The organism is Paraburkholderia sp. BL25I1N1 (assembly GCF_003002025.1).
Lineage (GTDB): Bacteria > Pseudomonadota > Gammaproteobacteria > Burkholderiales > Burkholderiaceae > Paraburkholderia.
Window position 1 is genome coordinate 230,687 of the sequence record NZ_PVZB01000001.1, and the last position, 115,343, is coordinate 346,029.

Sequence of the window (115,343 nt, forward strand, 5' to 3'; positions counted from 1 at the left end):
TCCGCTGGTTTGGCGCTTTAGCGCGCGCAAGAACGGGCTAAAGCGCTGCATCAGTGCGCCTGTGCGCCTGTGGATCCACGTGATGGTGCGCGCTTTGCCGACTGTCTTTCCAGCTTCCGTTTCACGCGCCGCGCGGCCAGTTCGCGCGACGCCGCAACCGTTTGAACAAGAGGTACACGATGAATTCATCCAATCCGGCGGGCGCACACGTCTCGCAGACCCGTTCGTTTTCGACGGTCTTTCTGATCGAGATGTGGGAGCGCTTCGGCTATTACGGCATGGCCGCGCTGCTGGTGCTGTTCATGATCGACAAGCTGCAGTTCACCGACAGCCACGCCACGCTCACGTGGGGCGCGTTCACGGCGCTGGTGTACGCGTCGCCGTCGATCGGCGGGTGGATCGGCGACAAGATTCTCGGCGCGCGGCGCACGATGATCTTCGGCGCCGGCGTGCTGTCCGTCGGCTATTTCATGCTGGCGCTGCCCAATGACCAGCTCGCCTATATGTACGCGTCGCTCGGCGTGATCGTGGTGGGCAACGGCCTCTTCAAGGCCAACGCCGCGAATCTGGTGCGCCGTATCTATGAAGGCGACGAGGCGCGCATTGACAGCGCGTTCACGATCTACTACATGGCGGTCAACATCGGCTCGACGGTGTCGATGCTCGCCACGCCGTGGATCAAGGACCATTGGGGCTGGCATACGGCCTTCGCCGTTTGCTGCGCGGGGATGCTGTTGTCGGTGCTGAACTACTTCATCATGTTCCGCACGCTCGCGCATATCGGCTCCGCGCCGGACGCCGAACCGGTGCGCTGGAAGCGCGTCGGCGCGGTGGCGCTGGGCGGTCTCGCGCTCGGCGCTACGACCATGTTCGTGCTGCAGCATAAGGCGATCGCGGTGGCCTGCGTGTACACGGCGGGCGTCGCGATTCTGGCGATCTTCGGCTACATGCTGATGAAGTGCGAGCGCTCGGAGCGCTCCGGGCTGGTCGCCGCGTTGATCCTGACGGCGCAGGTGATCCTGTTCTTCGTCTTCTACGTGCAGATGTCGACGTCGCTCACGCTGTTCGCGCTGCGCAACGTCGATCCGCGTTTCATTCTGTTCGGCCAGACGTGGTTCACATGGAGCGCCGCGCAGTTCCAGGCGCTCAACCCGATCTGGATCATGCTGCTGAGCCCGCTGCTCGCGCTGCTGTATACGAAGCTCGCGAAGAGCGGCAAGGACGTGCCGGTGGCGGTGAAATATGCGTTCGGTTTCGCCGTGGTCGCGGCCGGTTTCTTCGTCTATGCGGCAAGCGGCAACTACGCGGTGAACGGGCGCGTGTCGTCGTGGTTCATGGTGGGCGGCTACGGCCTGTATTCGCTCGGCGAATTGCTGGTGAGCGGCCTGGGGCTCGCAATGATCGCGCGCTACGTGCCGGCGCGCATGAGCGGCTTCATGATGGGCGCGTACTTCGTGGCGACCGGCGTGTCGCAATATCTGGGCAGCGTGGTGGCGAATTTCGCACAGATGCCGGCGGGCGATATGGATCCGCTGGAATCGTTGCCGCTGTACACCAAGCTGTTTACAGGCCTCGGCTGGCTCGCGGCGGTGGGCGCGCTGGTGGCGGTTCTGCTGCTGCCGTTGATGCGCAAGCTCTCACGTGAACATCAGCGTTGCAGCGACGAGGCGCGTGAGAGCGCGCGGCAAACGGCGGCATTGAATGGGGTGGTGGTGGAGTAATCACGCTCGGGTTGACGAACGAGGCGCACGCCATGACGTGCGCCGGTAAAACAGAATGGCGCGCCTCGCAACGCAAGGCGCGCCATTTTTGCATCGGGAAGCGCCGCGCGCGCTGAAGTGTTCAAAGCGTCCGTCGGATGGCACTGCCGGAGGTAAGCTAACGGTTGCAATTGGTCTTCCCAAGCAACCGTTTCCCAAACACCCAAGGTAGCCACCCGGATGGAAATCCATATCGCGGTAGAAGGTCATCACGATCTGTCCGGCCAGATCTATCGCCAGTTGCGCGCGGGTATTCTCGAAGGACGCCTTGCGGGCGGCACGCGTCTGCCGTCCACGCGCGACCTCGCCACGCAACTGGGCGTGTCGCGCAAGACCACGCTCGACGTGTTCGAGCGGCTGCTCTCCGAAGGCTATCTGAGCGCGCGCGGCGGCTCGGGCACCTTCGTCGCCGACGGTCTGGAGCGTCTGCCGGTGGAGCGCTCCGCGCATGCGCGGGCCGCGGAGTCGTCGCGCGAGCGGGCCAAGGCGAAGGCTGCCGCGCGCGCCCAGCCGCTGTGGGACGAGATGCCCGAGAGCCTGCCCCTGCCGAGGCCTTCGGTGGCGTCGCCGCAAGACTTCGTCGGCGGCGCGACCGACAAGACGCTGTTTCCCTTCGACGTCTGGCGCCGCTGCGTGAACCACGCGTTGCGTGCCCAGGCGCGCGGCCCCGGCATCTATCGCGACACGGCCGGCGAGCAGGAGCTGCGCCTCGCAATCTCGCGCTATCTGGCCTTCAACCGCGCCGTCGCAAGCAACTGGGAAGACGTGATCGTCACGCAAGGCGCGCAGCACGCGCTCGATCTGCTGGCACGCATCACCTTGCGTACGGGCGAAGTCGCGGCGATCGAGGATCCTGGCTATACGCCGGCGCAGGCGTGCCTGAAGGCCACCGGCGCGCGCGTGGTGCCCGTGCCGGTGGACGCTGAAGGCCTGATCGTCAGCAAGCTGCCGGACAAGGCGCGGCTCGTCTACGTGACGCCCTCGCATCAGTTTCCGCTCGGCATGCCGATGAGCCTCGAGCGGCGCGTGGAACTGCTCGAATGGGCGCAGAAACGCGGCGCGGTGATCATCGAGGACGACTACGACTGCGAGTACCGTTTCGAAGGCCGGCCGATGGAGCCGCTGAAAAGTCTCGACCGCGCCGGACTCGTCGCCTATGTCGGCACGTTTTCGAAGACGATCTTTCCCGAGCTGCGCGTCGGCTATGTGGTGCCGCCGGCCTCGCTCTACGGTGCGCTCATCAAGGCGCGCCAGATCGGCGACTGGCACGGCTGCACGCTGACGCAAACGGCGCTCGCGTCGTTCATGCTCAACGGTGAATTCGCCAAGCATCTGCGGCGCATGCACAAGACCTATGCGGCGCGCCGCGCGATGCTGCTCGATCATCTGCACGGCGGTCTCGCGCCCTGGTTCGATCCGATCGTGCCGACGGCCGGCATCCACATGGCGGCGCGTCTGAAGGCGCCGCTGACGGAAGAAGCGGTGGTGAGCGCGGCGCGTGAAGCATCGATCGGCCTGTATGGACTCGCGCGGTTTCATGTGCGCGCGAAGGCGCAGCCGGGCCTGATGTTCGGCTACGGCAATATCGCGGTCGAGCATATCGATGCCGCGCTCACGAAGCTCGCCGGCATCCTGCCGCGGCTCGCGCAATAGGCCCGCGATCCGCGCGTGCAGATTACTTATAGCTATCCGATGCCATACAAATCATTGTCATAAAGCCACCGTACGCTTGCGCCTCTGTAATTGTTTGTAAGGCAGAGCCGGCCCGATGGACCGGCATGACAACACAACAAACCGGAGGGCGGTAAGGATGCGAGTGACCTTGATGGCGGGCAAGCGGCTGCGCGCGCGTGGCGCGATCGGCGCGGTGGGAACCCTGGGTGCGCTGAGCGCGATCGGTATCGCCGTGGGTATCACGGCGTGCAGCAGCAGCGTGGACACGCCTGCGCCGCAAGTGGCGAACGGCACGACCGCGACGCTCGCGTTGCTGGAAACCACCGACATCCATACCAATCTGCTGAGCTACGACTACTACAAGCTGGCGGAAGACAAGTCGCTCGGTCTGGAGCGTACGGCGACGCTGATCGCGGCGGCGCGCAAGGAATTTCCCAACACGCTGTTGCTCGACGACGGCGACACGATCCAGGGCACCGCGCTCGCTGATTATCAGGCGCAAGTCGCGCCGGTCGATTGCAAGACCACGCTCGGCGTCTACAAGGTCATGAATCTGCTGAAGTACGATGCCGGCACGATCGGCAATCATGAATTCAACTACGGCCTGCCGTTTCTCGCGCAAGTCACCGGCAGTGCGTTCGATGTGCCGAACATGAGCCCGGTCGCTTCGCAGCCGGCCTGCGCGGGGCCGAACTTTCCGCTGGTGCTCTCCAACGTGCTCGGCGCGAAATCGCAGCAGCCGATCTTCAAGCCGTACACGATCCTCGAACGCACGATCACGGCCACGACACCCGACGGCAAGACCGTCAGCGCGCCGGTGAAGATCGGCGTGATCGGCTTCACGCCGCCCGCGATCATGGCGTGGGACAAGCGCTGGCTCGACGGCAACGTCTATACGCAAGGCCTCGTGGAAAGCGCGTCGAAGTACGTGCCGGAAATGAAGGCGAAGGGCGCGCAGATCATCGTGGCGATGTCGCATGGCGGCCTCGATAACTCGACCTATTCGCCGTCGATGGAAAACGGCAGCTACTATTTGTCGAAAGTGGCCGGCATCGACGCGATGCTGATCGGCCACTCGCACCAGGTTTTCCCCGATAAAAACAGCACCGTCACGCAATTCAATCTGCCGGGCGTCGACAAGGTGAAGGGCACCGTCAACGGCGTGCCGACCGTGATGGCGAATTTCTGGGGCAAGCATCTCGGCGTGATCAAGCTCGCGTTGAACTACACGAACGGCACGTGGACGGTGGACCGCACCTCGAGCACCGCGGAAGCACGCTCGATCCAGAACGCGGATAAAAGCTACGTCGCCGTCGATCCGTCGATCTCGCAGGCGATCGCCGCCGAACACGCCGCGACCATCAACTACGTGAAAACGCCGATCGGCACGACCGATTTCCGCATGACCACTTACTTCGCGGATGTGGGCGACGTGTCGGCGATCGAGATCGTGAACCAGGCGCAAGCGGCCTACACGCAGGACTACATCAACGCGAATCTGCCGCAATATGCGGGCATTCCGGTTCTCTCGGTGAGCGCGCCGTTCAAGAGCGGCTTCGGCGGCGGTAACGATTTCACCGACGTCGCGCAAGGCAACGTGGCGATCAACAACGCCGCGGACCTCTACCTGTACCCGAACACGATCTACGCGGTGAAGGTGACGGGCGCCGATCTGAAGGCCTGGCTCGAAACCGCGGCGAAGCGTTTCAACCAGATCGACCCCGCGAACACCGCTTCGCAGGCGCTCGTCAGCACGTATCCCGGTTATAACTTCGACATGATCACGTCGAAGGATTTCAGCTACGAAATCGACGTCACGCAGGCGGTCGGCAGCCGGATTCGCAACCTGAAATATCAGGGCGCGGCGATTTCGGATACGCAGTCGTTCATCGTCGCCACCAACAACTATCGCGCGAGCGGCGGCGGGAATTTCCCGGGGCTCGACGGCAGCAAGACGATTTACGCGTCGCCGGACGCGAGCCGCGACGTGCTGATCGCCTACATCAAGAAAGTGCAGGCCATCAAGGCGGCGAGCAACGGCAGCGATCGTAGCTGGCGCTTCACGAAGGTGGCGACGGCCGGTCCGGTGACCTTCCTGTCGGCGCCGAACCTGACGGCGCTCGCGCAGGCCAACGGCATTACCAACGTCGCGCAGATCCAGGCCGACGACGGCACCGGCAAGGGGCTCGCGGTCTACTCCGTGGACCTCAATCAATGAACGCGCGCTTCGCTTTGACGCTGGCGGCGGCCGTGACGATCTGCGCCGGGACGTTCGCCACGGTGGCGGCCACGCGCGTGTCCAGCGTGCAGATCGACGACTGGCAAATGCAAGGCACGGCGACGCACACGGCTTGGCCGCTGTGGCAATTGCGGCTGACGTCCGCGTTCGGCAACGCGGCGGCGCGCGAAGCGCTCGCGGACGTGCTGGTGAGTTCGCCGCGGATCGACGAGCAACGCGAAGGCGTCGAGCGCTATCGCCGGCTTGCGCACGAGGGCGCTCCGCGTGCGCGTGCCACGCTCGGGCATCTGCTGTTGCGCGGGTTGCCCGGCGTCGCGCCGGACTACGTGGAAAGCCGTCGTTGGCTGACGCTGGCGGCGTCGCATGATTCACGCGATGCGCAGGCGGCCTACGATCTGGCGACGCTCTATCGCAACGGCTATGGCGTGGCGCGCGACGCCGGCGCGGCGATTCGCTGGCTTGAACAGGCGGCGCAAGCGGGCTTGCCGCTCGCGCAATTCCAGCTTGCCAACGAGTATCGCTTCGGCGCGACGCTGCCGCACGACGACGCATTAGCGCTTCAATGGCTCACGCGCGCAGCCAATGCGGAGTTACCCGAGGCCAATCTCGCGCTGGCGATGGCCTATCGCAATGGCGAGCTCGGCATGGCGCGCGACGAGAACGAGTATTGGGCTCACGTGAAGGAAAGCGAACACGATCTCAAACACGTCAACCGGCAGTAAAAGTGTTTTGACGCCCCCCGCGATTTTCTGTCGCAGGGCGAGATTGGCCGCCCCCTGCAGCGTTTTTCGCTGCAGGGGGCGTGTTTTTTCTGCCGCGTGAAAGTGCGCGGCGAGCGAGCCATGAAGTGTTTTTCTCGATCATCGAGCGATCCGTCGGCGATGCTCAGGCGCAGAAAGTGCCGTTATTCATGCATCGAAATGACTTGTAACGTACGTTACGTGTTGGTGTTGCCAGGCTCGCCGACGCATGTTTACCCGCTAAAACAAGCATCAAAATGTGTTGCGCAGTCTGCGCCGCGCAACAAACCTTCGCTGTTATACATAAAAGAGTCGCGCAAATCGTATTAGCGCTTGTAGAATCCGGCGTTGAAGCGTGCGCATACGGTGTGCGCTTCGTGCAATTCACTGACCACAACAGGTAGGAGAAACATGCCGACTTCCGCAAAAAAGGTGGCCAAGAAGGCTGCTGCCCCGGTACCCGCCAAGAAGGTTGCTGCAAAGAAAGTTCCTGCGAAGAAGGCCGTCGCAGCTAAGAAGGTCGCCGTGAAGGCGTCCAGCGCTCCGTCGCCGATCAAGGACACCTTCACGAAGGCCTCGCTGGCTGCACACGTCGCTGAACGCGCTGCTGTGGAACCGAAAACCGCCAAGGCTGTTCTGGCCGCGCTCGAAGACACGATCCTCGGCGCCGTGCATAAGAAGGGCGCTGGCGAATTCACGCTGTCGGGTCTTCTGAAGATCGTCGTGCAAGCTGTCCCGGCGAAGAAGAAGCGCTTCGGCAAAGACCCGTTCTCGGGCGAAGAGCGTTGGTTCCCGGCCAAGCCGGCTAGCGTGCGCATCAAGGCACGTCCGCTGAAGAAGCTGAAAGACGCTGCTGCGGGCTGATCGAGCCTCACGCGTTGCCGCTGTTTTAACAATGGTTGACGCTTGAGGCGAATCGAGGCGCATGCCCTCGGTTCGATCCGCGGTACACGTTGTCCGAATCCCCGTGGGTGAGAATCCACGGGGATTTTTTATGCGTACGCGGCGTATTGCGATTTCGCCGGATGCCTCACATGACCGGCTTTGTCCGTGCACCGCCGCGCCGCACATGCACTGTACTAGCGCATCATGGGCCGCCGCAGTACGATGACAGCGAAGCCATGCCGGCCGGGATGCGCTATTCGCGTGCATGCAGGCGCTTTAGTACGCAGAAAGCTCAATGGCATAGCGCTTGCTTGATCGATTGTCGAACACCGAATGCGCAGCGCATTCGCCTTCTATCCGACAACAAGAGCGGGGCGTGACATGCGATGCTATGACGAGATGCGTCATCATGACGATGCCGTGCGGCCACACTACGCGCGCTTTGAGCGGTGGCTGGTGAAGCAGGGCAACGAGGCGATCGCACGCAAGCGTGCGGAAGCCGACCTGCTGTTTCGCCGGGTCGGCATCACCTTCGCGGTGAACGGCGACCTGTCCGGCACCGAGCGGTTGATCCCATTCGACCTGATTCCGCGCATCATTCCGCGCGGTGAATGGCAGACGCTGGAGGCCGGTTTGCGTCAGCGCGTGCAGGCGCTCAATCTGTTCATCCACGACGTCTATCACGATCGCAATATCGTGCGCGCCGGCATCGTTCCGGCCGAGCAGGTCTACACCAACGCGCAATACCGGCCTGAAATGCAGGGCGTGAATGTGCCGCTCGGTGTTTACGCGCATATCGCCGGCGTCGACGTGGTGCGAGCGGGCGACGAGGGCGAGTTCTACGTGCTCGAAGACAACCTGCGGGTGCCGTCGGGCGTTTCCTATATGCTCGAAAACCGCAAGATGATGATGCGGCTTTTCCCCGAGCTGTTCGTGCAGAACCGCATTGCGCCGGTCGCGCATTACCCCGATCTGCTACTCGATACGCTGCGCTCAGTCGCGCCCGAAGGCGTCGACGATCCGGTCGTGGTGGTGCTCACGCCGGGCATGTACAACTCCGCGTATTTCGAGCACACCTTCCTCGCGCAGCAGATGGGCGTGGAACTGGTGGAAGGCAAGGATCTGTTCGTCGACGACAACTATGTGTTCATGCGTACGACGCAAGGGCCGAAGCGCGTCGACGTGATCTACCGCCGCGTCGACGATGATTTTCTCGATCCGCTCGCCTTCCGCAACGACTCGGCGCTCGGCGTGCCCGGTTTGCTGACCGCGTATCGCGCGGGCCGCGTCGCGCTCGCGAACGCGATGGGCACCGGCATCGCCGACGACAAATCGATCTACCCGTACGTGCCGGAAATGATCGAGTTTTACCTCGGTGAGAAGCCGATTCTCAACAACGTGCCCACGTTCCAGTGCCGCAAGCCGGATGACCTGGCGTACACGCTCGCGCATCTGCCGGAACTGGTGGTCAAGGAAGTGCACGGCGCGGGCGGCTACGGCATGCTCGTCGGACCGGCTTCGACGAAAGCCGAAATCGAATCCTTCCGTGAGCGGTTGATCGCGCGTCCCGCGGGCTACATCGCGCAGCCCACGCTCGCGCTCTCCGCCTGTCCGACCTTCGTCGAAGCCGGCATCGCGCCGCGCCATATCGACTTGCGGCCGTTCGTGCTGTCCGGCAAGACCGTCACGATGGTCGCCGGCGGACTGACGCGCGTGGCATTGCAGGAGGGCTCGCTCGTCGTCAATTCGTCGCAGGGAGGCGGGACCAAAGATACGTGGATGGTCGACTGACGCGGTTGCCGATGCGGTTGCACAGGGTTCACGCAACCGCGCCCGCAACCCAACGCGCCGGGCAGCACGTGATACGCAACACGCGCGCCGCCGGTGCACACGGATAACCAGCGCGGGCCTTTTACCTCGACGAGGCCTCGCGTCATCAGATACGGAACGCCGTCATGCTAAGCCGAACCGCCGATCACCTTTTCTGGATGGCCCGCTACATGGAGCGCGCGGAGAACACCGCCCGCATGCTCGATATCAACCTGAAGGCGCTGCTGTTGCCGCAGACGCCCGACCAGGAGGCGCGCGCGCAACGCTCGGTGCTGCGCATCTCCGAACTCGAAACCGCCTTCGCGCAGCGTTACGACGAACCGACTCGCGAACACGTGCTCGATTTCATGGTGGCCGATGCGACCAATCCGTCGAGTATCCATTCGTGTCTGCAGGCCGCGCGCGAAAACGCCCGCGCCGTGCGCGGCACGCTGACGACCGAGTGGTGGGAAACCATCAACGACACGTGGCTCGAATTCAACGAGCGCGCCTCGGCGGGGCAGGCCGCGAGCAATCCGGGCGCGCTGTTCGAATGGGTCAAGTTCCGCTCGCACCTGTCGCGCGGCGTGACGATCGGCACCGCGCTGCAGGACGACGCGTTCTTCTTCACGCAGCTCGGCACTTTCCTCGAACGCGCCGACAACACCGCGCGGATTCTCGACGTGCGCTTTGCCGACGTGGAACCGAATTCACGCGATGCCGCGCGCCAGCTCGAAGATTTCTATTACTGGACCTCGATCCTGAGCTCGGTGTCGGCGCTGGAGATCTATCGCAAGGTGTATCGCGACGTCGTCACGCCGGCGCGCGTGGTCGAACTGATGATCCTGAATCAGCAGATGCCGCGTTCGCTGCTGGCGTCGCTCGAAGGCGTCTGCGTGAATCTGGCGATGCTGCGCACCTCCGGCTCCAACCAGTGCGAACGGTTCGCCGGCAAGCTGCGCGCCGAACTCGTGTACTCCGACATCCGGCAGATTTTCGAAGCCGGCCTGCACGCCTATCTGACACAGTTCCTCGCTCGCGTGTTCGAGCTGGGCAATCTGGTTGCGCGTACCTATCTGATGTTGCCAGTCGCCTGACGGAGTTTCTTTATGTACCTGACGATCCGCCACGACACGTCCTATCGCTACGAAGCGACTGTCCATTATTCGATCCAGCAACTGCGTCTGACGCCGGCGAGCGGCGCCTCGCAGGTCGTACGGCGCTGGAGCATCGACGCACCGGGCAAGCTCGACGCGACCTTCGACGCTTACGGCAACGTGCTGCACACGCTGGTCATCAACAAGCCGCATAGCGAGATTCGTCTGCACGTGGCCGGCGAAGTGGACACGATTGCGCTGATCGACGGCCATTTGCCCGACGCCGTCGGCCCGATTCCGCTCGAGCATTTCACCTGCTCGACGCGCTTGACCGAGGCCGATGCGGCGGTCCGTGAACTGGCCGAATCGGTGCCGAGCTTGACCAGTTCGGCGAATCTGATCGCGCTCTCCGAACAGATCGTGCAGCGCGTGAAGTACAACCCGGGCATTACCGAAGTCACCAGCACGGCGGCCCAGGCGCTCGAACTCGGCAACGGCGTATGTCAGGACCACGCGCATCTGATGCTCGCGTGCTGCCGCGCGCGCGGCATTCCGGCGCGCTACGTGAGCGGCTATATCGAACCCGGCGAGGTGACGCACGGCGCGAGCCATGCGTGGGTCGACGTGTGGGTCGAAGGCAAGGGCTGGATTTCCATCGACGTCACGCATGCGGCGTTTGCCAGCGAACTCTACTGCCGTCTCGCCGTCGCGCGCGACTACGAAGCCGCCGCGCCGGTGCGTGGCCGGCGTATCGGCGGGCTGGAAGAACAGCTTAAAGTGTCCGTTACGGTCAGCGGGCAACAGTCGCAGTAGACGCGCAACGAGGCCGGCTCACAAAAGGGCTCCGGAGGCGCCAGTGAGCGCCAGCCCTCAATCGCCATTCAGAATAGGCCCGCGACGGCCGATAAACGGGATATAACGGGATAGAGGCGCATGCGCGCCGCATTACAATAGCGCCGTTCAGTTGTTTTTTTGCGGGTACCTTTTCTTATGACTTACTGTGTCGCGATGTCCGTCGACGACGGTCTCGTGTTCCTCTCGGACACGCGCACCAATGCGGGCGTCGATCACATCAGCACCGCGCGCAAGATGTCGGTGTTCGAGTTGCCGGGCGAACGCATGCTCACGCTGCTGGGCGCCGGCAATCTGTCGCTGACTCAAGCGGTGCTGCACGAGTTGTCCGAGCCCACCGATCCTTCCCAGCCCACGCTCTGGAGCGCGCCGACCATGGCCGACGCCGCCCGTGTGATCGGCCGTGCGGTGCGTTGCGTGCATCAGCGCGAGGCGGAGGCGTTGCAGGAATTCGGCGTCGACTTCAATTGCAGCTTCATTCTCGGTGGGCAGATCGCGGGCAACCGGCCGCGTCTGTTCATGATCTATGCGGCGGGCAATTTTATTGAGGCGTCGGCGGTCAATCCGTATTTCCAGATCGGCGAGGCCAAGTACGGCAAGCCGATCATCGACCGCGTGTTGACGCCGTCCACGCCGCTCGACGAAGCCGCCAAATGCGCGCTGATCTCCATGGACTCGACGCTGCGCTCGAATCTGTCGGTCGGCCTGCCGCTCGATCTGCTGGTCTACCAGAAGGACACGCTGCGCGTCACGCGCTTCGTTTCGATCGATCACGACAACGCGTACTTCGAAATGATTCACCGGACATGGGGCGAGCGGCTGCGCCAGGTGTTCGGCGAGATCCCCGATCCGGACTGGCAGGAATCGCCAAATGTGCCGCTGTTGCAGCGGGAGCGGGCGCTGGTGCTGCATCGCGCGCCGGTGGGCGCTGACGGCATCGAGCATGAACTCGACGCAAAGCCCGCGCAGACGTTGGCGCAGGCGGAGAGGGGCAAGGCGCAGCGGAAGTAGGCCGAAGACAGACGCGGGCGCATGCGCGTCGGGCCGGCGTGAAGTGCGGGCTCAGTGCGGGCTCGGCGGGAAGCAGTACAGCAGAGGTCGTCAGGAGCCTGAAGCGGGCTTGCTGGCGGCCTTTTTCATTGGGTCATCGAGAAGCATCAAAGAACTCAGGACGAAAAAAAACCAGCCACAGGCTTTCGCCTGTGGCTGGTTTTCAACTGCGTGTTGCTTCAGCAGTCCGTCAAGTTCGATTAGAACTTGTGGCGGATGCCCAGGCTGACCAGTTCTTGCGAGCTGGAAGCCGAGTTGTAGCCGTACGAACCGATTGCTGCGCCTGCATCGACCAGCGTACCGGCCGACGTGCGTTGCTGACCGCTTGCGTGCTGATATGCGCCGACCAGGTAGACGTCCGTGCGCTTCGACAGGTTGTAGTCGCCGCCCAGGGAAACCTGGTGATACGTTGCGCTCGAATCGCCGCTAGCCTTGGTGTAGATGTAGCCCACGCCAACCAGCATTGCCGGCGTTGCCTGGTAACCCAGGTATGCGCCACCGACGTTGTACTTCTGGGTCGAACCGAAGCCCGAGTTCGCGTCCGGCTTGTACTGTGCGTTGCTGTAACGCAGGTTGGCCGTGAACGGGCCTGCGACATATTGCACAGCGACCGAAGCGATGCCGATCGACTTGGCCGCGGCGTATGCGCCGTTGACCTGGTTGTCGAACGTGCCGTCCGACGTGCTGCCGTTCCAGCCAGCTGTCGGCGGCGTGCCGGCGGTGCGGCTAGCCAGCGTGTTGCCGTTGTCCATGCGGAAATAACCGGCAGCCACGCTGAACGGGCCCGTTGCATAGGTTGCAGCGCCCGACCACGATTGACCCGAACCCGTTGCGCCAGCCACGCCGCCCAGAGCGTACATGCCTTCGAACTGGAAGCCGCCCCACACCGGCGAGGTGTACTTGATGGCGCTGTTCGTGCGCGAGGAGTTGTCGTTGTTGTCGACGTCGCCCGGCGTGGTGAAGGTCGAACCGAAGTAGTTGTCAGCCGTCAGCGGCTGAACCAGGTCGACCAGCGGGTCGTATTGACGACCCAGCGTGAACGTACCCCACTGATCACCCGTCAGGCCGACGTAGGCTTGACGACCGAACATACGGCCGCCTTGAGCCAGCTTGCCGTTGTTCACGTCAAAGCCGTTTTCCAACTGGAAGATTGCCTTCAGGCCGCCGCCGAGGTCTTCCGTGCCCTTCAAGCCGAAACGCGGACCTTGCAGGTTGCCGCCGACCAGGCCGACCTGATTCGAGTTCTTGCCGTTCGCGTCAACCGTGTTGTGAGCGTACTGGATCGATTCGTCGATCAAACCGTACAGGGTCACGCTGCTTTGAGCATGTGCCACGCCAGTGACGCCGAGGAGCGCCAGCGAGAGGGTAGACAGTGCGATTCGTTTCATCCATTTCTCCACGCAGATGATTAGTTTCTTTGTTGCGGAAAGGAGAATAGCTCACGGGGTCAATCGGCAAGAACTGGAAAAAAAAGAGTGTCTCCAAAAACTGACAGACCACGCAACGCCTTGTATTTAAAGCGCGTTAACGATTATTTCTGTTTCAGCAACATTTATTCGTTGACTCAGCATTATTGTTGTTTTGATGACAGTGACGGCTCCAATACGCGCACTTTCGACATTGATTTGTAGGCTAAATGTAATGATGTCGTCTAATTTCCCGGCTCGTTCTGTAGCGTTTTCATAAGAATCGAAGCAGATCTGGCTTGACGGAGCGGCTAGACAGGTTTTCGTCGTTGTGAGCAGGCGCACCCGTGCAGGCGCTTGCAGATGCGGCCCATGAAGCCGGCCCGCGACTGAATGTCTTAGCGTTCGCTGTTATCGGTATTGCGGCGCGCGACCATTGCTGCAGCCAGTCCGGCAGTCGCCGCCACCAGCACTGAAGTCCACGGATGCCGCCTCACGTAGCGATCGGCCGCAACGGCTTTGCGGCTCGCTTCGATCAATGTGACGGCGGCGATGCGCGTCGCTTGCGCTTCGGCGAGCACGACCGTGCGGCCGACCTTGAGCGCCGTTGCCCGCGCCGACGGCCGGTTTCTGGCTTGCGTCTGGAAAGTCGCCGCCGGCGCGGCGCCGTCCAGCGCGCGGGCCCTCGCAGCGCGCATGGCGGGAGTGAGAGCGGCGTCGCCCAACGCGGCGCGTTCGTCTGTTTGCGCATCGGCGTGCGGCACCGCATCCGCGCCAACAGTCGATGCCGCCAGCACCGAGGCGAGCTTGGCACGGCTGCCGGGCGGCGTCTCGTTCTGCATACCCCAGCCTCCGCGCGGATCATGCATGCGCCCGCGCGCCGCCGAGAATTCCGCACCGAGCAGCAGCACGGCGGCGGAGAAGTACAGCCACATCAGCAGCACGGCGAGCGAACCGGCCGCGCCGAACGAGGTGGCCATGCCGGCGTGCGCGAGATACAGCGCGAACAACTTTTTGCCCGCCGAAAACAGCGCGGCCGCGACTATCCCGCCGACGAACGCATCGCGCCAGCGCACGCGCGCATCCGGCAAAAACTTGAGCAAGCCCGCGAAAGCGAACGCCAGCACGAGCAAGCCGACGCCGAGTTGCAGAAGATTGCCGATCACGACATACGGCGAGTCGCCCCACAGCCACTTGCCGACGAAGGTGATGACGGTATCGAGCACGAGCGACACGATCAGCAAAAACGCGACGCCGAGCACCAGCCCGAACGAAATCAGCCGCACGCGCACGAGTGCCATCACGCTCGACGAACGCGGCCCGGTATTCGGCCAGACTATATTGAGTGCGCTATTGAGCGAAGAGAAGGTCGCGGAGGCGCCGATCACCAGCGTCACGAGCGAGATCACGGCCGCGACGCCACCGGCGCTACCGCTGTGATGCGCGTTCTCGACGATCGTCTGGACGCCCGCTGCGGCCTGGTCGCCGAGCAAGCCGTGGATATGGGTGAACAACTCGCCGCGCGCGGCTTCGGCGCCGAAGAACCAGCCGGCCACGGCGATCACCATCACCAGCGTGGGCGCAAGCGAGAATGCCGCATAGAAAGCGATGCTGGCGGCCATGGCCGCGCAGCGGTCTTCGGCAAACTGTTTGAAGGCGCCGATGGCCCAGTTGGCCTGTTTGCGGGCCACTTGCTGGAGGTTCTCGGCGGAAAGCGTGTCGATGTCCATGGTCGTGTTCCCAATGGGTGCTGGCGCCGCGCGGGCAATTCGAGGTGGCGGGTGCGGACCGGGTGTGTGCGGACAGATCGGGCTGCTTCGCCGCAGTCTTCGCGTTCAAGCCTTTCGCAAACCTTGTGCCTGTCACTATAACAAGCGCGACCGGCGCGCGCCGCATGCGTGCCGGTCATGTGCCGGCACCGTCGGCGCACCTTGAGCCAGGTGTGCCGTTAGAATGCGCAGGGATCCTCACACACTTTGCTCACTATGCACTCGCACGAACTCGTACAGCGGCTGGACGTCATTGCAGCGGAACAATTGGACGCGCATTTGCCTGCGCATGTGGTCGAGCAATTGCCGGCGCAAGGCGTCACGGTTTTCTCCGTCACCGACGACGCGTCGGACACCGCCGCATTCAGCGCGCGCTACGGCTTCGGTCTGGAAGACTGCGCGAACACGATCGTGATCCGTTACAAGAAAGAGGGCGGCGAGCATTATGCGGCGGTGGTCTCGCTGGGTTCGCTGCGGCTCGACATCAACGGTGCGGTGAAGGCGGCGCTGGGCGCGCAGCGGCTTTCTTTCGCCAAACGGGAAGCAGCGGTCGAGCATAGCGGCATGGAGTTCGGCGGTATCACGGCCTTCGGTCTGCCGGACGACTGGCGCATTCTCGTCGATGCCGCCGTCATGGAGCGGACCCAGATCGTCATGGGCGCGGGCGTGCGAGCCGCCAAGTTGTTGCTGGCGCCTGACGTCCTGCGTCAGTGGCCGCGCTGCGAAGTTGCCTCGCTGACGCTGCCGGTGGAATAAATCGTCGCCCACCTCGCGTGCGCGCAATCAGATTACCAAGGCGCCGCCACGTCCATCGCGTCGTGAGCCGCGCCTGCCAGACCCTCGTCCTGGCCCTGCGCCCGAAGCCGATCGGCAAAGCCTGAAGTTTTCCGTCCCGTTCCGCCGTTAATCCGAAGAGTGGCATGAATCGCCGCGGCGTCCGCGGGGGTGTTCACGTTGCCGGAACGACGCGGGCCTGCGCCTGAGCGTACGTCAGGCTAGCGCGATACCGGCGCGGCTCAGCAGGCGCTGGTTGCGTTCGGACAAGTTCTTCATGCTCAATTCCTTGCCGGCTTTTCGATAACGCTCGACCAGCGCTTGCAATGCCGCCAAGGCTGAATGATCTGCCAGCAGCAGATCGCGGCAGTCGACGGTGACGCGCTCGGGATCTTCTACGGGGTTGAAAAGCTCGTGAAAGCGGGTGGCCGATGCGAAAAACAGCGTGCCGCGTGGCGCGTAAATCTTGTCGCCGGCGCGGTCTTCGACATGCGCGTGGATTTCACGAGCGTGCTGCCACGCAAAATTGAGCGCGGCGATCACGATGCCGCACAACACCGCGATCGCCAGATCGGAAAACACGGTGATGACGCTGACCGCCACGATCACCAGCGCGTCGTTACGCGGCACCTTGCCGAGCACGCGCAGCGAACCCCACGCGAAAGTCTGTTGCGCCACCACGAACATCACACCGACCAGCGCCGCCAGCGGAATGCGTTCGATCAGAGGCGACAGGAACAGGATGTACATCAGGATCATCACGCCGCTGACCACGCCGGACAGGCGCGACCGGCCGCCCGAATTCAGATTGATCATGGTCTGGCCGATCATGGCGCAACCGCCCATGCCGCCGAACAGACCCGAGGCGATATTCGCGGCGCCGAGCGCGACGCATTCACGATTCGGCTGGCCGCGCGTTTCGGTGATCTCGTCGGTCAGATTGAAGGTCAGCAGCGTTTCCAGCAGACCGACAATCGCCATCAGCACCGCGTAGGGCAGCACCACATGAAGCGTGTCCAGATTCAGCGGGACGCCCGGCATATGCAGACTCGGCAGGCCGCCCGCAATGTGCGCCATGTCGCCGAGCGTGCGGGTCGGCACAGGCAGCCAGTGCGTGAAGAGGCCCACGCCGACGATCGCCACCAGCGCGGGCGGCGCCGCGCGCGTGAGCCGCGGCAGCAGATAAACGATCGCCATGGTCAGCGCGACGAGTCCGCACATCACGAGCAGCGCGCTGCCGTGCAGCCATTGCTCGCCTTGCGGCGTGCTCTGCCTGAAGTGTGCGAGTTGCGCCATCGCGATGATGATCGCCAGTCCGTTGACGAAGCCGAGCATCACCGGATGCGGGACCATACGGATCAGTTTGCCGAGCCGCAGAGCACCGAACAGGACCATCAAGATGCCGCTCAGGATCACGGTGGCAAGAAGATATTGCGCGCCGTGTTGCACGACGAGCGCCACGATGACCACCGCCATCGAACCGGCGGCTCCGGAAATCATGCCAGGTCGTCCGCCGAATAACGCCGTGATGGCGCAGATGAAGAAGGCGCCGTACAGCCCCATCAACGGATTGAGATGGGCGACCAGCGCGAAGGCGATGCATTCCGGCACCAGCGCGAACGACGAGGTCAGTCCTGCGAGGACATTGCTTTTGATGCCTGGCAGCGTGGCGAGCCAGCCATGAGTGGGACGAGCGGTGTTCATCTTCAACGAGGTGGGAAGTGCGGACTGACGGCGTGCATGCAAGCGAGACGCGCGTCCGCAGACAGGGTGTCCCGGCCTGGGGCGCCGCGGTGGCCGGGCAAGATTGCAAAAAGCGCGGATTTTACAGCAGTGCGGTCTGGATGACCGGGAGGCGAATTACGCGGCGGCAGCTTCCGCTCCGCGCGAGTTAGAGATGCCAGACAGCCGGCGAGGCGGCTGTCTGGCAGTGCGTGTGGACGCTCACGTTCAGATCATCAGACGCGAAACCTTGGTGCCTTCGAGCGATACGCCGGCCATCAGTCCGCCGTTCGTCAGCACAAAGGCTTCGACCGGGCTGGTGGCGGTAGAGGTATCGACCGCGCCGTTCGCGCCGATCTTCAGCAAAGCGACGGTGGCGTCCGCACCGGCTGCCCAGCCCTGGCTGCTCGTGAATTTGTCGAGTGCTTCTTGCGTCATGAATAGGAAGATCAGTGCCTTGGACTGCGCTCCGATCTGCAAACCGAACGAGCCCGCAACGGTGCTGTAGTAACCCGCCGTGCGGCCACCCACGCGCAATGCGCCTTCGCCGTATTGGCCGCCGACCCAGAAGCCCGCCGAAATGACGTTCGGGAACACCAGAACGCCGCGCGCCTTGGCCACCAGTTCACGTGAGCCTGTGACGTTCTCATAGAGACGCGACAGCGTGGAATCGACCCCGGCATTGATGCTGTCCCGTTTGCCGGCGTTGGCCGAAGGCGATGCGCTCGAGGACGGCGACGTGGTCGTGCAGCCGGCAAGGCCGAGTCCGGCGGTGGCGAGCGCGGCGCTGGTCGTCATGATGAATTGTCGTCTACGCATGATTGTTTTCCTTTTGCGTTATTGGTGTTATGAAAGCGGCGTTGTTCGTTTACGTTCAGGCGGTAAGGGCGTGACGCCGACAAGCCCGTACGGTGATTGCTAACCAGCACATAGCGTGCCCGACCCCGCGGTGCGCGTGTTCAGTATTGGGTGCGGCGCGCGTGGGCGGGCCACGCGCGAATTGCCGTCGGCCGTCGCCCGCCTGCTCACTGCTACACCGACGGCCGGATGTTCTGGTTGTGACGGAACAGGTTGCGTGGATCGTAGCGGTTTTTTACAGCGACGAGGCGTTCGTAGTTCGGCCCGTACGCGTCGGCGACGCGTCCGCCTTCCTCTTCCGTCATGAAGTTGACGTAGACGCTGCCCAGCGCGAACGGCGCGGCGGCATCGAAAAATGCGCGGGCCCAGCCTACGCAGCGCTCGTCATCGCTCGCATCGTCCCAGCGGCCGTGCACGTTCATCGCGTACACCGTGTCGCGGCTCGAATAGGCGGTGGCTTCGACCGGCACGCTCCGGGTCTGCTCGCCGATCTGCCCGAAGAAAATCTCGCATTGCGGCGTCGGCAGGTTATCGATCGCGTTGAGCAGCGCGTCGATGAGGCCATCCGGAATGTCGACCAGATTGTGCGATTTCCAGTAGTTGCGCGCGCCCGGCGTGAGCAGCGGGTCGAACGCCTGTTGCCACATGGCATACGGCATCGGGCCGAGATGTTCGCCGAGCGGCGTTCCGAAAGCGCGTACGAATTCCACCGTGGACGGACCGCTTTCGACAGCGCCGGTATAGCACATTGCGAAGACGATCACCGGCTTGCCGTGGACTTCGGGCGGCAGAAACGGCAATGGCGGCGCGAGCCGCAGTACGGCCCACACGCTCAGTTCCTTCGGCATCGCGGATTGCGCCGCGCGGTATTTGAGCAGGGCGTCCCTTGCCTGCTCGATCGGCAGGACCACGAGGCCGCCGTAGACCAGCGGACCGACCGGATGCAGGACGAACTCGAAGCGCGTGACGACGCCGAAATTACCGCCGCCGCCGCGAATCGCCCAGAACAGGTCTTCGTGCGAATCGGCGCTTGCGTGGACCAGTTCGCCTTCGGCGGTGACGACGTCGGCCGACACCAGATTGTCCACGGTCATGCCATATCTGCGGCTCAGCCAGCCGAAGCCGCCGCCGAGCGTCAGGCCCGCGACGCCGGTGGTCGAGTTGATGCCAAGCGGCGTGGCGAGCCCGAAGGCCTGCGCTTCATGGTCAAAATCGCGCAGCGTCGCGCCCGGTTCGACATACGCGCGACGCGCCGCGGGATCGATCTGCACCGATTTCATCCGCGACAGGTCGAGCACGACTCCGTCGTTGCACAATGCGCTGCCGCCGATGTTGTGGCCGCCGCCGCGAATCGCGAGCGGCAGGCCGTTCTCGCGCGCGAAGGCCACGCCCTGGCGCACGTCGGCAACGCCCGCGCAACGCAGGATGATCGCCGGATGCCGGTCGATCATCGCGTTCCAGATGCTGCGTGCTTCGTCGAAGGTCGCGTCGCCGGGTAACAGAACCTGACCGCGCATGGCGGTTTTCAGTTCGTCGACGGCGCTGCTGGACACATTAACCATGGCTCAATCTCCTGAGATAGTGGGAGAGATTCGCAGAACACTATTCAGCTGACCAAAGCAAATTGGAAGTGTCCTGAAGGCTTGTTTGCGTCCAGTAAACGAGCCTGCCTTCTGAAGTCAAACGAAGGTAAACCCGCGTTTTTTTACCGATTGAGTGCGCGGGCTGGCGCGGCAAGCTTGCGGGAGCCTTGACGGTGGCGAAGACCCGCCCGGTGCCACGGATGGTGGAAATGCTTCGGACAAAGATACTGCGGGAATGTGTTGGGTGCGCCGCTGCGTGGTGGGTGCGCAGCGACACTTCCCGGTCCGGCTCGCTCGCGCGTGGGAGCGCGAGCGAGTGTTCAGCAGATCGCCTAGCTCTTTACGAGGCCGCCGTCGACGATCAGATTCTGGCCGGTCACCGCGCGTGACCATGGCGACAGGAAGAACAAAACCGCATCCGCGAATTCTTCCGGCGTCGTGACGCGGCGCACTGGCGTGGAGCTCGCGATCAGGTCGAAGACGAATTCCGGCGTGGCCGCGCTCGCGTCGGTGGTGCGCAGCAGTCCGCCCGACACCATGTTCACCGTGATGCCGTCCGGACCGAGGTCGTGCGCAGCGGTGCGCGTGAGCGACAACAGCGCCGCCTTGGCCGCCGTGTAGTCGTGATAGGGAACGACGGGGTTCTGAAACAGATTGGTGCCCACGTTGACGATGCGGCCGAACCCACGCGAACGCATGCCGGTAACGGCCGCCTGAATCGTGTTGAGCGCGCCTTTGAGCGAGCCGTCGAGTTGCTGCTGGAAACGCGCCCAGGCGATGGAATCGATTTTCGGGCGAGCATCGCCATCGAACCGGAAGTCGGCCAGCGCGTTGTTGACCACCGACACGATGGGTTGGCCGGTTTGCAACTGCGCTTTGTCAAACAGGCGCGCGACGGCGGCCGCGTCCGTGACGTCCGCTCGAAGTGGCAGCACCCGATTGCCGAATTCCTCTTTCAGTGCGAGCGCCGATGTTTCGCTGTTGCGATAGTTGACGACCACACTCGCACCTTCGCGCAGCAGTGCGCGCGTGATCGCCGCGCCGAGTCCGCGAGCGCCCCCCGTAACCAGCACCCATTGTTCGGATAGAAGCATCTTTTTCCTGTTATCGATGGAGTTGCGATGCTCGTATTGTCGCCCGAATCGGAATTCGCATCCGGTCCGTGCGATGGCGCATATATCGCTAACGAATTCATAAAGGGAGTGGTCGTGAGTTTGCGAGGCAGTCGGAATGCGCTGCGGGCCGAATGTTTTATACCGCGAGCAGGGCGGCTGGTCCGATGACGGACTGCTTTTATTCACGCGACGGCCTTATGCGTTGTCGAAGCGCGGGGGCGATCATGGCGCTGGGCAAATAGTACGAGTTGCGCCGTCTGTGTGATTGCACTCACTCCTGCATGGGCAACTTCTGTTTTGTGTTCGGATGCACACGTATGTGAAGCATTCGAACCATGGTTGCATGGTTAGTCTGATCACGCGGATTAAAGAAAACGTAAAAAAATAATAGTTTGTACTGCGTATCTATGGACGGTAACTCTCTCCTATTTATAAAGCTGGCAATTGACGATCTCTGACAGTTCAGCTGCGCAATTCATCGTAAAAACCGTGGCGATATCGCACTGCGTGGGGTAACGCACGGTCGCTGAATGGCTCTGCGCATAACTTCAACGTCCATCAGGCCCAGCTGTGCGTTTTCAAAACCGGGGTTCGCGCACAGCCAGTTGTCCTCTCTCGAATCACGTTGAATCGGACCGGGGTTTTCCGTGCGAGAGATGCCGAAAGTCATGTGGTTTTAGCGTGACGCGAGGCGGTGACGACCGGGCGTTGAGGTTTCATTTTTAACAGTGAACAGAGATTCGCTTGTTACCAGGGCCGGTCGCTAAAAGCATATAGTTAGGAGAATGAAATGAAAAAGCAAAACGGGGACGCACTGGTGCTGGGGACGCGCCGGGCGGTATTCGCAGTTGCTGTGAGTCTGTATGCGGCGATGGCGGGTGCGCAAACTGATCCGTCCGCGTCGGCCGCGCCGTCGGTCAGTTCGAACGTGATGATGTTGGCGCAGGCGTTGCCGGATGATTGTGCGGGCACGCCCGGCTGCATCCGGCAAAGCAGAAGCCTCGTGATGCCTGGTGGAAGTGGCTTCGCCGCGGGTGGGGTGGGGGCGGTAGCGGCCGGGGGCACGCAAAGCGGCGGCGGGACTTCGTCGACCGGGACGGCTACTGCGGGCAATAGCGGCGGGAGTGGTTCGGGCTCGTCGGGACTGGGTTCCGGGAGTACAGGGAGCGGCAGTGGTAACGGCGGAACCGGCACCGGCGCCGGAGGTGATGGCGGTAACGGCGGCGGCACCGGCGGCACCGGAGGCACCGGCGGGGATGGCGGTGACGGCGGCAGTGGAGGTGACGGTGGCGACGGTGGCGACGGCGGCCACGGTCATGGGCACCACGGTCATCATGGCCACCACGGCGATGGCGGTCATCATGGTGACGGCGGCCATGGCCACGGCCATGGCGGCGACGGTGATGGAGACGGCGGCCATGGTGATGGTGGTCACGGCGACGGTGGCCATGGTCATGGAGATGGTGGTCACGGCGACGGTGGCCATGGCCATGGCGATGGCGGTCACGGAGATGGCGGTCATGGTCACGGTGACGGCGGCCATGGTGAAGGCGGCCACGGTGACGGTGGCCATGGCGATGGTGGCCATGGTGACGGCGGTCATGGTGAAGGCGGTCACGGTGACGGTGGCCATGGTGACGGCGGTCATGGTGACGGTGGCCATGGCGATGGTGGCCATGGTGACGGTGGCCATGGTGAAGGCGGTCATGGTGACGGTGGCCATGGCGATGGTGGCCATGGCGATGGTGGCCATGGTGAAGGCGGTCATGGTGACGGTGGCCATGGTGACGGCGGTCATGGTGAAGGCGGTCATGGCGACGGCGGCCACGGAGATGGCGGTCATGGCGACGGCGGCCATGGAGATGGCGGTCATGGCAACGGCGGTCATGGTGAAGGCGGTCACGGCGATGGCGGTCATGGCGACGGTGGCCATGGAGAAGGCGGCCACGGAGATGGTGGCCATGGAGAAGGCGGCCACGGAGATGGCGGCCATGGCGACGGCGGCCACGGAGATGGCGGTCATGGCGACGGTGGCCATGGCGACGGCGCTCACGGTGAAGGTGGTCATGGAGACGGCGCTCACGGCGATGGCGGCAAGGGCGGGAACGGTCATGGTGACGGCGGTCATGGCAACGGTGGCCATGGAGAAGGCGGTCACGGTGACGGCGGCAATAGCGGAAACGGTCCTGGCGCGGGCGGTCCCGGCAATGGTGGTCACGGCGACGGTGGTCACGGCGACGGCGGCAAGGGCGGAAGCGGTGCCGGCGTAGGTGGGTCGGGCAATGGCGGTCCCGGCGCAGGCGGCCCGGGCAATGGCGGCAAAGGCGGCGGCGGTCCCGGCGCGGGTGGCTCGGGCAACGGCGGTCCCGGCGCAGGAAGCCCCGGCAACGGCGGCAACGGTGGCTCCGGCAACGGCGGCAAAGGCGGCGGCGGTGCCGGCGCGGGTGGCTCGGGCAACGGTGGTCCTGGCGCAGGCGGCCCCGGCAACGGTGGCAACGGTGGCTCCGGCAATGGCGGCAAAGGCGGCGGCGGTCCCGGCGCGGGTGGCTCGGGCAACGGTGGTCCTGGCGCAGGCGGCCCGGGCAATGGCGGCAACGGTGGCTCCGGTAACGGTGGCAAAGGCGGCGGCGGTCCTGGCGCAGGTGGCTCAGGCAACGGTGGTCCGGGCAACGGCGGCAACGGTGGCTCCGGCAACGGCGGTAAGGGCGGCGGTGGTACTGGCGCGGGTGGCTCGGGCAACGGCGGTCCTGGCGCAGGCGGCCCAGGCAACGGCGGTAACGGTGGCTCCGGCAACGGCGGCAAAGGCGGCGGTGGTCCTGGCGCAGGTGGCCCGGGCAACGGTGGTCCTGGCGCAGGCGGTCCAGGCAACGGCGGCAAGGGCGGCAGCGGTCCCGGCGCGGGCGGCCCCGGTAATGGCGGCAACGGCGGTCCCGGCGCGGGCGGCCCCGGCAATGGCGGCAACGGCGGTCCAGGTAACGGCGGCAAGGGCAACGGTGGTCCTGGCGCAGGTGGCCCCGGCAACGGCGGCCCCGGCGCAGGCGGCCCAGGCAACGGCGGCAACGGCGGTCCCGGCGCAGGTGGCCACGGTCACGGCGGCGACGGCGGCAAGGGCGGAAATGGCCCCGGCGCGGGCAACGGAGGCCAAGGCCATGGTGGCGGCTTCGGCGGCGGCTTTGGCTCAGGCCACGGCGGCGGCTTCGGCGGCGGCTTTGGAGGCCACGGCGGCGGCTACGGCGGTGGCGGCGGAGGCCACGGCGGCGGCAACCACTAACGGAGCGACGTTCCTTCATCGCACGGAGGCCGGGAGACCGGCCTCCCTACCGATGCCAAACGGGGCGAGCGAACGACCATCGTCCGCTCGCTCCCATCTTCATCCTCGGCAAACTAATCGCTCAAAAAACCAGTACGAAATCCCGCGTCACACCACTTCAATCACCCTCTCCTGCACCACCAGAAAAACCTTCTCCCCAGCGACACGACCGTCCTCTCGCGTCCCTCCAGTAAAGCTCCCGAACGCAGGCAACACGCCGCCCGCCCTCCCGAACCGGAAACACGGAACCCGTACCGAATCGTTGCGCGTCGCTATCCGATACACCGGATGCACATGCCCCGCGAGCGCATACGCACCTTCAACCTGCTGCGGGTAATGACACAGCGCCCACGGCCCGACACGCCAGGGCTCCTGAACATACTCGACGTCGAGCGTCGCCGGTAGCGCGCCCGCATGGCGGTCGTGATTGCCTTCGACCAGCACGACCCGCAACCGCGCATGCCGCGCGCGCCAGACGTGCAATGCGTCGAGTGTCTCGGCGGCGTGCGCCTCGCGCGCATGCAGCAGGTCGCCGAGAAACACCAGCATGGCCGGTTCGAACTCGGCGATCAGAATATCCAGCCGCATCAGGTTGTCGGCGGTTGAACCGATCGGCACCGGAACGCCGCGTGCGCGAAACACGGCGTCCTTGCCGAAATGCGCATCGGCGACGAACAGACAACGCAGCACCGGATCGAACGCCGCGCGCAAGCTCGACAGCACGAGAGGATGCCCGGCAATCTCCACTGCCAACGAAGCTGGCCTCATGTGCGGGCCGCCTTCTCGAGTTCGGCCAGCATCCGCTCGACGCGATCCGCGAGCTTCTCCGTGCTGACTTTTTCCCGCAGGCGTCCGACAATCAGCGGAAACGCGAACGGCGTCGGCTTTTTCGGCCGCGTGACGACCACGCGGCTCGCGTTCATGCGTTCGAGCGCAATGCGAATGCGGTGGGCGTCTAGTTCCTGCAGAAGCACTTCATCGTCGGCCTGATTGAGCAACAGATTGCCGCGATCGTGATTGCGAAAGATTTCGTAGAAGAGACCACTCGACGCCTGCAGTTGCCGCGCGCTTTTCTGCTGCCCTGGATGCCCCTGAAACACCAGCCCCGACACGCGCGCAATCTCGCGAAAACGCCGCATCGAGAGTTCGGAGGAATTGAGGCTGGCGAGAATGTCGTGATCCAGTTCGTTTGGCGAGAGCAATCCGCTTTCGAGTTGCGCTGCCCAATCGAATGGTTGCGCGGACAACAGCTCGAAACCGTAGTCGTTCATCGAAATAGAAAACGTACCGGGTTTTTCGCGCGCGACGCGCCATGCCAGCAGCGCGCCCAAACCGATATGCGCCGTGCGCCCGGCAAATGGATAGCAAAAGAAGTGGTGCCCTTCGCGCGATTTCACCAACTCGACCACCAGCACGCCCGGCTCGGGCAAGGCCGACCACTTCTGCTGCAATTCGAGCAGCGGCCGCACGGCGCGCATTTCGGGTTCGTCGTAGATGCCGGCTGCGGCGCGTGCGAGCATCGTCAGCGTGGCGTCCGCGAGTTCGGACGAAAGCGGCATACGGCTGCCCGCCCATTGCGGCATGGCTCCGCGCGACAAGGTCGCGCGCCGCACCCGCGCGGTCATATCCTGTACGCGGATCAATTCGAGTGCACGTCCGCCGAAAGTAAAAATATCGCCCGGTTTCAGCCGTGAAATGAACGATTCCTCGATCGCGCCGATCCGGCCGCCGGCAAGATAAGCGACATTCAACGTGCCGTTCGCGACGATGGTGCCGATATTGTTGCGATGCCTGCGCACCAGATCCTCGCGCGGCACGCGGTACAAGCCGTCGCTTTCGCGCACCACGCGATGATAGTCGGGATACGCGCGCAACGCCGTGCCGCCGCCTTCGACGAAGCCGAGCGCCCAGTCGAACTCCGCCTGCGTCAGTTGACGGTAGGCATAGGTGCTGCGAATTTCGCCGTACAGTTCGCGCGCCTCGAAACCGCCGCCGATCGCCACGGTGACGAGATGCTGCACCAGCACGTCGAACGGTTTTTCAGGCGTTTCGCGGCCTTCTATCTGACGCTTCTCGACGGCTTCGCGCGCGGCGGCGGCCTCGACCAGTTCGAGCGCATGCGTGGGCACGATCGTGACACGCGACGGCCGCCCCGGCGCGTGACCCGAACGGCCCGCGCGCTGCATCAAACGCGCGACGCCCTTGGGCGAGCCAATCTGAAACACGCGCTCCACGGGCAGAAAGTCGACGCCCAGATCGAGGCTCGATGTGCACACCACCACTTTCAACAAGCCGCTCTTGAGGCCACGCTCGACCCATTCGCGCACTTCCTGATCGAGCGAGCCGTGATGCAGCGCGATCAGGCCGGCCCATTCGGGCCGCGCTTCGAGCAGTGCCTGATACCAGACTTCGCATTGCGAGCGCGTATTGGTAAAGACGAGCGAGGTCTGAGCCTCGCCGATCGCCTCGGCCACGGCGTCGACCTGGCGCATGCCCACATGACCGCCCCACGGAAACCGCTCAATGGTCTCCGGGATCACCGTATCGACGATCAGTGCTTTCGGCAGCGCGCCATGCACGCTCACGCGCGGCGTCTTCACGGACGCGAGCAGAACATCGGCGGCGAAAGACAGATTGCCGAGCGTCGCCGACAAACCCCATACCTGTACTTCAGGACGCCAATGCGCGAGACGCGCGAGCGCGAGTTGCGTCTGCGTGCCGCGCTTGTTGCCGAGCAGCTCATGCCATTCGTCGACGATCACCAGTTGCACGTGTGCAAGCACATCGCGCGCATCGGGGCGAGTGAGGATGAGCGAGAGACTTTCCGGCGTTGTGACCAGTGCCGACGGCATGCGCCGGTTCTGCCGCGCGCGCTCGGCCGACGACGTGTCGCCGGTGCGCAAGCCGACGCTCCACGGCACGGCCAGTTCCGCCGCCGAACTTTGCAACGCGCGGGCGGTGTCCGCGGCGAGCGCGCGCATCGGTGTGATCCACAGCACTGTGAGCGGCTCCGGGTGCGTGCGGGGCGTACTGCGTTTTCGCGCGCTTGACGTGGCTGCGAAGGCGGCCAGTGCGCCGAACCAGACGGCCCATGTTTTGCCGGCGCCGGTCGTGGCATGCAGCAAACCGCTCGCGCCGCGGCCGATTTCCTGCCAGACCTCGCGTTGAAATTCAAATGGTTGCCAACGGCGCGCCTCGAACCATTCGGCGAGTTTTTCGGAAAACGGGCGCTGCGCAGTGGCTTCGTCGATGGAAAAGGGCAGCGGCTCGAAGGCTGGTTCGCGCGCGTCGAGCCGCGCCTGCTGCTCACGGCTGCGCGGAATCCGGCGCGGCCGGGGCGCGCGGCGTCGCTCCGGCACAGCGGAAGACGCGGGGACTGTGGTCTCGTCGGAGTCAGCCGGCTCGGTCATCGAAAACGCTCTTTAGCATCGGATTCGTGTGTCGGCGAACAAATCGAAGGAGGGGATTTCCTATGTGGACCGCTAAACCGCTCAGGTGGTTCACCTCGAATCTTCGCACTTACATGCGGCGTGCCGCTCATGTTTAAATGCCGGGGCATTGCCTGCCGCGATCCAAGGTCGAACGCGGGCAGTCATAACGCAGCAGTCCTTTCATCACGGAGCGCACGTTGAATCACACACAGGCATTGCTGCCGCAAACCTCATTGCGAATCGCGGCTGCACAGGCGCAACCGGTGTGCGGCGACGTCGGGGCCAACATCGCCAGAACGGTCGAATTGACCGCTCTGGCCGCCGACGCCGGCGCAAAACTGGTGGTTTTTCCCGAGAAATTCCTGACCGGCTACGAACCCGACATGATCGCCGGCGATCCTGCGAAATACGCTTTCGATGCACACGACGCGCGGCTCGAACCGATTCGGGCCATCTGCCGGCAGCGTGAAATCGCGGTCATCGTCGGCGCGGCGACGCGCGGCGAGGGCGGCCTGCATATCTCTTCGCTCGTATTCAGCCGTACCGGCGCGCAGCTCGATTCGTATCACAAGCAATACCTGTACAGCAGCGAGACAAAGATCTATCGCCCGGGCACGCAAGGCCGCATGCTCGAACTCGACGGATGGCGTCTCGCACTCGGCGTGTGCTACGACTCGGGCTTTGCGGAGCATGCGCGGCATGCGGCGGTCAACGGCGCGCACGCGTATCTGGTGAGCGCACTCTTCAGCGTGCAGACCGGCTACCATCAGTCGCGCATCTGGTTTCCCGCGCGGGCCTTCGACAATACCGTGTACGCGTTGCTGTCGAATCATGTCGGCACCACCGGCGGCTGGGCCACGTGCGGCGCGAGCGCGATCTGGAGCCCGTCTGGCGACGTCATCGTGGAAGCGAGCCGCGAGCGTGAAGAAGTGATTTCCGCGCTACTCGATCCGGCCGTGCTGGCCGACGTCCGCGAACGCGAGACAGTGCTCGCGGACTTTCGCGCGCGCAGCGAGGCGCCTCATGCGATCCGTTACAATGAGGCGCACCACCCATCTGGAGACTCGCTTTGAAATCTATCGTTGCATTGGTCGCAGCTGCTCTTCTGTCTTCGACGGCAATGGCCGCCGCGCCCACCACCGAAAAACTGCCTTCCGGCGTCGTGGTCGAACACCTCACGCAAGGCACAGGAGCCCAACCGGTTGCCGAAGATGTCGTGAAGGTCAACTATCGCGGCACGCTCGCGAACGGTACTGAGTTCGATAGCTCGGCGAAACACGGTGGCCCGGCCACGTTCCCGCTGAATCGCGTGATTCCGTGCTGGACGCAAGGCGTGCAGAAGATGAAAGTGGGCGGCAAGGCCAAACTGACCTGCCCGGCAGCGACCGCTTACGGTGATCGCGGCGTCGGCGTGATTCCGCCGAATAGCGATCTGACCTTCGAGGTCGAACTGGTCGGCATCGTCAAATAAGCAGCACGACGTGAACTGAGACTGAGCCCCGCTCCGAATTTCGCAGCGGGGCTTTTCTTTTTCCGGGCACTGCGTCTGCCCACTGCCAGGTACTCCCGCAATGAAGCGCGAAAACAATCCCGTACAGGTGGCCAGCATCGGATTTACCGGCAAGACGGCCCAGCAATTTTTCGATCTGCTGAAAAACGCCGAGGTGCGGACGGTGCTCGACATTCGCCTGAGCAACACGTCGCAACTGGCCGGCTTCGCGAAGAAACAGGATTTGCCTTTCTTTCTCGACAAGTTGTGCGGCGCCGCTTACCAGGAAATGCCTGAGCTGGCTCCGGAACCCGACTTGTTCAAGCGCTATAAGGCCAACGAACTGACGTGGGACGAGTTCTCCGCGGCTTACATCGAGTTGATCGCCGGACGCCGGGTGGAAAGCAATCTGGAGGTCGATCTATTTCGCTCGGCGTGCCTGCTTTGCAGTGAACATTTACCTCACCATTGCCACCGGCGGCTGGCGCTCGAGTACCTGAACTCGCATTGGAATAGCCGCCTGAAAATTACCCACCTGTCGTAACTGCCCGTTCGATAGCGGCGTCTTTGCGCAACTGGAGAACGCCGGATTTCACTCGGACGGCGCGAAAAGCATCGAGATATAAACGATCGTGGAGACGACCGTAATGCCGACTCCGATGAAAACTTTGGTGCGATTGAATTCAAGTCCGCCGTTAATGGCCACGCAGATGCCCACCACGGACGCCAGGGTGCCGATCGTGGCCAGCAAGACGTGAAGCTTGCTGCGTATCAGCTTGCGCCGTTCCGGACTGGCGCCTTCTTTCCACTTGTCGAGTTTCACGGGGATTGTCCTTTGCGTTAGCGTGTACTGAGCCCGAAGGTTTGGACGGGAGAGCGGTGCGGTCCGGCTATGCCCTTTCGCATTACGAATGGTTTCCAATGGCACACAGCATAGCCGAGCCGCCGGACAGTGCAAATAATAAAAGCGGAAAGATTGTTGCAAGTCTATTTGGCGGCGCGCGCGCGTAGCGGACTCGGCCCGAAACAGGGCAGCGAGCGGTTTTTTTAAAGTCCTGGTGCGTTCGGTCGTCTACTATCTACTCACGCGCCGACACGGCATCCCCCTCGCTGCTCAGTCCAGAATCCCCCCGTCGTCATTCGTCGCGCTTCAGGAGCGCCAGCCATGAATATCGACTTTCACTACGGTGTCATCTATATTGCCGCCCGCGTGGCGGGAATGCCGGCCGAGCACGCGATCACCGTGGCGCACGCCTGCCAATATGTGGACGATGCGACGACCGCGGGCATATTACGCTTCAAGGGCGGCGAGACGTTCGAACGCTTCGCCACCGCCCACAAGTTGTTCGATTACGCCACCACGGAGGACGACAAGAACCGGCTGGTGTGGACGCCCTTTCATTTTCTGCCGGCGGCCGAGGGCTCGACGTTGCACGAGAAGGCCGTGTGCCGGCCGGATAGCGCGGTCGCGCGTGAGGTGGTGCGGCGCGCCATCCTGCGCCGGGACACCGAAACGGGACTGCATCGCCTGGGCGTGACGCTTCACACGTATGTCGATACATGGGCGCATCAGGGGTTCGCCGGGATCGAAAGTCCGTGGAATCGGGTTCATCTGCTGGAAGCTCAGGACTGCACCCGCAAAGGCTGGTTCGCCAAACTCAGACTCGCTAGCGAGCACCTGCTCGAACACATCGAGGAGGATGTGCTGACCGTCGCGCTGCCGGTCGGTCACGGTGCTGCCTTGCACTATCCTGACCAGCCGTGGGCGAAATGGCATTACATCGACGGTAGAAACGAGTTCGTCCAGCGACACAATCTGCCGGATTTCGTGCAGGCGGCCGAAATGGCGTGCCGCGCGATGCGTGCCTATCTGGCGGGTCGGCAAGACTTCGAGAACCTGCCCGGTATGCCGGACGATGTGACAGACGTGCTCACGAACCTGCTCAATACGAACCGGCTCGAGGACGACAACGATCGCTTGCGGCACATTTGCCGCGTCGTGAAGGCGGGCGGCATTCCGGGTTTGAAAGAGTCGATTCCGGACTATGTGCCAAAAGGTCCCGGCTCCTGGAAGTACATGGCCACCGGTTTGATGTTCGGCGACGATACCGGCGAGAAGCCCGAGTGGACGAACGCTTTTGAGAAAAGCGATTACCGTCTATTTCACGACGCGGTCAAACAGCACCGCTTCGTGACCACGCAGGAGATTCTGCCCACGCACGGATTGCGAATCGCCTGAACGGGGCGCGAGCGCCCCGAACCCGGGTTATTGCAATCTGGCCTGCTGACGTTGCGCAGCCTGTTCTTCCGCATGCTTTTTGGCCATATGCCGGCCGACCAGGCAGCCGCCGACCGCGCCGACCACCGCGTGATGTCCGGCATAGTGTCCCGCCACCCCGCCTACAACTGCCCCCTTCATGCAGCCGGCCGCGTTTGCCGTGCCGACCGCAGCCGAAGTGAGCGCCACCGCCGCGAGGGCGGTTCTGATGTAACCAGCTTTCATCTGAAAAGTACCGTGCAATTAAGAGGGGTTCTAACATGGCGCTATACGGCGTCATTTCAATAGCCATTCCAGTGCCGTTCACGCCATTCATGTTCGCGCCAGTGCTCGCGGCGCCATTCGCGTTCGCGCCATTCACGACGTTCGCGCCATTCGCGTGCGTGCCAGTCACCGTAGCCGTAGCCGTCGCCGCCGTAAACAACCGGCACCGGAGCCGGGCCCCGCGCGACATAAACGGGCGGCGGCGGTGCAACCACGCCGACTGGAATACCGACTCCGACCGCCACATCCACGTGTGCCGAGGCTGCCGACGATGCCGCCAGCACTGCCAGACCGAATACCGCGCCGATGATCTTCTTGTTCATTTGCCTTCTCCTTGCATATCGAAGTGCGGTGCTTCCGATTGCCTCAGGTTCACCCTTGCGGGTTTTCCAGAGCTTTGCGTCGAGTTACGGTTTGGAGTGTAGAAGGGCGGTCCGGACACAGGTGAAACAGCGCTGCGAGATTGGTAACGCGGGGTTACGACGCTGCCGGATAGCGCATTGCCTCTCGGGAAGCCCGCGTCTTATGGCTAAAAAAGTGTTTTTATAAGAGCGGGTGGACGCGCGAACGTACTCAGGCAATAAAAAATGTACTACTGCCCTTTGAATCTCCTAATGCTTGCCTATAGTAGAAGCGGCTCTTGCCGCGATGCACGGGGGCTGCCTTTCAGTGCGACACAGTGCCGTCGTCGATCGCCGGCCAGGAATTGGAAAGACAGTAAAAGGGAAGGGAGAGTGGCAAAGAAAAAAGTCAGAAAAGTGTGGCAACGAAGTAAAGAACCCGAAAAGTTCGTACTCCACCGAATGCATGATCGACTCAGAGCCGTGTTTTTATAGTCACGCCGATCTGCCTTTCTCGCGTCATTCGTGGCATAGTTTGATCGATTACCACATAAGGAGCAATCAAATGCCCACATTAGAGCAAATCCAGGCAAAGCTTAAAAAGCTTCAGGCGCAAGCTGACGTCCTTCTGGCCAGGAAAGCGCAAGTCGCGGTCGACCAGATTCGTGATCTGATGCTCAAGCATGGCCTGACTACCGCGGATATCGAAGCCAAGGCAAAAGCCCGGCGCGCCGCGAGAGGCTTGAACGGCGGTGGCAAGGCGAAAGCCGTGAGCTCCGGTAAGTCACTGGCAAAGTACCGCGACCATAAAACCGGCGCGACCTGGACGGGCCATGGCCGCGCGCCGGGTTGGATTGCCGGCGTGAAAGATCGCGCGCAGTTCCTGATCGAAGGCGCGAGCGAGCTGAAGTCGGCGGCGAAGAGTGCTGTCACCCAGGCGAAAGGCAGCAAAGGTCAGCCGAAAGGCGCGCAACCGCCCAAGTACATCAATCCGAAAACAGGCGCGACCTGGAGCGGCCGCGGCCCGGCGCCGGCATGGCTTGCCACCGTCAAGGACCGCACCCGATTCCTGATCGATAGCGCCTCGGCAACTGTGGCGGATGCGGGTCACAAAGCCGCGAAGAAGGCCGGCAAAGTGAAATCGGCGGCAACTAGCGGCGTAGTGAGCAAGAAAGCCGCAGCCCGAAAAGTCGTGGCAAAGAAAGCAGGCGCGGCCAAAAAGACGGTTGCAAAGAAAGCCACTGCGGCAACTAAAAAAGTAGCAGCAAAGAAGGGCGCGGCGAAGAAGAGCGTCGTGGCCAAGGCAGCCAGGAAAGCACCGGTTCGCAAGGCCGCGGCCAAAAGAACCGTCGCTACGAGTGCCGCAGCTACGCCCGCAGCAGCGCCGGCGTCAGCCGGCGCATGAGCGCAACCGAGTCGTAAAGTAGATGACCCGTACGCTTGACTCAACCCAGCAGGAAGACGAGGTCGTCCTGCTGGACTCCGTTCCTTATCCGGCAGAAGATGCCGCCGAACCCTTTATCGTCGCGAGTGACCGCCGGGTCATTCTCTCTTATCCGATCGCGGAGTCCGACTTCGAGCGGTTCGGACCATTCGATCCCGACGACGATCCATTTTGCGCAGTGCTATTTCCGGACGCCGTATTTCATCGTCTGGGTCCGCCCGGCGACGCCGATCTCGAGATTCACCCGCTCGCCTCGCAGGGTCTCGCCGGCTATTCGGTTCATGAAGTCATGAATTCGTCGCTGGTCACGGAGCTTGCGGCGGTGGCATCGACAAGTCCCGCGCTGCGCCATTTCGTCATCACGTTTCAGGCCTCCACATTCGAATGCGTGGCGTCGGACTATACAGTGGTCGGTGTCTACGGCGCGGGCGAAATAGCCAGCCGGGAAGCGTTCTCACTAGTCAGGTAACGGGATGGAGTAGCAAGGTGCGGGCCTGCATTGGGCACGCGCAATGCGTCCTGCGTTCGTCGTAAAGGCCGGGCCGAGGTCCGGAATGTTCGTCAAACCGCAGGACGCGCACGCGACACGTCCCGCCTATTAGCATCGAGGCCACGCATGCTGACGATTCCGATTACTGCTTTCGTCACGCTCGTCATCATCCTGGTGATTGCCAATTTATCGAGCGGCGAGAAGAAGATCGAGCATAAGATCGATCGCCTTTACGCGAGCGACGATCCGCAATTCCTTCGCTCAATGGGTTTGCTGCTTGGGCCGCCGGTCATTTCGGGCAATCGCTTCGAGATGCTGCTGAACGGCGACCGCATTTTTCCTTCGATGCTGGAAGGCATCCGTTCCGCACGTCGAACGATTACATTTGAAACTTTTATCTATTGGTCCGGCGAGATTGGCGAGCAGTTTGCGCAGGCGCTCGCGGACAAAGCGCGCGAGGGCATCGCGGTGCATGTGCTGCTCGACTGGGTCGGTTCGTCGAAAATGGATAAGCGCTATTTGGATATGCTTCGCGATGCCGGCGCGGAAGTGATTCAGTATCACAAGCCCCATTGGACCGGTCTGGGCCGCATGAACGATCGCACGCACCGCAAACTGCTAGTGATCGACGGCCATATCGGCTTTACGGGTGGTGTGGGTATTGCGCCGGAGTGGACCGGCCACGCCCAGGATGAAAAGCATTGGCGCGATACGCATTTCCGCGTGGAGGGTCCGGTGGTTGGCCATATGCAGGCTGTATTCATGGACAACTGGGTCAAGGCAACCGGTAATGTGCTGCACGGCCCAGCCTATTTTCCCGCTGTCGAGCCAATGGGCGACGGCCTCGCGCATATGTTTAGCAGCTCGCCCTCGGGCGGCAGCGACGACATGCAGTTAATGTATCTGATGGCGATCACGGCGGCGACGCACTCCATTCATCTGGCGAGTGCCTATTTCGTTCCTGACAAGCTGACCATTAACGCGATCGTCGAGGCGGCGAAACGCGGCGTGAAAGTGCGGATCATCATGCCCGGCAAACGGATCGACACGCATACCGTGCGGGAAGCATCGCGCGCGTGCTGGGGCGATCTGCTCAGAGCGGGCGTGGAAATGTACGAGTATCAGCCCACCATGTTTCACTGCAAATTGCTGGTGGTGGACGAATACCTGGTTTCAGTCGGCTCGACCAATTTCGATAACCGTTCGTTCAAGCTCAACGACGAAGCGAATCTGAATATTTACGACCGCGACTTCGCCAGGCAGCAGACCGCCGCTTTCGCCGACGATATAAAGAAGTCGCAACAGATCACGCTCGAAGCATGGATGCATCGGCCATTTACGGAAAAGCTGATCGAGAAGTTTGTCCCGCTGCTGGATTCGCAGCTCTGACGAATCTTCTGATTACCGACCTGCGCCAGAGAGATAGGCTTCGATAGGTGATAGAGAAGAGGGCGCGCCGCTCTCCACTTCCATGGCAGGAAGCGGTGTGCCAAGAAGCGCTTTTGCACGTTGATATGCAAGAGCGAATCCGCGCAATTCCTGTGTCACGGGACGATCGTCCAGGCGGCGTCGCAACAGCGCTTGCTCGATACTGCGGTCGATCAGCGCAAGTTGACTGTCGACATAGTCGACGCATAACTGTCGGCAACGCGACGAAGTACTCGCTACGGCCAATAGCGCCGGCACAATCGAAATCGTCAGAAAGCCGCCGGCCGGAATGCGCGCCAACGCGGCCGGCGAGTCGAACAGGTCTTTGCGGAGCGATTCGAATACGGTACGGCCCCACACCTCGCGTTCTCTTTCGAGCGCGCGGCGGCGGCGCGCCAAAGCCTCCGTCGCATTCGCGTCTTTTATCTCGCCTTCCGCGGTCATTAGTACGGCGTCCGCGCGCTCACCTTCCTGAATGCAATCGGTGTCGAGGTACACGGCACTCTGATTGCGTCCAGCTAGCACGAGATGTTGCAACGTATCCGGTACGAGCGGATCAAGTGGCACCACTTCGCACGTGACCGGCTTGCCATTCAGATGGATGGCGCAGCGTCCGTCGTCAGCGAGTGCGGGGCAGCGTGCCAGTGAAGGGTAATCGTAGCCCTGCGTCATGATGCTGAAGACGTCGCCGGTTCGATAGAGCAGCATGTCAGCGATCGAATCGAAGGCGGCGATATCGGCCTCGTCGAGCACGGTTTCATGCCGACCCACGCGCAATCGCTCACCCACGCGCCTGTGCGGCACGCGGCCGATCGCAATACAGCCGATGAACCGGTCGCGATGCAGGAACAACTCGGGCAGCGCCATGGCCGGCGGACTATTGCAGCATCTGCCGCACGCCGTGCACGCGAACGAGAAAGCGTTCACCACGGCCGTCGCACCGAGTCCTGATAGCGCGTCAGAATGAAATGCGCGACGTCGAGCGAATGGTAAGCGGCCACCAGTTGCGCAACCCAAGGCTGAGTGCGGTCGGCGTCTCGCACCGTCAACACGTTGGCGTAGGGCGAGCGCGCATCTTCGAGACCGAGGCTATCGCGCGCCGGGTAAAGACCCGCGCGCGCCGCGTCGTCGCTATCGATCACGGCGAAGGCCACGCTGTTCAGCGTGTCGACCAGACGTGCGCGCGGCACCTGGCGGATCTTCAGATTCAGCCGGTTGCTCGTGATGTCGGCGAGAGTCGCGTGAAGGCCGGGCGTGTCCCTGAAAGTCAGCAGCGTGAAGTTCTGCAGCAGGATCAGGGCGCGCGCAGTGCCTTCCCGGTCGTCAGGAATCGCGATCGTCGCGCCGCGTTGCAACTGGCCGAGATTCGTCAGTTTGCGTGAGTACAAGGCGATGGGAAACGTCACGGTGGTGGCGACGCTCGTCAGCGCAAAGCTGTGCTGTTTGCGCTGTGTTTCGAAGCGTGGCTCGTCCTCGCAACTCGCCGCATCGATCTGCTTCGCGGCGAGCGCGGCGTCGATATGTTCGGGCTGATCGAATACGACCACGTCCAGCGTGAGGCCGCGACTGGCCGCGACGCGGCGCACTTCGTCCATGATCTCGGCATGCGCGCCCGGACTCACACCCACTTTGATGACTTGCGGCGCGGCGGCTTGCACGTGCTGAACCATCGAAGCAGCGACCAGCAGCGCCGCCGTCACGAATCGCCGAGCCGTCATGACGCGTCCCTTAGCACCGTGCGAAAACCGATATGCGACGCCGGCAAATCCGCTTCCTGCTGTTCGCGCGACGCCGCCCGATAGCGCACGCAATAGTCGCGCGAGCACAGGAACGAGCCGCCTTTGATGACCATCGGCGTGTCGTGTTTGCGGCTGAGCGGCGCGACCGCCGCGGTGTCACCGTTGGTGTGCGACTGGTGCGGACCCGTGTAGACATCCCTGGTCCACTCCCATGCATTGCCGATCATGTCGTAGAGTTTAAAGTCGTTGGCGGCATAGCAGCCGACGGGCGCGAGACCGACGTGACCGTCCTCATTCGTATTGAGCACGGGGAACACACCTTGCCAGTAATTCGCGCTCGGTTTGCCGTGTTCGTCGCGCGGTGCGGCGTCTAGGTCCGCACCTTCGCGGCCTGCTTTGCCCGCGTATTCCCACTCGGCCTCCGTGGGCAGATCGCGGCCCAGCCAGCGCGCGTAGGCGAGCGCGTCGGCTTGCGTGACCATCGTCACGGGCTGATTCAGGCGGCCTTCGAGCGTGCTGCCGGGACCGGTCGGATGATTCCATGCGGCGCCTTTCACCCATGTCCACCATGCGAGATCGCGCGCGTTCATCTCGTCGCGTGTCGGCGAGTGAAACACCACGGCGCCACCCTGGCGCTCCGAATCGCTGACGTAGCCCGTCGCCTTCACGAACGCTGCGAACTGCGCATTCGTCACATCGGTCTGATCGATCCAGAAACCGGCGACGCGCGTCTTGCCGTCGCCGGCGGGACGCTCGTCTTCGTAACCGAGCTTGCTGCCGAATACGAAGTCGCCGCCACGCAGGTGCACCATGCCGGCTTTCGGATCGTCGCGCCAACGCGAGGGTAAGCCGGCGTAGCGCTCGCATTGCTGCTCGGAGCCGAGTGCGGCCAACGGGCGCGACGTGTTGAGTTCATCGAACGCGCCATGTCTGCCAACGCCGCTAAAGACCGCCGAAGCGGCCGTCGCAGCGGTAAAAGCGGCGGCGAACGCGACCGTGGCGATCGCGGCGTAGATGCTGTACAACGCCGCGTTGCTCTTCAACCTGAATCTGACGGTCATTGCGTGCTCAGTAGTAACCGTGCGGACGCAACGGTTCCACGCCGCCGACGCTGCTCATATAGTTGTTCCACTGCTGCACGAGACCGTCGATCACCGAGGGATTCTGCGTCGATACGTCCTGCGTTTCGCCACGGTCGGCGCTCATGTCGAACAGTTGCCAGTGACCGTCCACGGGGCCGAGCGGCGGTTCCGTCCACAACGCTTTCCAGCGGCCGTCGGCGCTGCGCAGATAGCCGCGGCCATAGGCTTCGTCGCCGAACGATGCGGTATGCACCGCGCTTGTCGCCTGATCGTTCAACAGCGGCAGCAGCGACTGCCCGGTGACCGGATACACGTAGCGGTTGTTGTAGACCACCTTGCCCTTGTTTTGATCGACGCCGGTCAGCGTATTGATGAGCGGCGGCGCGGCCTGCGTGGGCGGCGAGATCTGTGCGACGGCGAGGAACGTCGCGGTATTGTCAGTGACGTGCGTGAAGTCGCGCAGCGTCGGCTTCTGCGTGGTCTGACCCGGCAGATGGACGATCAACGGCGTGGACACGCCGCCTTCGCCCGAGTAACCCTTCGTCAGACGGAACGGTGTGGCGCTGACTTCGGCCCAGCGCAAACCGTATTGCAGACGTTGTGCGTTCTGCTTGCCGTTGTCGGTGCCGAGTGCGGAGTAAACCGGATCGGCGGCGTTGGCGGTGTCGGTCGCGGTCGGGTCGGCGCCGGAGTCGATCGGCCAGCCTTCCGCGCCGTTGTCCGACTGGAACATGATGAAGGTGTTGTCGTACTCGCCGATATCCTTCAGGTGCTGGATCAGCAGGCCAATGTTGTGATCGAGATTCTCGACCATGCCCGCGTAGATTTCCATATATCGCGCCTGGGCTTTCTTCTCGGCGGGCGTGAGGCTCGCCCACGTCTTGTTCACCGTGCCCGCGCCATAGTCGGTATAGCCTTGCGCCGCGCTATGCACGGCGCTCACGTACTTCGCGTTCACCGTGCCGTTGTTCGCCGTGGCCGCGGTGGCGACGAGCGTTTCCGATGCGCCGCCGTACGGCACGAAGTCGTTCGGAATGATGCCGAGCGCTTTTTGCCGCGCAATGCGCGCGTTGCGGATCGCGTCGTAACCGGCGTCGTATTTGCCGGCGTAGTTGTGCAGATAAGGCTCGGGTACTTGCAGCGGCCAGTGCGGCGACGTGTAGGCTGCGTAGGCGAAAAACGGCTTGCCGTCGCCCTTGTTCGAATCGATGTACGAGATCAGACGCTGCGTATAAAAGTCGGTCGAATAGAACACTGCGGGGCTGCCGCCCGCGCCGCCCGGTTGTCCCGGCTGACCGGGCTGCACGTATTTGCCGTCTTCGGTGTAGTTCCGCGAGTTCGCGGGTTCGTGCGCGAAGTGATTGGTCGCGGCGCCGCCAAGCAATGCATAGCTATGTTCGAAGCCCCATTGGTCGGGCGTTTGTCCGCCGCCCGTCGTGCTGCCGACGATGCCCGAGCCGATATGCCATTTGCCGGCCATGTACGTGTGATAACCGCCGTCCTTCAACAGTTGCGCAACGGAGAGCGCGCGATCGTTCAGATAGCCTTCATAGCCCGGCAGTCCTTTGCGTTCATCGGTCGGCACGCCCATGGTGCCTTCGCCGACCAGATGGTGATCGGTGCCGGAGATCAGCATGGAACGCGTGATCGCGCAGACCGTGCCCGTATGGTGATTCGTCAGGATGCGGCCCGATTGCACTAGCGCGTCCAAATTGGGCGTATTGATTTCGCCGCCGAACGCGTGGATGTCGGAATAGCCGAGGTCGTCGGCCATGATGTACAGAATGTTCGGGCGTTTCTGGGCGACTACGGGTGTGGGCGTCGGGCCGGGCAGATTGTCGTCGCCGCAGGAGGCGAGAGCGATGAGACTGGCGACGGCGGCGCCGATCATGCGAGGACGAAAAGAAGGGCGCTGCGATCGTTGTGTTGTCATTGTTGTGCGGACCGGATATGTCGGGCCGCCGATGGTAGCAATGACGCAGAACGCCCAAAGTTCAATTTCTGCGTTGCTTTGTTCGATTGCCGATATAGGCATTGCAGCGTGATAACGGGTATCAGCCAAGCGCCGCATTTAGCCTTTGAGCGTAAACCTAGTTGCCTGGATCGAGCACGGGCTTGTCCGGATTCGCAAGCGTTTTGTAGGGGAGTTGTACGGCGTGCGGATTGGTGACGGTATCGTCAATCACACGCTCGACGTCCGCGGTTTTCGCGAGTTCGGTGAGGAAGCTCTGCTTGTCGAAGCCCGGCGCAACGCAGCCTTCCACGTAGATGAAGCGGCGTTGCAGCGTCAGCCAGAGCGTCGACTGTTCGCGCCAGTGCGTGGCGAAATTGATGTTGGTGAGGCGACGCTGCACGGCCTCGGCGATTTCCACGTCGTACAGATAGGCGTTCGATAAGCGGCAGCGGCCTTCCACCCAGCAACTATTGCCGCGTTCGATCCGGTAATGGCTGTCGTCGAGCCATTCTTTCTCGGTTTCGAGCGGCCCCAATGGCACCGGACAATCGCCGATTGCTTTGGAGATCTGAAAGAACGGATCGTGGCCGCGATTGACGCGCGCCGGTTCGGCGTGGGCGTGAATAGCAGTTGCGGCGAAACAGATCAGCAGACTCGCTAGCCGCAATGGGATCGTGCGTTTCATCCTCATCAGCTCCATGTGTTGGGCGTTGAGTAGAGTAGACGGAACGATAGCAGTGGTTGAGTGTATGCAGCGCCGATTATGCGACGATCGCCGATCTGCATCAGTCAGGTCTTCACCGGTTCGTGCGCCGGTTTTCGACAGCGAACTTGATCAACTCGGCCTGGCCTTCAATATCGAGCTTGCGTTTCAGATTCAGCCGATGCGTTTCCACCGTACGCACGGAGAGATCGTTGCGCTGGGCGATCTGCTTACTCGACAGCCCTTCGGCAAGCGCATCGAGAATGTCGCGCTCGCGCGGCGTGAGCCGTTCGACAGGCGACTGCATCGCCGAAGCCTGAATCAGACGTGCGCCGAGTCCCGCGCTGAAAAACTGTTTGCCTTCGAGCACCGCGCCAATGGCCTGGATGATTTCGGTGGAGGGCGAGTCCTTCAGCACGTAGCCGCTCGCGCCCGCGCGCACGGCCTGCGTCACGTACTCGAGATTGTCGTGCATGGACAGCATGAGCACGCGAATTGCCGGGAAGCGCTCGTGAAACATGCCGGCCAGCGCGATGCCGCTCATTCCGTTCATGCCTACATCCATCAGCACGAGCTGGGGCTCCGCGCTCGCGGCAAGGGCGAGCGCTTCCTGCGCATTGCCCGCTTCGCCGACCACTTCGAGGTTGCGCACCGCTTCGAGCCGCGCGCGCAAACCGTCGCGCACGAGCGGATGATCGTCGACGAGAATCAGACGGGCGATAGCGGGTGAGGCGTCGTTCATGATCAGGTTTCCTGCAAGGCCGGCAATGCCGGCTCGGTCGATCCCAGTGGCACGCGCGCGGTGACCAGCGTGTGGCCGGCTTGTGAGCTAAGCGACAGTGTGCCGCCCAGCGCTTCGAGCCGCTCGCGCATGTTGCGCAGACCCACGCCCGAGCGCCGGCCGACAAACACATGCGTCACGTCGAAACCGCGCCCGTTGTCCGCGATGTTCAGCGTGACCGCGTCGTTCGATATTTCCAGCGCGAGCGCCGCGCTCGACGCGTGCGCGTGGCGCACGATATTCGTCAACGCTTCCTGGGCGATCCGGAACAGCACGGTGTTGACGGCGTCGGGCAAAGTCGCCGCGTGCGTGTGCGCGATCTGCGTGAAGCCGATCTCGATGCCCGACTGCTCGCTGAGTTCGCGCGAGAGTTGTTCCAGCGCGGCCGCCACGCCGAGATCGTCCAGCATCGACGGACGCAGCGCGTGAGAAATGCGCCGCACTTCGCGCAAGGTATCGCCAAGCCGCGTGAGACTGGTGGTGAGTGCGGCCTCTGCCGCGGGCACGCGCACTTCGCTGCGCTCGAAGCGCGCCAGCGCGGATTCGAGCAGCAGCTTCACGGAGACCATCATCTGGCTGATGCCGTCGTGCAATTCACGCGACAGGCGTGCCCGTTCGTTTTCCTGCGACTCCACCACCTGCTGCGCGAGCCGTTTCAGCTTGGCATCCGCGCTGCGGTATTCGGTGACGTTGAGCACGAGCGCGCACAGCGCGATCACGGCGAGTCCGGCAACGGCGATCGCGTCGATCCATTTCATCGTACGATCGATGTTGGCGGCCGCGCGTTCGTCGATACGCGCAAGCGTGTTATCCACGTCGTCGAGATAGATGCCGGTGCCGATCATCCAGCCCCAGCGCTGCAGCGGCACGACGTAGCCGAGTTTCGACGCCACCTTGCCCGTCGACGGACGATGCCACAGATAGCGTACATACCCGCCGCCGCGCGAGGCCGCGGCGAGCAGTTGCTGAATGGTCAGCGTGCCTTGCGGATCGCGCAGTTCCCACAGGTCGCGCCCGACGAGGTCCGGCTCGCGCGGATGCATCAACGAACGGCCGTGCATGTCGTAGACGAAGAAGTAGCCGTCCGTGCCGAAGTCCATTTTCTGCAGCACGTCGAGCGCGCGTGCGCGCAGCGTCGCGTCGTCGCGCGCATTGTCCTGGCCGGCGTCATAGAGCGGCGCGATCGCGGTGGTGGCGAGCTCGACGTAATGCTTGAGTTCGATCTCCTTGCTGGCCATATACGCGGCCTGCGTGCTCGCGTGTTGCGTCTCGGCGAGCGCCGTGGCCTGCCGTTGCACACCCACTTCGATGCTCGCGATGGCGGCCAGGAAGGGCACGATCGCCAGCAGGACAATCTTGGCTTTCAGTTTCATCGTTGAAAAGACGGCTGACCGGCTACGTAGTAGTACGTAGCCGGCTTACGTAGTTGCGCGCTTGTGAGGACGCTCACGAAGGCGAATACTACATCCCCACGGCATAGTGCGCCTTGCAGGCGGCTGCGCCCACCGTCGCGCGCGTCGCGTGGCGTAATAAGCACCCGGTTTGCCGGCTCATACCCGCTAACCGGTTTCCGCGCGCCGGACCACGAGTCGTGGCGCGTGGCGTCAATAATAGACTTAGGAGACGATTGTGGAGACATCCCAACCTGCCGGCCGTTCATGGCTATGGCTGATCCTGCTGCTTCCGTACATCGCACTGCTGTGGCTGCCGTTCTATAACGACACGCGTCCGTCGTTCGCGGGCTTTCCTTTCTTCTACTGGTATCAGTTCTTGTGGGTGCCGTTGACCTCGCTACTGATTTACGCCGTGTACCGAGGTGTCAAATGAGCGACGTCAATCCTGTGAATCCGGTTGCGATGACCGTCTTTATCGCGTTCTTCGTTCTCGTCACCGTGATCGGCTTCTTTGCCGCGCGCTGGAAACGGGGCGACCTGACGCAATTGCACGAGTGGGGCCTGGGCGGCCGCCAGTTCGGCACAGTCATTTCATGGTTCCTCGTGGGCGGCGACTTCTATACCGCCTATACGGTGATCGCAGTGCCCGCGCTGGTCTATTCGGTCGGTGCGTATGGCTTCTTTGCGTTGCCGTACACGATCATCGTTTATCCGTTCGTGTTCGCCGTGATGCCGAAACTGTGGAAGATCGCTCACGCGAAAAACCACATCACGGCAGCGGACTACGTGCAGGGCGAATACGGCGGGAAGTGGTTCCCGGCGGCCATCGCGATTACCGGCATTGTTGCGACCATGCCGTATATCGCGCTGCAACTGGTGGGCATGCAGGTCGTGATCAAGGGGCTCGGCGTGACCGGCGAGATGCCGCTGATCGTCGCCTTCGTGATCCTCGCGTTGTATACGTATGCCAGCGGCCTGCGCGCGCCGGCCATGATCGCGTTCGTCAAGGACATCATGATCTACATCGTGGTGATCGCGGCGGTGTGGCTGATTCCGGCCAAGCTCGGCGGCTATGCGCATGTGTTCGACGCGGCCGATACGTATTTCAAGGCCAAGGGCGGCGCGACCGGCATCATTCTGAAGCCGACGCAATTCACCGCGTATGCGTCGCTGGCTTTGGGCTCGGCGCTGGCGGCGTTCATGTATCCGCATACGATGACGGCGGTGCTGTCGTCCTCGTCGGCGAATACGGTGCGCAAGAATGCGATCTTCCTGCCGGCGTATACGCTGCTGCTCGGTCTGATCGCGTTGCTCGGCTATATGGCGATTGCGGCCGGCGTGCATGTGAAGTCGGCCTCGGACATGGTGCCGGCGCTGTTCAACACGCTGTTCCCGTCGTGGTTCGTCGGCTTCGCGGCGGCGGCGATTGCGATCAGCGCGCTGGTGCCCGCGGCGATCATGTCGATCGGCGCGGCCAATCTGTTCACGCGCAATTTGTGGCGTCCGCTCGTTTCGCCGAATATCTCGCCGGAAGGCGAGGCTTCCACCGCGAAGATCGTCTCGCTGGTCGTGAAGTTCGGCGCGCTGCTGTTCATCGTGTTCCTGCCGACGCAGTACGCGATCGACCTGCAACTGCTGGGCGGCGTGTGGATTCTGCAGATCTTCCCGGCAATCGTGTTCTCGTTGTACACGCGTCGTTTGAATACGCCGGGCCTGTTCCTCGGCTGGCTGGCCGGGATCGTGCTCGGAACCGGGCTGGCGATTTCGCAAGGCCTCAAGCCGGTGTACGCCCTGCATTTCGGCGATGCGGTCTATCCGGTGTATATCGGGCTGATCGCACTGACGGTCAATATCGTCGTGAGCTTCGTCGTGTCGGTTCTGTCGCCGCGCAGGGTGGTGGCCGCGGCCTGAACGATCGTTGTCGAGGTAAAGCAACGCCGCGGAGCTTGTTTGTCCGCGGCGTTTTTTTTATTGCGGCCCGTAGCGCTAACCGTGCCGTGCGAATCGCTCGACACTGAACGGCCGGGGGTCCACGAGCGTTGCTTCGCCCGTCATCATTTCAGCGAGCAGACGGCCGGTTATCGGACCCAGCGTCAACCCGTGATGCGCGTGGCCGAACGCGAACCACAAGCCCGGATGTTTTTTCGCGGGCCCGATGATGGGCAGCATGTCCGCTGTACAAGGACGCCGGCCCATCCAGGGTTCGTCGTCGAGACGCTTGCCCAGGGGGAACAGCGTGCGGGCAACCGGCTCGACCGCAGCGAGTTGCGTCGGCGTTTTGGGCGCTTCGAGATCCGCGATTTCCGCGCCCGTCGTCAGGCGAATACCGCGTGCCATGGGCGCCAGCAGGTAGCCGCCTTCCGCGTCGAGCACCGGATGATTCAGGCGGGCCGTGCCCTGGGGCGCGTAGTGCATGTGATAGCCGCGTTTGACGGCGAGGGGCAAGCGGTAACCCAGGCGCGTGCTCGCGCGCTCCGACCACGGCCCCAACGCCACGACCGCGGATGAAGCGGAGATCGTTCCCGCTTCCGTGTCGACCTGCCAGCCATCGCGCAGCGTATCCGCATCGCCGATAAAAAAGCGTCCGCCGAGCGCTTCGAAATATCTGGCGTAGGCGGTGACGAGCGCGTTCGGGTCGCTCACAGAATCGGAATCCGGATAGCGCAGGCCGCCCAGCAAGGTCCTGTCGAGATCGGGTTCGAGCTGTTGCAGGCGGGCGGCGTCGAGCGCTTCGAACTCGACTTCATATTCGCGATGCCACCGTTCGGCGAGCCGGGTTTCCGCGTCATGAGCCGCTGCGGTGCGGAACACTTTCATCCAGCCGATCGGGCGTAAAAGCGCGCTCGCGCCGGCCTCGGCGGCGAGCGCGCGGTGCTCGCTCACGCAATGCTCGATCAGCGTCGCGTACGACTTCGCAATGGCGGCGTGCCGCGTTGGATGAGAGTTGCGCCAGTACTGCCAGAGAAATGGCGCGGTCTTGAGGATCGCGTCGGCATGGTAACGAACGTCGGGCGACTGGTTGCGCGCATAGCGCAGCAACGTGCCGAGCCCGCGAGGAAACGCGTAGGGATAAACGCCTTCGCGCTGGATCAACCCGGCGTTGCCGAACGAGGTCTCGTTGCCGGGCAGCTTGCGATCGACCAGCGCGACCTGGCGGCCGCGTTTCTGCAAATGCGCGGCAATGCACACGCCGACAATGCCCGCTCCGAGCACAACGGTATCGAATTTCATTCTGCTTATAGGCCTCGCTTAAAGTCGCTTAGTTCGAAGAGTGCCGCGATCCGGTGGACAAACGTTCGGGTCGCGCGGCGCCGTCCACAGGCGCGTTGAGGCGGGCGTTCATCTTACATGGAGTCGTTCGTCTTATCCGACCTGAGCCGGCGGGTTCGACGCTCGACCACTCCGCCGCTCAAGTAAAATGCGCCTCGCGCACGGCCTGCGAATCGACTTGCAGCCGCTCAGGCGTCGACAGCGTGTAAACTGGCGACTTTTTTGCCTCCGGTGGTATGTCGCAACCCCCCCAGCGCACCGCCCTCAGCGGCCCGGCGCTCATTCGCTTACTGGCACGCCTCGCGGATGTCGATGTTCCCGAATCCAGGCAATCGCTCTCGGACCGCCTCAGCCAATGGCTCGGCTGGACCGACGCCATTGCGCTGTCCTCGGTACTGAACGGCAACCCGCCCGCCGTTGCCGCCGGCGCGCGCGGCTTCGGCGGCGCGGAGGAGTCGGAGTACGTCCGCGCGCGCAGTTCGCTGGCGAAGACCATCACGGGCGATAGCGTGTTCGCGGCCGACAGGCGGCGCGGGCCCGCACGCGCGTCCGCGCATGCGTCCTCGCAGAGTGTGCCCGCCGAGCCGGCGGCCGATTACGCGGTGTTCCGTCAACGCTATCTCTCCATCCAGCAGTCGATGGAAATGGCGATCGGCAATCTGCGCGGCCGCCTGCGGGGCATGCTGGCCACCAGAACACCCGCCATGGCGCGGCTCGCCGTGGTGGACGCGGTAATGGAGCGCGCACTGAGCGAGCGTGAGCGCAATCTGCTGGCCGCCATACCCGCGCTGCTGGCCGGGCACTTCGAGCGCTTGCGCGCGGCCGAGCAGGTGACGCTGGCCGCCGCCCAGGTGTCGGACGAAGCCGCCGGCGACGCAGCCAGCAACGCAGCGGCGGTCACCGCCGGCGCATGGCTGAATGTGTTCCGCAAGGACATGCAAACCGTGTTGCTTGCCGAACTGGATATTCGTTTACAACCGGTCGAAGGGTTGCTCGCCGCCCTTCGCGCCAGCTAACTGGGACACTATGTCCAGATATCGTTTTGATCTCGTTGTGTTTTTGGCTGGTCTGGCCGCTGTGTGCTGGATCGCCGCCGGCTACCTCGGTTCGAACCCGCTGGCGCTCGCCGTCACCTTATTGATCGGCGTGTGCTATCTGGCGGGTTCGCTCGAATTGCACCGCTACAACCAGGCGACCGCCACGCTCACGCAGGCGGTTGCCGGGCTATCCGGACCGCCGCCGAGTCTCGGCGCATGGCTCGAGCCCTTGCATCCGAGCTTGCGCCACGCGGCGCGCCTGCGCGTCGAGGGCGAGCGGGTGGCCTTGCCGGGTCCGGCGCTCACGCCTTACCTGGTCGGCTTGCTGGTGCTGCTGGGCATGCTGGGCACGTTGCTCGGCATGGTGGTGACCTTGCGCGGCACCGGCATGGCGCTGGAAAGCGCGACCGACCTGCAGGCGATCCGCGCTTCGCTTGCCGCGCCGGTCAAGGGTTTGGGCTTTGCGTTCGGCACCTCGATTGCGGGCGTGGCGACTTCCGCGATGCTGGGGCTGCTGTCCGCGCTGTGCCGGCGCGAGCGCCTGCAGGCCGCGCAGATGCTCGACGTGAAGATCGCGACGACCCTGCGCATCTACTCGCAGAGTCATCAGCGCGAAGAGGCCTTCAGGCTCCTGCAGCGTCAGTCCGAGGTGATGCCCACGCTGGTCGACCGTCTGCAGACGATGATGTCGGCCATCGAGCAACACAGCCTCGCCTTGAACGAGCGGCAGATCGCCAGCCAGGAGGCGTTCCACGGCAGGGCCGAGGCCGCTTATACGCGCCTCGCGAGTTCGGTCGAGCAGTCGTTGAAGGAGAGCGTGGCGGACAGCACGCGCGCCGCCGGCGCGGCGCTGCAGCCGGTCATGCAAGCCACGATGGCCGGCCTCGCGCGCGAGACGAGCGCGTTGCACGACACCGTTACGCACGCCATGCAGCGGCAACTGGACGGGCTGTCGAGCGGCTTCGAGACGACCACCACGACCGTCGCGGATATCTGGAACAAAGCATTGGCGGGACATCAGCGTTCGAGCGAGGAACTGGCGCAGCATCTGCGCGCCTCGCTGGATCGCTTCACCGACACTTTCGAACAACGCTCGGCCGGTCTGCTGGATGGCGTTTCCGCGCAGCTGGAAAACACGGCGGGCAACGTTTCGAAGGCCTGGAACGAGGCGTTGGCGCGTCAGGAGAGCGTCGGCGAAAAGCTCGCGGCGAACAACCAGCAGGCATTGGCGGCGGCTGCCGCGACTTTCGAGCAGCACGCGGCGTCTCTGTTGCGTGGCGTGGGTCAGTCGCACGCGGACTTGCAGACCGAACTGGCTTTGAAGGATGAACAACGGCTCGCCGCGTGGACTGAGACACTCGGCGCGATGGCGGCGACGTTGAGCAAGGCGTGGGAGCAGTCGGGCGCGCAAACCGCGAGTCGTCAGCAGGAAATCTGCGAGGCGCTGGCGCAAACCGCGCGCGATATCTCGGCACAGACGCAAGCGCACGCCAGCAACACGATCGCGGAGATCGACAGGCTCGTCGAGGCCGCGGCCGAAGCGCCGAAAGCAGCGGCGAACCTGCAGGCCGAACTGGCTTCGCGCGACCAGCAGCGTCTGGCCGCCTGGACCGAGACGCTCGGCGCGATGGCCGCCACGTTGAGCAAGGAATGGGCGCAGTCCGGCGCGCAGACCGCGAGTCGTCAGCAGGAAATCTGCGAGGCGCTGGCGCAAACCGCACGCGATATTTCGGCCCAAACGCAGGCGCACGCCAGCAATACGATCGCCGAAATCGACCGGCTCGTGCAGGCCGCGGCGGAAGCGCCGAAGGCCGCGGCAAATCTGCAAGCCGAACTGGCCTCGCGAGACCAGCAGCGTCTGGCCGCCTGGACCGAAGCGCTCGCTGCGATGGCCAGGACCTTGAGCGCGGAATGGGAACAGGCGGGCGAGCGCACCGCGAGCCGTCAGCAGGAAATTTGCGAGACGCTGGCGCAAACCGCGCGCGACATCTCCGCCCAAACGCAGGCCCACGCCAGCGAGACGATCGCTGAGATCGGCCAACTCGTGCAAGCGGCTTCGGAAGCGCCCAGGGCCGCGGCGGAAGTCGTCGCCGAATTGCGTCAGAAGCTGTCCGACAGCATGGTCCGCGATACCGCGATGCTGCAGGAGCGCAGCCGCTTGCTGGAAACGCTGGAAACCCTGCTCGACGCCGTCAATCACGCATCCACCGAGCAGCGCACGGCCGTCGACGCGCTCGTCGCGACATCGGCGGATTTGCTGGAGCGCGTGGGCACGCGCTTCACCGACAAGATCGAACTCGAAACCGGCAAGCTGGGTTTGGTGGCCGCGCAAGTCACCGGCAGCGCCGTCGAAGTGGCGAGCCTCGGCGACGCGTTCGGCACCGCCGTGCAAGTGTTCGGCGAGTCGAACGACAAGCTGGTGACGCACCTGCAGCGTATCGAAACCGCGCTCGACAAATCCCTTGCGCGCAGCGACGAACAACTCGCGTACTACGTGGCGCAGGCGCGGGAAGTCATCGATCTGAGCGTGATGTCGCAGAAGCAGATCGTCGAAGACCTGCAGCAGCTTGCCGCCCGGCGTGCGTCAGCAGGAGCTGAAGCGGCATGAGCGAGGACATCGACGGCGGCGTGGAGCAGGTCGCGCCGATCTGGCCGGTTTTCGGCGACCTGATGTCGGTGCTGCTGGGCGCCTTCGTGCTGATCCTCGTGGGCGTGATCGGCGTGCAACTGGAGCTGTCGAGCAAGCTGGAGCAGGAAGTCAAGCAGCGTCAACTGGAAACGCAGCGCCGCAAGACGCTCGAGCAGGCGCTCGCGGGTCCGCTCGCGGCTGGGCGCGTGACGCTGGTGAACGGGCGCATCGGGATCAGCGGCAATGTGCTGTTCGCGCTGAACTCCGATCAGTTGCAGCCGCAAGGCCGGGATTTGCTGAAGAGTCTGGCCGGGCCGCTATCCGCGTATCTCGGCGCCAACGACGAAATCCTGATGGTGAGCGGCTTTACCGACGACCAGCGCTTGCGCGAAGGCAACCGCCGTTTCGCGGACAACTGGGAATTGTCGGCGCAGCGCGCGTTGACGGTGACGCGCGCGCTGATCGACGCCGGCGTGCCCGCGTCGTCGCTGTTTGCGGCGGCGTTCGGTTCCGGACAACCGGTGAGTTCGAATACGGACGAGCAGGGCCGCGCCAAAAACCGTCGCGTGGAAATTGCGCCGGTGCCGCGGCCGTCGACCTCGGCGGTAAAGCCTCGTGAGTAAAGCGGGCGATAACGATCCGGCAAGCGGCGCCCGTGCGACGCTGGACGCGTGGCGCGAACGCGGCGCCGATCGGCTCGATCCTGTCCGCTTCCATTTCATCGACGCGCTCGAACGGCGCGCGGCCGGTCACAGCGGCCAAGCCCGGCGGATTCTGGACGAAAGGCTGTCCGGTCTGCTGGATGCCTACGCCGGGCACATCGAACGCGCCGCCGCATCTTCGGCTGATGACACTGCTGTGCAAGCCGCCAACGAGCCCGCGCATGCGACGCTGAAGAGCCTCGTCGACTACATCGCGAGTCAGGATCATGTGCCCGCGGCGAGTGGTTTGCCGCGCGCCGCTTCTTATCCGGAGATGCCCGCGCTCGATTACTTCAGGGACGTCTGGTCGAAGGTCCGCACGGAAAAGCAACTGCGGCAGTCGCTGGAAAAGGTGCCGGGCAACGCCGGCCCGCTCAACTCGAGCAGCCTCGTGCATCGGGCGCTCTCGCTCATGAGCGAAGTGTCGCCGGGCTACCTCAAGCAGTTTCTGTCCTACGTCGATGCCTTGTCGTGGATGGAGCAGATAACCGGCGGCGCCGCGGCCGCCGGTAAGGATGCGCCTCGCACCGGCAACGCCGGCAAGAGCGCTCGCGGCAAAGCACGTTAGTGCGACAAGTGCCGGAACGTGCCCGGCGCGTTTTCCCTCACGGCTGACGGCGCTCAGTCGAAATCGAACACGTCGAAAAGGGAGCGCTTTTTCTTCTGCGTCCGATAACCCGATCGATGATCGTCGTAACCGCGGTGGCTGTCGTACGAACGATCCCGCTCCCGGTGGCCGTCGTGGCTTCCGCGCGGCGCGGGCGGCGGGTCGGTTTGGGCCGCGTCCTGCGCGATCAGCTTGTCGAGCTCGCCTCGATCGAGCCACACGCCCCGGCAGTCGGGACAGTAGTCGACTTCGATCGAGCGGCGCTCGGTCATCAGCAGGTCGGTGGTCTTGCAAACAGGGCATTTCATAGCGTTGCTCCTCAAGAGTAGAAAGACATCGCATGCTGGACCGGGCGAATGCACACTCCCGATCCGGGAAAAACCGTCACGCGCTTTTCGCTTATTGCCCGCTACTGAGCACGCGCTTCGATTTCGCGCGGCGCACCAGCATGTTCATCGCTTCGACGAACGCGGAGAACGCCATCGCCACGTAGATGTAAGCCTTCGGCACATGCGAACCGAAACCTTCCGCAATCAGCGTCATACCGATCACGAGCAGAAAGCTGAGCGCGAGCGTGACGATGGTCGGATTGCGATCGATAAAGCGTGACAGCGGGCGTGCTGCGAACAGCATGGCGAGGACCGCGCTGATCACCGCGATGAACATGATCGGCATGTGTTCGGTCATGCCCACGGCCGTGATGATGCTGTCGACCGAAAACACCATATCGAGCACCAGGATCTGGCCGATCGCGGCCGCCACGGTCAACTGGACGGTGCTGCCCGCTTTGTCGCGCTGCTCCTCGGCATGCGTCACGTGGTGGTGAATCTCGCGCGTCGCCTTCCAGACGAGGAACAGGCCGCCGCCGAGCAGGATCAGATCGCGCCACGAAAACGCGTGACTGAATAGCGTGATGGCCGGCGCGGTCAATTGCGCGATCCACGCGACCGTGCCGAGCAGGCCGAGCCGCATCACGAGCGCGAGCATGATGCCGATGCGCTGCGTGCGCGCGCGTTGCGCTTCCGGCAGCTTGTTGCTGAGGATCGAGATGAAGATCAGGTTGTCGATGCCGAGCACGATTTCCATCACGACCAGCGTGAGGAGCGCGGCCCATGCGGCGGGGTCGGCAGCAAGTGTGAGCAGAGTGTCCATGGTGTCCGTAAGCGGATGAATGCGAGTGACGTTGGATTAGCGATCATGATCGCTATCTTCTGGCTTCGGATAAACAAGTGATACTCTGAGCGACATATCGTTTTTTTCGAAGTGTCACGCCATGCTCAATTACCGGCATCTGTATTACTTCTGGATAGTAGTGAAAGAGGGCGGCTTCGCGCGTGCGGCCGAACGTCTCGATATGGCGGTGCAGACCATCAGCGCGCAGGTGCGGGAGCTGGAGAAGTCGATCGGGCGCCAATTGCTGAAACCGGCGGGACGGGGTGTCACGATGACCGAAGCCGGCGAGACGGCGTTCAATCGCGCGGAGCAGATTTTTCAGCTTGGCGAGGCGCTCCTCGACGAGATGCGCGAGGCCGGTGGAGAAGGTATGGCCCGGCTCGCCGTCGGTCTTTCCGATGGCATTTCGAAGCTCGCGGCGCATGCGCTGCTGGCGCCGGTGCTCGACACACCGTCGCTCAGGCTTCTATGTCACGAGGGTGAGCACGCGGAGCTGATGTCCGAACTCGCGCTGCATCGGCTCGATCTGGTGCTCGCTTGCCAGCCGGCGCCGCACAATGCCGACCTGCGCGTGCTGAGCCAGCGCCTGGCTGGTTCGCCGGTCGATTGGTATGGCCCGACTGAGATCGTCCGCAAATCCGCGCGCGCGGGCTTTCCGCAGTGTCTCGCGGAGGTGCCCGTGCTTCTGCCGACCCGGCACGCCGCCTTGCGCGCGCGGCTCGACCGCTGGTTCGACGCGCAGGGCATCCGGCCGCGCATCGTCGGCGAATTCGAGGACAGCGCGCTCATGGCGGTGTTCGCAGCACGCGGTCTCGGCGTGTTTCCACTCGCGGAACTTGGCGCGGAAGATCTGACGCTGCTGCGGGGCCTGCGCTGGCTCGGCCGCGCCGATGGCGTGATCGAGGAGATTCACGCCATCCGTTCGCGTCGCGGGCAACATCACGGGCTCGCTTCTCAGGTGGTGGCCGGCGCGCGCTGATAACCGCGCATGACGCGCGACGGCAGTCCGTGACGGTTGACGGCCGGCGTCAGGTCCGGTCCCCACGCGTTCAACATGGCGGCGAGCAGGGCGATTTCGCCGTCCGCCAGATAGTCGTCCGCGACCGCCACGGCGACACACAGGCGAATGACCTTGCGGCGCAACGTGGGATCGTCGATCTCGTCGATCAAGGTCGTGAGCATGGTCGGATCGAGACGGCCCACCGGCGGCGCGAACGACAGATGCGCGACCGAGTGGTCTTCGCACAGCGTCTGCACGATCTGTTCGAATTGCGAGGGCGCGAGACCGAGTTCGCCGGCGATATTCAATCTCTGCAGCACACGCTCTTCCGAACTGCACACGTGGCCGTCCGCAGTGAGGGCCAGCGCGACGATGCGTGCTGCGGCTTGCGGGCTGTTACGCGGGTAGGTGCGCATGGTTCTTTCCTTGCCTGGACGATGTCCGTAGTGAAGATGAAGTCCAGTGTGCGGTAGGTTCGGGATCGGATAAACCTGCTAAATGCGAAGCGAAGGTTCGGAAAAGACGAAGATTGGGGGGAAGCCGTTCGAGCGTTGGCCGGCCGGTCACCGGTGAAGCGCCCGACTTCGAGGCGCCTCATCGGAGAACCAGGCGAACTTTGTCGATTTAGAGCGGATGAAGCTTGCCATTGAGGTCCATCGACCACTTCGAGCCATCGCCGAACGTGAGCACGCCATTCATGGCGTCGATATGGGTCGGCTTGCCAACAGGTTCTTTATCTTTTCCGCCAACGACGCGTGCCATGTCGGCGGAGCTCATTTCTTCGTTGCGATGCAGTTCGCGGATCTTCAGGTCTTTCATGACGTTCTCCTTTGAGAAAATTACCTGGGGGTGCGAGCACTCTTGTGTGTGCTCGCACACTCACACTGCACATGATGTGCCATGCGTGCTTGAAGAACTTCAGCGTGCTGATAACAAAGGAGTTGCAGGCTTGATGAGGTTGCGGCGAAGCTGAGGGTGGTGCGGTAAAACCAACAGTCGGCCAGCCTGCTGTCTGGTGAACGACAACAGCTCTACACTGGCCAGGTTCCATTTCAAACGATCATGGCTCCACGGATTTTGCCGAGGGGCGTCGAAGCTTTCGCATCCAGCCGCTAGACGTGGATGCTCTCGCACGTTGAGTTAAACGCGGCAAAAAAAGGAGCGTCGATCCGACAAGGACCGACGCTCAAAAGCAGAACCCGCTGTCCACAGGTTCACACACAACGGGCCGCCATCAATGCATGGGCATGTCTTGCATGACTGGCTGGTTGTTGTTTAGCGCGCTCTGCTGGGCTGCGTGCATGGCGGCTACTTTTCTTTCCGCTTCCTGAATGTCGGCGGGATAGTCGCTTTCGTCTCCGCGAGACGGATCGTATCCGGCGGCTTCCAGCTCCTCGAGTTCATGGCGCACTTCGGCGCGCGTGAGCGGATGCGCGCCGGGCGTGGCCGACGTTTGCGCGTAGGTGCCGCTTGCCGTTGCCAGAAGGGCGGCGCTTGCAACGAGTGCGCCGGCTGCCGCGCGGACCATGAGACGGTTCAGAGAGATCAGTTTCATGTCAATACTCCTCGATATGCGAGCGCAATCTTCGAACTCGACGTGAGTCGGCGTCAACACGCTCTGAACGGTTAAACCAGGAGAGTGGATGTCTTATTCCCGGCAGTGCGTTGAAAAAAAAGCGCGGGAATAATCACGTCGGATTCGGCGTCTTGCAGTGCGTGAAGACACGAATTGGGGTGAGCAAAATGAACATCATCGATATGGCTCGCGAATCGGGAATGGCCGTGATCCTCGACGCCCGGATCGGCCGCGAGGAGTACCACAGCGTATGCGGTTCGCTGTCGGCGCTGGAGAAATTTGCCGACGCTATCCGCCAGACGCCGGTGAATCACAGAACGGGTAGCGAACGGCGGAAACGGCCTCTCACGCGAGGCCTGAAATGAATCGAACGCGTATTGCGTCCTGGAAGCCGCTGTATTCAGCCGACATGCTGCGGGCCACCGGGCGCGCGCCGATTGCGCCTTTTCGGCGGCCGCTGGGTATGGTTGCCCGCGTGGTGAGGGAACCGGCTGTTCATACTCTGCTGCGCCGCTGTCAGCTCGTGTCCGGCGTGGTGCTGCTGGTCTATCTCTCCCTGCATCTGATCAATCACGCGCTCGGCATCTGGTCACTGGACCTTGCGGGTCGCGGTCTTGCACTGGCTTTGCGGGTGTGGCGCAGTGTGCCGGGAACGGTGCTTCTGTATGGCGCGTCGCTATTGCATTTTTCATTGGCGCTGCGAACGATCTACGGACGCCGTCACTGGAAAATGCCGCTCACTGAATGGGTCCGGCTTTGGGCGGGACTGAGTCTGCCGCTGCTGCTGATCCGTCATGTGGTATCTACCCGGCTTGCCTCGTCGCTGTACGGATTCGAGCCGAACTACGAGCGCATTGTGATATCGCTCATCACCAGCGGCACGCAAGGTTTGCAGCTTGCACTGCTTGCGCCCGGCTGGGTGCATGGTTGTCTGGGACTGTGGCTGCGTACGCGTCATCGTGCCGGGGTGCGGCGCGCGAAACCTTATCTGATGGGGCTGCTTGTTGGATTGCCCATGCTGTCCGCCGCGGGTTTTGTTCGAATGAAGCAGGCAGTCCTCGCACTCTGCATCGGGCCATTGCGGACCGACCCCAAGCTGGTCGCGCATCAACTTTCACTCGATGCATGGCGCCACAACATTCTGATGCTGTATCTATCGTTGTTGATCGGCGCCTTCGTCGCGGGTCAGATACGCAACTGGCGGGAACGCCGGCAGCTTCGGAAGGCGACGATGACCATCTGATCCCACCGTTCTGATACCCGGTCCCTTCGACGACGCCACGCACTCTGCAAAGTATTCCGCTGTGGCGCCGAACTCGTGGACTCTTTCCGCACTCAATCTACATGGCGGCCAAGCTGGGCGATGCCACCGATTGCATCAGCTCTCAGCGGAGTCAGGCGCCGTCCGTCACATCAGAACACCGGCGGCACTCGACCGGTTGACGGCCGTCGGTAACTCGAAGTAGAAGGTCGTGCCCGTTCCCACCGTGTCGAGCAAACGTATCTGGCTCTGGTTCAGTTGCAGCATGCGCTGGACGATCAGCAGCCCCAGTCCGCCGCCCCGATGCGCGCCACCTGAGCTGAACGGGCGTTCGAACAGACCTTCACGCTGTTCGGGCGGAATGCCCGGACCGGTGTCGGTGATCGTCACCGACACCTTGCCGTCCTTATGCGCGAGATCCACTTCAATCGATCCTTCAGTGGGCGTGTGGCGAATGGCATTGTCGAGCAGATTCGTCAGCACGCGCTCGATCATGCCGAGATCGGCGCTGACATTTGGCAGGCGCGACGGAATATTCGCGCGCAACTGAATGTGTCGCGCCTCGGCCGGCAATTCGAATTTCTGAAACACGTCCTGCACCAGATCGACCAGCGAGAACTGTTCGAGCGCCGGCTGCACGTTGCCGTGTTCGAGTCTGGCCAGTTCAAACAGAGCTTGCGCGAGCCGGCCCACCTTGACGCTTTGCGCGAGCGCGATGGCCAGATAGCGTTTGCGCTCCGTTTCGCCGAGCGTGTCGGACTTCAGCGACAGCGTCTCGAGATAGCCGTGCAGCGAGGTCAACGGCGTGCGCAGGTCGTGCGAAATATTGGCGATCAGTTCGCGACGCTGCTGGTCCTGTCGCGTCAGCGCTCGCCATTGTTCTCCGATGCGGTTCGCCATCTGCGCGAACGTCGCTTCAAGCACGGCGATTTCGTCGCGCCGACCGGCCGGTGACGAGCGCGGCACACTCGGCTGGGTGTCGGGCTCGCCCTCGGCGTCGAAGCGGCGCATCGCGTCGGTGAGGCGCCGCAGCGGCCGCGTGATCAGGCCGAATGCGGTCAGGCCGGCCAGCAATCCCAGCAGCGCGACCAGCGCCATCGACCACAAGGTAGTGCGCAGCACGGAACTGGCCGCCACGCGCGCGGCGAGCGCGTCGTGTTCCTCGCCGAGCAGGACCACGTAGATATAGCCGGACGGCGCCTGTCCGCTCAATTGCAGTGGCGCTGCGCTGAACACCTTTTTACCGTCGATGCTGCGCGGATCGTCGCCGAGAATCGGCAGCGCGTCTCCCGCGATGAATTGCCGGATCGGCGCAAGATTCACCTGTTCGCGCTTGACGTGCCCCGCGGGCGCGTCGTCCCCTTTAATGTGCCCTTGATTGTCGAGCAGGTACACCTCGACACTCGGATTCACCCTCATCAACTGGCCGAATAGCTGCCGGACCGCGTCGGGGCGCAAGCCATTGGCGTCCATCAACGAGTTGCCATGAGCGATATGGTCGGCGAGATTGCGCGACAGGCTCTGGATGACTTCTTTCTCGTGCAGATCGCTGGAACGGATCTGCAGGAACGCCGACGCGCCGCAGCATGCCAGCAGCAGCACCGAGAAAACGAGCGAGAGCCGCTGGGTCAGCGTCAGATTCACGATGGGTCCTTCGGTGCGCCGGCCGGCTCGCCGGGCACAGCGAGCTTGTAGCCGCGTCCCCAGACGGTCAGGATGCGCTCGGGTTGAGCCGGATCGGCCTCGATCTTCGCGCGCAGCCGGTTGATATGAGTGTTGACGGTGTGCTCGTAGCCTTCGTGCTGATAGCCCCACACCGCATTGAGCAGGTCCATGCGCGAGAACACTTTGCCGGGATGCTGCGCGAAGTAATAGAGCAGGTCGAATTCGCGCGGCGTGAGTTCGATCGGCCTGCCGTCGACGGCGGCCTCGCGTGTCAACGGATCGATCGACAACCCCGCGATGCGCAGATTGCCGGCTTCGAGTTTCGAGTCTTTCGCCAGCGCGTCGACGCGGCGCAGCAGCGCTTTCACGCGCGCCACCAGTTCGAGCACCGAGAACGGTTTGGCGAGATAGTCGTCCGCGCCGAGTTCGAGGCCGAGAATCCGGTGCACTTCGCTCGACCGCGCGCTGGTGATGATGATCGGCGTATAGCGCGTCATTGCGCGGGCACGCCGGCAGATTTCCAGTCCGTCGACGCCGGGCAGCATCAGATCGAGAATCAGCGCGTCCCAGCCGCCTTGTTCCAGCAGGCGCAGCCCTTCATTGCCGTCGGCGCTGTGCACGACTTCATAGCGCTCGTCGCGCAGATGCAGGCTCAGCACGTTAGCGATGTCGACGTCGTCTTCCACGATCAGGATGCGCTTCGGATTGTCCATGGTGGGCTTGAGCCGCGGTTCAGGGAATGGTTGAGGAGGAAGGCCGGGCGCGGCCGCCGGGAAAAGCGGCCATGGCGCCATTGTGCAAAATTTCCGGGCAGCGAGTTATCACATTTAATTTAACTTTTCGTGAGGACTTCGATACCGGCGGCGCTCTAGGATGTGGGCACTTTCTGCGGTATCAGGTTCTGAATGAACTGTACGCCGGCTGCCGCCCGAGCCAGCGTGCCCACTTTAACCGACCTACACGAACGTTCGGAACTGACATGTTACTCATCGTTCTCGCCTATCTCGGCGGCGCCCTCACGATTCTCAGCCCATGCATCCTGCCGGTGCTGCCGTTTGTTTTCGCGCGCGCCGACCAGCCTTTCGCGCGCAGCGGCTTGCCCTTGCTGGCGGGCATGGCGCTGACCTTTGCCCTCGTCGCGACGCTTGCCGCGGTGGGCGGCGGCTGGGTCACGCAGGCTAACCAGTACGGCCGCTGGGTGGCTATCGCACTGCTGGCGATTTTCGGGCTGACGCTGCTGTTCCCGCGCTTTGCCGATCATCTGATGCGGCCGCTCGTCAGCGCCGGCAATCGCCTGTCGAACTTCGCGCAGGCTGACGGTCAGCAGGTCCGCGCGGGTTCATCGTTTCTGCTCGGCATTGCCACCGGTCTGTTGTGGGCGCCGTGCGCCGGTCCGATTCTCGGTCTCGTGCTGACGGGCGCGGCATTGCGCGGTGCAAGCGTCGGCACGACGCTGCTGCTGGTGGCCTACGCGGCCGGCGCGGCGACTTCGCTGGCGGTGGCGCTGCTGATCGGCGGCAAGGTGTTCACGGCGATGAAGCGTTCGCTGGGCGCGGGCGAATGGATCCGCCGCGGCATCGGCGCATTGATGTTGTGCGGCGTGGCGGCGATCGCGCTCGGTTTCGACACCGGCGTGCTTGCTCGCGTCTCGACGGTTGCGACTGGCGGCCTCGAACAGAAACTCGTCGATAAGCTGTCGCCGAACGCGGCGCCGGGCAAAGCGCCGGTCGCCGGCAATCCGGCCGATGCGTCCGGCGGCGCGATGGCGAGCGCCAACCTCGCGCCGCAATCGGCCGCTAATGCCGATTCGGATTCCACCGTTGCCAACGCGGCGCAGGGCGGTGCGATGATGCGCACCGCCGCCGAGGCGGCGCCGCTGCCGGTCGAAGGCGTGCTGCCTCAGTTGGACGGCGCGGTCCAATGGTTGAATTCGCCGCCGCTCACCACGCAGGATTTGCGCGGCAAAGTCGTGCTGGTCGACTTCTGGACATACTCGTGCATCAATTGCTTGCGTTCGCTGCCGTACGTCAAGGCGTGGGCGCAGAAGTACAAGGATCAGGGGCTTGTCGTGATCGGCGTGCATGCGCCGGAGTTCGCCTTCGAACGCAATATCGACAACGTGAAGAAAGCCACGCACGACCTCGGCGTTGACTATCCCGTTGCGATCGACAACAACTACGCAATCTGGCGCGCGCTGAATAACCAGTACTGGCCCGCCCACTATTTCGTCGATGCGAAAGGGCAGATCCGCTATCACCACTTCGGCGAAGGAGATTACGCGGAATCTGAAAAGGTGATCCAGCAACTGCTGACCGAAGCGGGCCACGCGAATGCGTCGAAGGTCGCGATCGGTATTGCAAACAGCGGGGCGCAGGGCGTGCAGGCCGCGGCGGACAACGCCGATATGCAATCGCCGGAAACCTACGTCGGTTATGAGCGCGCGGAGAACTTCGCGTCGCCGGGCGGGGAGGTGGCGGACAAGACGCACGTGTATGCAGCGCCGTCGCAACCCGGCGTCGACGACTGGGGCCTTGCCGGGTCATGGAACGTGGGCGCCGAGCACGCCACGCTCGTGGCACCGGCGGGACGCATCGTGTATCGCTTTCATGCACGCGACCTGCATCTGGTGCTCGGTCCGGGCAAGGACGGCAAACCGGTGCGGTTTCGCGTGAGCGTCGACGGCGCCGCGCCCGGCGCGTCGCACGGCACCGACATCGCCGCCGATGGCAGCGGCACCGTGACCGGACAGCGTCTCTATCAACTGGTGCGGCAAACGGGCGAAGTCGGGGATCACACGTTCTCGATCGAGTTTCTGGACCCGGGCGTGCAGGCATTTGCTTTCACGTTCGGCTAAGCCGAAGCCGACGCAAGTGGCTCGACTCAACTCTTACTGACCTCAAGGACTGACCATGCGTACGATATCCACCAGCACAGCGTCGCTGCGGAAGCGTTTCTCCGTCACGCGAATCTTGGGCCTCGTCGTCGTTGCTCTGGGCGCCGCGGCCGCGCAGCACGTCGCGCATTCCGCTGAAGCCGCCACGAAGATTCCCGCGCCCGTACAGGACGAAAAAGCCGCCGCGACGCATAGCGAAACAGCGGTGTTCGCCGGCGGCTGCTTCTGGGGCGTGCAAGGCGTGTTCGAACATGTGCGCGGCGTGAAGCAAGTCGCCTCGGGTTACACCGGCGGGGCGGCATCCACGGCGGAATACGAAACTGTCAGCGAAGGCGATACGGGACACGCGGAGTCGGTGCAGATCACCTACGATCCGACGCAGATTACGTATGGCCGCTTGCTGCAGATATTCTTCTCGGTCGCGCACAATCCTACCGAGTTGGACTATCAGGGCCCCGACCACGGCACGCAATATCGTTCGGCGATTTTTCCGGTAAATGCGGCGCAGCGCGGCATCGCGCAGTCGTATATCGCGCAGCTCGATAACGCCCATGTGTTTCCGGCCAAAGTCGTGACGCGCGTCGAAGACTTCAAGGGCTTTTATCCGGCGGAAAGTTATCACCAGAACTTCCTCGCATTGCATCCCGACTATCCGTACATTGCGATCAACGATCTGCCGAAAGTAACCGATCTGAAGCGGATGTTCCCGGATCTGTATCGCAACGATCCGGTGTTGTTCGCGACGGCGTCTCGGTAGGGCGTGGGCTGATGCGCGGCCGGGGCCTTAGCCGTGGCGGCATGCGGTGCATTGGTGGGAAGTAGCGGTCGAGCCGACATGCGCACGGCCGGATGCTTCCATCCTGATGTAGCGGTCTGCTGCGCGATACGCTTGAGCGCGGGGAGTTGGGTAATGCTTGCTTGCGCATCGCTTGCCGACGGCGCTTAGTCGCGCAGACGCTGCGTTGATCTTTCCTGGCAGCGGCGAAATCGACTCTCTACGGCACGCCGAGGTAGTTCGTGATGCGAAGTAACCACTAACCGAAGACGCCTCGAACTTTGCGTTCCGGTTGTTCCTCGCGGGCTGATTTTCCGATAAGAGGATGCGGCACCAATTCTACATTGCATTCAGATTATCGGTTTATGGTCGGCTAATCGTCCACGCAGGTGCGCGGATATTTGTATTACGATTATAAAAATTTGCACAACCATACACCCGCCTCCAGAAAGCGCCGTTAACCTCCTGACAAATCAAACAATTGCGTTTTACTCGCTGCGGCGAGGCAGAGCTTTTCCATTCCTGTTCTTTTGGAAAAGCTTCAGGCGCTTCCGATTGCATTCCTTTGCAATTGTCACTTATCACCCTCGAACCGGACACGTTACGCGAATGAAACGTTTATAATTCGTCTGCCCAAAGGTTCTGTAACTAATACCGGGAAGATGGGTCGAGCGTCAACGCGTCTGTAACAGTTACAGATGGGCTGCTGCGCTGCGGCAAGTGCTGTTGTGGGCCAAGCGGCCTGGCGGATCATGGGTTTTTTGTGGCACACCTGATTCGCGATGCAAGGGCGCACCTCGACCACTGTCGAACCGGCGGGTTCACGCCAATAATTTGCGGTCAACGGTGAACGAAAAAAATGATATTAATTTTTCGTCATCCTGAATTTTTTTAGCCGCGCATATTGGTGTGAAATTTGTTGATCAAACTGAGGTGCGCTGATCCGTCAGTGTGAGCCTCGCCAGATGTTCGCGTCGCGTCAGCGGCATGCATTGATCCTTGTCACGTTTGCCCGGTCATGCGATCGGCGGGATTCTCCATGCCGGCGTCGACTGTATCTTTCACGCAATCGGTGCACGTTGCGCTCGAAAACCGCTGTTGAAGATATCGATGTGGTCATTGTTGCGATTGTCGAATGATCGTCGTGCAATGTAATAGTAAGGATGACGTAATAAATAGAATGTTCGCCCGACGCTGGGAAAACATTTCGATTCGGCCGCTGTTCGGTGACGTCGGAATGCGAGCGGAAGGCAGCGCGTCCGTCAGCGGATAGCGGCACATCAAAGCTTCATCAGCAACGAACGCGGTCAGCGCGTTCTCAGATTCACCTCTCTCTGGACTCAATAACGTCAAGGCGGGACGACTGATCGATCTTGCTGGCTTCTCGGGGGCAACCTGCTTTTAGCGAAACATACGGACAATGACGAGATACTTGAAACTATTGGGTGTTGCATCAGCAACAGTGTTGGCATCGTTTGCCGCGGAAAGCGCGCAGGCCCAGGCAAGCACCATCACGGTCTCCGGGCAGCAATACAAGTTGTGCGCGCAGGAGAACGGCAAGTGCTCGTTCCTTGGCACGGGCTCGGTGGTGTTTGGCGCGGTCCCGCCCACGTCGCCGTCGGTGATGTTGAGCGCGCCGCGTACGTTCAGCAACGGCGTCGGCTGTTATGTCGGCGCCGTTTCGCAGTCGGACCCCGCGTACGGCTATGGCAAGTCATGCTGGGTTAAAGCGGTTGCGGCAACGCCGACTCCGGCTCCTACCCCGACTCCCACGCCGACGCCGACTCCCACGCCGACGCCGACACCGACTCCCACGCCGACGCCGACTCCCACGCCGACGCCGACACCGACTCCCACGCCGACGCCGGCTCCCACACCAACTCCGACACCCACGCCGACTCCAACTCCGAGCCCAACGCCGTCCCCCACGCCGGGCAACTCGGCCATGTCGTGCAGCACGCCGACGCAAACGGCCGGTGGAACCGCGAACGGCGTGATCAGCGCCGACACGCCGACCACCGACGGCCTGCGCGTGTTCCAGAACAACGCTTCCTTCAAGCTGACGATCACCACGAACGCGCCGAGCGCGGATACCGTCGTCTGGTCCGTCGCGGATTCCAATGGCGCGATCAAGACGCAAGGCAGTTTTGCGGTCAAGGCCGGCGTACAAACCAGCACCATTCCGTGTACGTCGACGTGGTCAGGCTATGGCGCGCTCACCGCCACTCTGCGTTCGAACGGCGGCACGTTGCCGAGAAGCGGCACGCGCCCGGTCGGCATCGCCACGTTTGGTGTGTTGCCGAACCTCAGTTCGGTATTGGGCACGGTGACATACGCTCACCAGGATCAGCACCGCTTCGGTATGCAGGGTTTCAACGGCAACATCGCCGCGCTGCACGCGCTGGGTATCTCGTGGACGATCGACGATCGTCAGGTTTCAGCCATGGAACCCAACGGCCCCAACACGTACACGCCCAACGTGAATGACCTCGACCCGTTCTACAAGACCAATCCTGACCAGATGCGTATCGTGCGTCTGGATGGACTGCCGGCGTGGGACTCGAAGACCGGCCAGTTCAACGACAGCTATTACGCGCCGTCGAATATGCCTGAATTCAAGACCTTCATGAGCAAGGTCGGCACCGATACGAGTCTGATCCGCGCTGCCAACTACCCGAATCAGCAAAAGAACTACTATCAGGTAACGTGGGAGCCGAGCCTCGGCTGGGCGGATAGCGACGCGAACTTCGTCGCCATGTACAAGGCTGCCTACGAGGGCATTCACTCGACCGATCCGAATGCGGTCGTGATGGGCACCGGCAATCCGTTCGCTTCCAATTGCGATACCTGTACGACGGGCTATCTGCAGAAATTCGGCGCGCTCGGTCTGTGGAATTACATCGATGCGGTCGCAACGCACGGCTACTGGAATGCGGGCACGTACCCGGCTCATCCGCCCGAACTGCAGGATTCCGATCCGAGCACGGCGAACCAGGCCAACGCGCTCGACAACCAGATGGCGCAGCTGCGTTCGGTTATGCAGGCCGGCAAGCCGAACATGAAGCTCTTCTTCACGGAAGCCGGCGTGAGCTACGACCCGGGCCTCAACTACGGTCCGAATGTGCCGTCGCAGAACCAGTTGTTCGCGCATGCGGCAGTCGGCGTGCGAGCACACATCATCGTGCTTGGCGGCGGTGCGCAGGTGACGACGCTGTTCTACGGTCCGGACTATCCGGGCGAAGTGGGATATGGCTCGTTCTTCGACCTGAACAACGCACAAGGCGCGTTCGGTGCGACCAACCTTTCGCCGAAGCCAGAAGCGATGGCCTTCGCAACGATGACGCGCGTTCTCGACGGCACGAATACGCTGGGCCGCATCAAGGGCGCGCCTGCCGGAGTCTTCGCCTATGGGTTTCAGCAACTGGGCAACGGCAAGGTCGTGACCGCCGCGTGGACGCACAACAATGCGCAGTGGCCGGCAAGCAACGGCACGTATAGCCAGAGCTATTCGACGAGCTATTCGCTCCAGGTCGACAACGCCGGCACGTCGGGCAATGTGACGAAGATCGACGGTTACGGCAATGTCAGCACGGTGGCCTACACCAACGGTCAGGTCGCGCTGACGCTCACCGAAGTGCCGCAGTACATCGTGTCGAACAACGCCACGGTTGCCAAGGCCAATGCGACTGTTCCGCTCGGTTACACGGGGCAGTGACTGGCTCAATGAGCAGCTAGATAAGCGCGTCAACAAGCAGACTGATAAGCGCTGAAAAAAGGATCGACGCGCCGCCGATATCAACGGCGGCGCGTCGATTACGCATTGTTGCCACGTCGGCGACGGCGCGCAATGTAACCATTGCGCGCCGTCGTCGATCGTACGCACTAAGTCCACCCGCACTCGCGACGCCTGGACACGGAGAGCGCGGCCCGCGCCGCGCCGTTCTCTGCCGCTCGCAACCCCTACCGCTGCGCGTTCGAAACCTCAACGCGCCTATCCGTGAAGAACGCGCGCCCGGCGACGATCGACACCCACGGCGTCTCCGGCTGCGTAAGGCAGGTCTGAATCTCGGCGAGCGCAAGTCCGAAACGGCCAGCGCCAGGATGTGGCGAAGCCGGGCGGTAGCCGCTCCCATCACGCGCCGAAGGCGTGAGCAATCCGATTGCGTCGTAATGGTGAAGCGTGCGGACGCTCAGTCCGCTGCGCCTCGCAAGCTCTTCCACTTTCAACAGCAATCGCCTCCAGTCAGTCTGCACATTGCAGGTTAGGACCTTGCGCTACGTGAGGGTCAAAGCGAATCGACGCGGGATTCGCACGACCGGCGAACCTCGGACATGGCATATTGGCGAAGCCAGTCATCAACAGGAGCACACCATGCGAATCCAGACCTCTTTCCTCTTCGATCTCGACGGGACGCTCGTCGACAGCGTCTACCAGCACGTGCTGGCCTGGAAGGAAGCGCTCGACAGCGAAGGCATTCCCCTGTCGGTCTGGCGAATTCACCGCAAGATCGGCATGAGCGGCGGCCTCTTCACCCATCAGCTTCTGCGGGAAACGCACGGCGAAATCAGTGCCGACCGGGTCGAGCGTCTCCGTGAAGCTCACGCCGCCGCCTATCAGCGTTTGCGCGCGCAGGTGTGTCCGCTGCCGGGCGCGCGGGCGCTGCTCGACGCGCTGACGCAGGCGGGAACACCTTGGGCAGTGGCGACCAGCGGCCGCATGGAGACGGCGGCGCTCAATCTGGAGGCGCTCGGTGTCGATCCCGCGAAAGCCGTCGTCGTCACGCGCGACGACGTCAAATATGCAAAGCCGGATCCGGATCTGTTCATCGCCGCAGCCGGGCGGCTCGGCGTACCGGTCGAAAATACGGTGGTGGTGGGCGACAGCATCTGGGACATGCTGGCGGCACGGCGCTGCCGGGCGTTGGGTGTGGGCTTGCTGTCGGGCGGGTACGGCACGGAGGAACTCGAGCGCGCCGGCGCGTTGCGGGTCTACGACGATCCGGCCGATCTGCTGGAACATCTGGACGAGGTTGCGTCGCGGCCGTAAAGGTGGCCTCTAGTTGCGGACTGCCCAGAACGCATAAGCGCCGCCGTTGTTCGCCGCGACGGCTTCGCGCGATCGATGCCAGGGGCCTGTACTATATTGTTCAGCGGAAAACCGCCTTGGCGACCGGCGTGAGAGAATCCTGCCCATAAGCAGGTGCGAAGCGCGCCGGAATGGTCATATGCGACCATGCGGGATCCGGAAGCAGCAAAATATATGACGCTCCCATGGGGCCGATGGCCGAGGCAGCGGGGCCCCATGTACTCGGGGATCCGCCGCGCCGCAAAGTGCCGCGCGGGTTGTTTGTGACCTACGGCCGGCGGTCTGCCGCGGTTGTCCTCCAGAGGGGGCGTGACGAACCACGTGAAACCATGAACAATTTTATTCGACCACCTGTTCTCCATCCGTCGACGGTTGTTTTCGTGGATGACAACGACAGCTATCTCGACGCGCTGCGGCGCTTCTTTCCGGATAGCGCCACCAATCTGTTTTTTACGCGGCCTCAAACCGCGCTTGCGTTCATCCGTCAGCATGCTCGCAAGAATTCGCTGGAGTTCGCGCCGGCGTCGGCATGCGTGAGCGAGACGGGTTTTGAGCGCTACATGGAAACCGCGGCGGAACGGGATATCCTGGCGCGCGGCTCCCGTTTCGCGGAAGTCGCGGCGGTCGTGGTCGATTTCGACATGCCGGGCATGAACGGCGTGGAATTCCTCTCGTCCATCTCCAATCTGCGTTGCGCGAAAGTGCTGCTGACCGGTGTCGCGGACGAAACCGTCGCGGTCAAAGCTTTCAATGCGGGTATCGTCGATTTATACCTCAGAAAAACGGATACCGACTCCGCCAACCGGCTGGCGCATTTCCTGACGGACGCCAAGGCCAGGCACTGTTCGGAAGGCGGCTGGCTCGCGTTGGGCGAGAACGGCCTGACCTATTGCGACCCGCGAACGCGTAAGGTCATCGACGAGGTGGTCGCCGCGAACGGTATCGTCGAGTATTACTGGCGCCCGGAGCAGGACGCCATTTTGATGTTCGATCGCGCCGGCAATCCGAGCGTTTTTGTCGCGTGGGCCGAGCACGACTGGATCTCGCAGGGCGAAATCGTCGCGGACGAGGACGGCCCGGCCGACCTTCTCAAGCAAATGGCGGTGCGCGAGGTGATGCCGATCTTCTGGCCGAACCTGGCCTACCGCTCCGGCATGACCGTCAAGACGCTGACGCCGCAAACCATTCCGGGCTGGGACGACGTTTTCTATTGCTGGACCCCGATCGACAGGGCCGACGTGGGCATGGACCTGATGACGTTCGCGCAATGGCGGAAGGAACGGACTCGCTAAAGTCTGCCGGGACGTCAAGCCACATGTACGCCATTCCGACTGCCTGCGTGTCCGCGATGTTCGTGGTGTTCGGCCTATACGTCCTGATTACGCAAGGCGCGACGCGTTTGTTCACGCCGTTCATTCTGATGTGCGTCTCGACCTTCGCGTGGCAAGGCGCATGGACGCTGCTGTTTCAGACAGACAACCCACATACTGCGGACCTGCTGGTCAGGGGCGGGTATCTCTTCATTCTTTTTTTACCCACAACGTTCTACCACTTCGTGACGGAAGTGGCGGCGCAGCGCCGGGAACGGCCGATATTGCTCGCGTCGTACGGGCTGTGTTTTGTCCTCGCGGTCCTGCTGCCAGGCAACGAAGTGGTGGCGGGCTACCGGCATTTCTTCTTCGGCTACTATCCGGTCGCCGGCCCGCTGCATCCCGTGCACGTGGTGCAGACCGTGTTGCTGGCCGGCCGCAGCGCCCAGCTTCTGCTCGCCGCGCGCCAGAAGGCGGAGGGCGACGCGCGGCGGCGCCTCGATCTGTGTCTGGCGAGCCTTTGCCTGTACTCGTTCGCCGCGACGGATTACGCGGTCAATTACGGCTTCGGGTTTTATCCGCCGGGCGTCCTGTTCATCGGCCTGAGCCTCGGGTTGCTGGCAATCACCATCGTGCGCTATCACCTGATTCACCCGTATGCGGTGGCGGCGACCATCGCGCATGAAATTTCGACGCCGCTCGCCACCATCGGAATGCACGCCGACGAAATTGCCAGCGTTTGGGGGCACGTGTTCAAAGGGTATCGAACAGCTGTGACGCACGGGCTGTATGACGATCACGACGAGTCCGGACAGTCCGAACGCATCGGCCAGCTGGCAACGGCAATCCGGCGCGAAGTCTCCGGCACCAGCGCGATGGTCGAAATGGCGCTCGCGTCTTTCACGCTCGATCGTCTGGACCGCGGCGACTTCAGCCGGCATTCCGTGTATCAGTGCGTGATGTCGGCGCTGGAACGGTATCCGTTCAGCGGCCGCGAGCGTGAACTTGTCACGGTAAAACCCATCGATCCCGCCATGTCGTTTTCGGGCTCGGATACGGTCGTGGTTTTCGTGCTGTTCAATCTGCTGAAAAACGCGTTGTATGCCATTCGCGTGGGCGGCGATGGTGAGATCACGATCAGTGCCGTTCAGGATCGGGACTTCTGCGTGCTGCAATTCCGCGACACCGGGCCGGGCATTGCGCCCGACGTCCTGCCCTATATCTTCGACGCCTTCTTCACGACCAAGCGGCACGGCAGCGGCGCGGGCATGGGACTCGCGTTCTGCCGTCGCGCGACGGAACTGCTGGGCGGAAGCATCGAGTGCAGTTCGACACGCGGCGTCCACACGACCTTCACCGTGCGGTTGCCGGCGCCGGACACGCCCGCCGATCGCGCATTGCGCAAGACACCGGCGCGTTCGCCTCGCCGAAGTCAGAGCTGACAGGCAGCTCACAGATTGAAAGCGGTGGCCGTAGCGGCTGATTATCCGGCGGCCTGAACCGGAGAGGCGCTAACGACCGGCCGGCGACGCTTGCGTCGCATGGGTGGACAGAAAACGGCACACTTCCTCGTGCAGCTTCTGTACGCCAGGGCTCGATTCGATGGCGCGCCAGCACCCATGTACGAGTCCAGCGCCGATCAGAAGCTTCGCCTCGCCGCCAGCCGCGCTAATACGCTCGGCAAACACGCGCGCGTCGTCCCTCAACGGATCATGTTCAACGCCGATTGCCAGCGTCGGCGGCAGGCGGTCGTAACGTGTTGCATCGAGCGGGATCGTCCACGCGGGGTAGGGCGGGTGGGTGCCCCAATATAGATCGCGGAACGCATGAACGTCGGTTAGCGTGAGCATCGGCGCGTGCGCTTCGCTTTCGCGCGCGGGCGACTGCGGCTCGGTGCCGAGCATCGGATAAACCAGCACAAGGCCGCTTATGCCTTGCACCGCTTCGTCGCGCAGCCGCATCGCCACGCTGGCCGCGAGCGTGGCGCCGGCGCTGTCGCCCGCCAGTTGCAGCGGAGCGCCGGCACGCAGATCGAACGGCAAGCGCCCTGCCAAAGCGGCGCGCGTCACCTCCATGCAATCGTCATGCGCGGCCGGCGCGGGGTGTTCGGGAGCCAGCCGGTAGTCGACGGCGATCACGTCGAGACCGGTGTCCGCGGCAAGGCGTGCGGTTACGAGCTGATGACTATCCAGCGAGCCGAGCACGAAGCCGCCGCCGTGAAAGTACAGCACGGCGCCACGCGCCGCCTCATGACGCGTTGCGCGGTTCCGGTATAGCCGCAGCGCGATCGAATGGCCCGCGCCGGTTCGGAATTCGGCGTTTTGAGTCGCGACTTCATCGGGCAGCGCGGGTGTGACCGCCGCCGCATACTCGTCGTAGATCCTGCGCTGTTCAGCCGGCGTCAATGAAGTCGAATGCCCCGGATAAATCGCGGCGGCTCTTTCGATGAACGCGGCCATTTCCGCTTCAACCATGTTCACTCCCACTCGGCTTCGTTTTCGCCGGCAAGCCGATCACGCGGCCGGCAAAGGCGGCGGGCGGCAGGGCGGCATGCGCGTCGGCCAATGCCCGCACACGCGCCGCGACATCCGGATCGAACGCGGCGGCACGTGGGCCGCCGGTATCCACATGCAGCAACATCTGCTCGCCGGCCGCCACCGGTTCGCCGCCGCCGCCGGAGAACATCTCGAGGTACAGATGCAGCCGCTTCGCATCGTGCCCGAGCACGCGCATGTCGACGCGCACCTGCGCGCCTTCCTTGATCTCGTGCAGATAGTTGATATGCGCTTCGAGCGTGTAGATCGAGCGCCGGCGTTCCTTGCGCACGGCGTCCGGCAAACCGATCAGGTCGATCAGGGCGTCAGTCGCGAAGCTGAAGATCAGCATGTAGAACGCGTCGCGCAGATGGCCGTTGTAATCGACCCAATCGGCGCGCACCGTGTCACGATAGCTTGGTAGGGCAACGGGTTGCGGCGTCGGCAAAATCGTCTCCCTCATTCGTATCAAAGGTGGCGGCTGCGCGCGGGCTTTGCGCCGCCGCTGTGCCCGGCGATCTTTGCGCGCTTCCGCCGCCCGTTCCGCGGCAGCAGGTGCTTCCGCACCTCCACATGCTCGTCCTCAGTCAGCCGGCAGCAACCCATGCCGCGCCTTCGCCTCCGCAATCGCCGCCAGCACGCTCGTAATGCAATCGTCGCGGTAACGTTCGAGCTGTTTGATCGAGCGCGGCCCGACCTGCTCGGCGGTGCCGTCCACGACCCGGTCGATCAGTTCATCCGTCAGCTTCGGCGCCACCAGTTTAGTCCAGGGCAACTCCAGCGCGGGTCCGAATTGCTGCATGAAATGGCGCATGCCCGCGTCGCCGCCGGCCAGCGTGTACGTCAGGAACGTGCCCATGAACGACCAGCGGATGCCCGCGCCGAAGCGGATCGCGTCGTCGATTTCGCCGGTGGTCGCCACGCCCTCGTTGACCAGATGCAAGGCCTCGCGCCACAGCGCTTCCAGCAGACGGTCGGCGATGAAGCCCGGCACTTCCTTGCGAACCCGCAGCGGTCGCATCGACAGCGCACGATACACCTGCAGCGCGGCGTCGATGGTTTCCGGCGCGGTGCTTTCGCCGCCCAGCACTTCGACAAGCGGCAGCAGATACACCGGATTGAACGGATGCCCGACGATGCAACGTTGCGGATTCACTGCCCGTGCATAAAAATCACTCGGCAACAGGCCCGACGTCGATGAAGCGATGATCGCATCCGGCTTTGCCGCGCGGCTGATCTGTTCGTGCAGCGAGAGCTTCAATGCCTCGCGCTCAGGCGCGCTTTCCTGAATGAAATCCGCCTGCCCGACGCAGGCTTCGATCGTATCGACGAAACGCAATCGCTCCGGCGACGCGCCCGCAACGAACCCTACGCGCTGCAGCGCCGGCCACGCGTTCGCGACGTTCTCGCGCAGCTGCTTCTCCGCGCCCGGCGCCGGGTCCCACGCGATGACATCGAGCCCGTGCGCGAGCGCGCGCGACACCCAGCCGCTGCCGATCACGCCCACGCCGATTGCCGCGAATGTTTTGATATCGACGATCACTGCCATTGCTGATGTTTCCTTTGCCTGTGTGTTGTCTGGTTTCGAAGCGAGTTGCGTCGAGCCGGGTGAATCAAGCCGGGTGAATCAGGCGTACTGTCCCGCTGCACGCCGCTCCAACTGACGTTCGCCACGTGCGGGCAGACCGAGCTTGCGGCGTCCTTCGGCGGGTGTCAGCGCGCGCGCGCCGAGCCGTTCGATAATTTCGACCGCGCGCTGCACCAGCGTGCCGTTGGTTGCAGGCACACCTTTGTCGAGCCAGATGTTGTCTTCGAGGCCGACGCGTACGTGGCCGCCGAGCAGCATCGCCTGCGCGACCATCGGCATCTGCATGCGGCCGATGCCGAAGCCGGCCCATTGCGCGCCGGGCGGCAGGTTGTCGGCCATCGCTTTCATGGTGGTGGTGTCGGCGGGCGCGCCCCAGGGAATGCCGAGGCAGATCTGAAACAGCGGCGGCGCGTCGAGCAGTCCTTCCTTGAGCAATTGCTTCGCGAACCACAAATGGCCGGTATCGAAGATCTCCAGTTCGGGCTTCACGCCGAGTTCCTGGATGCGCCGCGCGCCGGCCCGTAACTGTGCGGGCGTCGACACATAGATGTAGTCGCCGTCGCCGAAATTGAGCGTGCCGCAATCGAGCGTGCAGATTTCCGGCAGCAGTTCCTCGACATGCGCGAGGCGCGTGAGCCCGCCGACCAGATCCGTGTTCGCGCCGAAGCGCATCGGGTCCTCGCCCGGACCGATCTCCAGATCGCCGCCCATGCCGGCCGTCAGGTTGATGATCACGTCCGTGCCCGACGAGCGAATGCGGTCGACCACCTCGCGATACAGCTGCGGATCGCGGCTGCCTCGTCCGGTTTTCGGATCGCGCACATGGCAGTGCGCAACGGTCGCGCCGGCCTTCGCGGCTTCGATGGCGGCCTCGGCAATCTGCTTCGGCGTGACGGGAATGGCCGGGTGCTTGCCGACGGTATCGCCTGCGCCGGTGACCGCGCAGGTCACGATGACTTCATGATTCATGCGAGCTGGTTCCTATGGATTGATATGCGCGACATTCGGAGTCAAAGACCCAGATAGGCCTTGACCGCGGGCAAGCCATCCTTGCCGTCGTAGGTCTTCACGCCGGCAAGCCAGGCATCGAGTACCTGCGGGTTTTTCTTCAGATATGCCTTGGCGGCGTCGGCGGGCTTTTCCTTGTTCATGACCGATTGCATCACCACGTTTTCGAGCTGCGTCGAAAAGCGCAGATTGCTCACGAGCTTGCCCGCGTTCGGGCAGCGCGTCAGAAAGTCGGGGGACGTCAGCGTATAAACGCGTGCTTCGCCGTCGTTCGGGCCGAATACGCCGTCGCTGCCGGTGAGGTATTTCATGTCGATCTGGATGTTCATCGGATGCGGTTCCCAGCCGAGAAAGACCACCCATTTCTTCTCGCGGATCGCGCGATCGACCGAGACCAGCATGCCTGCTTCACTCGATTCGATCAGCTTGAAGCCGCCGAGGCCGAACTGATTGCTGGCGATCATCTTCAGGATCGCCGCGTTCGCGCTGCTGCCGGGCTCGATGCCGTAGATCTTGCCGTCGAGCTGGTCGCGGTGTTTGGCGATGTCGGCGAAGGTCTTCAGGCCCGCGTCGTATTCATAGCTCGGCACGGCGAAGGTGGCCTTGGCGCCGGTCAGGTTGGGCGGCTGCAGCACCTGGATCGATTTCGAATCGACGAACGGCGCGATCGCCTTTTCCTGCACCGGCCACCAATAGCCGAGCGACACGTCGAGCTGTTTGCTCTTGAGGCCCGCGAACGAGATGGGCACGGAGGCGACGGTCGTCACCGGCTGATAGCCGAGCCCTTCGAACACGGTCGAGGCGAGCGCGGTGGTCGACGTGATGTCGGTCCAACCGATATCGGCGAAGTGCACCGCGCGGCAGGCGGCGGGATCCTGGGCGAACGCGGGTAGCGCGGTAACAGCGGCGCCGACGGCCGCCGCGAGACACGCAAGATGGGCAAGCAGGGTTTTGATGCGCAACTTCATGACGTTCCCTCTTCTGACTCGGGTGACAACGTGTTTCGAACCGGGCCGCTTCGCCTGAGCGAACGACATGAAGCGAAGCGGCCCCCGGACATGCGTTACCGCTTGTGTGATGCCTGAACTGCACGAATGACGTAACGTTAATGCCCCATATTCCAGCCAAAGCGACCGCCAGCGACCGGTTCTTGCTCCCACGCGACCATGAGGGAAAACCTGTGCCGCGCACATTGCGATGCAACATCGGGTTAGCGCGAATTTTGGCGCGCCTTGCCGGCTTGGCTGCTGCTTGCTACGCTCGCCGGGAACCCGCGTCCGCCTGTGTTTTTCCTGATCGAGTCCGAGCACGATGCCCGAAGATATGTCGTTCCTGTTGCTGCCGGGCTTTTCGGCGATCGGTTTCATGTCGGCAGTGGAGCCTTTGCGCGTGGCGAACCGCTTTCGCGGCGATCTGTACCGCTGGCGCATTCTGAGTCTCGACGGCGCGCCGGTGGCCGCCAGCAACGGCATTTCAATCAACGCGGATGCGGCCATCGGCGACGTCGATGCGACGCGCACGCTCTTCGTCGTCGCGGGCTTCGAGCCGCTCGCCTGCTACACGCGCGTGCTGGGCGATTGTCTGAAGCGCCTCGCGCGCGCGGGCGCGACGCTCGGCGGTATCGACACCGGCAGCTTTGTGCTCGCGGAAGCCGGGCTGCTCGGCGGCGCGGATAGTGTGACTGTGCACTGGGAAGCGCTGTCGGCATTCCGCGAGCGCTATCCGTCGCTCGATGCGAGCCAGGAGCTGTTCGAAATCGGAGCGCGGCGCATTACATGCGCGGGCGGCACGGCGTCGATCGACATGATGCTCGACCTGATCGGCCGCGAGCATGGCGCCGCGCTGGCCTCGGCCGTCTCGGAGCAATTCGTGGTGAGCCGTATCCGGCAGCGCTCGGACCATCAGCGCATGGAGGTCGCGGCGCGCTACGGCGTGCACAACCGCAAGCTGATTCAGGTGATCGGCGTGATGGAACAGCATATGGAGGAGCCGCTCACGCCGGACCAGCTCGCGCGGGAAATCGGCGTTACGCGGCGGCAACTGGAGCGGCTGTTCTGCGCGTCCCTGAAGGACACGCCAACGCATTTCTATCAGCAGTTGCGCCTCACGCGTGCGCGCGAATTGCTGCAACAGACCGACATGTCGATTACGTCGATTTGCGTGGCATGCGGATTCGAATCGCCTTCGCATTTTTCGCGAACGTATCGCGCGCGTTTTGGCGCGAGCCCGAGAAGCGACCGGCAAGGGACGGGCGGCCGAAATGCCAGTGAACTGGCGCCATCGCCGGGGCAAAACCTTATCTCCGCGCCCCAGTTATCCCATTTATCGCAACAGTGAATTCGACGATTGGGGGTTTACCCTATATACGTTGACTCCTAGACTGTCTCCATACGCTGCAGACATAGGTTCGCAGCATGGCAAAAAACAATCTCTGGAGGTAGGTGTCATGAAATCCCTGATCGAAGCTGTTGTTATCGCCGCGCTCATTTCCGCTCCGCTCGCCGCTTTTGCTCAATCGAATCAGCCGGTTACTCGTGCTCAAGTGCGCGCCGAACTGATCCAGCTGGAAAAGGCCGGCTACAACCCGGCCACCGCGAACGACGAAGAATATCCGTCCAACATTCAGGCTGCGGAAGCGCGCGTCGCCGCACAGAAGAGCGCTGCCCAGACGAGCGGTTACGGTTCGGCCACCAATGGTTCGTCGCAGGCAGGCAGCCGTTCGGACACGACGAACAGCTCGTACTCGGCTCCGGTTGTGAACTACGGTCGTTAATCGATGGCGTAGGTGTGGAAGCTGTAGCAGGGCGCTGGATCGTCGTGATCTCCCAGCGCCTATAAACGGCCTGACACTGCAAGAGCGGCCGCTGCCACTGCACAGCGCGTCTGTATCAACCGGGCCAACGAAAAACGGCCACGTCAGACATGCCGACGTGGCAGTTTTTCACTTTGTCACTTCCAGCTTCGCGTTCAGATCCCGCCGACGCACATGTACTTGATCACCACGTAATCGTCGATGCCGTAGTGCGAACCTTCGCGTCCCAAGCCCGATTGCTTGACGCCGCCGAACGGCGCGACTTCGTTCGAGATCAGGCCCGTGTTGATGCCGACCATGCCGTATTCCAGTGCTTCGGCGACACGCCACACGCGGCCGATATCGCGGCTATAGAAGTACGACGCGAGGCCGAATTCGGTGTCGTTAGCGAGGCCGATCACTTCTTCATCCGACGAGAAGCGGAACAGCGGCGCGAGCGGTCCGAAGGTTTCATCGCGTGCGACCTTCATGGCGGGCGTGACATCCGCGAGTACGGTCGGCTCGAAGAAGCCATGACCGAGCGCATGACGCTTGCCGCCGGTGACGATGCGCGCGCCTTTGGCGAGCGCGTCTTCGATATGCGACTTGACCTTGAGCACGGCCGCTTCGTTGATCAGCGGACCTTGCGTTACACCGTCTTCGGTGCCGCGGCCAACCTTGAGCTGTTCGACGGCAACGCGCAGTTTCTCGGCGAATGCGTCGTAGACCTTGTCATGCACGTAGAAACGGTTCGTGCATACGCAAGTCTGGCCGCTGTTGCGATACTTCGATGCAATCGCGCCGGCCACCGCGGCGTCCAGATCCGCGTCGTCGAATACGATGAACGGCGCATTGCCGCCGAGTTCGAGCGACACCTTCTTGACCGTCGGCGCGCATTGCGCCATGAGCAAACGGCCGACCGGCGTCGAGCCGGTGAACGACAGCTTGCGCACGATCGGATTGCCGGTCATTTCCGCGCCGATCGCTTTCGGCTCGCCGGTCACGACGTTGAACACGCCGCGCGGCACGCCGGCGCGTTCGGCCAGCACCGCGAGGGCGAGCGCGGAGAGCGGCGTGGCTTCAGCCGGTTTGACGATGATCGGGCAGCCCGCCGCGAGCGCCGGGCCGACCTTGCGGGTGATCATCGCAGCCGGGAAATTCCACGGCGTGATGGCCGCGCAAACGCCGATCGGCTCTTTCGTCACGACGATGCGTTTGTCGTTGGCCGGCGTCGGGATCGTGTCGCCGTTCACGCGCTTGCCTTCTTCCGCGAACCATTCGAGGAACGACGCCGCGTACTGGATTTCGCCCTTAGCTTCCGCGAGCGGCTTGCCCTGTTCCGTGGTGAGGATCTTCGCCAGATCGTCGGCGTTCTCCATCATCAGGTCGTGCCATTTGCGCAGGATCACCGCGCGTTGCTTGGCGGTCGTGGCGCGCCATGCGGGCCACGCGGCGTTCGCCGTGTCGATGGCGCGGCGTGTCTCCACCGTGCCCATGCGCGGCACCGTTGCGATCGTTTCGCCCGTGGCGGGATTTTTCACTTCGAAGGTCGTGCCGTCGTCCGCGCCTTGCCATTCGCCCGCGATATACGCGTGGCTTTTCAGCAGCGACGGGTCTTTCAAACTCAACGTGATCATGTGGGTTTCCTCAAGCTGCGATGGTGACGCTGTCCTTGATCACGTCTTCGAGAATCGCCATGGCTTCGTCGAAGACCGTGTCTTGAATCGTGAGCGGGAACAGGAAGCGCACCACGTTCGAATAGACGCCGCACACCAGCAGCAGCAAGCCGCGTTCGAGCGCGCGCGTCTGCACGCGTTTGGTGAACTCCGCATCCGGCTCCGTGCCGCCCGCCTTGCAGAACTCGACGGCGACCATGCCGCCGGGGCCGCGCACATCGGCGATTTGCGGCACGTCGCTTTGCAGCGCGATCAGCTTGGCCTTGACGCGGTCGCCCAGCAGCGTGGCGCGCTCGCAGAGTTTCTCTTCGTCGATGATATCGAGCACCGCATGCGCGGCGGCGACCGCCAGAGGATTGCCCGCATATGTGCCACCGAGACCGCCAGGCGCCGCCGCGTCCATCACGTCCGCGCGGCCGATCACGCCCGACAGCGGCATGCCGCCCGCGAGACTCTTGGCGACCGTCATCAGATCGGGCACCACGTCGTAATGGTGCATGGCAAACAGCTTGCCGGTTCGCGCGAAGCCCGTTTGCACTTCGTCGGCGATCAGCAGGATGCCGTGTTCGTTGCACAGCTTGCGCAGCGCGCGCACGAATTCGGCGGGCGCCGGATAGAAGCCGCCTTCGCCCTGAACCGGTTCGAAGATGATCGCGGCAACGCGCTTCGGATCGATGTCGGCCTTGAAAAGGAATTCGATGGCCTTCAGCGAGTCGGCCGTGGTCACGCCGTGCAGCGGATTCGGGAACGGCGCATGGAACACGTCCGACGGGAACGGGCCAAAGCCGATCTTGTACGGCGCGACCTTGCCGGTCAGCGCCATGCCCATCAGCGTGCGGCCGTGGAAACCGCCGGTGAAGGCGATCACGCCCGGACGGCCGGTTGCGGCGCGGGCGATCTTGATGGCGTTTTCGACGGCTTCGGCGCCGGTCGTGAAGAACGCGGTCTTCTTCGGATGATCGCCCGGCGCGCGCTCGTTGAGTTTTTCAGCCAGTTCGACGTATGACGCGTACGGCACGATCTGATACGCCGTGTGGGTGAAGTGATCGAGCTGGTCGCGAATCGCGGCGAGGATCTTCGGATGACGATGGCCGGTGTTGCACACGGCGATGCCGGCGGCGAAGTCGATGAAACGGCGGCCCTCGACGTCCCACAGTTCCGCGTTTTCAGCGCGTTCGGCGTAGAAATCGCACATCACCCCGACGCCGCGCGGCGTGGCGGCGTCTTTACGGCTTTTCAGTTCTGCGTTCTTCATGGTCATCTCCTTCGCTCCTCGGTTTTTTGCGGACGCCGCGCGCTCAGCGCAGCACATGCAGCGACTATAATGAGATTTGGCTCTTAACTTCAGAGCCATTTCAATAAAAATGTAGGAGCCAATCATGCGCGCGAGCGTTTTGTCCGACTGGCTGGCCCAGCGCCTCGACCGCGGCAACGGTCAGCCGATCTATCGCCAGTTGCACCGGCTGTTGCAGCAGGCGATCCTGTCGCGCGAGTTGCCGCCGGGCAGCAAGGTGCCGTCGTCGCGGTTGCTGGCGCAGGAGTTGGGCATTGGGCGCAACACCGTCACGCAGGTGTATGAGCAGCTCGTACTCGAAGGTTATGTCAGTTCAGCGACCGGGCGCGGCACGTTTGTCGCCGACAGCGCGCCGGACGAGATCGTCGGCGTGCCCGATGCCGAGGCGCCCGCCGCGCGTTCCGAGCCGGCGCCACAGCAGGCGCGGCGCGCGCTTTCCACGCGCGGCGCGCGGTTGATCGCCGGAGCGGGCGTGTCCAAGCGGCAGTGGGGCGCCTTCATGCCTGGCGTGCCCGACGTCACGAAGTTTCCGGCGCGCGTGTGGAGTCGCCTGCACAATAAATATTGGCGGCGGCTGCGCCCGGACCTGCTGACGTATGCGCCGGGCGGCGGCCTTGCCTCGCTGCGGCACGCGCTGGCCGACTATCTGCGCACCTCGCGCTCGGTGCGCTGCACGCCGGAGCAGATCATCATCACGACCGGGATTCACCAGTCCGTCGATCTGGCCGTGCGTCTGCTGTCCGATCCGGGCGACGTGATCTGGACCGAAGACCCGTGTTATTGGGGCGTGCGCAGCGTGCTGCACGTGTCTGGTCTGGAATCGCGGCCGATCGCCGTCGACGAGGAAGGCATCAATCCTTCCGCCGACGACCTCGCGCAGCCGCCGAAGCTGATGCTGGTCACGCCTTCGCACCAATACCCGCTCGGCATGGTAATGAGTCTCGCGCGGCGCCGCATGCTGCTCGAATACGCGCGGCAGAACCAGTGCTGGATCATCGAGGACGACTACGACAGCGAATACCGCTATGGCAGCCGGCCGTTGGCTTCGTTGCAAGGTCTGGATACGTCGGGGCAGGTGATTTACGTGGGCAGCTTCGGCAAGACGCTGTTTCCTGGGCTGCGCATCGGCTACCTCGTGGTGCCGGAAGCGCTGGCGGAGAGCTTTGCCACGGCGAGCGCCGAGTTGTATCGCGAGGGGCAGTTGCTGCAGCAGGCGATGCTCGCGGAGTTCATCGCCGAAGGGCATTTCACGTCGCATATCCGCAAGATGCGCACGCTGTACGGGCAGCGCCGGCAGACGCTGCTGGACGCTGCCGCTCAGCGTTACGGCGACGCGTTGCCTGCAGTGGGCGGCGACGCCGGCTTGCATCTCGTGATGCAGTTGCCTGACGGCACCGATGACCGGCGGGTGGCGGCTGCGGCGCTGGAGCGCAATATCGTCGTGCGGCCGTTGTCGGGGTATTACGCGCAACCGTTGCTGGCGCCGTCGGGTTTGCTGATCGGCTACGCGTGCGTGCCGGATGAGGAGATCGCACCGGCGCTCAACACGCTGGCTGATGCTATCGATGCGACGCTGCCGGAGTTTGTGTGAGGGGAAGCGCGCTTTGTTCAGATGGCGATGCTATAGGGCCGAACAGCCGAAACAGTTTGCGTGAGACCGAGGCTGGCCAAAGTGTCGAGATACTCGTCGACGGACTTTGATGGGTTTTTTAACGATTTCCTGTGCTCGGCCATTGCTTCGAGCACCTTCGCCTGGTTGAGGTCGAACAGATCGGCGATGAAGTCGTCCGGATGTTGCGCGGTTACGTTGAACGTACTCAAGGCGGCAGCAGGAAAGTCTCTCAGATTGAACGTAACAATAAGCTCGGCCCCGCAATGGACTGCGGCGGCGACGACGTGTGCATCAGTGGGATCCGGCAACTCGATAGCCGCTATCAAATGCTCGAAGTTTTCGACCAATGCATCGCGAACATGGGCGTCCATGAGTTCGCGAACGCGATAGATTTTGGCGCGATCCAGGTCCGGACGGTTTGCGATCAGGTTGCGCACCCATTCTTCATGGATAGCGCGAGTCCAACGCGCGCGGAAGAGATCGGTCAGCGCCAGACGCATCAACAGGTCACGCAATGGTTGGGAGTACAGAACGCAAGCGTCGTAGACAGCGGTGAAATGTGACGACATCGGCTATTCCAGACCCATGTCCTGTGACAATGCCGCCATTTCGTCCAGCGCGTTGCGCCGCTGCGTATCAATGCGATTCTTGTAGGCCATCACGTCTTCGTACCGTACGCGCCGGTGAGTGTTCACCTTGCGGAACGGGATCTCTTTCTTCTCCAGCAACTGCACGAAGTACGGCCGCGACACGTTCAGGAGATCGGCAGCTTCCTGCGTGGTCAGTTCGGCATGAATCGGAATGATAGAGACGGCGTTCCCCTGCCCGATCTCAGTCAGAACATCGACCATCAGCCGCACGACCGACGTAGGCAACTCGACGGTGCGCGTTTGACCCCTGTCGTCTTTGAAGTCGAACTGCTGTGTCTCCGCGCGGCTGGACAGCACCACAGACAGATTCCGGCTGGAGGTGCGGGCAAGCTCGGCCTCCTGTTGGGACGGAAGCGGGGTGGGATGGATGGTGGTGTTCATGGCGCGACTCGGCTCCTTCGATTGCGTCATTCTAAATCGAAATATTCGAAATCGCAATAAACGAAACGGAGCGAAGGGGCGGGGTGAGGGGCCGTTGGCCGTCAGGCCGCCAACTTTCAGATCACGCGCTCGCGCAGCCACGCCGAAACGAGGTCGATCACCGTCACCACCACGATCACCATAGTCATCACCGCGGCCGTTTGCGCATAGTTAAACGAGCGAATCGCTTCGTACAACACCACGCCGATGCCGCCCGCGCCGACCATGCCCACCACCATCGCCGAGCGCACGTTCGATTCGAAGCGATACAACGCGTACGAGATCCACAACGGCAGCACTTGCGGCAGCACGCCGTAAATGATCTCGTCGAGACTGGTCGCGCCGGTGGCGCGCACGCCTTCGGCAGGGCGCGGATCGATGGCCTCGACCGCTTCGGCGAACAGCTTGGCGAGCACGCCAGTGGTGTGCACCCACAGCGCCAGCACACCCGCAAAAGGACCGAGCCCGACCGCGACGATAAACAGCATCGCGAAGACCATCTCATTGATCGCGCGGCATGCGTCCATGATGCGGCGCATGGGCTGCACGATCCACATCGGCGCCATGTTGTGAGCGGACATCAGTCCGCACGGCACCGCGCACACGAGCGAAAGCGCGGTGCCCCACACCGCCACCGAGAGCGTCACATACATCTCGTGCAGATAGCTGCGCCATTCGGTGAAGTCGGGTGGAAAGAAATCCTTGGCGAACTGGCCCATGTTGCCGGAGTCGCTGAGCAGATCCAGCGGACGCATGTCGGCGCCGTGCCACGCGCCGCCCAACACCGCCAACACCGCGATCCAGCCGACGAGCGAGAGCCAGCTACGCTTGCCGGCCGCCGGCGCGGGATGACGTGCCGCCTGGGCGGCGAGCGCTTCGCTCGCGCGCCCCGGCGACGTGACCAGATCGGCCGTGTTCATTGCTTCGATTGCGCGATATTCAGCGCGCTCAGCTTCGCGTCGAGTGCGGCCAACTGGGTCTTGCGATCGTCATCGGAGAGATGCGTGTCGCTCGCGATCTTCTGCTTCTGCTGGAACAACGCGACCTGGCGGATCGGCAGCAACTGCGCATCCGACGATGCCGCGAAACCGCCGTAGCCGAAAATGCCGGCCATTACCGCCTTTTCGTGTGCATCGGTCTTCGCATAGTTGACGAAGAAGTTGCGCAGCTTGTCCTTGGTGGCTTGCGGCAGATCCTTACGCCACACGATCGGGTCCGACGGAATCAGCGGCGAGGTCCACAGCACGCGCACTTGCGCGAACTTGTCCGGATGCTGCTTCTTCAAGGAATCGAGCATTTCCGTATTGTTGGTCGCGATATCGATCTTGTTGTTCACGACGGCCAGCAGATTCGCTTCATGACTGGAAGGCAGCACGGTTTTGAACGACGTATTGACCGGCGTGTTGTGCTGGGCGAACAGGTAGTAGCCGGGAATCAGCGTGCCGGACGTCGAGTTGGGATCGCCGAAGCCGAGCGTGACATCCTTCGTATTCTTGAATACATCGTCGAGCGTTTTGAAGCGGCTGTTCACGTTGGTGATCAACACGGATTTATATCCGGCGTCGCCATTCGCGTACACGGTCTTGGCAAACACCTCGCCTTGCGAACGATCCACTGCTTCGATCGCCGACGCATTGCCGAGATACGCAACCTGGACCTTGTTGAAACGCATGCCTTCGATAATGCCGGCGTAGTCCGTCGCGAAGAACGCCTTGACGTTCAGGCCGGTTTGCCTGTTCATGTCCTGAATCAGCGGTTCCCAGCGCTGTTTCAGCACGGACGACGAATCGGTCGAAATGATGCCGAGGTTCAGGTCTTCGGCTTGCGCAGTGGCGACAGTGGCAAGGGTCGCCGCGCCGACGGCCAGCGTGATCAATGAACGCAGGAATTTCATTGTTTGAGATCCGGTTGAGTTGACAGAACGAATGGGCGCGCTCAGTTCGAGTGCGCCGGATTGAGTGCGAACGCATAGCGCATGGAGGCGGGCGCGGTGTCCTGAAGTGGTGTGCCGCCGTTAGCGGTTTTCGTGCCGAGATCGTCCGCGCTTATGGCGGCTTCATCGAGCAACTCGCGGGCGTCGTCGCCGTAGAGTTTCTTGAGCAACGCAGGCGTGAGCGCGGCGGAAGGTCCGTCGTAGACCACCTTGCCGCGGCGCAGCGCAATCGTGCGCGGGCAGTACTGCATCGCGATGTCGACCTGATGCAGCGAAACCAGCACCGTGAGTTGATGCTCGACGTTCAGCGTGCGCAGCATCTCCATCACGCGGCGCGACGACTCGGGGTCGAGCGAGGCGATCGGTTCATCGGCGAGCACGATACGCGCGCGTTGCACCAGCGCACGGGCAAGCGCGGCGCGCTGCTGTTGGCCGCCGGAGAGATTGGCGGCGCGTTCGCGCGCATGTTCGCCGATGCCGACTTCGTTCAACGCAGCCATCGACAACGCCCGCTCGGCGCGCGGAAAGCGGCCGCAGAGCCGACGCCACAACGGCAACCGCGCGAGCGCGCCGATTAGCACATTGCTTTCGACGGAGAGGCGGTTCACCAGATTGAACTGCTGGAACACGAAGCCGATATCGCGGCGAATGCTGCGCACCTCCCGCACAATGCGGCCGTTCTGCTGAATGGGCCGGCCCAGAATCGAGATCTGCGACGGCTGCGCATCCGAAGCGGTGAAGCCCGCGATATGGCGCAGCAGCGTCGACTTGCCGGAGCCCGAGGCGCCGATCAACGCAACCATTTCGCCCGGTTCGACGCGCAGATCGATTTCGTCCAGCGCCTTGCGGCCATTGCTGAACGTCTTGCTCAACCGTTCGATACGAATTGCTTCCCGAATTGCTTCCATGACTACCCCTTGATGCATCCGGCCTCTGCCGGCATGTGTGGGGCTCATTCTAGGAAGCGTCTGTGACGGTTGAGTGAAGGCATCGCAACGTCTAGACGACTATATCTATCCATGTCTTTTTTGCGTCGCCGGCAAGGCAGATTGGAGTCAATCGTTCGAAATAGAAAATGACATGCATGTGACAGGATTTGCGCCCGCCGGCGCCGCTTCAGCATGAGCGCCGCCGGCCAGGCTATATTGCGTCAATCGGTGTGCCGTCCCCATTAACCTTGCAATTGCTTGCGACATCGTCATGCAGCCTCTGAGCTTCCTTCCCGACAGTTTTGCGGAGTACGAAGATCTGAGGACGATCCTCGAGCAAGGCAGTGCGAGCTTCGCGATCCGCACCGTCTGCGAGACGACGGTGCGCGGCCGGCACTTCGCCGTGCAGACCGCGAGCATCGGATCCACCGACCCGCAAGCGCCGGCAATCGGCTTTTTCGGCGGCATTCACGGGCTCGAACGGATCGGCTCGCAACTCGTGCTCGACTACATGCGAGCGCTGCTCGCGCGGCTCGAATGGGACGAACTGCTGGTGCGCCAATTGCAGTCGATTCGTCTGATCTTTATGCCGATCGTCAATCCGGGCGGCATGTGGGCGGCCACGCGCGCTAACCCGAACGGTGTCGACCTGATGCGCAATGCGCCGCAGAACGCCGACGAACGCGTGCCGCTGCTAGCCGGCGGCCAGCGCGTTGGCGCCTGGCTGCCGTGGTATCGGGGCCGCGAGGGCGAGCCGATGGAGCCCGAGGCCTCGGCGTTGCTGCGGGTGGTCGAAACCGAGCTGGCCACGCGGCCGTTGAGCATCGCGCTCGATTGCCACTCGGGCTACGGCTGGAGCGACAGCATCTGGTTTCCGTACGCACGCACCCGCAAAGTGATGCCGCATCTGCCGGAAATGTACGTGCTGAAAACCATGTTCGAACGCGCCCATCCCCATCATGGCTACGCATTCGAACCGCAGAGCCATCAATATCTGTTGCACGGCGATCTGTGGGACTTCGCTTACGACCGCGCGCCCGCGCCCAACGTCTTTCTGCCCATGACCCTCGAACTCGGCTCCTGGCTGTGGATCAAGAAGAATCCGCGCCAGTTGTTTTCGCGTCAGGGCATGTTCAATCCAGTGAAGGCGCATCGCACGGCGCGCGTGCTGCGGCGTCACGCGAACCTGCTCGACTTTCTGGCGCGCGCGGCCTTTTCGTCGCAACGTTGGCTGCCGCAAGGCAATCGTCGCGAGCAATTGCTGCAAAGCGCGATCGACCATTGGTATAACCCGGAAAGCGTATGAGCACGTGGATCCTGCTGCGCGGCCTCACGCGTGAAATCCGCCACTGGGGTCGCTTGCCCGGCTTGCTGCATGGCGCGCTCAATGAAGCGGCCCTTCAGGCCGGCGCGCCTCACCGTCTGCTGCTGCTCGATCTGCCGGGCAACGGCGAATTCGCGCATTTGCGCGCACCGTCGACGGTCGCCGACATGGTCGGCTTCGTGCGCAATGCTGCTCTGCAAAGCGGCATGCCCGGTCCCTATTGCGTGCTGGCCATGTCGCTCGGCGGCATGGTGGCGACGGACTGGGCGCAACGGCATCCCTACGAGATCGAACGGCTGGTGCTGATCAATACGAGCATGCGGCCGTTCAGCCAGATGCAGGAGCGCTTGCGTCCTTCTGCATGGTCTGGCCTGCTGGGCGTTGCCGCGCACTGGCGCGACGCGCCGCGCGCGGAACACGGCATTCATCGGCTGACGTGCAATAACGTGCAGACGCTGGGTGACGATCTCGACACCTGGAGCCGCATTCGCCGCAGCGCGCCCGTGAGCCGTGGCAATGCGTTACGGCAACTTTGGGCCGCGGCGCGTTTCACCGCGGGCACGGCGCGGCCGGAATGCCCATTGCTGATCCTCTCTTCGCGGGTCGACAAACTGGTCGACCCCGTGTGCTCGGCAAAGCTGGCGGCGGCGTGGGGCGCCCTGCATTGCGAGCATCCGTGGGCTGGCCACGACCTGCCGCACGACGATCCGGCGTGGACCAGCGAACAGGTTCGCGCATGGCTCGCGCAGGAGCACGCGGTTCCCCGGGCCGTGCTTTAAATAGCCGGGCATGCCGTAACGATGCATTCACCGGCAGCGGGTATAACCTAAGTGCCGTCGTCCGTCGCATGCCGGTCGTCAGGTGCATAATTCCCCTTCAGACGATGCATGCGAATCAAGCGAGTATCAGGCCATACCCGCCAATGCCGCCCAGCCGGGGGAGTTGATCATGCAAGCAAAGAACGAAGAAGCCGTTACGCACTTGCTGAACGATGTCGTCGAATTTGCACGAGGGCGATTGCCCGAGCCAACCTTCAAGGTCGTCGAGACCTTTCTGCGGCACTACTACGATTTCGTCGACGCCGACGACCTGCAAAGCCGCTCGATTGCCGATCTCTACGGCGCGGCACTCGCGCACTGGCAAACGGCGCAACGCTTCGTGCCGGGCGCCGAACGGCTGCGCGTCTATAACCCGATTCTCGAACAGCACGGCTGGCACTCCGATCACACGGTGATCGAGATCGTCAATGACGACATGCCGTTTCTGGTCGATTCCGTCTCGATGGCGGTCAACCGGCAGGGCCTCGCGCTGCATTCCGTCGTGCATCCGGTGTTTCGCATCTGGCGCGCGCCCGACGGCAGTATCGCGCGCTTGATCCAGGGCGCCGAAGAAGCCAGCGATACGCGTTCGCAGTTGACGTCGTTCATCCACTTCGAAGTGGACCGTTGCGGCGACGCCGCAAAACTCGACGCGCTGCGTGACGAAATCGCGAAGGTGCTGCGCGACGTGCGGGCGGCCGTCGAAGACTGGCCGAAGATCGTCGAACTCGCGCGCGTCACGATCAAAGGCATGAAAGCCGGCGAGGGCGGACCGGAAGGTCTGGAAGCCCGCGCGTTTCTCGAATGGATGGTGGCCGATCATTTCACCTTTCTCGGCCAGCGCGACTACGAACTGGTGCAGCACGACATCGGCTACGGTCTGCGCGCGGTGCCGGGTTCGGGTCTGGGCATTCTGCGCGATGCATTGCGGCCCGCCGGTGCCGCCGAGATCACGCCCTTGCCGCCGGCCGCGGCCGAGATCATTTCAGGGTCGTCGCCGATCTTTCTGACCAAGGCCAATTCACGGGCCACCGTGCACCGGCCGGGCTATCTGGACTATGTCGGCATCAAGCTGACCGGCGCGGACGGCAAGGTGACCGGCGAGCGGCGCTTCATCGGCCTCTATACGTCGACGGCCTATTTCGTGTCGGCCGCCGAGATTCCGATCGTGCGGCGCAAATGCGCGAATATCGTGAGACGAGCCGGTTTCTTGCCGAAAGGTCATCTGGCGAAATCGCTGGTCACGGTGCTCGAAACCTATCCACGTGACGAGCTGTTTCAGGCCGAAGAGAGTCAGCTCTACGATATCGCGCTAGGCGTGCTGCGTTTGCAGGAGCATCAGCGCACCCGGCTGTTCGTACGGCGCGACCGTTTTGACCGTTTCGTGTCGTGTCTCGTGTTCGTGCCGCGCGACAAGTACAACACCGACCTGCGTCAGCGCATTGCGAATTTGCTGGTCGACGCATTCAACGGCGAGAGTGTCGAGTTCACGCCCTTGCTGTCGGAGTCGACGCTGGCGCGCATTCACTTCGTGGTGCACGCGAAGCCGGGCGGCATGCCCAACGTCGATACGCGCGAACTGGAATCGCGGCTCGTGCAGGTCGCACGCCGCTGGCAGGACGATCTCGCCGACGCCTTGCTCGACGCCTTCGGCGAAGAGCAGGGCAACCGTCTGCTGCAACACTACAGCGATTCTTTTCCCCCCGGCTATCGCGACGACTATCCTGCCCGCACGGCGGTGCGCGATATCGAACTGATCGAACGCGTGCAAGGCAGCGAGCGGCTTGCCATGAACCTGTACCGCCCGATCGAATCGGGCCCGCGCGCGTTTCGCTTCAAGGTGTATCGCGCGGGGTTGCCGATCGCCTTGTCGCGCAGTTTGCCGATGCTCGAACATCTCGGCGTGCGTGTCGATGAAGAGCGGCCCTATCTGATCGAGGCGCTGGGCGCGACGCCCGCATGGATTCACGACTTCGGGCTCGAACTCGCTGACGACGCGGAGTTCGACATTGAGCGCGTCAAAGATCTCTTTGAAGAGGCCTTCGAAAAGGTCTGGACCGGCGCGATCGAAAGCGATGACTTCAATCGCCTCGTGTTGCGCGCGCAATTGAATGCGCGCGAGGTGACGATCCTGCGCGCGTACGCCAAGTATCTGCGGCAGGTCGGCTCGACCTTCAGCGACGCGTATATCGAGCGCGCGGTGACCGGCAATCCGGCGATCGCGCGCATGCTGGTCGAACTGTTCGTGGCCCGCTTCAATCCGGTATTGGGTGAGACGCGCGAGGCGCGCGTCGACGGCTGGCTCCATACGATCGACAGTGCGCTTGACCAGGTGCCGAATCTCGACGAAGACCGCATACTGCGGCAATTTCTCGGCGTCATCAAAGCGACCAAGCGCACGAACTACTATCGCTTCGATGCCGACGGACATCCGAAGCCGTATCTCTCCTTCAAGTTCGATCCCGCGCAAGTGCCCGGCTTGCCCGAGCCGAAACCGATGTTCGAAATCTGGGTGTACTCGCCTCGCGTGGAAGGCGTGCATTTGCGTGGCGGCCGCGTAGCGCGCGGCGGTTTGCGCTGGTCGGACCGGCGCGAGGACTTCCGCACGGAAGTGTTGGGCCTGATGAAGGCGCAGATGGTGAAGAACGTGGTGATCGTGCCGGTCGGTTCGAAAGGCGGCTTCGTCGTGAAGAATCCGCCGCCGCAAACCGAACGCGACGCGTGGTTGCGCGAAGGCATTGCGTGTTATCAGACCTTCCTGCGCGGCCTGCTCGACGTGACCGACAATCTCGCCGGCACGACTATCGTGCCGCCGCCCGACGTAGTGCGCCACGATCCCGACGATCCCTATCTGGTGGTCGCGGCGGACAAAGGCACGGCCACGTTCTCCGACTACGCGAACGCGATCTCGCAAGAATATGGCTTCTGGCTCGACGATGCGTTTGCCTCGGGCGGCTCGGTCGGTTACGACCACAAAAAAATGGCCATCACCGCGCGCGGTGCGTGGGAGTCAGTTAAGCGGCACTTCCGCGAAATGGGTGTGGATACGCAGACCATGGACTTCACGGTGGTCGGCGTGGGCGATATGTCGGGCGATGTGTTCGGCAACGGCATGCTGCTGTCACCGCATATCAAGCTCGTGGCCGCGTTCGATCATCGGCATATTTTTCTCGATCCGAATCCCGATCCGGCGGTCAGTCTTGCCGAGCGCGGGCGTCTATTCGTTCTCGACCGTTCGAGTTGGGCAGACTACGATCCTTCGCTGATCTCGGCGGGCGGCGGCGTGTTTCCGCGCAGCGCCAAGACCATTCCGCTCTCGCCGGCGGTGCAGTCGGTGCTCGGCATCAGCGCGCCGGCGCTCGCGCCCGCTGAACTGATGCGCGCGATCCTGCAGGCGCCGGTCGATCTGCTGTACAACGGCGGCATCGGCACGTATGTGAAGGCGAGCCGCGAAACACATCTGCAAGTCGGCGACCGTGCCAACGACGCGATCCGTGTCAACGGTTCCGACCTGCGATGCAAGGTCGTGGCCGAAGGCGGCAATCTCGGGCTCACGCAACTCGGGCGCATCGAGTTCGCACAGCGGGGCGGCCGCATCAATACCGATGCGATCGACAATTCCGCTGGCGTGGATTGCTCGGACCACGAGGTCAACATCAAGATTCTGCTGGGCCTGGTCGTCTCCGACGGCGAGATGACGGAGAAGCAACGCAACGCGCTGCTCGCCGACATGACCGACGAAGTCGGCGTGCTCGTGCTGCAGGACAATTACTACCAGACGCAGGCGCTGTCGATTGCGGGCCGCTACGGCGTTGAATTGCTCGATGCGGAAGCGCGCCTGATGCGCTACCTCGAACGCGCGGGGCGGCTCAATCGCGTGATCGAGTTTCTGCCGACCGACGAAGAAGTCGCCGAACGGCAGGCCGCGAGACAAGGGCTCACCACGCCGGAGCGCGCCGTGCTGCTCGCCTACAGCAAGATGTGGCTGTACGACGCGCTGCTCGAATCGTCCATGCCGGAAGATCCGCTCGTCAGCGACATGCTGGTGGAGTATTTTCCGAAACCGTTGCGGCAGCGCTTCAGCGACCCGATGCAGCGCCACCCGCTGCGCCGTGAAATTCTCGCGACGCATCTGACCAATGCACTCGTGAATCGCGTGGGTTGCGAGTTCGTGCACAGGCTGATGGAAGAAACCGATGCACAGCCGGGCGACATTGTGCGGGCCATCATCATGGCGCGTGACGTGTTCAATCTCGACGATGTGTGGCGCAGTATCGACGCGCTCGACAACCGTGTCGCCGACGACATCCAGGCGCGCATGTTCGTCGAAGTCGCACGGCTGGTCGAGCGCTCGGCGCTGTGGTTTCTGCGGCAATTGCAATCGGGCGCGGTCAGCGACCGCGACGTGGCCGGCCTGCTCGCGCGTTGCCGCGACGCGGCGCAACGCCTTGCGCCGCAATGGCCCGCGCTGTTGCCGAACGCCGATCTCGAAGCGCTCTCCGAGCGGCAGCGCGTATTCGCGGACGCCGGCGTGGATAGCGAGCTGGCGGTGCGAATCGCGAGCGGCGAGATCTCGGCTGCGTTACTCGATATCGCCGAAGTGTCGTCCACCTGCGGGCGCAGTCTCGAACTGGTGGCCGGCGTCTATTTCGCGCTCGGCACGCTGCTCAGTTCGAGCTGGATCAGCGAGCGCGCGGCCGCGTTGCCGGCGCCCACGCATTGGGACATGCTGGCGCGCGCCACGGCGGTGGCCGACATCGCGCGTCTCAAACGCGCGTTGACGACGAGCGCATTGGCCGACGCCGATGAAGCCTCCACGCCCGAGGCGCTGGTCGAGGCATGGCGTGAGAAGCGCACCGCGCAACTGGAACGCTACGAGCGCCTGCTGGCTGACCTTCGGGCCACCGGCGGTGCGAGCCTGTCCATGCTGCTGGTGATCGTGCGTGAAATGGCGGCGCTCGAAAGGGCATAACGAGGCTTGAGGCGAGGGAAGGCGAACGAGGTAGAGCGCAAGCGGAGCACGTTGCAAACAACACCCGGGTTGGACGCATGCCGCCCGGCATGCCCATAATACGGGCTGTTGCCCATCGAAAGCTCTTTGCAAACTCACGGACGCCTTCCACGACGATGAAAGAAGAATCGCCGAAAGCCATTTTCTACGCGCTCGCCGCCAACCTCGGCATTGCCATCTGCAAGTTCGCCGCCGCCGCGTTCACCGGTTCAGGTTCGATGTTCGCCGAGGCCATCCACTCCACCGCCGACTGCGGCAATCAATTGCTGCTGCTGTTCGGTCTGCGCGAAGCGCGCAAGCCGGCGAGCCCGCTGCATCCCATGGGCGGCGGGCGCGAGATCAACTTCTACTCGCTGCTGGTCGCGCTTCTGCTGTTCTTTGTCGGCGGCGCGTTCTCGGTGTATGAGGGCGTGCATCGTCTGTTCGTGCACGAGCCGTTGCAGTATGCCTACGTAGCGCTGGCGGTGCTCGGCGTGTCCGTGGTGTTGGAGGCGCTGTCCTTGTGGGGCGCCGTCAAGGAAATCCGCAAGACGCATCCCGACAAAAGTATGTGGCGCTGGTTTCGGGAGACGCGCGAATCCGAGCTGCTGGTGGTAGCGGGCGAGGATATCGCCGCGCTGGCGGGCCTGGCGATAGCCTTCGTGGCCGTGCTGCTCACCATGATGACCGGCAATCCTGTCTACGACGCGCTGGGGTCCATCGGCGTCGGCGTATTGCTCATGGTGATCGCGTGGCTGGTGGCGCGTGAAGTGAAGTCGATGATCGTCGGCGAATCGGCGAGCCCTGAAGTGCGGCGCGCGATCGAGGCGCATCTGCGCGGGCGCACCGAGATTCGCAGCATCGTCAATATGATTACGCTGCAGTGGGGGCGTCATGTGGTGGTGGCCGTGCAGGCGGAAATGATCGACTACGCGAGCGGCCGCGCCATGGTCGATGCGATCAACGTGATCGAAGCGGACTTGCAGGCCACGTTCCCGCAAGTCCGCTGGGTGTTCTTCGAACCGGAAGTGCCGCGCGTTTGAGCGGCACGTCTACGGCTTATTCGAAGCCCGTCACCGCATGCGGCACATACAACTCTTCGAGCCGGCCGATTTCCTCCGCGCTTAAGTTGAGTGAAAGCGCGGCTACCGCATCGTCGAGATGATGCAGTTTGGTCGCGCCGACGATCGGCGCGGTGATCGGCTTCTTCTGCAACACCCACGCGAGCGCGACCTGTGCACGCGGCACGCCGCGCTCGCTGGCGATCTGGCTGACCCGTTCGACAATCCGGCGATCGGCGTCTTCCGTCTGCGCGTAAAGCGTGCGGCCGAATTCGTCGGTCTCGGAGCGCGCGCTTTCGGTGCTCCAGTCGCGCGTCAGACGGCCGCGCGCGAGCGGGCTCCATGGAATCACGCCGATACCTTCGCTTTCGCACAGCGGCAGCATTTCGCGCTCTTCCTCGCGGTAAAGAAGATTGACGTAGTTCTGCATTGTCACGAAGCGCGTCCAGCCGTTCTTCTCAGCCACATGCAACGCCTTGGCGAACTGCCACGCATACATGGACGATGCGCCGATGTAGCGCGCCTTACCGGCCTTCACGACGTCGTGCAACGCTTCCATGGTTTCCTCGATCGGCGTGCCATAGTCCCAGCGGTGGATCTGATACAGGTCCACGTAGTCCGTGCCGAGGCGCCGCAGGCTGTGGTCGATCTCCGACATGATCGCCTTGCGCGACAGGCCGGCGCCGTTCGGGCCCGGATGCATGCGGCTATTCACCTTGGTGGCCAGCACGATCTCGTCGCGCTTCGCAAAGTCCTTGAGCGCGCGGCCGACGATTTCCTCGCTCGTGCCGTCGGAATACACGTTCGCGGTGTCGAAAAAGTTGATGCCGTAGTCGAGCGCCTGCTTGATGAAGGGACGCGCGGCTTCGTCGTCCAGCGACCACGGATGGGTGCCGCGAGACGGCACGCCGTAGCTCATGCAGCCGAGACAAAGACGCGATACATCGAGGCCGGTGCGGCCGAGTTTCACATAGTCCATCGAGGTGCTCCTGTTATGAAGTGCACAAAGCCGGTGCGCTGCGGACTATCGATTATAAGAAAACGCCGAAGAACGCGTACTGCGCCCAGTTGCATGCCTCTCCGGACAGTGCCCGGAAGCGTGGACCGATGGTGCATCGCGTAGTGGAAAATAATTTCTTCGCATCTATACTTCTTTCGGCCTGAAAAGCAGCACTCTTTCCCAACCTGCATCACAAGCGAAAGGAAGATCACGATGCTGACTCGCTCACTCGGCGCCGTCTGCGCCATTACCCTCGCGGCATGTGCGGCCCTATCGTCCGGGCCGGCCAGCGCGGATGACAACGACGGTTTCTCGCGCGGCGACGGCGGCTCGCACGGCCAGCCCGTCAAGGTGATGATCATTTCGATGTTCGGGCCGGAGGGGCAGGTGTGGCTCGACAACCTCGGGCCATGGCGCGAGATTGCGGTGGACGGCCTGTCGCCCGATTACCCGACCGTCCACTGCAACCGGCAAGACGTGTGCGTGATGACCACCGGCATGGGACACACCAACGCTGCTGCATCGATCATGGCGCTGACGTTCTCGCCGCGTTTCGATTTGCGGCGTACGTACTTCATGGTGGCCGGCATTGCCGGGATCGACCCGCAGCAGGGCACGGTGGGCTCCGCCGCATGGGCGAAATATCTGGTCGACTTCGGGATTCAATGGGAGATCGACGGGCGCGAGATTCCGCCCAACTGGAATACCGGCTACCTCGGCATCAACACGAAGAGTCCGTCGGATAAGCCGCCGCTCGACTACCGCACTGAAGTGTTCCAGTTGAACACGCGGCTCGCGAATACGGCGTTCGCATTGTCTCGCCACGTGACGCTGTCCGATAACGCGCAGGCTCAGGCCGCGCGGGCCAAGTATTCGTATGCACCGGCAAACCGTCCGCCGACCGTTATTCAATGCGATACGCTCGCGGGCGATACGTGGTGGTCAGGCACACTGCTTGGGCAGCGAGCCCGCGACTGGACCAAAATCCTGACCGATGAAAAAGGTGTCTACTGCACGACGCAGCAAGAGGACAACGCTACCTACGAAGCGCTCAAACGCGCGGCTTCGGTACACAAGGTGGATTTGAATCGTGTTGCCGTGTTGCGCGCGGGCTCCGATTTCGACCGGCCCTACGACGGGCAGACGAGTGCGGACAACCTGCTGAACTACGCCGCGCAAGGCGGCTTTACGATCGCTATCCAGAACCTGTTTCTCGCGGGCAATCCGCTCGTGCAGGATATCTCCACGCACTGGGGCGAGTGGCGTGACGGCGTGCCGAGGCGCTAGGTCTCTGCAAATGTGACTGTGCCCGCGGACCAGGTCCGCGGGCACTCGCTGCTACTTTCGACATTTAGTGTTGCGGCGCGCGATACGGCGTCCACACAGGGGTGTCGGTGTCCCAATTGTCGAGTTCCGAGGGTGTCATGATGAGCTCCTTTTTGAAGAGTGCATGAATGGCGTCGCAATGATTATTTCTTTTGGAAACCGAATCATTGCGGCACTCTGGTTTTACTGTCCGTTGGCCACGCGCGTAACGTCGCCGCTCGTGCCTTCCTGCAGCGCGATGCGGGCTGCCTGAGTTTGACCGATCAGGCCTTTATTCGGGTACGTCGTGCGATTGAGCGAGGGCAGCGAGCCGTCGCGATAGGCTGCGACGAGTTCGGCCTTCACTTCTTCGCGCGATTTCGCGGTAGTGCTCGGCGTGGGTTGCGTTTCGTATGTACCTGCGCGGCCAATTCCGCCGCCGCCTTGTGCGAACGCCGGAGCGCTCACGATCAGCGAAAGAGCCAGACCTGCTAAGAGATTGCGTTTCATGATTCACTCCTGTCGATTCGTTTGCAGCACGAGCGGCGCTGCGACAGGGTGAAATGTAGACTTCGAGGCAGTGCGGATAAACCGCACTTTCGCGAAATGAATTGTCGCGATTCCAGAACAATCGCGCCGACATTAGGTGAAACGCCTTGCCGGCGTTGCCGCAAAAAGAAAACCGCGGCATTAGAGCCGCGGTTGGAATTCACTGTTCCAGATTCTGCGCTTCAAACTTCAATTTGCGCGAATTACGCGACCCATTCCGTTATCACCGGCGTATCGAGCATTGGAGCGGACTCGCGTTCTTCGAGCGTGCGCTTCGTGCAGGTTGCGTCCAGACTGCCACGTCCGCTCAATAACGGACAACGGTCGAACAGCTCCGCGATCCAGTCTACGAAAACGCGGACTTTAGGCGACAGATGCCGGCTGTGCGGATAGACTGCCGAAATTGGCATCGGCAAGGGCTTCAGTTCCGGCAGCACTTCGACCAGTTGACCCGACCGCAGATGCGGCAGCACCATGAAGAGCGCAGGCTGAATCAGGCCGAAGCCTTCCAACCCGCAGGTCACGTAGGCGTCCGCGTCGTTCACCGAGACGATGCTCTTCATTTTCACTTCAACTTCTTTGCCATCAACCATGAAGGCCCAATCGAGCGTGCGACCCGTGCGGCTCGAAAAGTAATTGACTGCTTTGTGATTCTCCAGGTCTTCGAGCGATTTCGGCATGCCCGCGCGCTCGATGTAGTCGGGGGCCGCGCAGGTCACGCCCTCAAACAGACCGATTCGACGCGCCACCAGCGAGGAATCCTGTAGCGCGCCGACCCGCACCACGCAATCCACGCCTTCCTGCAACAGGTCAACCGGCCGGTCCGTCAGGCCGAGTTGCAGATCGATGTCCGGATAGCGCGTGTGGAATTCACACAGCGAAGGAATCACCAGCAAGCGGCCGATCGACCCCGGCATGTCGATGCGCAGCTTGCCGTGCGGCTTTTTATTGCCGCTTTGAAAACTGGCCTCGGTCTCTTCGACGTCCGCGAGGATGCGCACGCAGCGTTCGTAGTACGCCGCGCCGTCCGGCGTGAGCGACAAACGGCGCGTGGTCCGATGCATCAGACGCGTGCCGAGGAACGCTTCGAGGTTCTGAATAATCGTGGTAACCGATGCGCGCGGCAAGTCGAGCGTTTCCGCTGCACGGGTAAAGCTGTTGGTGTCGACAACACGAGTGAACACTTGCATGGCCTGAAGCCGGTCCATTGCAGACCTCCAATAGGGGCTGGCGCACTGAGCAGGAAAGGACTCCACCACGAATCCGCGGACAATCGCATTCGATTGTTCAGGGGCGCCGAATTGTGTTGCCGGATTATAGGCATTTATTTACGAGTCTGCCGAACCCACAATTCGCACCATTGAAGTTCTATGCGCATTGCGCGGCTCGACATGGAAGCATTTAAACCGCCGTACTCCTTTGTGCCCGCCGGCAGCAGCCCGGCAGAGGCCGACAGCACGGCACTCGAAGTCACTGACGTGCAGATCGAAGGGCACGCGCAGGACATTACGTTGCGTCTGTACAGACAGGAAAAGAAAACCGCACTGCCGGTACTGCTTTATTTCCACGGTGGTGGATTTACAAGGGGCTCGATCGATCAGGCCGACTACGCCTCGCGCTATTTCGCAGAACACTTACCGGCTCTGGTCGTATCGGTCGGGTACTCGCTGGCGCCGCAGTTTCCGTTTCCGGCTGCGCCTGAAGACGCGCATCGCGCGGCGCTGTGGGTGCAGACCCGGGCGCGCGCGTTTGGCGGGAATAGCAAGAAGGTTGGCGTGGCCGGCCACGACGCTGGCGGCCAGTTGGCCAATTGCCTCGCTTTCATCGCACGGGATCGCGGCGACGTGCGCATTTCCGCCCAAGCGCTGTTCGGGCCGATGCTCGATCCGAGCCTCACGCGCCTGGGCGACGAAAAGCGCCTCGGCTCGGACATCACGGCAAAAGAGTGCGCGGCGTGTTATCGCGCGTATCTGCCGCAAGCGTCGCAGCGTATGCATCCGTACGCCGCGCCGCTCGAATCGTCGCGTCTCGCGGGCCTGCCGGCCACGCTGATCGCGACGGCGCAAAACGACGTGCTGCATGTGGAGGCGGAGAAATACGCCAGCAGTCTGATCGACGCCGGTGTGCTGACCCAGGTGGTCCGCTATCCGAGTGTGTCGCATGCCGCGCTGGCCGATCATCCGCCCGCCTTGCAGGAAGCGGTGCGATTTTTTCAGTGGCGCTTCGATGCACGCGCCCATCGCTGAAACAGAAATAAGCAGAACTTTAATCAACGATCTCGGGAGCTTCACATGACTATCCTTCCTCTTTCCCGTCGCCGCGTGGCGATTGCCGCACTTGCTGTCATCGTCGTGGCCGGGCTGGGCACGTTCGGCGCGATCCGCGTGGACGCGAGCTCGCCCGCCGCGCCAACCATCGTGCCGGAAGTCGATGTGGCCACGGTGGTGCAAAAAACGATCACCGATTGGCAAAGCTACTCGGGCCGTCTCGAAGCCGTCGAGAAAGTGGACGTGCGTTCGCAAGTGCCGGGCACCATCGTGTCCGTCAACTTCAAGGACGGCGCGCTCGTGAAGAAGGGCGACACGCTGTTCGTGATCGACCCGCGTCCGTACGCGGCCGAACTGGATCGCGCGGAAGCGCAACTGGCTGCCGCGCAGGCGCGCACGGGCTACACGCAAAGCGATTGGGAGCGCGCGCAACGCCTGATCACCGACAACGCGATCGCCAAGCGTGACTATGACGAGAAGCAGAACGCCGCGCGTGAGGCGAGCGCCAACCTGAAGGCCGCGCAAGCCGCCGTCGAAACCGCCCGCATCAATCTCGGCTACACCAGGATTGTCGCGCCAGTGTCGGGCCGTGTGTCGCGTGCGGAAATCACGGTGGGCAACGTGATCTCGGCCGGCGCGTCTGCTGCGCCGCTGACCACGCTGGTGTCGGTGTCGCCGATCTACGCATCGTTCGACGCGGACGAACAAACCTATCTGCAATACCTGAGCCGGGCGAAAGACGGCAGCAAGGTGCCGGTGGAACTCGGTCTCGCGGACGAAAGCGGTTACTCGCGCAGCGGCGTGATCGAATCGGTGGACAACCGCCTCGACACGTCGTCGGGCACGATTCGCGTGCGCGCGCGTTTCGATAACCAGGATGGTGCGTTGATTCCCGGTTTGTATGCGCGAGTGAAGGTCGGCGGCAGCGAGCCGCATCCGGCGCTGTTGATCGACGACGCCGCGGTCGGCACCGACCAGGACAAGAAGTTCGTGCTGGTGGTCGATCAAGGCAATCACGTCGTGTATCGCACGATCGACGTGGGCGGCATGCAGGGCAATCTGCGCGTGGTGAAGGGCGGCCTGAAGGCGACTGACCGCATTGTCGTGAACGGCATCCAGCGTGTGCGTCCCGGTGATGCGGTGCGCGCGCACATGGTGCCGATGACAACGGATGGCGATCCGAACAGCGCGCCGCTTGCGGAAAAGCAGACGCCCGCACAAGCGCAATCGCAGTCGCAGGCCCAAACGCAAACGCGCACCAAAGCGGACAAGAATTCGTGAGCCTCGCGCGCCGTGGCCTGACTGCGCGGCGCACGCTCCAACGTTAAGAGCTTCCCATGAACATATCCAAATTCTTCATCGATCGGCCGATCTTTGCTGGCGTGTTGTCGGTATTGATCCTGCTGGGCGGCATCATTGCGCTCTTCAAGCTGCCGATTTCGGAGTATCCGGAAGTGGTGCCGCCGTCGGTGGTAGTCCACGCGCAATATCCGGGCGCGAACCCGAAAGTGATCGCCGAAGCGGTCGCGGCGCCTCTCGAAGAGCAGATCAACGGCGTCGAGAACATGCTTTACATGCAGTCGCAAGCAAATAGCGACGGCAATCTCACGCTTACGGTGACCTTCAAGCTCGGCACCAATCCTGACCTCGCGACGCAACTCGTGCAGAACCGCGTGAATCAGGCGCTGCCGCGTTTGCCGGAAGACGTGCAGCGGCTCGGCATCACGACGATCAAAAGCTCGCCCACGCTGACCATGGTGGTGCACTTGATCTCGCCGAACAATCGCTACGACATGACGTATCTGCGCAACTACGCGCTGTTGAACGTCAAGGACCGGCTCGCGCGGATCCAGGGCGTCGGCGAAGTGCAGTTGTGGGGTTCGGGCGACTACGCGATGCGCGTCTGGCTCGATCCGCAGAAAGTGTCGCAACGCGGCTTGACGGCGACCGAGGTGGTCAATGCGATCCGTGAGCAGAACATTCAGGTGGCGGCCGGTGTGATCGGCGCATCGCCTTCGGTGCCGGGCACGCAATTGCAGTTGTCGGTGAACGCGCGCGGCCGTCTCAAGACTGAGGGCGAATTCGGCGACATCATCGTCAAGACCACGCCGGACGGTGGCGTGACCTACCTGAAAGATATTGCGCGGATCGAACTCGCGGCTTCGGAATACGGCCTGCGTTCGCTGCTCGATAACAAGCCGGCGGTGGCGCTGGCCATCAACCAGGCACCGGGCGCGAACTCGCTCGCGATTTCCGATCAGGTGCGCTCCGCGATGAAGGAACTCGCGGAAGACATGCCGGCGGGTGTCGAATACAAGATCGTCTACGACCCGACGCAGTTCGTGCGCTCGAGTATCGAGGCGGTCGTGCATACGCTGCTCGAAGCGATCGCGCTGGTGGTGATCGTGGTGATCGTATTCCTGCAGACGTGGCGTGCTTCGATCATTCCGTTGATCGCGGTGCCGGTGTCGATTGTCGGGACGTTCTCGTTGCTGCTCGCGTTCGGCTTCTCGATCAACGCGTTGTCATTGTTCGGCATGGTGCTCGCCATCGGGATCGTGGTGGACGATGCGATTGTGGTGGTGGAGAACGTCGAGCGGAATATCGAAAACGGGCTCAGTGCGCGTGATGCCACGTATAAGGCGATGCAGGAAGTGAGCGGGCCGATTATCGCGATTGCGCTGACGCTCGTCGCCGTGTTCGTGCCGCTCGCGTTCATGACCGGTTTGACGGGTCAGTTCTACAAGCAGTTTGCGATGACCATCGCGATCTCGACGGTGATCTCGGCGTTCAACTCGCTGACCTTGTCGCCGGCGCTGTCCGCGATGCTGTTGCGCAGCCACGGCGCGAAGGAAGACTTCCTGACGCGTGTGATGAATCGCCTGCTGGGTGGTTTCTTCAAGCGCTTCAACAAGGTCTTTCATCGCGGTTCGACGGCGTATGGCCGCGGCGTGACCGGCGTGCTGCGTCGTAAGGGCGCGATGCTCGCGGTCTACGCGATCCTGCTGGGCGCGACCGTGCTGATCTCGCGCGTGGTGCCGGGCGGCTTCGTGCCCGCGCAGGACAAGGAGTACCTGATTGCGTTCGCGCAATTGCCGAACGGCGCGTCGCTGGATCGCACGGAGAAAGTGATTCGCGACATGAGCTCGATCGCGCTGAAGCAGCCCGGCGTGGAGAGCGCGGTGGCGTTCCCGGGTCTGTCGGTGAATGGCTTCACGAATAGCTCCAGCGCGGGCATCGTGTTCGTCACGCTCAAGCCTTTCAAGGATCGTGGCAGCAAGAAGCTCTCGGCCGGTGCGATTGCCGGTGCGCTGAATCAGCAATACGGTGCGATCAAGGATTCGTTCGTCGCGGTGTTCCCGCCGCCACCCGTGCTCGGTCTCGGCACGCTCGGCGGCTTCAAGATGCAGCTGGAGGATCACGGCGCGCTCGGTTACGCGGAGTTGAACAAGGCCGCGGAAGCATTCGTGAAGAAGGCCGCGCAAACGCCTGAACTCGGCCCGACCTTCTCGAGCTATCAGATCAACGTGCCGCAACTGAACGTGGATCTCGACCGTGTGAAGGCCAAGCAGCTCGGCGTGCCGGTCACGGACGTGTTCAACACGATGCAGATCTATCTGGGCTCGCTGTATGTGAACGACTTCAACCGCTTTGGCCGCGTGTATCAGGTGCGGGTGCAGGCGGACGCACCGTTCCGTCAGCGTGCCGACGACATCCTGCAACTGAAGACGCGCAATGCCGCTGGCGACATGGTGCCGTTGTCGTCGCTGGTGACGGTGACGCCGACCTTCGGTCCGGAAATGGTGGTGCGTTACAACGGCTACACGGCTGCCGACATCAACGGTGGACCGGCGCCGGGCTTCTCGTCGGGCCAGGCACAAGCCGCGGCCGAACGCGTGGCGGCGGAAGTCTTGCCGCATGGTGTGAAGCTCGAGTGGACCGACCTGACGTATCAGCAGATTCTGGCCGGCAATGCGGGCTTGTGGGTGTTCCCGATCAGCGTGCTGCTCGTGTTCCTCGTGCTTGCCGCACTGTATGAAAGCCTGACGCTGCCGCTCGCGGTGATCCTGATCGTGCCGATGAGCGTGCTGTCCGCGCTGACTGGCGTGTGGCTCACGGGCGGTGACAACAACATCTTCACGCAGATCGGTTTGATGGTGCTGGTGGGCTTGTCGGCGAAGAACGCGATTCTGATCGTCGAGTTCGCTCGCGAACTGGAGCATGACGGGCATACGCCGCTGTCGGCGGCAATCGAGGCGAGCCGCCTGCGTCTGCGGCCGATTCTGATGACGTCGATCGCATTCATCATGGGCGTGGTGCCGCTGGTGCTGTCGAGCGGAGCCGGTTCGGAGATGCGTCATGCGATGGGTATCGCGGTGTTCTTCGGCATGCTTGGCGTCACGCTGTTCGGTCTGATGCTGACCCCTGTGTTCTATGTGGTGCTGCGTACGCTGGCGGGCGGAACGATTCACGTCGCGCAGAAAGATTCGCCGCACTATGGCGCGCCGGTGACGGACGCTTGAGGAGAAAACAATAATGAAACGCTATGAATCTTTGAGCGGGTGGGGCCGGGCGGCTGCCAGCGGTTTGCTGGTCGCGTTGCTCGCCGCCTGCTCCCTGGAGCCGACTTATAAGCGGCCTGAAGTGGATGCGCCGGCTGCGTTCAAGGAAGCGCCCGCGGCGTCGGCTGCTGCGGCGCCCTCGGGGGCGTCGGGTGTATCGGCGCAGGACAACGGCACCTGGAAACAGGCCCAGCCCGCCGACGACGCGCATCGCGGCGAATGGTGGACGATATTCGGCGACCCGCAACTCAATGCACTCGAAGAGCAGGCGTCCGCCGCGAATCAGGACCTGAAGGCGGCCGCGGCGCGCGTGCAGCAGGCGCGTGCGGTCACGCAAGCGGCGAAGTCGGACTGGTTCCCGAAGCTCGATGCGGGCTTCGGCCCGACGCGCCAGCGTGCGTCGGCGGCGTCGCAATTTCAGCCGGATAGCGCGGGAGGCACCAACGCCACGATCTGGCGCGCGCAAACCACCGCGTCGTACGAAGCGGATCTGTTCGGGCGGGTCGGCTCGAACGTGAACGCGTCGCGTTCGGACGAGCAGCAAAGCGAAGCGCTGTTCCGTTCGGTGCAATTGTCCTTGCAGGCAGACGTCGCGCAGAACTACTTCCAGTTGCGCGAGCTCGATACGGATCAGGACCTGTACCGTCGTACCGTGGCGTTGCGTGAGGACACGCTGAAGCTGGTCGAACGGCGCTTCAAGGAAGGCGATATCGGCGAGCTGGATGTATCGCGGGCCCGCAATGAACTGGCGAGCGCGCGTGCGGATGCCGTGGGCGTGGCGCGTCAGCGCGCGGCATCGGAACATAGCCTCGCGATTCTGCTTGGCAAGCCGCCGGCGGATTTCTCGTTCGCGGAAGCGCCGCTGGCTCCGGTGACGGTGCGTGTGCCGCCGGGCTTGCCTTCGGATTTGCTGGAACGCCGGCCGGATATTTCGGCGGCGGAGCGCGCGATGCAGGCGGCGAATGCGCGCGTCGGCCTCGCGAAGTCGGCGTTCTTCCCGAAACTCGACATCACCGGCGCAGCCGGTTTCGAATCGGCGACGCTCGGCGACCTGTTCAAGTGGTCGAGCCGCGCGTTCATTCTCGGACCGATTGCCGGCACGGCGTTAACGCTGCCTCTGTTCGACGGCGGCCGCCGCAAGGCGAATCTCGCGCAAGCCCGTTCGAAGTATGACGAGGACGTGGCGCAGTATCGTCAGCAGGTGCTGGTGGCGTTCCGTGAGGTGGAGGACAACCTGTCCGACTTGCGTTTGCTCGACGATCAGATGCGCGAGCAGAACGACGCGGTTCAGGCCTCGCAACGGGCGGCGCATCTGTCGCGCACGCAGTACACGGAGGGTGCGGTCAGCTACCTGGACGTGATCGACGGCGAGCGGCAGGTGCTGACTTCGCAGCTGCAGGCGAGCCATTTGTCGGGCACGCAGGCGGTGGCGACCGTCAATCTGATTCGCGCGTTGGGCGGTGGCTGGGGTGATGTGAAGGCGACGGACACGGCGGTGGGTGCGGTTGCGCCGGCGTCGGCTCCGGTGGCGGCGGCCGCTACTGTGCAACAGGTGGCGAAGCAATAAATCGTCGAATTACAGACGAGCGGTGGACGCCGGGCCGCGCGAAAGCGCGGCCCGGCGTTTTTCGTTAACCGAATCCACATAGAAACCAGTGCGATGTGATCGCGTTGCAAATATTTCACATGTTGCGTTTATTGCGTTTGTGGCGAGAATTGACTTATACTCGAAGGTAATTGGAGTCGAATATGACAACCGCCACACCCGATCGCATCATCCTGTCGGACGACGACGCAAACGTGCTGTCTGCCGCAAGCCGCCTCATGGGCGCGGCGCTCGATCATTCGCGCGCGCACAGCGTCGCATTGGTCGAGGAGGGGGCGGACGGAGATCTCGCCCGTATCGAGGTGCCGCCCGCCACGCTGCGGGTGCTCTCGCGTGTGCTGGCCATGATGGCCAGTGAGCAGGTGTTCGTTCTCTATCCTGCCGACACCGAATTGACCACCAAGCAAGCGGCGGATTTGCTCGGCGTATCGCGGCCGTTTCTGATCGCTCGCCTTGAAGCCGGCGAACTGCCTTTCCGCAAGGTCGGGCGGCATCGCCGCATGTTGATGGACGACGTGATGCGCTACAAGGAAACCATGCGTGCAACACGCAAGAGCGCCTTGGACGAGATCGTGGCCGACAGCGAATCGATAGGCGGGTACGATCTGTAATGCTGTCGGTCGATCGCTTTACCGTCGTGCTGGATGCGTGTTCGCTATTTCCCATGGTGGTGCGCGACGTATTGCTGACTTTCGCCGATCACGAGTTCTATGCGCCGAAGTGGTCGGCGCGCATTCACGACGAATGGACCCGCAATCTCGCCGCCCGTTTCGCGGACAAAAGCGCGGCTAACGACGCTGCGCCCAAGATCGCTGCGATTCGCAACGCGATGGACCGCACGTTTCCCGACGCGCTGGTCACGCAGGTACTTCCGGATTCCGGCGAAATTATCGACGTCGACGAGAAAGACCGGCATGTCGTCATGACGGCGGTGGCGGCTCGCGCGGATGCGATCGTCACCTTCAACCTGAAGGATTTTGCAGCAGAACAACTGGAGTCCCGCCTGCGTATCGAGGTAAAGCATCCTGATGTTTTTATCCTCGATCTGATCGACCTGAATGAGAAGCGCGCATTGGCTGCGTTCAGAGACTTGCGAGCACGTAAGCGTCGACCACCGTGGACCGTGGACGAATTGCTGGACCGGCTCATACGCGCCGGTCTGGTTCAAACCAGCGCGTGGTTGTCGAGCGCTGACGTGCTGCCGCTGCTGTAACTTCGGATCTGGCCACAACGCGCGGTTGCGCCCAAATCATTTTTCCCGCTTTCCATACAAAAATCCCTTCGTAGACCGCCGCTTTACCGCCCACTATGATGAGTCGCACCTCATCTGGAGAGAGGCGATGACCTGTCCGACCTTCCGCTGTCCGCGCTGACCCGTTTGCCCGTCTTGTCGCTGCCACGCGCGGTTTAAGCCGCACGCAGTGGACTTTCCGTTGCCCGACCTATCCGGCAAGCCTGGATGGCGTCTCAAAGTTCATCCCTTTGTAGACGCCTCACAGCATGCCGCTGGATCGGTTCGCCTCGAATCAAACCACGCCCGAAATCACGAGTTCACCATGCGCATTTTTCTGTCAAACGTGCAGCGCTTTTTCCACACGCCCGCCGTCTCGCTCATCAGCGCGTTCGGTCTCGCACTCGCTTTGCAGGCGACGCCCGCTTCAGCGGCCGATTCGCCCACGCTGAAAATTGGCACCGCAACCAGTCCGCAAATCGAAGCGCTCAAAATCGCCGCGCGCGAAGCGAAAGAGCAGGGCCTCGACGTGAAGATCATCGAGTTCACGGACTGGAACACGCCGAACGCGGCGCTCGCCAACAAGGACATCGACGTCAACTATTTCCAGCACATTCCGTTTCTCGAGAATGCGAAGAAGCAAGGCGGCTATGACTTCGTCGCGATCGCGCCGGGTACGATCATGAAGATCGGCCTGTACTCGAAGAAGATCAAGCGCTTCGACGAATTGAAAGACGGCGCCACGGTCGCGATCGCCAACGACCCGGTCAACGGCGGACGCGGCCTGCTGTTGCTGCAGCGTGCCGGTCTCATCAAGCTGAAGCCGGGCATCGACTATCGCGCGACGACGCTCGACATTACCGACAACCCGAAGCATCTGAAGATCGTGCAGCTGGAAGCATCGCAACTGGCGCGTTCGCTCGACGACGTCGATCTCGCACAGGGTTACCCGAGTTTCATCAAGCTGGCCGGCACGACCGATCCGAATAGCGCGCTGCTGTTCGACGGCCTGGAAAACAAGAACTACGCGATTCAATGGGTTGTGCGTCCGGAAAGCGCCAACGATCCGCGTATCCGCAAGTTCATCTCGATATATCAGCATTCGCCGGCAGTGCGCGCCGCGCTCGACAAAGCCTTCGGCAATCTCTACGCCGTCGCGTGGTAAGCCGCGCGTTCAGCCGAAACTGGAAAGCCAAAGGAGCCGCACGATGGCGAAGAAAAAGATCCTGCTGAACGCGTTCAACATGAATGCGGTCGGCCACATCAATCACGGGTTGTGGACGCATCCGCGCGACCGCTCGGCGCATTACACCGACCTCGACTATTGGACGAGTCTTGCGCAAACGCTGGAGCGCGGCAAGTTCGACGGGATCTTTCTCGCGGATATCGTCGGCGTGTACGACGTGTATCAGGGCGGTCCGGAAACGCCTTTGCGCGAGTCGGTGCAGATTCCGATCAACGATCCGTCGCTGATCGTGCCCGCGATGGCGCACGTGACCCGACACATCGGCTTCGGCGTCACGTCGAATCTGACTTACGAGCCGCCGTATCTGTTCGCGCGCCGCATGTCGACGCTCGACCATCTGACCAAAGGCCGGGTGGGCTGGAACATCGTGACGGGCTATCTGGACAGCGCGGCGCGCGGCATGGGACTCGCGCAGCAGATCAGCCACGACGACCGCTACGACCGCGCCGACGATTACATGGACGTGGTCTACAAGCTGTGGGAACAGAGTTGGGAAGACGACGCCGTGGTGCGCGACCGCGCGGCGCGCATCTTCTCGCATCCGGACAAGGTGCATCGCGTGAAGCACGACGGTCCCTACTATTCAATCGATGCGATTCATCTGAGCGAGCCGTCGCCGCAACGCACGCCGGTGTTGTATCAGGCGGGATCGTCGAGCCGTGGCGTCGATTTCGCGGCACGTCACGCTGAATGCGTGTTCGTCGGCGGCCAGAACAAGCAATTGACGCGCTCGATTGTCGACGACATCCGTGCGCGTGCGGTGAGCTTTGGCCGCGCGCCGGACGACATCAAGATCTTCGCGGGCATCACCGTTGTAGTCGGCGAAACCGAACGGGCCGCGCAGGAGAAATTCGAGGAATACCGCCGTTATGCGAGCGCCGAAGGCGGCATCGCACATTTCTCCAGTTCGACCGGCATCGACTTCTCGCGATACGAATTGGACGAACCGATCTCCTACGTGAAGACCGAGTCGATGCAATCGGCCGTCGAGGCGATTTCGAAGAAGAGCGTGAGCGGTGTCTGGACCAAACGCAAAGTGCTCGAACAGATGACGCTCGGCGGACGCGCGAAGCCGGTGGTCGGCTCGCCGCAGCAGATCGCGGACGAACTCGTGTCGTGGATCGAGGAAGCGGGCGTCGATGGCTTCAATCTGACACGCACGGTGATGCCGGAATCGTTCGAAGACTTTGTGAATCTGGTGGTGCCGGAATTGCAGAATCGCGGTGTCTATAAGGAAGATTACGACCCCGCGCCGACGCTGCGCGAGAAACTGTTCGGCGCAGGGCGTGCCCGACTGCCGGACGTGCATGCGGGCGCGCAGCATCGTCGGCACGTGCAAGCCACCGCGGAAGCGTAGGAGAGGAGCGAAACCATGGCCAATCTTTTCGACGTGCCGCAATTCATCGAAGACGCGCCGTCTCTCACCGTCAATCCTGATTCGCATGCAACGGCGACGCAACCCGCCGTGATATTCGACAACGTCGGTAAGGTATTCGCCGACGCTCGCGGCGTGCCGACCGCAGCGCTCGCCAACGTCACATTGAATGTGGCACGGGGCGAAGTGTTCGGCATTATCGGCCGCAGCGGAGCCGGCAAGTCGACGCTGTTGCGCCTCGTCAACGGTCTGGAAAAACCGAGTTCGGGCGCGGTGCGCGTGAATGGCGTGAGCGTCGGAGAACTCGACGAACGCGGGCTTGTGGCGCTGCGCCGGCGCAGCGGCATGGTGTTTCAGCACTTCAATCTGCTCTCGGCGAAGACGGTGCGCGAGAACATTGCATTGCCACTGAAAATCGCCGGCGTGCCGAAAGCGGCAATCGACAAAAAAGTCGATGCGCTGCTGGAATTAGTGGGTCTCTCCGCCAAACGCGACGCGTATCCGGCGAGCTTGTCCGGCGGCCAGAAACAGCGCGTCGGCATTGCGCGCGCGTTGGTCACCGACCCGGACATTCTGCTTTGCGACGAGGCCACCTCCGCACTGGATCCCGAAACGACGCAAGCCATCCTCGCGCTGCTGCGTGATATCAATCAGCGCCTGAATCTGACCATCGTGTTGATCACGCACGAAATGCAGGTGATTCGCGAGGTCTGCGATACGGTTGCGGTGATCGAGCGCGGCGAGGTGGTGGAGACCGGTCCGGTGTGGCGCGTGTTCGGCGATCCGCAACATGATGCAACGCGCGCGTTGTTGCGCACGCTGGTGCATGACTTGCCGATCGACCTTGCGCAACGGATCAAGCCGCTGCGCGATATCGCGCAAGCGGACGCGCAGATTCTGCTGGACGTGCGTTTCACCGGTGTCGATGCGCGGGAGCCCGATCTCGGTGGCCTTGCGTCGGCGTTGAGCGTCGATGGCGGGCGCGTGAGTTTCGTGCATGGCGGCATCGACCGGATTCAGGGGCATGCGCAAGGGCGCCTCGTAGTGTCGGCGCAAGTGCGCGCGGACGAACGCACCACGGTGCAGAAGCAGATTGCGGCGCTGCTCGACAGCGCACGCCGCTATGCCAATCATGTCGAGGTATTGGGCTATGTCTGAGTTGTGGCTTTCCGAACTCGCCGATGCGATTCGCGACACCATCGTCATGGTCGGCGTGTCCGCATTCGTCGCGGCGCTAGTCGGCATTCCGCTGGCGCTGCTGCTGGTCACGACGACACGCGGCGGCATCTTCGAGAAACGCGCGGTGAACAGCACGCTCGGCGCGCTCGTCAACGCGTTTCGCTCCACGCCCTTCATTATTCTGCTGGTTGCGTTGCTGCCGCTCACGCGTTTGTTGATCGGCACGACGATCGGCGTATGGGCCGCGATCGTGCCGCTCAGTATCGCGGCGATTCCATTTTTTGCGCGCGTGGCCGAAGTGAGCCTGCGTGAAGTGGACCGCGGTTTGATCGAGGCCGCGCAGGCCATGGGCGCGCAACGCCGCCACATCATCTGGCATGTGCTTCTGCCCGAGGCGCTGCCGGGCATTCTCGGCGGCTTCACGATTACCGTGGTGGCGATGATCGGTTCCTCGGCGATGGCGGGCGCGGTCGGTGCCGGCGGCCTCGGCGATCTGGCCATCCGCTACGGCTATCAGCGTTTCGATACGACTGTGATGGTGACGGTGATCGTGCTGCTGATTGCGATCGTCACGGCGGTGCAGTTCGTCGGCGACCGGTTCGTGCGGCGGCTGGCGCAGCGGGTGTAATCGTTTTTTACCGCGCGCGCGGCGGCTATTTGCATGACGAATAGCCGCTCATGTTTGCGGTGCTCGCGTCGCGGCCTATCATACTGACTACAGCATCAAGCTTAGTCATAGGCGCTTCGTCCACCGCCGCTCGCCGAACAGATCTTCAAATGGAAATTGCATGAACGATCCTCGTCATGCCGATGCGTTGCAAACGCCTCAGGCATTCGCTGCGCCCGAGGTGCACGATCTCACGGGTTTGCTCGACGCTTTGCGTGCGACGGCCGCCCAGCGCGATATCGACGGCGGCCACGCCGCGCAGGAAAAACAATGGATCGCGGACGCGGGGCTGCTCACGCTCGCGGTGCCGCGCGAATTCGGCGGCCTCGGTGCGCGCTGGCCCGACATCTACGAGACGATCCGCAAGATCGCGCAAGTGGACAGCGCGCTCGCGCATTTGCTGGGCTTCACCTGCCTGCAGGTGGTCAGCGTCAATGTATGGGGCAATCCGGAACAACGCGCCCGCTATCTGAGCGGCACGGTGGAAGGGCGATGGTGGTGGGGCAACGCCGTCAATCCGCTCGATACGCGACTCGTTGCAAGCGCAACCGATGACGGCGGCTACCTGCTCGACGGCCAGAAGGGCTTTTGCTCCGGCACCCGCGGCTCGCAGATGATGACGGTCTCCGCGCACGATCCGCTCACCGGCAAACCGGTGTTCGGTGTAGTGCCGACGACGCGCGAAGGCATCACCGTTCATGAGGACTGGAACCCGATTGGTCAGCGTCAGACCGACAGCGGCAGCGTGTCCTTCACGCGGGTCAAGGTCGAACCCGATGAAGTGATGGCGCGGCCCGACACGCCGCATGCGAGTTTGCGCACGCTGATTTCGCAACAGGTGCTGACCAATCTGTTCGTCGGCATTGCCCAAGGCGCGCTCGACGAAGCGCGCGCTTACGTCACGCAGAACGGCAAGCCGTGGATCTATTCCGGCGTCGATAAGGCCACCGACGATCCCTATCTGATCCAGCGCTTCGGCGAAATGCGCCTGCAGGCGGTAAGCGCCGAAGCGCTGGCGACGCGTGCGGCCTGGTTGCTGGAAGACGCGTGGCAACAAGGTCCGGCGCTTTCCGCGGAAACACGCGCGCAGGTTGCGCTCGCCACGTCGGAGGCGAAGATTGTCGCGCACCGCGCCGCGCTCGACGTCAGCGAAAAACTGTTCGACGCGTGTGGCGCCCGCGCGACGCACGCGCCGCTCGCGCTCGACCGTTTCTGGCGCAATGCCCGCGTGCATACGCTGCACGATCCGCTCGACTATCGCGTACGCGACGTCGGCCGATACGCACTCACCGGCGCGTTGCCAGAAGTTTCTTTGTACACTTGAGGCGGTTCGCGGCGGCCGGCACGAGGCGCCGCGTTTTATCCCCTTCAAGAGACTCCCGGATTGCAGTTCAAACTACCGACCACCGCAACGGCGCCGTTTTGCCCGTCCGAAGTGCAAGGCTCCGTGGCCGTCTCGCCGGGCGCGCCGTTCTGGAAGAAGATCCTGCAATTCGCAGGCCCTGGCCTGCTGATCTCGATCGGCTATATGGACCCAGGCAACTGGGCCACCGACATCGAAGCCGGATCGCGCTATGGCTACAGCCTGCTGTTCGTCGTCATGCTGTCGAGTCTCGCGGCGATGGCGCTGCAATGCCTGAGCATGCGCCTGGGCATCGCGACCGGGCGCGATCTCGCGGCGTTGTCGAGAGATCGTTATTCGCCGGCTGTGGCGCGCTTTCAATGGCTGCTCGCGGAATTGTCGATCGTGGCCTGCGATCTGGCCGAAGTGCTGGGCGGCGCGCTCGCCTTCCATCTGCTATTCAAATGCTCGCTGACCACCGGCGTCCTGCTGACCGCGTTCGATACGTTGATCGTGCTTGGCCTGAAGGGCAAGAACTTCCGCGATCTTGAAGCGATCATGCTCGGCCTGATCGCGACCATTGGCGTGGGATACATCATCGAGCTCGCGTTGGTGCGGCCGCACTGGCCGTCGGTCGCACAAGGGCTGATTCCGTCGTGGCAGGCTTTGAGCTCGCGCGAGCCCATGTATCTGGCGATCGGCATTCTCGGCGCGACGGTCATGCCGCATAACCTCTATCTGCATTCGTCGATCGTGCAGACGCGCGCGGTGAAGCGTGATCCCGCCAGCATCCGCTCGGCGATCGGCATGTCGCGCATCGACACGATCGTCTCGCTGGTGTTGGCGTTGCTGATCAATATGGCGATCCTGATTCTTGCCGCCGCGGCGTTCCATGCCACCGGCCACAACCAGGTCACCGAAATCGAAGACGCGTACAAATTGCTCGCGCCGATAGTCGGCACCGGTTTCGCGGCAGTGTTGTTCGCCGTGACCCTGCTTGCCTCGGGACAAAGCTCGACCTTCACTGGCACCGTGGCGGGGCAGGTCATCATGGAAGGCTTCCTGAAGCTGAAGATTCCGTGCTGGCAGCGGCGCTTCATTACGCGAGCACTCGCATTGATCCCCGCGCTGATCGGCGTGCAGATGATGGGCAACGGTGCGGTCGGCAAGCTGCTGGTCGCAAGCCAGGTGGTGCTGAGCCTGCAATTGCCGTTCGCGCTTTATCCGCTGATCCGCATGACCAGCGACCGTTCGTTGATGGGCGAGTTCGCCAACACGCTGCTGACGCGTTTCGTTGCGTGGACGCTGTTCGTGGTGATCAGTGCGGCGAACCTGTGGCTGGTGGTGCAGACGGTGGGATTGGCCGGCTGATCCGGTTTTTCGCCGTGCGCGTTGTGCAGGCGACGGCGCGCATGGGACGAAAAAAAAGTCCGCTCGGTGGCGGACTTTCTAATCAAGGCTTCGGTTCGAATCGGGCTGGACCTGCCCTCATCGAGTCAGCGGTGCTCCGCTTTCGCTCAGGCAGCTTGCGCGATCTGTGCTGCTTCGAGCGCTTCCTGGCGGGCAGCGGCGGCTTTCTTCGTCTTGCCGGCACGCGACGGCGGCTGGCACGCGCCACACACCACGTTGTGCTGCAGATCGTGTTTGTGCGCTACAAACTTGCCGGTGCAACGGCAGCATTTGGTCAATTGCAGGATTTCGGCGTCGAAGAAACGCACCAGCGTCCACGCACGCGTCAAGTCCAGCACGGGTTCGGTTTCGCTGTGCTGGCAATGTTCCAGATACAGCCGATACCCTTTGGTCAGCGCGTCCAGATGCGAGCAGCGCGCCTCGTTCTTCAGAAACAGGTAGGTGTTGTAGAACAGCGAGGCGTGGATGTTCGCGAGCCACGTCATATACCAGTCCGCCGAAAACGGCAGCATGCCCTTGGGTGGCGACACGCCCTTGACCTCGCGATACAAGCGGATCATGCGGTCGCGTGAGAGCGTCAATTCACTCTCGAGCACTTGCATGCGTGCGCCCAGTTCGATCAGTGCAATGGCGCGGAATACTTCCTGTGCGTCTTCCGTCAGGCTACGCTTGAGCATCGCAGTCACCTCGATTAAGCGAACTGTTCAGCCGGCTGGCCTGCAAGCAGGATCGCCGCGTGAGTCGGTGCCACTGCGGTGTGCTTCGTCGTTTGCGTCAACGCCGACAACATCGAGTGGTCGTTGAAGCGGAAGAAGCACAAAAGCTGATCGGAAGCGGCCAGCTTGACGATCTGCGCAAGCGACAGCCCGGCAAGCAAATCAGCCAGTTCCGACGACAGTCCCAGCCGGAACATGCCGACCGGTTTGTCCTCACGCAACATACGTTGCGCAAGCATGATGTAAGACAAGTTAATCTCGCGGATTGAATCCAGCGTCTCGCTGCTACGGTCCATTTCTGTTTATTCCGAAGCCCCGAATTACTATGTCGGCATTTTTTGCCGTTATGTCTTTTGTGCCTCACCGGAAACGCTGTCCTCCGGCTACGGGTCACCACCTGATACAGACGGCGACCTTTTGATACATAGCGTTACATTTCGTAACAGCTTGGGACGAATTGTATGAAGGGTAAAACAAGAAATCAATCCCTTCTCAAAAAAATATCTCAAAAAGATACATCAAATTTCGGTAACTCTTTCACGGTCCTGTAATAGACGATGCCGCGTGGATTTTCGGCTATGGAAGAGCTCTGTCTGATCCATGGAAACCCTTGTATTGCGGGCGTTTGGCGTGTTCGTCTGAGGAAACGGAGTGCGTGAGCGGTGAATCGGTAATTCCCGCTCGACGCAGAAAGGAAATAGAAAGCAAGCGCAATAGAGAGTAATAAATACCTGTATTCAGCGCTGCATTGGGGACGCAACAGAGATGTAACAGGTTGGTGCGGCCCCGGTTACAAACAAGGCCGCATTTGTAACGTCCTACGTAACATCTAGCAACCAGTGGATCGAAGGCGCTCGACTTCGAGGCCAAAGGCCGGCCGCAGACGCGTGCCCAGCACGTTCCCCGCGAAAGCGGCTGCCAGCCACAGCCAGCCGTGCAAGCTGCCTGACGACACGATTCCGATGCCCAATATGAACGCGCCGACCAGTATTGACGTGCCCGCCGGCCCGACAAGCCCGACGAATGGCTGGCCGAACAGCGTGCCGGCTTGCAGCGCAGGGAAGAACAGCAACACGCCGCGAGCAAGCATCAGCATCTGGGCGCGCAGGCCGGCGCCGCGGCCGTCGGCGATAAAAACCCGCCACGCCGACGTGAAGCCAAACGCCGCGTGATACAGCGACATGCCGAGCAGCGCGCCGACAAGATAGAGCGCCGCCTGGCGGCCGCTGGCGGTTTGCGCCAGACACACGGTGCCGAGTGCGATCAGAACGAGCGCGGCGCCGAGCGGTTTCGGGTCGGTGTCGAAACGGCGCGGCACGCGCGGAAGCGAAGTGGAGAGGTCGGACATGTGCGAGTTGACTGACAAGCGATGGATCGAGAGCAGCCCGAGGCCGGTTGGAGAACCGCTTTCACGGCGGCTGTAGCGACAAGGCAGTCAAAAAAACAGCACGGATCGCGTGCTGAGGCAGGGCGGTTGAACGAGGGTAACGGGTAACGGGGTGCGACGTCTGACGCGCCAGTATCTATTAGATAAACAGCGCCATTAGATCGGCGTCATGAAACATGCCGCGGACATTCAGCGCGCCCACCTCGCAGCCAAATTTGCGAAAGCCGAGCGACTCATATAGTTTTCGCGCTGCCTCGTTACGGCTGCCGACGTGCAACTGAACTTGCCGCAAACCCTCCACGCGCCTGGCGCGCGCCAGCAGTTCGTGGAGCAGCGCACGCCCGATGCCGCGGCCCACTGCTTCCGGCGCGACATACATGCCGATCAGGGCGGCTTTGTGCCGCTGCTTGTCGCCTGGATTGCGGATCA

At 62.8% G+C, this 115,343-nt stretch carries 99 protein-coding genes and 1 pseudogene (1 of these 100 cut by a window edge); 52 read left to right on the forward strand and 48 right to left on the reverse strand.

Annotation, left to right across the window (positions count from 1 at the left end; genetic code table 11):
- The first annotated feature begins 179 nt into the window (after positions 1-179).
- From B0G73_RS01040 to B0G73_RS01080, 9 genes are all read left to right on the forward strand, one after another.
- Entirely contained in the window at positions 180-1,721 is a 1,542-nt protein-coding gene (locus B0G73_RS01040) for a peptide MFS transporter (protein WP_106277080.1), read from the forward strand.
- 219 nt (positions 1,722-1,940) lie between these two features.
- On the forward strand, positions 1,941-3,413 hold the full coding sequence (locus B0G73_RS01045; protein ID WP_106277082.1) for a PLP-dependent aminotransferase family protein: 1,473 nt from the start codon (positions 1,941-1,943) through the stop codon (positions 3,411-3,413).
- A gap of 157 nt (positions 3,414-3,570) precedes the next feature.
- Positions 3,571-5,652 carry a bifunctional 2',3'-cyclic-nucleotide 2'-phosphodiesterase/3'-nucleotidase gene (locus B0G73_RS01050; RefSeq protein ID WP_106277083.1) on the forward strand — a complete coding sequence of 694 codons (2,082 nt, stop codon included), beginning with the start codon at positions 3,571-3,573 and terminating at the stop codon, positions 5,650-5,652.
- Complete coding sequence (locus tag B0G73_RS01055) at positions 5,649-6,395, forward strand: tetratricopeptide repeat protein (protein WP_106277085.1); 747 nt, start codon at positions 5,649-5,651, stop codon at positions 6,393-6,395. The genes B0G73_RS01050 and B0G73_RS01055 overlap by 4 nt, the downstream gene beginning before the upstream one ends.
- Before the next feature lie 429 nt (positions 6,396-6,824).
- Complete coding sequence (locus B0G73_RS01060) at positions 6,825-7,277, forward strand: HU family DNA-binding protein (RefSeq protein WP_035559188.1); 453 nt, start codon at positions 6,825-6,827, stop codon at positions 7,275-7,277.
- Positions 7,278-7,679: 402 nt separating this feature from the next.
- A complete protein-coding gene (locus tag B0G73_RS01065) occupies positions 7,680-9,089 on the forward strand; it encodes a circularly permuted type 2 ATP-grasp protein (RefSeq protein WP_012426335.1) in 1,410 nt (469 codons plus the stop codon).
- A gap of 164 nt (positions 9,090-9,253) precedes the next feature.
- Complete coding sequence (locus tag B0G73_RS01070) at positions 9,254-10,204, forward strand: alpha-E domain-containing protein (RefSeq protein ID WP_106277087.1); 951 nt, start codon at positions 9,254-9,256, stop codon at positions 10,202-10,204.
- A gap of 12 nt (positions 10,205-10,216) precedes the next feature.
- The gene (locus B0G73_RS01075) at positions 10,217-11,017 is read left to right on the forward strand and encodes a transglutaminase family protein (RefSeq protein ID WP_106277088.1); all 801 of its coding nucleotides are present in this window, start codon (positions 10,217-10,219) and stop codon (positions 11,015-11,017) included.
- Positions 11,018-11,194: 177 nt separating this feature from the next.
- A complete protein-coding gene (locus tag B0G73_RS01080; RefSeq protein WP_106277090.1) occupies positions 11,195-12,067 on the forward strand; it encodes a proteasome-type protease in 873 nt (290 codons plus the stop codon).
- Positions 12,068-12,306: 239 nt separating this feature from the next.
- On the opposite strand, the gene B0G73_RS01085 is transcribed toward B0G73_RS01080, so the two are convergent.
- Both B0G73_RS01085 and B0G73_RS01090 read right to left on the reverse strand, forming a co-directional pair.
- On the reverse strand, positions 12,307-13,494 hold the full coding sequence (locus tag B0G73_RS01085; RefSeq protein ID WP_106277091.1) for a porin: 1,188 nt from the start codon (positions 13,492-13,494) through the stop codon (positions 12,307-12,309).
- A gap of 416 nt (positions 13,495-13,910) precedes the next feature.
- A complete protein-coding gene (locus B0G73_RS01090; protein ID WP_106277093.1) occupies positions 13,911-15,242 on the reverse strand; it encodes a YihY/virulence factor BrkB family protein in 1,332 nt (443 codons plus the stop codon).
- 255 nt (positions 15,243-15,497) lie between these two features.
- Between B0G73_RS01090 and B0G73_RS01095 the strand changes: the two genes are divergently transcribed.
- Positions 15,498-16,037: a YbaK/EbsC family protein gene (locus tag B0G73_RS01095; RefSeq protein ID WP_106277095.1), complete on the forward strand. Its 540-nt coding sequence runs from the start codon at positions 15,498-15,500 to the stop codon at positions 16,035-16,037.
- Positions 16,038-16,271: 234 nt separating this feature from the next.
- Here B0G73_RS01095 and B0G73_RS01100 read toward each other — a convergent pair whose 3' ends face one another.
- The 8 genes from B0G73_RS01100 to B0G73_RS01135 form a co-directional block, all read right to left on the reverse strand.
- On the reverse strand, positions 16,272-17,759 hold the full coding sequence (locus B0G73_RS01100; RefSeq protein ID WP_106277097.1) for a SulP family inorganic anion transporter: 1,488 nt from the start codon (positions 17,757-17,759) through the stop codon (positions 16,272-16,274).
- 246 nt (positions 17,760-18,005) lie between these two features.
- On the reverse strand, positions 18,006-18,596 hold the full coding sequence (locus B0G73_RS01105) for a YSC84-related protein (protein ID WP_106277098.1): 591 nt from the start codon (positions 18,594-18,596) through the stop codon (positions 18,006-18,008).
- A 212-nt stretch (positions 18,597-18,808) separates the two neighbouring features.
- The gene (locus B0G73_RS01110; RefSeq protein ID WP_106277100.1) at positions 18,809-20,197 is read right to left on the reverse strand and encodes an FAD-binding oxidoreductase; all 1,389 of its coding nucleotides are present in this window, start codon (positions 20,195-20,197) and stop codon (positions 18,809-18,811) included.
- A 353-nt stretch (positions 20,198-20,550) separates the two neighbouring features.
- The gene (locus tag B0G73_RS01115) at positions 20,551-21,312 is read right to left on the reverse strand and encodes a 3-oxoacyl-ACP reductase (protein WP_106277102.1); all 762 of its coding nucleotides are present in this window, start codon (positions 21,310-21,312) and stop codon (positions 20,551-20,553) included.
- A gap of 784 nt (positions 21,313-22,096) precedes the next feature.
- The gene (locus B0G73_RS40340) at positions 22,097-23,566 is read right to left on the reverse strand and encodes a hypothetical protein (RefSeq protein WP_181196473.1); all 1,470 of its coding nucleotides are present in this window, start codon (positions 23,564-23,566) and stop codon (positions 22,097-22,099) included.
- 414 nt (positions 23,567-23,980) lie between these two features.
- The gene (locus tag B0G73_RS01125; protein WP_106277104.1) at positions 23,981-24,484 is read right to left on the reverse strand and encodes a hypothetical protein; all 504 of its coding nucleotides are present in this window, start codon (positions 24,482-24,484) and stop codon (positions 23,981-23,983) included.
- Positions 24,485-24,751: 267 nt separating this feature from the next.
- On the reverse strand, positions 24,752-25,411 hold the full coding sequence (gene pdeM / locus B0G73_RS01130) for a ligase-associated DNA damage response endonuclease PdeM (RefSeq protein ID WP_106277106.1): 660 nt from the start codon (positions 25,409-25,411) through the stop codon (positions 24,752-24,754).
- Positions 25,408-28,053, reverse strand: a complete 2,646-nt coding sequence (locus B0G73_RS01135) for a ligase-associated DNA damage response DEXH box helicase (protein WP_106277108.1) — start codon at positions 28,051-28,053, stop codon at positions 25,408-25,410. The genes pdeM and B0G73_RS01135 overlap by 4 nt, the downstream gene beginning before the upstream one ends.
- A 218-nt stretch (positions 28,054-28,271) precedes the next feature.
- On the opposite strand from B0G73_RS01135, the gene B0G73_RS01140 reads away from it, so the two are divergent.
- The 3 genes from B0G73_RS01140 (at position 28,272) to B0G73_RS01150 (ending at position 30,107) form a co-directional block, all read left to right on the forward strand.
- On the forward strand, positions 28,272-29,147 hold the full coding sequence (locus tag B0G73_RS01140; RefSeq protein WP_106277109.1) for a carbon-nitrogen hydrolase family protein: 876 nt from the start codon (positions 28,272-28,274) through the stop codon (positions 29,145-29,147).
- A complete protein-coding gene (locus B0G73_RS01145; RefSeq protein WP_106277111.1) occupies positions 29,144-29,545 on the forward strand; it encodes an FKBP-type peptidyl-prolyl cis-trans isomerase in 402 nt (133 codons plus the stop codon). Before B0G73_RS01140 ends, B0G73_RS01145 begins: the two co-directional genes overlap by 4 nt.
- Positions 29,546-29,645: 100 nt before the next feature.
- Positions 29,646-30,107 carry a DUF488 family protein gene (locus B0G73_RS01150; RefSeq protein WP_106277113.1) on the forward strand — a complete coding sequence of 154 codons (462 nt, stop codon included), beginning with the start codon at positions 29,646-29,648 and terminating at the stop codon, positions 30,105-30,107.
- Positions 30,108-30,155: 48 nt separating this feature from the next.
- On the opposite strand, the gene B0G73_RS01155 is transcribed toward B0G73_RS01150, so the two are convergent.
- Positions 30,156-30,386: a DUF2964 family protein gene (locus tag B0G73_RS01155; RefSeq protein ID WP_106277115.1), complete on the reverse strand. Its 231-nt coding sequence runs from the start codon at positions 30,384-30,386 to the stop codon at positions 30,156-30,158.
- Between the two features lie 342 nt (positions 30,387-30,728).
- On the opposite strand from B0G73_RS01155, the gene B0G73_RS01160 reads away from it, so the two are divergent.
- Positions 30,729-31,802, forward strand: coding sequence for a DUF6765 family protein (locus B0G73_RS01160; protein ID WP_106277117.1), 1,074 nt, complete (start codon positions 30,729-30,731; stop codon positions 31,800-31,802).
- A gap of 27 nt (positions 31,803-31,829) precedes the next feature.
- On the opposite strand, the gene B0G73_RS01165 is transcribed toward B0G73_RS01160, so the two are convergent.
- Both B0G73_RS01165 and B0G73_RS01170 read right to left on the reverse strand, forming a co-directional pair.
- Positions 31,830-32,066 carry a hypothetical protein gene (locus tag B0G73_RS01165; RefSeq protein ID WP_106277119.1) on the reverse strand — a complete coding sequence of 79 codons (237 nt, stop codon included), beginning with the start codon at positions 32,064-32,066 and terminating at the stop codon, positions 31,830-31,832.
- Positions 32,067-32,122: 56 nt separating this feature from the next.
- Positions 32,123-32,428: a hypothetical protein gene (locus B0G73_RS01170; RefSeq protein WP_106277121.1), complete on the reverse strand. Its 306-nt coding sequence runs from the start codon at positions 32,426-32,428 to the stop codon at positions 32,123-32,125.
- Positions 32,429-33,011: 583 nt separating this feature from the next.
- On the opposite strand from B0G73_RS01170, the gene B0G73_RS01175 reads away from it, so the two are divergent.
- From B0G73_RS01175 to cls, 3 genes are all read left to right on the forward strand, one after another.
- The gene (locus B0G73_RS01175) at positions 33,012-33,851 is read left to right on the forward strand and encodes an H-NS family nucleoid-associated regulatory protein (RefSeq protein WP_106277123.1); all 840 of its coding nucleotides are present in this window, start codon (positions 33,012-33,014) and stop codon (positions 33,849-33,851) included.
- Positions 33,852-33,873: 22 nt separating this feature from the next.
- Positions 33,874-34,359 (forward strand): hypothetical protein, encoded by a 486-nt coding sequence (locus B0G73_RS01180; RefSeq protein WP_106277124.1) that lies wholly within the window; start codon positions 33,874-33,876, stop codon positions 34,357-34,359.
- A 147-nt stretch (positions 34,360-34,506) separates the two neighbouring features.
- Positions 34,507-35,769: a cardiolipin synthase gene (gene cls, locus B0G73_RS01185; RefSeq protein ID WP_106277126.1), complete on the forward strand. Its 1,263-nt coding sequence runs from the start codon at positions 34,507-34,509 to the stop codon at positions 35,767-35,769.
- A gap of 12 nt (positions 35,770-35,781) precedes the next feature.
- Here the strand turns inward: cls and B0G73_RS01190 are convergent, their stop codons facing one another.
- The 7 genes from B0G73_RS01190 to B0G73_RS01220 all read right to left on the reverse strand — a co-directional run bounded on the left by B0G73_RS01190 (position 35,782) and on the right by B0G73_RS01220 (position 43,440).
- Complete coding sequence (locus B0G73_RS01190) at positions 35,782-36,738, reverse strand: hypothetical protein (protein WP_258193140.1); 957 nt, start codon at positions 36,736-36,738, stop codon at positions 35,782-35,784.
- Complete coding sequence (locus B0G73_RS01195) at positions 36,732-37,526, reverse strand: MetQ/NlpA family lipoprotein (protein WP_106277128.1); 795 nt, start codon at positions 37,524-37,526, stop codon at positions 36,732-36,734. The genes B0G73_RS01190 and B0G73_RS01195 overlap by 7 nt, the downstream gene beginning before the upstream one ends.
- Complete coding sequence (locus B0G73_RS01200) at positions 37,523-38,608, reverse strand: formylglycine-generating enzyme family protein (RefSeq protein WP_106277130.1); 1,086 nt, start codon at positions 38,606-38,608, stop codon at positions 37,523-37,525. Before B0G73_RS01200 ends, B0G73_RS01195 begins: the two co-directional genes overlap by 4 nt.
- A gap of 7 nt (positions 38,609-38,615) precedes the next feature.
- The gene (locus tag B0G73_RS01205) at positions 38,616-40,562 is read right to left on the reverse strand and encodes an arylsulfatase (protein WP_106277687.1); all 1,947 of its coding nucleotides are present in this window, start codon (positions 40,560-40,562) and stop codon (positions 38,616-38,618) included.
- 157 nt (positions 40,563-40,719) lie between these two features.
- Positions 40,720-41,268 (reverse strand): hypothetical protein, encoded by a 549-nt coding sequence (locus B0G73_RS01210; protein WP_106277132.1) that lies wholly within the window; start codon positions 41,266-41,268, stop codon positions 40,720-40,722.
- A 112-nt stretch (positions 41,269-41,380) separates the two neighbouring features.
- Positions 41,381-42,028, reverse strand: coding sequence for a response regulator transcription factor (locus B0G73_RS01215; RefSeq protein WP_106277134.1), 648 nt, complete (start codon positions 42,026-42,028; stop codon positions 41,381-41,383).
- Positions 42,029-42,030: 2 nt separating this feature from the next.
- Positions 42,031-43,440: a cache domain-containing protein gene (locus B0G73_RS01220; RefSeq protein ID WP_106277136.1), complete on the reverse strand. Its 1,410-nt coding sequence runs from the start codon at positions 43,438-43,440 to the stop codon at positions 42,031-42,033.
- Between the two features lie 256 nt (positions 43,441-43,696).
- Here B0G73_RS01220 and B0G73_RS01225 point away from each other — a divergent pair, with 256 nt between their 5' ends.
- Positions 43,697-43,894, forward strand: a complete 198-nt coding sequence (locus B0G73_RS01225) for a DUF3311 domain-containing protein (RefSeq protein ID WP_012426370.1) — start codon at positions 43,697-43,699, stop codon at positions 43,892-43,894.
- Positions 43,891-45,372, forward strand: coding sequence for a monocarboxylate uptake permease MctP (mctP, locus tag B0G73_RS01230; RefSeq protein WP_106277138.1), 1,482 nt, complete (start codon positions 43,891-43,893; stop codon positions 45,370-45,372). Before B0G73_RS01225 ends, mctP begins: the two co-directional genes overlap by 4 nt.
- Before the next feature lie 75 nt (positions 45,373-45,447).
- On the opposite strand, the gene B0G73_RS01235 is transcribed toward mctP, so the two are convergent.
- Positions 45,448-46,692 (reverse strand): FAD-binding oxidoreductase, encoded by a 1,245-nt coding sequence (locus tag B0G73_RS01235; protein ID WP_106277139.1) that lies wholly within the window; start codon positions 46,690-46,692, stop codon positions 45,448-45,450.
- A 275-nt stretch (positions 46,693-46,967) separates the two neighbouring features.
- Here B0G73_RS01235 and B0G73_RS01240 point away from each other — a divergent pair, with 275 nt between their 5' ends.
- Genes B0G73_RS01240 through B0G73_RS01255 form a run of 4 tightly spaced genes read left to right on the forward strand, consistent with a single transcriptional unit; the run spans position 46,968 to position 51,666 of the window.
- Complete coding sequence (locus B0G73_RS01240) at positions 46,968-47,747, forward strand: DUF3348 domain-containing protein (RefSeq protein WP_106277141.1); 780 nt, start codon at positions 46,968-46,970, stop codon at positions 47,745-47,747.
- Positions 47,748-47,757: 10 nt separating this feature from the next.
- The gene (locus B0G73_RS01245) at positions 47,758-50,376 is read left to right on the forward strand and encodes a DUF802 domain-containing protein (protein WP_106277143.1); all 2,619 of its coding nucleotides are present in this window, start codon (positions 47,758-47,760) and stop codon (positions 50,374-50,376) included.
- Positions 50,373-51,020 carry an OmpA family protein gene (locus B0G73_RS01250; RefSeq protein ID WP_106277145.1) on the forward strand — a complete coding sequence of 216 codons (648 nt, stop codon included), beginning with the start codon at positions 50,373-50,375 and terminating at the stop codon, positions 51,018-51,020. The genes B0G73_RS01245 and B0G73_RS01250 overlap by 4 nt, the downstream gene beginning before the upstream one ends.
- The gene (locus tag B0G73_RS01255) at positions 51,013-51,666 is read left to right on the forward strand and encodes a DUF2894 domain-containing protein (RefSeq protein ID WP_106277147.1); all 654 of its coding nucleotides are present in this window, start codon (positions 51,013-51,015) and stop codon (positions 51,664-51,666) included. Before B0G73_RS01250 ends, B0G73_RS01255 begins: the two co-directional genes overlap by 8 nt.
- 53 nt (positions 51,667-51,719) lie before the next feature.
- Here the strand turns inward: B0G73_RS01255 and B0G73_RS01260 are convergent, their stop codons facing one another.
- Positions 51,720-52,013 (reverse strand): zf-TFIIB domain-containing protein, encoded by a 294-nt coding sequence (locus tag B0G73_RS01260; RefSeq protein ID WP_106277149.1) that lies wholly within the window; start codon positions 52,011-52,013, stop codon positions 51,720-51,722.
- A 91-nt stretch (positions 52,014-52,104) separates the two neighbouring features.
- Positions 52,105-52,857 carry a TerC family protein gene (locus B0G73_RS01265; protein ID WP_106277150.1) on the reverse strand — a complete coding sequence of 251 codons (753 nt, stop codon included), beginning with the start codon at positions 52,855-52,857 and terminating at the stop codon, positions 52,105-52,107.
- A gap of 121 nt (positions 52,858-52,978) precedes the next feature.
- On the opposite strand from B0G73_RS01265, the gene B0G73_RS01270 reads away from it, so the two are divergent.
- Positions 52,979-53,857: a LysR family transcriptional regulator gene (locus B0G73_RS01270; protein WP_106277152.1), complete on the forward strand. Its 879-nt coding sequence runs from the start codon at positions 52,979-52,981 to the stop codon at positions 53,855-53,857.
- Here B0G73_RS01270 and B0G73_RS01275 read toward each other — a convergent pair.
- From B0G73_RS01275 to B0G73_RS01285, 3 genes are all read right to left on the reverse strand, one after another.
- On the reverse strand, positions 53,833-54,294 hold the full coding sequence (locus tag B0G73_RS01275) for a hypothetical protein (protein WP_106277154.1): 462 nt from the start codon (positions 54,292-54,294) through the stop codon (positions 53,833-53,835). The genes B0G73_RS01270 and B0G73_RS01275 overlap by 25 nt on opposite strands.
- A gap of 208 nt (positions 54,295-54,502) precedes the next feature.
- Positions 54,503-54,697 (reverse strand): hypothetical protein, encoded by a 195-nt coding sequence (locus B0G73_RS01280; protein WP_106277155.1) that lies wholly within the window; start codon positions 54,695-54,697, stop codon positions 54,503-54,505.
- A 415-nt stretch (positions 54,698-55,112) separates the two neighbouring features.
- The gene (locus B0G73_RS01285) at positions 55,113-55,433 is read right to left on the reverse strand and encodes a DUF4148 domain-containing protein (protein ID WP_106277157.1); all 321 of its coding nucleotides are present in this window, start codon (positions 55,431-55,433) and stop codon (positions 55,113-55,115) included.
- Between the two features lie 188 nt (positions 55,434-55,621).
- Here B0G73_RS01285 and B0G73_RS01290 point away from each other — a divergent pair, with 188 nt between their 5' ends.
- Both B0G73_RS01290 and B0G73_RS01295 read left to right on the forward strand, forming a co-directional pair.
- Positions 55,622-55,819: a hypothetical protein gene (locus tag B0G73_RS01290; RefSeq protein WP_106277688.1), complete on the forward strand. Its 198-nt coding sequence runs from the start codon at positions 55,622-55,624 to the stop codon at positions 55,817-55,819.
- 98 nt (positions 55,820-55,917) lie between these two features.
- Positions 55,918-56,697 (forward strand): hypothetical protein, encoded by a 780-nt coding sequence (locus B0G73_RS01295; protein ID WP_106277690.1) that lies wholly within the window; start codon positions 55,918-55,920, stop codon positions 56,695-56,697.
- A 165-nt stretch (positions 56,698-56,862) separates the two neighbouring features.
- Here the strand turns inward: B0G73_RS01295 and B0G73_RS01300 are convergent, their stop codons facing one another.
- Entirely contained in the window at positions 56,863-58,359 is a 1,497-nt protein-coding gene (locus B0G73_RS01300; protein WP_106277158.1) for a HAMP domain-containing sensor histidine kinase, read from the reverse strand.
- Positions 58,356-59,093: a response regulator transcription factor gene (locus tag B0G73_RS01305; RefSeq protein WP_106277160.1), complete on the reverse strand. Its 738-nt coding sequence runs from the start codon at positions 59,091-59,093 to the stop codon at positions 58,356-58,358. Before B0G73_RS01305 ends, B0G73_RS01300 begins: the two co-directional genes overlap by 4 nt.
- A 266-nt stretch (positions 59,094-59,359) precedes the next feature.
- On the opposite strand from B0G73_RS01305, the gene B0G73_RS01310 reads away from it, so the two are divergent.
- The 3 genes from B0G73_RS01310 (at position 59,360) to B0G73_RS01320 (ending at position 65,763) form a co-directional block, all read left to right on the forward strand.
- Complete coding sequence (locus B0G73_RS01310; protein ID WP_106277161.1) at positions 59,360-61,234, forward strand: cytochrome c biogenesis protein DipZ; 1,875 nt, start codon at positions 59,360-59,362, stop codon at positions 61,232-61,234.
- A gap of 55 nt (positions 61,235-61,289) precedes the next feature.
- Positions 61,290-62,030 (forward strand): peptide-methionine (S)-S-oxide reductase MsrA, encoded by a 741-nt coding sequence (gene msrA / locus B0G73_RS01315; RefSeq protein WP_106277163.1) that lies wholly within the window; start codon positions 61,290-61,292, stop codon positions 62,028-62,030.
- 1,438 nt (positions 62,031-63,468) lie between these two features.
- A complete protein-coding gene (locus B0G73_RS01320; RefSeq protein WP_106277165.1) occupies positions 63,469-65,763 on the forward strand; it encodes a hypothetical protein in 2,295 nt (764 codons plus the stop codon).
- A gap of 245 nt (positions 65,764-66,008) precedes the next feature.
- Here the strand turns inward: B0G73_RS01320 and B0G73_RS01325 are convergent, their stop codons facing one another.
- A complete protein-coding gene (locus B0G73_RS01325) occupies positions 66,009-66,302 on the reverse strand; it encodes a MerR family DNA-binding transcriptional regulator (RefSeq protein WP_308706097.1) in 294 nt (97 codons plus the stop codon).
- A gap of 118 nt (positions 66,303-66,420) precedes the next feature.
- On the opposite strand from B0G73_RS01325, the gene B0G73_RS01330 reads away from it, so the two are divergent.
- From B0G73_RS01330 to B0G73_RS01340, 3 genes are all read left to right on the forward strand, one after another.
- Positions 66,421-67,095 (forward strand): HAD family hydrolase, encoded by a 675-nt coding sequence (locus B0G73_RS01330; RefSeq protein WP_106277169.1) that lies wholly within the window; start codon positions 66,421-66,423, stop codon positions 67,093-67,095.
- Between the two features lie 368 nt (positions 67,096-67,463).
- Positions 67,464-68,426, forward strand: a complete 963-nt coding sequence (locus B0G73_RS01335; protein ID WP_106277170.1) for a response regulator — start codon at positions 67,464-67,466, stop codon at positions 68,424-68,426.
- A gap of 23 nt (positions 68,427-68,449) precedes the next feature.
- Complete coding sequence (locus B0G73_RS01340) at positions 68,450-69,886, forward strand: sensor histidine kinase (protein WP_106277172.1); 1,437 nt, start codon at positions 68,450-68,452, stop codon at positions 69,884-69,886.
- A 69-nt stretch (positions 69,887-69,955) separates the two neighbouring features.
- On the opposite strand, the gene B0G73_RS01345 is transcribed toward B0G73_RS01340, so the two are convergent.
- The 5 genes from B0G73_RS01345 to B0G73_RS01365 form a co-directional block, all read right to left on the reverse strand.
- Positions 69,956-70,918 (reverse strand): alpha/beta hydrolase, encoded by a 963-nt coding sequence (locus B0G73_RS01345; RefSeq protein WP_106277174.1) that lies wholly within the window; start codon positions 70,916-70,918, stop codon positions 69,956-69,958.
- Positions 70,911-71,441: a thioesterase family protein gene (locus B0G73_RS01350; protein ID WP_106277176.1), complete on the reverse strand. Its 531-nt coding sequence runs from the start codon at positions 71,439-71,441 to the stop codon at positions 70,911-70,913. The genes B0G73_RS01345 and B0G73_RS01350 overlap by 8 nt, the downstream gene beginning before the upstream one ends.
- Positions 71,442-71,561: 120 nt before the next feature.
- A complete protein-coding gene (locus tag B0G73_RS01355; protein ID WP_106277178.1) occupies positions 71,562-72,527 on the reverse strand; it encodes an L-carnitine dehydrogenase in 966 nt (321 codons plus the stop codon).
- 78 nt (positions 72,528-72,605) lie between these two features.
- On the reverse strand, positions 72,606-73,535 hold the full coding sequence (locus B0G73_RS01360; RefSeq protein WP_106277179.1) for a 3-keto-5-aminohexanoate cleavage protein: 930 nt from the start codon (positions 73,533-73,535) through the stop codon (positions 72,606-72,608).
- A 41-nt stretch (positions 73,536-73,576) separates the two neighbouring features.
- Positions 73,577-74,542 carry a choline ABC transporter substrate-binding protein gene (locus B0G73_RS01365; RefSeq protein WP_106277181.1) on the reverse strand — a complete coding sequence of 322 codons (966 nt, stop codon included), beginning with the start codon at positions 74,540-74,542 and terminating at the stop codon, positions 73,577-73,579.
- Positions 74,543-74,885: 343 nt separating this feature from the next.
- On the opposite strand from B0G73_RS01365, the gene B0G73_RS01370 reads away from it, so the two are divergent.
- Together B0G73_RS01370 and B0G73_RS01375 are read left to right on the forward strand one after the other, a co-directional pair.
- On the forward strand, positions 74,886-75,911 hold the full coding sequence (locus B0G73_RS01370; protein ID WP_106277183.1) for a GlxA family transcriptional regulator: 1,026 nt from the start codon (positions 74,886-74,888) through the stop codon (positions 75,909-75,911).
- Positions 75,912-76,020: 109 nt separating this feature from the next.
- Positions 76,021-76,347 (forward strand): DUF4148 domain-containing protein, encoded by a 327-nt coding sequence (locus tag B0G73_RS01375; protein WP_106277185.1) that lies wholly within the window; start codon positions 76,021-76,023, stop codon positions 76,345-76,347.
- Between the two features lie 194 nt (positions 76,348-76,541).
- Here the strand turns inward: B0G73_RS01375 and gabD are convergent, their stop codons facing one another.
- Together gabD and B0G73_RS01385 are read right to left on the reverse strand one after the other, a co-directional pair.
- Entirely contained in the window at positions 76,542-78,002 is a 1,461-nt protein-coding gene (gene gabD / locus B0G73_RS01380; RefSeq protein ID WP_106277187.1) for an NADP-dependent succinate-semialdehyde dehydrogenase, read from the reverse strand.
- 10 nt (positions 78,003-78,012) lie between these two features.
- On the reverse strand, positions 78,013-79,296 hold the full coding sequence (locus B0G73_RS01385; protein WP_106277189.1) for a 4-aminobutyrate--2-oxoglutarate transaminase: 1,284 nt from the start codon (positions 79,294-79,296) through the stop codon (positions 78,013-78,015).
- Positions 79,297-79,420: 124 nt separating this feature from the next.
- On the opposite strand from B0G73_RS01385, the gene B0G73_RS01390 reads away from it, so the two are divergent.
- Complete coding sequence (locus tag B0G73_RS01390) at positions 79,421-80,926, forward strand: PLP-dependent aminotransferase family protein (protein WP_106277191.1); 1,506 nt, start codon at positions 79,421-79,423, stop codon at positions 80,924-80,926.
- Positions 80,927-80,943: 17 nt separating this feature from the next.
- Here the strand turns inward: B0G73_RS01390 and B0G73_RS01395 are convergent, their stop codons facing one another.
- The 5 genes from B0G73_RS01395 to phnC all read right to left on the reverse strand — a co-directional run bounded on the left by B0G73_RS01395 (position 80,944) and on the right by phnC (position 84,858).
- The gene (locus tag B0G73_RS01395; RefSeq protein WP_106277193.1) at positions 80,944-81,516 is read right to left on the reverse strand and encodes a PIN domain-containing protein; all 573 of its coding nucleotides are present in this window, start codon (positions 81,514-81,516) and stop codon (positions 80,944-80,946) included.
- Positions 81,517-81,519: 3 nt separating this feature from the next.
- A complete protein-coding gene (locus tag B0G73_RS01400) occupies positions 81,520-81,978 on the reverse strand; it encodes a helix-turn-helix domain-containing protein (RefSeq protein WP_106277691.1) in 459 nt (152 codons plus the stop codon).
- A 116-nt stretch (positions 81,979-82,094) separates the two neighbouring features.
- Complete coding sequence (gene phnE / locus B0G73_RS01405; RefSeq protein WP_106277195.1) at positions 82,095-82,937, reverse strand: phosphonate ABC transporter, permease protein PhnE; 843 nt, start codon at positions 82,935-82,937, stop codon at positions 82,095-82,097.
- Positions 82,934-83,911 (reverse strand): phosphonate ABC transporter substrate-binding protein, encoded by a 978-nt coding sequence (gene phnD, locus B0G73_RS01410; RefSeq protein ID WP_106277196.1) that lies wholly within the window; start codon positions 83,909-83,911, stop codon positions 82,934-82,936. Before phnD ends, phnE begins: the two co-directional genes overlap by 4 nt.
- Before the next feature lie 41 nt (positions 83,912-83,952).
- Entirely contained in the window at positions 83,953-84,858 is a 906-nt protein-coding gene (gene phnC, locus B0G73_RS01415; protein WP_106277198.1) for a phosphonate ABC transporter ATP-binding protein, read from the reverse strand.
- 292 nt (positions 84,859-85,150) lie between these two features.
- Between phnC and B0G73_RS01420 the strand changes: the two genes are divergently transcribed.
- From B0G73_RS01420 to B0G73_RS01435, 4 genes are all read left to right on the forward strand, one after another.
- Complete coding sequence (locus B0G73_RS01420; protein ID WP_106277200.1) at positions 85,151-86,185, forward strand: M14 family zinc carboxypeptidase; 1,035 nt, start codon at positions 85,151-85,153, stop codon at positions 86,183-86,185.
- Positions 86,182-86,982, forward strand: coding sequence for an alpha/beta fold hydrolase (locus B0G73_RS01425; RefSeq protein ID WP_106277201.1), 801 nt, complete (start codon positions 86,182-86,184; stop codon positions 86,980-86,982). Before B0G73_RS01420 ends, B0G73_RS01425 begins: the two co-directional genes overlap by 4 nt.
- A gap of 169 nt (positions 86,983-87,151) precedes the next feature.
- On the forward strand, positions 87,152-91,993 hold the full coding sequence (locus tag B0G73_RS01430) for an NAD-glutamate dehydrogenase (RefSeq protein ID WP_106277203.1): 4,842 nt from the start codon (positions 87,152-87,154) through the stop codon (positions 91,991-91,993).
- A 155-nt stretch (positions 91,994-92,148) separates the two neighbouring features.
- Entirely contained in the window at positions 92,149-93,054 is a 906-nt protein-coding gene (locus B0G73_RS01435) for a cation diffusion facilitator family transporter (protein ID WP_106277205.1), read from the forward strand.
- A gap of 16 nt (positions 93,055-93,070) precedes the next feature.
- Here B0G73_RS01435 and B0G73_RS01440 read toward each other — a convergent pair whose 3' ends face one another.
- Positions 93,071-94,051, reverse strand: coding sequence for an aldo/keto reductase (locus tag B0G73_RS01440; RefSeq protein WP_106277207.1), 981 nt, complete (start codon positions 94,049-94,051; stop codon positions 93,071-93,073).
- A 234-nt stretch (positions 94,052-94,285) separates the two neighbouring features.
- On the opposite strand from B0G73_RS01440, the gene B0G73_RS01445 reads away from it, so the two are divergent.
- On the forward strand, positions 94,286-95,359 hold the full coding sequence (locus B0G73_RS01445; protein ID WP_106277209.1) for a purine nucleoside permease: 1,074 nt from the start codon (positions 94,286-94,288) through the stop codon (positions 95,357-95,359).
- Between the two features lie 222 nt (positions 95,360-95,581).
- Here the strand turns inward: B0G73_RS01445 and B0G73_RS01450 are convergent, their stop codons facing one another.
- Together B0G73_RS01450 and B0G73_RS01455 are read right to left on the reverse strand one after the other, a co-directional pair.
- Positions 95,582-95,887, reverse strand: coding sequence for a DUF4148 domain-containing protein (locus B0G73_RS01450; protein ID WP_106277210.1), 306 nt, complete (start codon positions 95,885-95,887; stop codon positions 95,582-95,584).
- A 242-nt stretch (positions 95,888-96,129) separates the two neighbouring features.
- Positions 96,130-97,134 carry a LysR family transcriptional regulator gene (locus tag B0G73_RS01455; protein ID WP_106277212.1) on the reverse strand — a complete coding sequence of 335 codons (1,005 nt, stop codon included), beginning with the start codon at positions 97,132-97,134 and terminating at the stop codon, positions 96,130-96,132.
- Positions 97,135-97,317: 183 nt separating this feature from the next.
- Between B0G73_RS01455 and B0G73_RS01460 the strand changes: the two genes are divergently transcribed.
- From B0G73_RS01460 to B0G73_RS01515, 12 genes are all read left to right on the forward strand, one after another.
- Positions 97,318-98,172, forward strand: coding sequence for an alpha/beta hydrolase (locus B0G73_RS01460; protein ID WP_106277693.1), 855 nt, complete (start codon positions 97,318-97,320; stop codon positions 98,170-98,172).
- Positions 98,173-98,217: 45 nt separating this feature from the next.
- The gene (locus B0G73_RS01465; protein ID WP_106277213.1) at positions 98,218-99,474 is read left to right on the forward strand and encodes an efflux RND transporter periplasmic adaptor subunit; all 1,257 of its coding nucleotides are present in this window, start codon (positions 98,218-98,220) and stop codon (positions 99,472-99,474) included.
- 56 nt (positions 99,475-99,530) lie between these two features.
- Positions 99,531-102,716, forward strand: coding sequence for an efflux RND transporter permease subunit (locus B0G73_RS01470; protein ID WP_106277215.1), 3,186 nt, complete (start codon positions 99,531-99,533; stop codon positions 102,714-102,716).
- Between the two features lie 13 nt (positions 102,717-102,729).
- Positions 102,730-104,322 carry an efflux transporter outer membrane subunit gene (locus B0G73_RS01475; protein ID WP_106277216.1) on the forward strand — a complete coding sequence of 531 codons (1,593 nt, stop codon included), beginning with the start codon at positions 102,730-102,732 and terminating at the stop codon, positions 104,320-104,322.
- Between the two features lie 182 nt (positions 104,323-104,504).
- Positions 104,505-104,972, forward strand: a complete 468-nt coding sequence (locus tag B0G73_RS01480) for a helix-turn-helix domain-containing protein (protein WP_106277218.1) — start codon at positions 104,505-104,507, stop codon at positions 104,970-104,972.
- Complete coding sequence (locus tag B0G73_RS01485) at positions 104,972-105,574, forward strand: PIN domain-containing protein (RefSeq protein ID WP_106277219.1); 603 nt, start codon at positions 104,972-104,974, stop codon at positions 105,572-105,574. The genes B0G73_RS01480 and B0G73_RS01485 overlap by 1 nt, the downstream gene beginning before the upstream one ends.
- A 343-nt stretch (positions 105,575-105,917) precedes the next feature.
- Complete coding sequence (locus B0G73_RS01490; RefSeq protein ID WP_106277221.1) at positions 105,918-106,757, forward strand: MetQ/NlpA family ABC transporter substrate-binding protein; 840 nt, start codon at positions 105,918-105,920, stop codon at positions 106,755-106,757.
- Positions 106,758-106,800: 43 nt separating this feature from the next.
- The gene (locus tag B0G73_RS01495) at positions 106,801-108,195 is read left to right on the forward strand and encodes an LLM class flavin-dependent oxidoreductase (protein WP_106277223.1); all 1,395 of its coding nucleotides are present in this window, start codon (positions 106,801-106,803) and stop codon (positions 108,193-108,195) included.
- 15 nt (positions 108,196-108,210) lie between these two features.
- Positions 108,211-109,371: a methionine ABC transporter ATP-binding protein gene (locus B0G73_RS01500; protein ID WP_106277225.1), complete on the forward strand. Its 1,161-nt coding sequence runs from the start codon at positions 108,211-108,213 to the stop codon at positions 109,369-109,371.
- Positions 109,364-110,020 (forward strand): methionine ABC transporter permease, encoded by a 657-nt coding sequence (locus B0G73_RS01505; protein ID WP_106277227.1) that lies wholly within the window; start codon positions 109,364-109,366, stop codon positions 110,018-110,020. The genes B0G73_RS01500 and B0G73_RS01505 overlap by 8 nt, the downstream gene beginning before the upstream one ends.
- Positions 110,021-110,180: 160 nt before the next feature.
- Entirely contained in the window at positions 110,181-111,383 is a 1,203-nt protein-coding gene (locus tag B0G73_RS01510; protein ID WP_106277229.1) for an acyl-CoA dehydrogenase family protein, read from the forward strand.
- A 60-nt stretch (positions 111,384-111,443) separates the two neighbouring features.
- Positions 111,444-112,772, forward strand: a complete 1,329-nt coding sequence (locus tag B0G73_RS01515) for an Nramp family divalent metal transporter (protein WP_106277230.1) — start codon at positions 111,444-111,446, stop codon at positions 112,770-112,772.
- A 146-nt stretch (positions 112,773-112,918) separates the two neighbouring features.
- On the opposite strand, the gene flhC is transcribed toward B0G73_RS01515, so the two are convergent.
- From flhC to B0G73_RS01535, 4 genes and pseudogenes are all read right to left on the reverse strand, one after another.
- Entirely contained in the window at positions 112,919-113,488 is a 570-nt protein-coding gene (flhC, locus tag B0G73_RS01520; protein ID WP_106277232.1) for a flagellar transcriptional regulator FlhC, read from the reverse strand.
- A 14-nt stretch (positions 113,489-113,502) separates the two neighbouring features.
- Complete coding sequence (gene flhD / locus B0G73_RS01525) at positions 113,503-113,823, reverse strand: flagellar transcriptional regulator FlhD (protein ID WP_007177882.1); 321 nt, start codon at positions 113,821-113,823, stop codon at positions 113,503-113,505.
- Between the two features lie 578 nt (positions 113,824-114,401).
- Positions 114,402-114,875: pseudogene (locus B0G73_RS01530) on the reverse strand (YeeE/YedE thiosulfate transporter family protein); the annotation flags it as partial.
- 178 nt (positions 114,876-115,053) lie between these two features.
- Positions 115,054-115,343 carry the 3' portion of a GNAT family N-acetyltransferase gene (locus B0G73_RS01535; protein ID WP_374956992.1) on the reverse strand. Its footprint extends 88 nt past the window's final position, so only the last 290 of its 378 coding nucleotides appear in the window; the start codon falls outside the window, past its right edge — the gene reads right to left on this strand; its stop codon occupies positions 115,054-115,056.

Bases quoted from the DNA above. Each gene is read 5' to 3' on its own strand.
- B0G73_RS01040 (WP_106277080.1), top strand. From the start codon at position 180: ATGAATTCATCCAATCCGGCGGGCGCACACGTCTCGCAGACCCGTTCG.
- B0G73_RS01045 (WP_106277082.1), top strand. From the start codon at position 1,941: ATGGAAATCCATATCGCGGTAGAAGGTCATCACGATCTGTCCGGCCAG.
- B0G73_RS01050 (WP_106277083.1), top strand. From the start codon at position 3,571: ATGCGAGTGACCTTGATGGCGGGCAAGCGGCTGCGCGCGCGTGGCGCG.
- B0G73_RS01055 (WP_106277085.1), top strand. From the start codon at position 5,649: ATGAACGCGCGCTTCGCTTTGACGCTGGCGGCGGCCGTGACGATCTGC.
- B0G73_RS01060 (WP_035559188.1), top strand. From the start codon at position 6,825: ATGCCGACTTCCGCAAAAAAGGTGGCCAAGAAGGCTGCTGCCCCGGTA.
- B0G73_RS01065 (WP_012426335.1), top strand. From the start codon at position 7,680: ATGCGATGCTATGACGAGATGCGTCATCATGACGATGCCGTGCGGCCA.
- B0G73_RS01070 (WP_106277087.1), top strand. From the start codon at position 9,254: ATGCTAAGCCGAACCGCCGATCACCTTTTCTGGATGGCCCGCTACATG.
- B0G73_RS01075 (WP_106277088.1), top strand. From the start codon at position 10,217: ATGTACCTGACGATCCGCCACGACACGTCCTATCGCTACGAAGCGACT.
- B0G73_RS01080 (WP_106277090.1), top strand. From the start codon at position 11,195: ATGACTTACTGTGTCGCGATGTCCGTCGACGACGGTCTCGTGTTCCTC.
- B0G73_RS01085 (WP_106277091.1), bottom strand. From the start codon at position 13,494: ATGAAACGAATCGCACTGTCTACCCTCTCGCTGGCGCTCCTCGGCGTC.
- B0G73_RS01090 (WP_106277093.1), bottom strand. From the start codon at position 15,242: ATGGACATCGACACGCTTTCCGCCGAGAACCTCCAGCAAGTGGCCCGC.
- B0G73_RS01095 (WP_106277095.1), top strand. From the start codon at position 15,498: ATGCACTCGCACGAACTCGTACAGCGGCTGGACGTCATTGCAGCGGAA.
- B0G73_RS01100 (WP_106277097.1), bottom strand. From the start codon at position 17,759: ATGAACACCGCTCGTCCCACTCATGGCTGGCTCGCCACGCTGCCAGGC.
- B0G73_RS01105 (WP_106277098.1), bottom strand. From the start codon at position 18,596: ATGCGTAGACGACAATTCATCATGACGACCAGCGCCGCGCTCGCCACC.
- B0G73_RS01110 (WP_106277100.1), bottom strand. From the start codon at position 20,197: ATGGTTAATGTGTCCAGCAGCGCCGTCGACGAACTGAAAACCGCCATG.
- B0G73_RS01115 (WP_106277102.1), bottom strand. From the start codon at position 21,312: ATGCTTCTATCCGAACAATGGGTGCTGGTTACGGGGGGCGCTCGCGGA.
- B0G73_RS01125 (WP_106277104.1), bottom strand. From the start codon at position 24,484: ATGGCCTTGGCCTCCGTTGCCCGCGCCGGGGCCATTTCCGCCCTTGCC.
- pdeM (WP_106277106.1), bottom strand. From the start codon at position 25,411: ATGAGGCCAGCTTCGTTGGCAGTGGAGATTGCCGGGCATCCTCTCGTG.
- B0G73_RS01135 (WP_106277108.1), bottom strand. From the start codon at position 28,053: ATGACCGAGCCGGCTGACTCCGACGAGACCACAGTCCCCGCGTCTTCC.
- B0G73_RS01150 (WP_106277113.1), top strand. From the start codon at position 29,646: ATGAAGCGCGAAAACAATCCCGTACAGGTGGCCAGCATCGGATTTACC.
- B0G73_RS01160 (WP_106277117.1), top strand. From the start codon at position 30,729: ATGAATATCGACTTTCACTACGGTGTCATCTATATTGCCGCCCGCGTG.
- B0G73_RS01165 (WP_106277119.1), bottom strand. From the start codon at position 32,066: ATGAAAGCTGGTTACATCAGAACCGCCCTCGCGGCGGTGGCGCTCACT.
- B0G73_RS01170 (WP_106277121.1), bottom strand. From the start codon at position 32,428: ATGAACAAGAAGATCATCGGCGCGGTATTCGGTCTGGCAGTGCTGGCG.
- B0G73_RS01175 (WP_106277123.1), top strand. From the start codon at position 33,012: ATGCCCACATTAGAGCAAATCCAGGCAAAGCTTAAAAAGCTTCAGGCG.
- B0G73_RS01180 (WP_106277124.1), top strand. From the start codon at position 33,874: ATGACCCGTACGCTTGACTCAACCCAGCAGGAAGACGAGGTCGTCCTG.
- cls (WP_106277126.1), top strand. From the start codon at position 34,507: ATGCTGACGATTCCGATTACTGCTTTCGTCACGCTCGTCATCATCCTG.
- B0G73_RS01195 (WP_106277128.1), bottom strand. From the start codon at position 37,526: ATGACGGCTCGGCGATTCGTGACGGCGGCGCTGCTGGTCGCTGCTTCG.
- B0G73_RS01200 (WP_106277130.1), bottom strand. From the start codon at position 38,608: ATGACCGTCAGATTCAGGTTGAAGAGCAACGCGGCGTTGTACAGCATC.
- B0G73_RS01205 (WP_106277687.1), bottom strand. From the start codon at position 40,562: ATGACAACACAACGATCGCAGCGCCCTTCTTTTCGTCCTCGCATGATC.
- B0G73_RS01210 (WP_106277132.1), bottom strand. From the start codon at position 41,268: ATGAAACGCACGATCCCATTGCGGCTAGCGAGTCTGCTGATCTGTTTC.
- B0G73_RS01215 (WP_106277134.1), bottom strand. From the start codon at position 42,028: ATGAACGACGCCTCACCCGCTATCGCCCGTCTGATTCTCGTCGACGAT.
- B0G73_RS01220 (WP_106277136.1), bottom strand. From the start codon at position 43,440: ATGAAACTGAAAGCCAAGATTGTCCTGCTGGCGATCGTGCCCTTCCTG.
- mctP (WP_106277138.1), top strand. From the start codon at position 43,891: ATGAGCGACGTCAATCCTGTGAATCCGGTTGCGATGACCGTCTTTATC.
- B0G73_RS01235 (WP_106277139.1), bottom strand. From the start codon at position 46,692: ATGAAATTCGATACCGTTGTGCTCGGAGCGGGCATTGTCGGCGTGTGC.
- B0G73_RS01240 (WP_106277141.1), top strand. From the start codon at position 46,968: ATGTCGCAACCCCCCCAGCGCACCGCCCTCAGCGGCCCGGCGCTCATT.
- B0G73_RS01245 (WP_106277143.1), top strand. From the start codon at position 47,758: ATGTCCAGATATCGTTTTGATCTCGTTGTGTTTTTGGCTGGTCTGGCC.
- B0G73_RS01250 (WP_106277145.1), top strand. From the start codon at position 50,373: ATGAGCGAGGACATCGACGGCGGCGTGGAGCAGGTCGCGCCGATCTGG.
- B0G73_RS01260 (WP_106277149.1), bottom strand. From the start codon at position 52,013: ATGAAATGCCCTGTTTGCAAGACCACCGACCTGCTGATGACCGAGCGC.
- B0G73_RS01265 (WP_106277150.1), bottom strand. From the start codon at position 52,857: ATGGACACTCTGCTCACACTTGCTGCCGACCCCGCCGCATGGGCCGCG.
- B0G73_RS01270 (WP_106277152.1), top strand. From the start codon at position 52,979: ATGCTCAATTACCGGCATCTGTATTACTTCTGGATAGTAGTGAAAGAG.
- B0G73_RS01275 (WP_106277154.1), bottom strand. From the start codon at position 54,294: ATGCGCACCTACCCGCGTAACAGCCCGCAAGCCGCAGCACGCATCGTC.
- B0G73_RS01280 (WP_106277155.1), bottom strand. From the start codon at position 54,697: ATGAAAGACCTGAAGATCCGCGAACTGCATCGCAACGAAGAAATGAGC.
- B0G73_RS01285 (WP_106277157.1), bottom strand. From the start codon at position 55,433: ATGAAACTGATCTCTCTGAACCGTCTCATGGTCCGCGCGGCAGCCGGC.
- B0G73_RS01290 (WP_106277688.1), top strand. From the start codon at position 55,622: ATGAACATCATCGATATGGCTCGCGAATCGGGAATGGCCGTGATCCTC.
- B0G73_RS01295 (WP_106277690.1), top strand. From the start codon at position 55,918: ATGGTTGCCCGCGTGGTGAGGGAACCGGCTGTTCATACTCTGCTGCGC.
- B0G73_RS01305 (WP_106277160.1), bottom strand. From the start codon at position 59,093: ATGGACAATCCGAAGCGCATCCTGATCGTGGAAGACGACGTCGACATC.
- B0G73_RS01310 (WP_106277161.1), top strand. From the start codon at position 59,360: ATGTTACTCATCGTTCTCGCCTATCTCGGCGGCGCCCTCACGATTCTC.
- msrA (WP_106277163.1), top strand. From the start codon at position 61,290: ATGCGTACGATATCCACCAGCACAGCGTCGCTGCGGAAGCGTTTCTCC.
- B0G73_RS01320 (WP_106277165.1), top strand. From the start codon at position 63,469: ATGACGAGATACTTGAAACTATTGGGTGTTGCATCAGCAACAGTGTTG.
- B0G73_RS01330 (WP_106277169.1), top strand. From the start codon at position 66,421: ATGCGAATCCAGACCTCTTTCCTCTTCGATCTCGACGGGACGCTCGTC.
- B0G73_RS01335 (WP_106277170.1), top strand. From the start codon at position 67,464: ATGAACAATTTTATTCGACCACCTGTTCTCCATCCGTCGACGGTTGTT.
- B0G73_RS01340 (WP_106277172.1), top strand. From the start codon at position 68,450: ATGTACGCCATTCCGACTGCCTGCGTGTCCGCGATGTTCGTGGTGTTC.
- B0G73_RS01345 (WP_106277174.1), bottom strand. From the start codon at position 70,918: ATGGTTGAAGCGGAAATGGCCGCGTTCATCGAAAGAGCCGCCGCGATT.
- B0G73_RS01350 (WP_106277176.1), bottom strand. From the start codon at position 71,441: ATGAGGGAGACGATTTTGCCGACGCCGCAACCCGTTGCCCTACCAAGC.
- B0G73_RS01355 (WP_106277178.1), bottom strand. From the start codon at position 72,527: ATGGCAGTGATCGTCGATATCAAAACATTCGCGGCAATCGGCGTGGGC.
- B0G73_RS01360 (WP_106277179.1), bottom strand. From the start codon at position 73,535: ATGAATCATGAAGTCATCGTGACCTGCGCGGTCACCGGCGCAGGCGAT.
- B0G73_RS01365 (WP_106277181.1), bottom strand. From the start codon at position 74,542: ATGAAGTTGCGCATCAAAACCCTGCTTGCCCATCTTGCGTGTCTCGCG.
- B0G73_RS01370 (WP_106277183.1), top strand. From the start codon at position 74,886: ATGCCCGAAGATATGTCGTTCCTGTTGCTGCCGGGCTTTTCGGCGATC.
- B0G73_RS01375 (WP_106277185.1), top strand. From the start codon at position 76,021: ATGAAATCCCTGATCGAAGCTGTTGTTATCGCCGCGCTCATTTCCGCT.
- gabD (WP_106277187.1), bottom strand. From the start codon at position 78,002: ATGATCACGTTGAGTTTGAAAGACCCGTCGCTGCTGAAAAGCCACGCG.
- B0G73_RS01385 (WP_106277189.1), bottom strand. From the start codon at position 79,296: ATGAAGAACGCAGAACTGAAAAGCCGTAAAGACGCCGCCACGCCGCGC.
- B0G73_RS01390 (WP_106277191.1), top strand. From the start codon at position 79,421: ATGCGCGCGAGCGTTTTGTCCGACTGGCTGGCCCAGCGCCTCGACCGC.
- B0G73_RS01395 (WP_106277193.1), bottom strand. From the start codon at position 81,516: ATGTCGTCACATTTCACCGCTGTCTACGACGCTTGCGTTCTGTACTCC.
- B0G73_RS01400 (WP_106277691.1), bottom strand. From the start codon at position 81,978: ATGAACACCACCATCCATCCCACCCCGCTTCCGTCCCAACAGGAGGCC.
- phnE (WP_106277195.1), bottom strand. From the start codon at position 82,937: ATGAACACGGCCGATCTGGTCACGTCGCCGGGGCGCGCGAGCGAAGCG.
- phnD (WP_106277196.1), bottom strand. From the start codon at position 83,911: ATGAAATTCCTGCGTTCATTGATCACGCTGGCCGTCGGCGCGGCGACC.
- phnC (WP_106277198.1), bottom strand. From the start codon at position 84,858: ATGGAAGCAATTCGGGAAGCAATTCGTATCGAACGGTTGAGCAAGACG.
- B0G73_RS01420 (WP_106277200.1), top strand. From the start codon at position 85,151: ATGCAGCCTCTGAGCTTCCTTCCCGACAGTTTTGCGGAGTACGAAGAT.
- B0G73_RS01425 (WP_106277201.1), top strand. From the start codon at position 86,182: ATGAGCACGTGGATCCTGCTGCGCGGCCTCACGCGTGAAATCCGCCAC.
- B0G73_RS01430 (WP_106277203.1), top strand. From the start codon at position 87,152: ATGCAAGCAAAGAACGAAGAAGCCGTTACGCACTTGCTGAACGATGTC.
- B0G73_RS01435 (WP_106277205.1), top strand. From the start codon at position 92,149: ATGAAAGAAGAATCGCCGAAAGCCATTTTCTACGCGCTCGCCGCCAAC.
- B0G73_RS01440 (WP_106277207.1), bottom strand. From the start codon at position 94,051: ATGGACTATGTGAAACTCGGCCGCACCGGCCTCGATGTATCGCGTCTT.
- B0G73_RS01445 (WP_106277209.1), top strand. From the start codon at position 94,286: ATGCTGACTCGCTCACTCGGCGCCGTCTGCGCCATTACCCTCGCGGCA.
- B0G73_RS01450 (WP_106277210.1), bottom strand. From the start codon at position 95,887: ATGAAACGCAATCTCTTAGCAGGTCTGGCTCTTTCGCTGATCGTGAGC.
- B0G73_RS01455 (WP_106277212.1), bottom strand. From the start codon at position 97,134: ATGGACCGGCTTCAGGCCATGCAAGTGTTCACTCGTGTTGTCGACACC.
- B0G73_RS01460 (WP_106277693.1), top strand. From the start codon at position 97,318: ATGGAAGCATTTAAACCGCCGTACTCCTTTGTGCCCGCCGGCAGCAGC.
- B0G73_RS01465 (WP_106277213.1), top strand. From the start codon at position 98,218: ATGACTATCCTTCCTCTTTCCCGTCGCCGCGTGGCGATTGCCGCACTT.
- B0G73_RS01470 (WP_106277215.1), top strand. From the start codon at position 99,531: ATGAACATATCCAAATTCTTCATCGATCGGCCGATCTTTGCTGGCGTG.
- B0G73_RS01475 (WP_106277216.1), top strand. From the start codon at position 102,730: ATGAAACGCTATGAATCTTTGAGCGGGTGGGGCCGGGCGGCTGCCAGC.
- B0G73_RS01480 (WP_106277218.1), top strand. From the start codon at position 104,505: ATGACAACCGCCACACCCGATCGCATCATCCTGTCGGACGACGACGCA.
- B0G73_RS01485 (WP_106277219.1), top strand. From the start codon at position 104,972: ATGCTGTCGGTCGATCGCTTTACCGTCGTGCTGGATGCGTGTTCGCTA.
- B0G73_RS01490 (WP_106277221.1), top strand. From the start codon at position 105,918: ATGCGCATTTTTCTGTCAAACGTGCAGCGCTTTTTCCACACGCCCGCC.
- B0G73_RS01495 (WP_106277223.1), top strand. From the start codon at position 106,801: ATGGCGAAGAAAAAGATCCTGCTGAACGCGTTCAACATGAATGCGGTC.
- B0G73_RS01500 (WP_106277225.1), top strand. From the start codon at position 108,211: ATGGCCAATCTTTTCGACGTGCCGCAATTCATCGAAGACGCGCCGTCT.
- B0G73_RS01505 (WP_106277227.1), top strand. From the start codon at position 109,364: ATGTCTGAGTTGTGGCTTTCCGAACTCGCCGATGCGATTCGCGACACC.
- B0G73_RS01510 (WP_106277229.1), top strand. From the start codon at position 110,181: ATGAACGATCCTCGTCATGCCGATGCGTTGCAAACGCCTCAGGCATTC.
- flhC (WP_106277232.1), bottom strand. From the start codon at position 113,488: ATGCTCAAGCGTAGCCTGACGGAAGACGCACAGGAAGTATTCCGCGCC.
- flhD (WP_007177882.1), bottom strand. From the start codon at position 113,823: ATGGACCGTAGCAGCGAGACGCTGGATTCAATCCGCGAGATTAACTTG.